Below are 113,816 nucleotides of genomic sequence, written 5' to 3' on the forward strand. Positions count from 1 at the left end.
CTGGCAGATCAGCGAGCGGACGGTCTCCATCTGGACGCTGTCGGGGCGGGTGAAGGGGGTGGCGTTCACCGCCTCCCCGGAGCAGTTGGCCCGCCCGGCGCTGTACCGCAAGGGCGAATCCGACCTCGTCGCGCGGGACGGCATGTGGTTTCTGCAGGCCACCTGCGAGATCCCCGAAGCACCCCTGAACACCGACCCGGTGGCCTTTCTCGGTATCGACCTGGGGATCGTGAACATCGCCACCACGAGCGACGGTCAGATCATGGCCGGGCGCGCCCTGAACCGGGGACGGTTGCGTGAACGCACCCTGCGCACCAAGCTGCAGAAGGAGAACACCCCGTCCGCCAAGCGCCGTTTGAAGAAGCGCAGGCGCACGGAAGCGCGGCGGGCGAAGGACATCAACCACAAGATCGCGAAGCATGTGGTGGCCGAGGCTGGGGGTACCTCCCACGCCTTTGAGGCAGTGGGGGAGCACCGGACGCGGAATCGCCCTGGAAGAACTGACGGGCATCCGTGAACGGGTACGGCTTCGCAAGCCCCAACGGGCCACCCACTCCAGCTGGAGCTTTGCCCAGCTGGGGGCGTTCATCGCGTACAAGGCGAAGAAGGCCGGGGTGCCGGTGGTGTATGTCGATGCGGCGTACACCTCCCGCACCTGCGCCGAGTGCGGCCACATCGACAGAGCGAACCGGGTCTCCCAGGCCTGGTTCGCGTGCCGGTCCTGTGGATTCGTTGATCACGCGGACCGCAACAGCTCCCGCAACATCCGCCGGCGGGCGGAAGAGTTGTGGCGACGCGGGGCGCAAGCCCGGGACTTTAGTCCCGGGTCGTTGACTAGGACGTCCTCCGGTTTCGGCAGCCCGCAGTGGCCCCAGCCGCACGACGACGCGGCGGCCCCCGGCGGGGGACCGGGCGGCGTCGCCGAGATCGTCGGCATCACCGTGGACTTGTACCCTCCCGGATATGACGGATGACGAAGCCACCCGCGCCGCGCGGCTCCTGGACGCCCAGGCGAAGGCCGTGCGGCTCTTCGCGGAGATCGACGAGCGCGGGCTCGTCGCGCCGGGCCAGGGGGAGCGGGCGGTCAGCGACCGGATCCGTGACCTGGCGAACGAGCTGTTCGGCACGACCCGGCACTGGCACAAGCGGATCGTGCGCTCGGGCCCGAACACGCTGCTGCCGTACAAGGAGAACCCGCCGGACCGGCCGATCGGCGCGGACGACGTCGTGTTCGCCGACTTCGGGCCGATCTTCGAGGAGTACGAGGCCGACTTCGGGCGGACCTTCGTCCTCGGCGACGACCCCGTCAAGCACCGGCTGCGCGACGACCTGCCGAAGGTCTTCGCCGCCGGCCGCCGCTTCTTCGAGGGCGACCCCGACATCACGGGCAAGCGGCTGTACACCGAGGTCGAGCGGCTGGCCGCCGAGGCGGGCTGGGAGCTGGGCGGCTGGCACGCCGGTCATCTGGTCGGCGAGTTCCCGCACGAGTGGATCGACGGCGCGGACGTCGAGTCGTACATCACCCCCGCCAACGACACCCCGCTGCGCCGCACCGACAAGGCGGGCCGCACCTGCCACTGGATCCTGGAGATCCATCTCATCGACCGGGAGCGGGAGTTCGGCGGGTTCTACGAGGAACTGCTCACGCTCTGACCACCGAGGCCGCGTGGCGCGCGGCGGCGGGGCCCAGCCGGGCGTGGAGCCGCTCGAACAGCTCGGCGGCGGCCACCCCCTTCCAGTCAGGCGGCAGCAGGTCGAGGGGGAGGCCGGGGTCCCGGTAGGGCAGCCGTCGCCACTGGGTCAGCATCGGCACATAGGTCCGGAACGCCTCCAGGGGCTCAGGCGCGCGCTCCGGCGCCGCGTCCAGGACGGGGCCGTGGCGGCGCAGGAAGTCCGTGTACAGCCCGGTGAGTTCGTCGAGGTCCCACCAGGAGCGGATCTTCTCCCGCGGGTCCCCGAAGGCGACGTGGTCACCGGTGAACAGGTCGACGTACGCGGACAGTCCGTGGCGTTCCAGGGTGCGCCGGGTCTCGGCCGCCAGGTTTCCGGGGGCGACCCACACCCCCGAGGCCGCCGTGCCGAAGCCGAGCCGGGTCAGGACCGTGCGCAGCTCGTGCCGTTTCTCGCGCTCGGACTCGGGCACGGAGAACACCACCAGCACCCAGCCGTCCTCGCGGGAGGCCCGGGTCCGCCGGAAGATGCGCACATCCCCCTCGGCGAGCGTCTGGCGGGTCGCGTCGGCCGGAGCGTACCCGGCGACGCCCTCCAGCCGCTCGGCGCGCAGCACCTCGCGGCGTTTCATCCGGGAGACGGAGGACCGTACGGCCCGGCTCTCCACCCCGAGGTCCGCCATCAGGGCGATCAGCGAGGCGACCGACAGCCAGCCGTGCCCGTCCCGGGCGTAGAGCCCGAACAGCGTGAGGATGAGCGGCGCGTGGCGGGACTCGCGTGCGCCTGCCGGGGCGCTCGCCGGGGTCGTCTGCGCGGTCATTCCCGGCACCCTAGGTCAGCCGGGTGCGCGTGACGGTGTTGCGCAGTTCGCCGAGTCCGCTGACGCGGGTGACGACGGTGTCGCCGTGGCCGAGGAAGATCTGGGGTTCGCGTGCGCTGCCGATACCGCTGGGGGTGCCGGTGAGGACGACGTCCCCGGCGCGCAGGGTCATGCCGTGGCTGAGTTCGGCGATGAGGCGGGGGACGGGGAAGGCCATCTCGCCGCTGGTCGCGTCCTGGAGGAGGCGGCCGTTGACCTCGCACTGCACGCGCAGGGCGGTGAGGTCGTCGATCTCGTCGGCGGTGGTGAGCCAGGGGCCCAGGGGCATGGTGGCGTCGATGCTCTTGCCCTTGAGCCACTGGCCGCCGTGGGCCCGCTGGAGGTCGCGCTGGGAGACGTCGTTGGCGACGAGGTAGCCGAAGACGTGGTCCAGTGCCTTCTCCTCGGGGACGGAGCGTCCGTCGCGGCCGATGACGAGGGCGATCTCGGCCTCGTAGTCCCATTGCGCGGAGAGGCCGGGGTCGTAGGCGATGGGGTCGTACGGGCCGATGACGGTGTCGGGGCCCTTGGTGAAGAACGTCGGGTGCTCGGGCAGGCTCACCGGGTCCTGGCCCTCGCGCTTTCCGCGTGACTCCTCGAAGTGGTCGAGGTAGTTCCAGCCGGTGCACAGGATGTCGCGGCGGAAGCGCCGCAGCGGCGATTCCAGGCGGACCCGGGACAGCTCCAGGGTCTCGCCGTGTGCCGCGCGGGCCGCGTCGAGGGCCTCGGGGCCGCCGCGCACGAGGTCGTCCACCGTGCCGATCTCCGCAGGCAGCAGGGTGACCGTCCGCTCGGGCAGGTGCACGGCGCCGGCCCGCCGTACGCCGTCCAGGGTGAAGGAGGCGAGTCGCATGCCGGCCCCTACGGCCGCGGGGCGACGAGCCGGTCGTCCGGGATGACGGCGACCCCGAGGATCTCGATCACCGCCTCGGGCTGCCACAGCGCGGTGCAGCCGATGCCGGCCATCGCCGGGTAGACCGGCCCGGCGAGCTCGCGCCAGACCGTGCCGATCTCCTTGCCGTGCGCCTGGTAGTCGGGGATGTCGGTGAGGTACAGCGTCACGCTGACCAGGTCCCCGGGCTCACCGCCCGCCGCCCGCAGGGTGGTGAGCAGATTGCCGAACGCCTGCCGGAACTGCTCCACCACACCGCCCGGAACGATCTTCATCTCGGCGTCCAGCGCGGTCTGTCCGCCCAGGTACAGCGTGTTCCCCGCCAGTGTGCCGTGCGAGTAGCCGCGGGGGCGGGGGAGGGAGTCCGGGTTCACGGGGACGGGGGGCATACGGCCTCCGGAGCGTCGGGTGCTGACAGGGGCTGGCAGGGGCGGACGGGCGGACACGGTCCGCGACCGGACCGCATGTATTGACTTTAATTGACGACGGTGAAAAATACGAGACATCGGATCCCGGACCCGACCGCCCCGACCGAACGGAGCCCGTGCCATGGAGCCCGACCTCAGCAAGTACCGGCTGGAGGGCGACAACGCGATGTACCGCCTGCCCAGCGGCATCGTCGCCCCTGTCGTCACCCGCGGCGGACTGGAGAACGCGGACACCGCCGACTCGGGCGGCGCCGTCCGGGTCTCCGGCGTGAGCATCCAGCACACCCCCGCCACCCGCCTGTGGTTCGGCAAGGTCAGCAACGAGCCCGGCTACCGCTCCGTCTCCCACCACCACGGCGAGGCCGAGACCGGCGGCTACGTCCTGTCCGGCCGGGCGCGGATCTACTTCGGTGAGAAGTTCGAGGACTACGTCGACATGGAGGAGGGCGACTGGGTCTTCGTGCCGCCCTTCATGCCGCACGTCGAGTGCAACCTCTCCCGCACCAAGCCGCTGACCTGGATGACCACCCGCACCCCGGAGAACATCGTCGTCAACCTGCCCGACATCGCCGACGCCGAGCTGCGCGACTGGCTGGACCGATGACCGGCCCGGAGCCGACGTCGGCCGTCTTCACCGCCGCCGTCACCCTGAAGCCCGCCGAGCCCGAGCACTTCGACCTCGCCTTCACCGCCGTCACCCAGCCCTGCCCCTGGCCCAAGGCCTACGGCGGCGACCTGGTCGCCCAGGCGGCCGCCGCCGCCATGCGGTCGGTCACCGACGGCAAGTCCCTGCACTCGATGCACAGTTACTTCCTGCGCCCGGCCGACATCGGCGCCGAGGTCCGCTACGAGGTGGAGGTGCTGCGCGACGGCCGCGGCTACAGCACCCGCCAGGTGCGCGGCTACCAGAACGGCAAGCCGCTCTATGTCTGCCTCGCCAACTTCGCCGCGGGCGAGGCGGGTTCGACCTTCCAGGCCACCCTCGCCGAGGACGGGCAGGTGCCCGGCCCCGAGGACCTGCCCACCTCGGCCGCGTACCTCGCCCGGCACCCCGACGCGCCCCTGTCCGAGGAGGTCAGGAGCTACTGGTCCGGCGGCCGCGGCTTCGACATGCGGCACGTCCCCGGCCCGGTCTACCTCACCGTCGAAGGGGACCGCCTGCCCCACCAGGCCGTCTGGATCAAGCCGTACGACCCGCTGCGCCCCGTCGACGGACTCACCGACGCCCAGCGGGACCTGGCCGCCCTGGCGTACGTCTGCGACTACACGATCCTCGAACCCGTCCTGCGGGTCCTCGACCTGCCCTGGTCGCTCCCCGGGCTGGTCACCGCGAGCCTCGACCACGCGATGTGGTTCCACCGCCCGGCCCCGATGGACGACTGGCTCCTCTACGTCCAGGAGGCGGCCGCCGCCGACGCGGGCCGCGGTCTCGGCACGGGCCGCTTCTTCACCCGCGACCACCGCCACCTGGCCACCGTGGTCCAGGAGGGCATGATCCGCCCCGCCTGACCCGCCCCGTCCCCGGCGGGATCCCGGAAGGAACACGTCCGTTGACCCCTCCCTTCCCACCTCCCAGACCCCTCGGTCTCGCACCCTCGGCGCACGTCGACACCTTCACCCGCGACCATCTGCCGCCCGTGCACCAGTGGCCCGCGATCGAGTTCACCACCCCGGAACTGGCCTACCCGGACCGCCTCAACGCGGCCACCGAGCTGATCGACGCACCCCTCGCCCGGTACGGCCCCGACCGCCCGGCCCTGCGCACCCCGGCCGGAGAGCTGTGGACGTACGGCGAACTGCGCACCCGCGCCGACCAGGTCGCCCAGGTCCTCACCGAGGACCTCGGCCTGATACCCGGCGGACGCGTCCTGCTCCGCTCGCCCAACACCCCCTGGACGGTGGCCTGCTGGCTCGGTGTCCTCAAGGCCGGCGGGGTCGTCGTCACCACCATGGCCGCCCTGCGCGTCCGCGAACTCACCCCGGTCGCCGAACGCACGCGCCCCGCCATCGCCCTGGTGGACCACCGCTTCGCCGAGGACGTGCACGCCCTGCGCGACACCGTGCTGCCCTCGCTGACCGTCGTGGAGTACGGCGGCACCGGCCCCGGGGACCTCCTCGCCCGGGCCGCCGCCAAGTCCGGCGTGTTCACCGCCGTGGACACGGCCGCCGACGACGTGGCGCTGCTCGGCCCGACCTCCGGGTCCACCGGCGTCCCCAAGATCACCATGCATTTCCACCGGGACATCCTGTCCATCGACAACACCTTCGGCCGCCACACCCTCGGCCTGGTCCCCGACGACCTGGTCGCCTGCACCGCGCCCCTCGCCTTCACCTTCGGCCTCGGCATGCTGGTCGTCTTCCCGCTGCGGGCCGGCGCCTGCGCCCTGCTCACCGAGTCCGCCACCCCGCTCCAGCTCGCCCACCTCGTGCGCGAGCACGGCGTCACCGTCCTCGCGACCGCGCCCACCGCCTACCGGGCCATCCTGCGCGAGGGAGCGGAGAGCGACCTCGCCGGACTGCGCGTCGGCGTCTCGGCGGGCGAGCACATCCCGCGCACCACCTGGGACGACCTGCACCGCCGCATCGGTCTGAAGGTCGTCGACGGCATCGGCGCCACCGAACTGCTGCACATCTTCATCTCCGCCGCGGGCGACGACATCCGCCCCGGCGCCACCGGCCGCGCCGTCCCCGGCTACCGGGCCGCCGTCCTCGACGTGGACGGCACGGAACTCGGCCCCGGCGAACCGGGCCGGCTCGGGGTGATCGGCCCCGTCGGCTGCCGCTATCTCGACGACCCCCGCCAGCAGGACTACGTCCTGGACGGCTGGAACATCACCGGGGACGTCTTCCACCGCGACGAGGACGGCTACTTCCACTACCACGCCCGCAGCGACAGCATGATCGTCTCCTCCGGCTACAACATCGGCGGCCCCGAGGTGGAGGCCGCCATCGACACCCACCCGGACGTCGTCGAATCGGCGGTCGTGGCCCGGCCCGATCCCGAACGCGGCTCGGTCGTCTGCGCGTTCGTCGTGCTCCGGGAGGGCGTCGAGGGCGACGAGGCGAAGGTCAAGGAGATCCAGGACCACGTCAAAGGGGTCCTCGCGCCCTACAAGTACCCGCGTGACGTGCGCTTCCACGACGTACTGCCGCGCAACACCAGTGGAAAACTCCAGCGGTTCGCACTCCGCAGGATCGTCGAGGCCGAACAGGCCGACGAGAGGTGAGAGGAACTCCCTTGAAAATCGCGATCATCGGCGGTGGCCCGGGAGGTCTCTACCTCGCGGCTCTGATGAAACAGCTCGACCCCGCCCACGACATCACCGTCTGGGAACGCAACGCCCCCGACGACACCTTCGGCTTCGGCGTCGTCTTCTCCGACGAGACCCTCGGCGGCATCGGGAACGCCGACACCGAGATCGCCGACGCCATGTCCCGCCGCTTCGCCCGCTGGACCGACATCGACATCCACCACCGGGGCGAGAGCCACACCGTGGGCGGCCAGGGCTTCGCCGCCATGAGCCGCAAGGAACTCCTGCGCCTCCTCCAGGAACGCTGCCGCGCCCTCGGCGTCACCCTCCACTTCTCGACCCCCGCCCCCGACACCGACCGCCTGCGCGCCTCCCACGACCTGGTGGTGGGCGCCGACGGCGTCAACTCCGCCGTACGGGCCGCCCACGCGGACGTCTTCCGGCCCTCCCTGGACATCCGCCCCAACAAATACATGTGGCTCGGCACGGACCGGGTCTTCGAGGCCTTCCAGTTCTTCGTCGAGCAGACGGAGTGGGGCGTCATGCAGGTCCACGGCTACCCCTACTCCGCCACCGGCTCCACCTTCATCGTCGAGATGCACGAGGACGTCTGGCGGCGGGCCGGCTTCGACGCCACCGAGGACACCGCCTTCCCGCCGGGCGTCTCCGACGAGGTGTCGGTGGCCCGCGTCCGGGAGCTGTTCGCCGACGCCCTCGACGGCCATCAGGTGTTCGCCAACAACTCCAAGTGGCTGAACTTCACCACCGTGCGCAACGAACGCTGGCACCACGGCAACCTGGTCCTGATCGGCGACGCCGCCCACACCGCGCACTTCTCCATCGGCTCGGGCACCAAACTGGCCATGGAGGACGCCCTCGCCCTCGCCGCCTGCCTCCACGAACACCCCGGCACCGAGGCCGCGCTGACGGCGTACGAGACCGAGCGGCGGCCCGTCGTGGAGTCCACCCAGCGCGCCGCGCAGGCGTCCCTGGAGTGGTTCGAGAACATCGGCATGTACGTCCACCAGGAGTCCACCCAGTTCTGCTTCAACCTCCTCACCCGCTCCCGCCGCATCACCTACGACAATCTGCGCACCCGGGACCAGGAGTTCGCCGACCGGGTGGACACCGCCTTCGCCCGCGCCCAGGGGCTCGACACCACCGCCCCGGCGATGTTCCAGCCCTACCGGCTCGGGCAGCTGGAGCTGAAGAACCGGGTCGTCGTCTCCCCGATGGACATGTACTCCGCCGTGGACGGCGTACCCGGCGACTTCCATCTCGTCCACCTCGGTTCCAAGGCGATGGGCGGCGCGGGACTGGTCATGACGGAGATGGTCTGCGTCTCGCCCGAGGCCCGCATCACCCCCGGCTGCACCGGCCTGTGGAACGACGCACAGCGCGCGTCCTGGGCGCGGATCGTGTCGTACGTCCATGAACGCAGTACCGCCCGCATCGGCCTCCAGCTCGGCCACTCCGGCCGCAAGGGCTCCACCCGGCTGATGTGGGAGGGCATGGACGCCCCGCTGCCCGAGGGCAACTGGGAGACGGTCGGCCCGTCCCCGCTGCCGTACGGCGAGGGGTCCCCGGTGCCCCGCGAACTCACCCGCGCCGACCTGGACGGGATCGTCGCGGACTTCGTCGCCGCCGCCCGCAGGGGCGCCGAGGCGGGCTTCGACCTGCTCGAACTCCACTGCGCCCACGGCTACTTGCTGTCCTCCTTCCTCTCCCCGGTCGCCAACCGCCGCACCGACGCGTACGGCGGCCCGCTGGAGAACCGGCTGCGCTTCCCGCTGGAGGTGTTCGACGCCGTGCGCGCCGCGTGGCCGGCCGACCGTCCGGTGATCGTGCGCATCTCCGCCAGCGACTGGGTGCCCGACGGCACCACCGAGCACGACGCCGTGGAGATCGCCCGCGCCTTCATCGCGCACGGAGCGGACGCCATCGACGTCTCCTCCGGCCAGGTCACCAAGGACGAGCGGCCCGCGTTCGGCCGTTCCTACCAGACCCCGTTCGCCGACCGCATCAGGCACGAGGTCGCCGCCGCCACCGGTACGGCCGTGATCGCGGTCGGCGCCATCGCCTCCTACGACGACGTCAACTCGATCCTGCTCGCGGGCCGCGCCGACCTGTGCGCCGTGGGACGCACCCATCTGTACGACCCGCACTGGACGCTGCACGCGGCGGCCGAGCAGGAGTACCGGGGGCCGGGCGCCGACTGGCCGCAGCCGTTCGCGGCCGGCCGCCGCAGGCCGCCGTCCGCGCGCACCGACGCCGTACGCCCCCGGCTGTCGCTGCTGCGGGCCGACCCCGACGGCCAGGGCGTCCATCTGCGCTGGACCCCCTCGCGCGAACCGGCCCCGGTCCCCTGAGCCGGATCAGGCGTCGGGTGCCGCGTGCACCCGCCGCCCGTCCACGAAGGTCTCCAGCACCCGGGTGCGCGCGATCTCCTCGGGCGGGCCCGTGAACGGGTCCCGGTCCAGGACGACGAGGTCGGCCGCCTTGCCGACGGCGATGCTGCCGGTGAGGTCGTCGAGGCCGTTCACATGGGCGCTGCCCGCCGTGTACGCGGCGAGGGCGGCGCCGAGGTCGAGGCGCTGTCCGGGCAGGAACTCCGGGGTGCCCTCGGGGGCGTCGGGGGAGACCCGGTTGACGGCGACATGGACGGCCTGGAGCGGGTCGGGGCTGCTCACCGGCCAGTCGCTGCCCGCAGCGAGCGTCGCCCCCGCCCGCAGCAGATCGCCGAACGGGTACTGCCGGGCGCCGCGTTCGGGGCCCAGGAACGGCAGGGTCAGCTCGTCCATCTGCGGCTCGTGGGCGGCCCACAGCATCTGGAGGTTCGCGGTCGCGCCGAGCGGCCGGAAGCGGCGGACGTCGTCCGGGTGGACGACCTGGAGATGCGCCAGGTGATGGCGGGTGTCGCGGAAGCCGTTGGCGCCGCGGGCGGCCTCCACCGCGTCCAGCGCCTCGCGCACCGCGCGGTCCCCGAGGGCGTGGAAGTGCACCTGGAAACCGAGCGCGTCGAGCTCCGTGACGTACTTCTTCAGGTCCCCGGGTTCCACGAAGCTGATGCCGCTGCCGCCGGACGCACAGCCGCAGCCCGTGAGATACGGGTCCAGCATCGCGGCGGTGTGGTTCTCGGCGATGCCGTCCTGCATGATCTTCACCGCGCCGGCCCGGAACCGTCCGCCGCTCAACTCCTCTCGCCGCGCGACGAGTTCGGGGATCTGCTCGGCCCCGCGCTCCCGGTCCCACCACAGCGCGCCCACCACCCGGGCGGTGAGCAGACCCCGTTCCCGGGCCGTGCGGTACGAGGGCGCCGGATCGGTCAGGTTGGCGTACGCGCCGACGATCGCGTCCTGCCAGGCGGTGACCCCGTGCGCGTGCAGCACGGCCTGGGCCCGCAGCAGCGCGGCCAGCTGCTCCTCGGCGGTGGGGTCGGGCACCAGCCGGCCCACGAGATGGACGGCTCCTTCCTGGAGCATCCCGGTCGGGTTGCCGTCGGCGTCCCGCTCGATCCGGCCGTCGGCGGGGTCGGGGGTACGGGCGTCGATCCCGGCGCGCTCCAGGGCCACGCTGTTCACCCAGGCGCCGTGGTGGTCCCGGTTGGGCAGGAACACCGGCCGGTCGGGGACGATCGCGTCGAGCGCCGCCGCGGTCGGGGCGCCGCCGGGGAACGCCTCCAGGGACCAGCCGCCGCCGGTGATCCACTCGGCGTCCGGGGTGCGGTCGGCGTACTCCCGGATCCGCCGCAGATACTCGGCGGGGTCGACGGTGTCGGCCAGGTGGCACTGGCCGAGTTCCAGGCCCGCGCCCTGCGGATGCACATGGGCGTCCTGGAAGCCGGGCAGCAGCAGCTTCCCGGCGAGGTCGACGACCTCGGTGCCGGGACCGATCAGCGCGTGCACCTCGTCATGGCCCACGGCGGTGATCCGCCCGCCGCGCACGGCCACGGCGGTGGCCCGGCTGCGCGCGGGATCGACGGTGTGGACGGGCCCGCCGGTGAGGACGAGATCGGCGGGGCCCTCGGCCTGGAACTGCGACATGGGGGACGAACTCCCTGGAGACGGTTGGGGGATGGCAGCGGGTGGGGACGGGCGGGGTCTCAGACCGCCGCGCCGTCCATGGGCAGCGTGAGCGCCTCGGCGTCGGTGCCGCGCCCGGTGGCGAAGTACGTCGACCGGCGGACGTACTTGGCGACCGCGGCCATACCGAGGCCGGCGAGGACGATGGCGGCGGGCAGGGAGAACATGAACCACCCGTTGTCCGGGCTCAGTTCGAAGTGGTCGCTCATGGTCAGATACGAGTAGCCGAGGTAGCAGCCGAGCCCCAGCAGCACCAGGCTGGACACGGCGGGCACCCACACGGCGAACAGCGCGGACCGCAGCCCCTCACGGAGGGCGGAGCGGAAGCGGACGGCGCAGGCGAGCGCGGTGAGACCGTAGTAGAGGGCGACGAGCAGCCCGATGGCGTTGACGGCGGCCAGCAGCATGTCGCTCAGCCGGGGGATGGCGACCGCCAGCAGCGCGATCACGGTGGAGATCGCCAGCACCACGACCGTCCCGGCGGCGGGGGTGCCGTACCGCGGGTGCACCCGGGTCCACACCGATCCCATCGTCCGGTCCCGGCCCATCGCGAGCAGTCCGCGCGCGGTGGGGATCAGGGTGGACTGCACGGAGGCGGCGGCCGAGAACATCAGGGCGACCAGCGGCAGGGTGGCCCAGGGCTCCCCGGCCAGCTTCTGTCCGAGGTACGGCAGGGCCTGCGGTCCGTTGCGGACCAGCTCGGTCAGGCTCATCTCCCGCTGGAAGGCGACCGAGGCGAAGAGGAACAGGCCGAGCATCGCGAACAGCGCGATCATCCCGCCGCGGGCGGCGTCGTCGGGGTCCTTGGTCTCCTCGTTGACGCTGAACGCCGCGTCCCAGCCCCAGAAGAAGAACACCGCGAGCACCAGCCCCTGGGCGAAGGCGGTGCCGGAGGAGATGGCGAAGGGGTTGAACCAGGACAGCGAGAAGGACTGGTCGCCGGTGGCCAGGGCCCAGCCGCAGAAGCCCAGCAGGACCGCGTACTCGAAGATCAGCAGGATGAACTGGAAGCGGGTGGTGCTGCGCGTCCCGGTGACGGCCAGCGCGGTGAAGGCGACCAGGAGCAGCAGCCCCACGGCGGTGCTGATGCCGGTGGACGTCGGATCCAGGGCGATGCCGGCGAGGGTGTGCAGGCCGGCCCGGTTGGCGAAGATCAGGACCACCGAGCCCATGACCGCGCTGGTGTAGGCGCAGAAGACGATCGAGCCGACCAGGGTGACCCAGCCGGTCAGGAAGCCCGGCCACGGACCGAGGGTCTTGCCGACCCAGGTGTATCCGTTGCCGCAGTTGGGTTCGGAGCGGTTGAGGCGGGCGTAGGCGGTGGCGATGCCGAGCACCGGCAGGAAGGCCAGCAGCAGCAGCGCCGGGGCGTGGAGACCCACGATCGTGGCGATCGTGCCCATGCCGATCCCGATGCTGGTCGTGGCGGCGGTGCTGGAGGCGGCGATGGCGACACCGTCGACGACACCGAGCGAGCGGCGCAGCCGCGGGGGAGAGGAGGGCGGGGGAGTGGACGGCATGGAGGGCTCCTCGCAGAAAAGGGACGGGAAGGGCCGGGGGAAGTGCCGCGCGGGACTGTGATGGAACACCGGGCGTTCGTATTGCGTCAATGCCGTTGACATAAGGCGTACGGCCCCTTTCACTGCCGGTACGCGGTCCCGACCGGCCGGCCGACGTCCCGAGGAGCCCCGCCATGACCACCCGTGTCCCGCAGGAACGCCGACGCCGCCGTCCCACCCGCTCGGGGGTGCTGCTGTCGGAGGAGCTGATCGTGGAGACCGCGCTGCGGCTGATCGGCGAGCACGGCCCCGAGGCGCTGAGCGTCCGGCGGCTGGGCACGGCCCTCGGCTGTGACCCGACCGCCCTCTACCGGTACTTCCACGACACCGACGACCTGGTGCTGGCCATCGCGGACCGGATCATCGGCGACGCCATGGAGGGGTTCGTGCCCGGCGAGGACTGGGTGGCCGCCCTGCGCGAGATGGCCCGCCGGGTCCGCGCCGGGTATCTCGCCCATCCCCGCGCGGCGGCCTTCGCCTCGTACCGGGTGACCCGGCGCGCGAACGAGATCCGCGCCGTCGAGACCGGTATCGGCCTGCTGCTCTCCGCGGGCTTCGGCCCCGCCGACGCGACCCGCCTCTATCTGACCTTCATCGACACCGTGCTCGGCCACGCGGCCATGGACGCCGCGTTCCTGGCCCTCCCGCGCGGTCAGCGCGAGGCCGACCACCGGGCCTGGAGCGAGGTCTACCAGGGCCTGGACCCGGCCGCCCACCCCGCCCTGACGACCGTCCGCCAGGAACTGCAGACCCTGGGGGACAGCTCCTTCGAGCAGGCCGTCGACCTCCTCCTGGAGGCCCTGACGGCCCGTGCGCCGGGGGCCTGATCCCCCGCTGTCGGTGGCCCGCAATAGAGTCGGCGTGATCACAGCGTGGCGCCAGGACCGGGAGACGACGTGCCCCTTTTCGACATCGCGGAGCCGGAGACGGACGGATGGGACGCGTGGCTCGCTCACGCGGAGGCCCTGACCGCGGCCGGTGATCCGCGCGGGGAGGCGATCCGGCTGGAGCACCTGTGCGAGACCGGCGACGGGGACCGGGCCCGACTGGCCGCCGCCTACGCGGAGGTGGAGCGGCGGCTGGGACTGGAGGGGCTGCGCGGCGACGGCTCCTGGCGCTTCACCTGGACGCGCGGCTTCCTCGACGAGGCGTCCTTCCGGCCGGCCGAGGACACCCGGCCGCACCGCCGCGCCCTGGTGGAACGGCTCCTGGCCGACCTCCCGCACACCACCCCCGCCGACCCGGCCGACCCCGAGCAGGGGGAGGGCGCACTCATCGACGCCCTGCTCTCCCACCCGGCCGCCCGCCGCCTCCGTACGCTCGCGCTGCACCTCACCGACTACCACCGCTCCGCCGAACACGCCGCGGTCGCGCTCGGCGCCCGGGAGCGCCCCCGGCTGGAGCGCCTGTACTTCGGCTACGACTTCCAGTACCTGTTCGAGGACGGCGCATCGTCGACCGGCAGCCCGATCAACCCCCTGGACTTCCAGGGACGAGGACTGGTCCAGACCGACTTCTGGGACGCGCTGCCCGCCCTGCGCACCCTCGAACTCGAAGGCGCGTTCCTCTTCCACTCCGTGCGGCACGAGACGCTGACCCGACTGCGCACCCGCGGTTCCGTGATCTCCGACGGCTCCCTCTTCGGCCTCGGACCGACGCCCGGCCTGGAGTCGTTGACGATCGACATCGGCACCGACGTCTTCGGCTGCTCCTGCTCGATCGACCAGCTCGACGAACTCGACGCCTCCCAGTTCCCCCACCTGAGGGAACTCGACCTCACCCGGGCCGAGTTCGACACCACCCCGCACGAACTCCTCTCGGTCCTCGCGGACTCCCCGATCCTGCCCCAGCTCGAACGCCTCTCGCTCGGCGCGCTACCGGGGGACGCGGTGACCGAACTGGCTCCTCGGTTCGCCCATCTCCACCTGCGCGTGGACGGCGCCGACCACGGGGCGCCGTAGGCGTCGCCGGATCACATGAACGGGCGACGACGCCTTCTCGTACCCCTGGTTCGGCAGCAGGGCCACCCGCTGCTGTTCTGGTGGCCGCCCCAGGCGCATGCACGTCGGCGAAGCGCCGGACGGCCGCCGCGCCGGAGCCGTGCGCCGCCCGCTGGACGGGGGTGCTCAGGGGCGCTCGTCGCCCTGCTCGGGCGTCCGCCTCATGACGCGGACCGCGTTGGCCTCGGCCTCGCGCTCGAAGCGGTCGCCGGGGTCGGAGACGCTCAGTCCCGATCCGTTGTCCGTACCGGCCACCGGGCCCTGGCGCTGCTGGATGACGTGCGTCAGCTCATGGGCGAGGGTGTGCTTGTCGCCGCCGCCGTCGCCGATGACGACATGGCTGCCGGAGGTGTAGGCGCGGGCGCCCACCTCGGCGGCGGAGTTCCGGGCCGTGGCGTCGGTGTGCAGCCGGACGTCGGAGAAGTCGGCGCCGAGGCGGGACTCCATCTCCTGGCGCAGCGGTGTGTCCATCGGCCTGCCCGGCGCGCGCAGCACGTCGTGCACGGCGGAGCGCTGCACCGGCTCCGCCGTGGCCTGCTGGTGGCCGCAGCTCGCGTCGTGCCGGTGCCGGCTCCGCTGGAGCAGGTGGACGACGGCCGCGTTGCCGGCGGTGCGCTGGAGCGCGAGAAGTGAGTCGGGCACCCGTGCGTTCGGGGCCCCGACGGGCCGCGCGGGCACGCTCCTGGCGGGGCGCTGCGGCTGCTTCACAGAGGTCGTCGGCTCTTGCGCGTGCATGGACTTCCGCTCGTCGGGCTGGCAGTTTCGCTGTGCTCTGCCTGCCTACCCGGTGCGACGGCCGCGGGTAAGGGGCTTACGGGCACGATGCGTCGGCCCCCGGGGGCAGGGCATCGGGTCCGTGGGGCAGGGGGGCTCGGCCCGGGCCCGTCGCCGTGGCGCGTACCGCCTGGATGTGCAGGTCGATCTGGGCGGTGAAGAGGGCGTCCTCGTCGGTGGCGATGGCGAGGGCCGGGATGCGGGAGGCGCGGGGCTCGTTGCGGGCGATGGTGGCGTAGAGGGCGGCCAGGGCGGCGTCGTCCCTGCGGCGGAGGTCCTCGTCCAGGGACTCGCGCATGGCGTCGACCGTGAGCAGGCCCATCACCGTGTCGGTGAACAACTCGTAGTGGAAGACGGCCTGTTCCTGGGTGAGGCCGGCGTCCAGGAGGAGCCGGAGGGTGGCCAGGGCCACGGCCTGGTCGCCCGGGCCGCCGGTGTTGCGGTAGCCGAGCCAGGCGAGGGTGACCGCGTGCCGGCGCCCCACCTCCCGGCCCAGCAGGGCGAGTCGGCGCAGATCGGCCGCCCAGTCGCCGCTCGGGGCGAAGCGGCCGGCGATCTCCACGAAGATCTGGTCGGCCAGCGCGAGCATCAGCTCGTCCTTGTCCCGGAAGTGCCGGTAGAGCGCCGTGGCGACGACACCGAGGCGGGTGCCCAGGGCGCGGAAGGAGACGCCGGCCGGGCCTTCGGCGGTGCTGATCTCCACGGCCGCCTCGATGATCTGCTCCCGGGTGAGCGTGCTGCCCCGGCGTCGCCCTCCGGTGGTTCCTGCCGCTCCCATGGGTCTCCTCCCGCAGCTCCGCACGCCTGCGGTGATCCTAGGGAACAGCGCGGTCATCGGTCCAGACAACACCCTAGACAACAGTGTTCACATTGCTGTTCAATCGGGGCCACGTCGACGCCACGTACCCCTTCCGGCGCCACCCCCTCCCCCCCCCGCACAGTGATTCCGCACCCGCTTCCCTCCCGGAGCCGTGAGATGCCCCTTCCCGTGCACCGTGCCGAACCCGCCCCCGTCCCCGACTCCGCGACCCAGGTCATGGTCGCCATGCGGGACGGGGTGCGGCTGGCCACCGACCTCTATCTGCCGCCCGGCCGCGACGACCGCACCGGCCGTGCGGACCGGCTCCCCACCGCGCTGGTCCGGCTGCCCTACGACAAGAACAGCCGCTACGTCTTCATGGACCGCATCGCCGCCTACCTGACCGCGCGCGGCTACGCCGTCGTCGTCCAGGACGTGCGGGGCAAGTTCCGTTCCGAGGGCGAGACCGTGCCGTTCGTCCACGAGGCCGACGACGGCTACGACACGATCGACTGGATCACCCGCCAGGACTGGTCCGACGGACGCGTCGGCATGCTCGGCGACTCCTACTACGGCGCGACCCAGTGGGCGGCCGCCTCCGCCGGACACCCCGCCCTGAAGGCGATCGCCCCGCGGGTCACCGGCGCGGACGGCATCCGGCCCGACTACTGGAAGGACGACGGCGTCATCCAGCTCTTCGGCGCCCTCTACTACGCCGCCTACTGGAGCGACCGCTGGGTGTACGAGTTCGAGCCCGACCTGAGCCGCCGTCCGCTGGTCGAGGCGCTGCGGGAGGTGACCGACGGCATCGGCACCCGGTCGGCCCTGTGGGACTTCTTCGTCCCCGAGGTGAAGCCGCTGCCCGCGTTCCCGCACGGCCATCCCTTCGACGGCCCCCCGCTGCCGGTGCTGCACCAGGCCGGCTGGTTCGACAACTGCCTCCAGCCCAGCATCAACGACTGGGCCGAGCTGGCCGCGCGCCCGGACTGGGCCCCGCTCCAGTACCTGCACGTCGACTCGATCGACCACGAGAACTACCACCTCGACGACGCCCCGGTACCGCCCGAGCTCGACCACGCGGACGTGGACGCGGCGGTGGACCGGCTGCTGCCGCGCCACCTGGACCCCCTCGTGGAGTTCTTCGACGTGTTCGTGAAGGGCGAGGGAACGCCGGAGCGACTGCCCCGGGTGCGCTGGCACCACGGCCACGTCGGCGACCGTACGGCGAACAGCTGGCCGCCCGCCGGGGCGCGCACCCTGCGTCTGCACCTGGACGGGGGCGGCCTGCGGCCGGACGCGCCGGCCGGGGAAGCGGCCGTCAGCTGGGTGCACGACCCGTCGGACCTGGTGCCCAGCCTGGTGCCGGACTCGTTCTCCGCGCTCCGGGACCACATCGACGAGTCCCCCCTCCACGACCGCGCGGACGTGCTGACCTTCACCACCGGCCCGGTGACCGCACCGCTGGACCTGGCCGGCCCGGTCCGGGCCACGCTGACCGTCGGCACCGACGGACCGAGCGCGCACGTCTACCTCAAGCTGCTGGACGTGTCCCCCGACGGGGCCGCGCACGCGCTCGTCCGGGGCCAGCGCCTGATACCGGGCGGCCCGCCCGCGCCGGTCACCTTCGACCTCACCCACACCGGCTACCGGCTGCGCCCCGGACACGCGCTGCGGCTGCACATCGCCTCCAGCGACTTCCCCACCTACCTGCCGCACCCGGGTACGGAGGAGAACCCGTGGCTCGCCGCCGACGGCAGGACGACCACGCAGACCCTGCGCACCGGCGGGGAGCACGACTCCCATCTCTCCCTGACCGTCGTCGACGCGGCGAGTCCGTCGTGACCGCGCTGCGACGGCTGCTCCTCGCGGCGCTCGCGCTCGCGCTGGCCGGCTGCACCGGCCTGCCCCGCACCGAGCCCGGCAGCACGACCCTGCGCAGCACGTCCGACAAGGCCACGGGACGGCTCGACTCGCTGGTGTGGGACCTGCCCGCCGGCGAGCCGACCACCCTCGACTACCAGCAGGCGGGCGACTCCTCGCCGTATCTCGTGGTCAGCAACCTCTGCGACAGCCTCCTGCGCCTGAACCCCGACTTCAGCACCTCGCCGGCGCTGGCCCGCTCGTGGGACCAGCCCGACGCACGGACCCTGGTCCTGCATCTGCGCGACGACGTGCGGTTCTGGGACGGCACCGCCCTCACCTCCGCCGACGTGGTCCACAGCCTGAAGCGGCAGCTCGCCCCGAACGCCGTCGCCTCCTCCTTCTTCGTCAACGTGAAGTCGATCGAGGCGACCGGCACTTACACCGTCACCGTCCGCTTCACCCGCCCCGACGAGCTTTTCCTCAAGGAACTCGCCACCACCGCGGGCACCGTAGTCCAGGCCCGCCACGCCCAGCGGGCGGGCAGGAAGTTCGGCACGGCGGCCGGCGGTGTGATGTGCTCCGGCCCCTTCGAACTGGCCGCCTGGAAGTCGGGCGCGAGCATCGAGCTGAAGGCCAACCCCCACTACTGGGACGCCCGGTACCGGGCCCACGCCCGCAAGGTCACCCTGCTCTTCGTCACCGACACCACCGCGCTCACCCAGGCCCTGGCCAGCGGCGCCGTCGACGGCGCCTACGACGTCCCCAACGCCGCGCTGCCCACCCTCAAGGGAAGCGTCGCCGGACAGCTCCACTACGGCCCCAGCCTCAAGTCCGTGCAGGTGGCCCCGCTCCAGGAGAAGGGAATCTCCGCGGAACCGGACATCCGCCGCGCGCTGTCCCTGGCCATCGACCGCACCCAGCTGGCCGACACCGTCTACCGGGGCGCCGCCACCCCCAGCACCACCGTGCTCCCGGCCACCGGCTGGGACCCGGAGGCCGAAGCGGTCTACCGGAAGGCCGCCGCCGACCTGCCCCTCGCCCCCACCACACCCACCGCCGCCGACCTGCGCACCGCCCGCGCCCTGGTCGCCGAACACCCCGGCCTGCGCTCCGGCACCCTCGCCGTGGCCGCGGGAAACCAGGACCAGATCAACGCGGCGGCCGTGATCCAGCAGGCGGCCCGCGCCATCGGCATCACCCTGACCATCCGCCAGCTCCCGGCCCTGCAGTTCTCCAGCATGTTCTACGACCCCACCTACCGCCGCGGGCTGGACTTCGTGCTGGCGGAGGCGTTCCTGGACATCCCCGACCCGCTGGACTGGATCCCCAACCTGGTCCTGCCGGACGCGATGTTCAACTGGTCCGGTTTCGACGACCCGGTCGCCTCGGCGGCGCTCACCACGGCGCAGCAGACCCTCGACGCGCACCGGCGCGCCGTGCTGATCACCGACGCCCAGCGCCGCTGGGAGGCCGAGACCCTCGCCGTACCGCTGCTCTCCCCGTACGAGGTGACGTACATGAACAAGCGCATCACGGGAGCCACCACCTCCTTCGCCCAGACCTTCTCCCCGTCCCTCGCGCTGATCGGCAGCAGGTGAGTGTGATGAAACCCTTCGCCCGTACGGCGGCCACGGCCCTGCTGCGGCTGCTCGGGGTCGCCGGCAGTGTGCTGGTCGCCGCGTTCGCCCTGTTCGCCGCGCTGGCCGCGGCGCCCGGCGACCCCGCCAGCCGGCTCGCCGGCACCCACGCCTCCGAGCGCACCCTGGAAGCCATCCGCCACCGGCTCGGTCTCGACCAGCCGCTCCCGGTCCGCTTCCGGGACTGGCTCACCGGCCTCTTCCACGGCGACCTCGGCACCTCGCTGACCTACCGCCAGTCCGTCTCCTCGCTCATCGGCCCGCGCGTCGGCGACACCCTGCTGCTCGTCGCGTACGCCGCCGTACTGATCCTCGTCCTCGGCCTGGGGCTGGGCATCTGGGCCGCGCTGTCCCGCCGTACCGGCACGGCCCTCACCGCGCTCACCGGCGTCGGTCTCGCGGTGCCCTCGTTCGTCGCCGCCTCCGCGCTGGTCGCGCTGCTGGCGGTGAAGGTCCACTGGTTCCCGGCCCTGGGCGGCGGCGGTCCCTCCCTCGGCGACCGTCTCCAGCATCTGACGCTGCCCGCCCTCACCCTCGCGCTGTCGTCGGCCGCCTATCTCGCCCAGATGACCAAGGCCGCCGTACGCGAGCAGGCCGACCGCGAACACGTGGAGACCGCGCGCAGCCGCGCCCTGCCCGGCCGCCGGATCCTGCGCCGGCACATCCTGCGCAACGCCATGATCCCCATCAGCACGGCCGCGGGCCTGACCGTCGGCGGGCTCATCGCCGCGGACGTCGTCGTGGAGCAGGCCTTCGGGCTCAACGGGCTCGGCGCGACCCTGGTGGCCGCCGTGGCCCAGAAGGACACCCCGGTCGTCCAGGCCGTCGGCCTGCTCATGGTCGTGGTCTTCATCGTCGTCAACGCCGCCACCGACGCCCTGCAGGCGGCCCTCGATCCGAGAATCCGGGCGGTGAGCTCCCGATGAGCAACGTGTCCGCCGTACGGTTCGGCACCCGCGGGCTGTCCCTGCGCCTGCCCCTGCGCGGTGTCTCGCCCTCCGTCCAGGCGCTGACCGCCCTGGCCGCGCTGCTCGTGGCGCTGGCCCTGTTCGCCCCCGTGCTCGCCACCCACCGACCCGACGCCGTGAACATGGCGGAAGCGAGCCGGGACCCGTCCGCCGGGCACTGGCTCGGCACCGACGCCCTCGGCCGCGACCTGTACTCCCGGCTGCTGTACGGCGCCCGGATCAGCCTGCTCGGCCCGGCCCTCGTGATCGCCGGGGCCACCGCGAGCGGCGTCGCCCTCGCCCTGCTGTGCGCCTGGCGGGGCGGCCGCCTCGACCGGATCGTCAGCCGGATCAACGACATCCTCTTCGCCTTCCCCGGCCTGCTCCTCGCGGTCCTCGCGGTCGCCGTGCTCGGCCCCGGACCGACCGCGCCCGTGGTGGCCCTGGCCATCGCCTACCTGCCGTACATGGCACGCATCGTGCGCGGGGTGGCGGTGCGCGAGCGCCGGCTGCCCTACATCGCCGCCCTGGAGGCCGCCGGGATGTCGGCCCGGCGCATCACCGTGCGCCATCTGCTGCCCAACCTCGCGCCGTTCGTCGTCGCCCAGGCCACCGCCGCCTTCGGCTCCGCGCTCATCGACCTCGCCGGTGTGTCCTTCCTCGGCCTCGGCGTCCAGCCGCCCACCTCCGACTGGGGGCTGATGGTCTCGGAGGGCCAGTCCTCGCTGCTCGCCGGAGCGCCCGGGCAGAGCCTGATGGCCGGCGGCCTGATCGTCCTCACCGTCGTCGTCTTCAACCTCCTCGGGGACGCCATGATCGCCCGTAGCCACCAGGAGACCCTGCGATGACCGACCTCGCGCCCCTGCTGCGGGTCGACCACCTCGGTATCGACCTGCACCCGCGCCGCCAGGAACCCCGCACCCTCGTCCACGACGCCTCCTTCGCCCTCGCCCCCGGTGAGGCCCTCGGCCTGGTCGGCGAGTCCGGCTCCGGCAAGTCCCTCACCTCGCGGGCGATCATCCGGCTGCTGCCGCGCGACGCCCGCCCGCGCGGCACGGTCGCCTTCGACGGCCAGGACGTGCACGCCCTGCACGGGGACCGCCTCACCCGCTACCTCGGCCACGACGCAGCGATGATCTTCCAGAACCCCCGGGCCCACATCAACCCGGTCCGCAGCCTGGGCGACTTCCTCACCGAGCCCCTCGTCTGCCACCACGGCCTGAGCCGGGCCGAGGCGCGGGAGCGGCTGGTCCCGCTGCTCGCCGAGATCGGCATCCCGGACGGCCCCCGCCGCCTCGCCCAGTACCCCCACCAGCTCTCCGGCGGCCTCCTCCAGCGCATGATGATCGCCTTCGCCCTCGTCACCGGACCCCGGCTGCTGCTCGCGGACGAACCCACCACCGCACTCGACGTCACCACCCAGCGCGACGTCATGGCGATCCTCGACGAACAACGGCACGAACGGCACCTCGCCCTGCTCTTCGTCACCCACGACCTCGCACTCGCCACCGCCGTCTGCGACCGCATCGCCGTCATGTACGCGGGCACCATCGTCGAGCAACGCCCCGCCGCCGCCCTGCACTCCGGCCGCCGCCACCCCTACACGGCCGGACTGCTGGCCGCCCGCCCCGGCCTCGGCGCGCCCGGCGCCCGGCTGCCCGTGATCCCCGGGCGGCCCGCCGCGGCCCACGAGACACCCGAGGGCTGCCCCTTCGCCCCGCGCTGCGCCTTCGCCGAGGACCGGTGCCGCGCCGAACGCCCGCCCCTGCGCCCCGACGGCGACGGCGGCGTCGCCTGCCACCGCGCCGACGAACTCGCCGGCGACCTCGACCGCACGAAGGAGGAAGCGTGACCGCTCTGCTCGAGGTCACCGGCCTCACCAAGCGTTACGCCGGCCGCCGGGAGGAGGTCACCGCCTGCGAGGACATCACCTTCCGGGTGCGCCGGGGCGACGCCCTCGCCCTGGTCGGCGAATCCGGCGCCGGGAAGTCCACGGTGGTCCGGCTCGTCGCCGGCCTGGAGCAGCCGACCGCCGGTCGCATTCTCCTGCGGGGCGACCCGATCGACGCCCGCCCCAGGGGACGTACGGCCCGGCTGGCCCGGGCCGCCACCGTCCAGATCGTGCACCAGGACCCCTACTCCTGCCTCGACCCCCGCCAGACCGTCGGCGCCGGACTGGCCGAGCTGCTGCGTCTGCACGCCCGCCGCCTGGGTCCGGGCGCGGCCACGCGGACCCGCGTCGCCGACCTGCTCGACACCGTCGGCCTGCCGGGGCTCGCCGACGCCCGCCCCGCACGCCTCTCCGGCGGCCAGCGCCAGCGCGCCGCCATCGCCCGCGCCCTGGCCGTGGAGCCCGACATCCTGCTGCTCGACGAGGCCGTCGCCGCCCTCGACGTCTCCGTCCAGGCCCAGATCCTCAACCTCCTGGCCGACCTGCGCGAACACAAGGGAACCACCCTGGTCTTCGTCACCCACGACCTCGGCGTCGTACGGCAGCTCTGCCAGGACACCGTGGTCATGCGGGGTGGGAGGGTCGTCGAGGAGGGCCCGGTCGCCCGCGTCCTGACGGCACCCCGGCACCCCTACACCCGGACCCTGCTCGACTCCGTCCCCCGCCCGGGCTGGCACCCACGCCGGACGTCCGGGACGGCGGCGGCCCCCTGACCGCCTCGCCGTGGTGGACGCGGCGGCGCGGGGTGGGTCAGTTGCGGCCCGCCATGACGCCGCCGTCGATGTCCCAGACGGCGCCGGTGACCCAGTCGGTCCGGTCGGACAGGAGGAAGGCGACCGTGGCGGCGACGTCGTCGGGGGTGCCGGTGCGGCCGAGGGGGTGGAAGGCGTTGAAGCCGTCGAGGGCGGAGTCGAGGTCCGTCTTGGGGATGAACTCCTCGTAGATGGGGGTGCGGACGACGGCGGGGGCGACCGCGTTGACACGGATGCCGTGGGAGGCGAGTTCCATCGCGAGGTGCCGGGTGAGGGAGTGCAGCCCGGCCTTGGCCATGGAGTACGCCGAGGAGGGCGTGGCGGCGACGGCCTGGTGGGCCCACATCGAGCCGATGGTGACGACGGATCCCCCGGCGCCGCGGGCGATCATGTTGGCGGTGACGGTCTGGGTGAGGAGGAAGAAGGCCCGGTTGAGGGCCTGGTAGCGGTCGTAGTCCGCGGGCGTGTGCTCCAGGAACGGCTTGGGGGCGAAGACGCCGGCCGCGTTGACGAGGAGGGTGGCGTCGGCGTGCTCCTCGGTGAGGGTGACGCGCAGCCGGTCCACGGCCGCCGGGTCGGCCAGGTCGCCCGCCAGGCCGACGGCCTCGCCGTGGGCGGACAGGGCGGCCGCCGCCCTCTCGGCACCGGCCTGCGTGCGGCCGGTGACGACGGCGGTGCCGTCGGCGTCGAGGACATGGCGGGCGACGGCGTACCCGATGCCGCTGGTGCCGCCGAGGACGACGACCTTCTGCCCGGAGAGGTCGAGGGTGGTGCCGGTCATGTGGTGCTCCCGTGTGGTTCCAAGGAACGGTTATGCCTCAGTCGGCCGGAAAGGCCGAGGCCTGCGGTGGATGCCGCGATTTACCGGCCAAGTTAGGCATCCGCCGAGGCGGAAGGTAGGGGAGCTTGTTGAATCCGGCTATAAGGGGTGCGTATGGCTAGTGGCGGGTGGACGCGAGGTTGTCGGCGAGGTGGCGCAGGTCCGGGGCGAGCGGGGAGTCGGCGCTCCACACCGCTTCGAAGGAGATCTGCACCTCGCGGCCCGCGTTCAGCAGCGGCCGGTGCGGCACGTCGGGCGAGGTGAGCTTGGAGCGGGGAACCATCGCCGAGCCCAGGCCCAGCTTCGTCCAGTCCTCCAGGACCTGATAGCTCGCGGCCTCGCCCGGATAGGTGCGCAGGGGCATCTCGTGCGCCTGGAAGAGCTGGGTGGTGAAGGTGGTCAGGCCACACGTGTCCGGGACGAGGATGAACTGCTCCTTGCCGGCCTCGTCCAGTTCGAGCGGGGTGACGTCCGTGGCGTCGGGGCCGACGACGACGATGGGCTCGACGTCGACGACCCGGTGCTCGAAGCGCGGCATCGCGGCCACGGCCGGGATCAGGATGATGTCGAGCCGGCCGGCGAGCAGACAGGCGCGCAGGTCCTGCATGTTCGCCTCGCGCAGCACCAGGTCCCGGGGCAGGGGGAGATCGCGCACCATGCCGAACGCCCGGGCGACCAGGGGCGAGCCGATCAGGGGCGAGAGACCCATCCGGATCTTCTGCTCGCCGGGCTCGGTGAGCCGCTTCGCCTCCGCCGCGACGGCGTCGAGCGCCACCAGGGCGCGCTCGATCAGCGGAAGGATCCGGGCGCCGAAGGCGGTCGGGGTCACCCCGCGCGGCGACCGGTCGAAGAGCCGGTCGCCCAGGCGCTCCTCCAGTTTGGCGATGCCGTTCGACAGCGCGGGCTGGGTGACGCCGTAGGCGCGCGCGGCGGCGCTGAACGACTTGGTCTCGGCGACCGCCCGCGCGTACCGGAGCCCTTCGGGATTCAGGCGATCGATCATAGCCACCGCTTATCGCTCCATTCACCGACGTCCCCTACCGGGCCTGTTCGGCTCTGCCTACGGTGGGTCTGCTGCTCGTTCAGCATAACCACCAGCTATACGCCCCGGCGTGTGCGGACAGGAAGAGGCACCACGTCGGAGACCGCCGTGGCCATGGTCGTGACCGAGCCCGGGGGGCCGCTGCGACCCACCCCGGCCGCGACGGTGTCGCCGACGGGCACCTGGGTCCGGGTGTCCGTCACCGCGAGCGGCGTGTGCCACGCCGACCTCGGTACGGCCGCCGCCACCGGTGCCGGTACGTCCTTCCCGGTCACCCCGGGGCACGAGGTGGCCGGCGTGATCGCCGAGACGGGCGACCGGGTCGAGGGCTGGGCGGTCGGGGACCGGGTGGCCGTCGGCTGGTTCGGCGGCAGCTGCGGGCACTGCGCCTTCTGCCGGGCGGGCGACGTCGTCCACTGCCCCGGGCGGAAGGTGCCCGGACTGTCCTATCCGGGCGGCTGGGCCCGGAGCATCACCGTGCCCGCCGACGCGCTCGCCCGCATCCCCGACGGACTCGATCCGTTCGACGCCGCCCCGTTCGGCTGCGCGGGCGTGACCACCTTCAACGCCGTCCGCGGGGCCGGGGTGCGGGCGGGCGGTCGCGTCGCCGTGTTCGGGCTCGGCGGACTGGGGCACCTCGCCGTCCAGTTCGCCGCGCGGCTCGGCTACGAGACCGTCGCCGTCGGCCGGGGGAGCGACCGCGAGGAACTCGCCCGCGCACTCGGCGCGCACCACTACCTCGACAGCGAGGCGCACGCCCCGGGAGCCGCCCTGAAGGACCTCGGCGGCGCCGACCTCATCGTCCACACCGCCTCCTCCACCGCCCCCGTGGCCGACCTGCTCACCGGGCTGCGCGTGCACGGGCGGCTGACCCTCGTCGGCGTCGACGCCGGAAGTGTCACCGTGCCCGCGGCCCGGCTCGTCATGAACGGCCATACCGTCACCGGCCGGTTGACCGGCAGCCCGCGCGAGACGGAGGAGGCGATGCGGTTCGCCGTCGTCAACGGCGTACGGCCGATGATCGAGCGCATGCCGCTGGAGCGGGCCGGCGAGGCCCTGACCCGGCTGCGCTCCGGAGCTCCCCGCTTCCGCATCGTCCTCGACCCCGCCGACGGCGCGGCTTCGGCCTGACCGCGACCTGATCGGAGCCACCGGTGTCCGCCCCGCACGGCCGTGGCGTCAGGCCGGGTCCAGGCCGGTCATCAGTTCCGCGAAGGCCTGCGCCGCCGTCGGGGAGGTGAAGAGCCGGTCGAGGCGGGCGCGGGCCAGTTCGCGCAGGAAGGGGCCGGAGCCGGTGTCGTCGCCCGCGTCATGGACCGTCCGGGTCAGCCAGTGGGAGAACTCCTGGTCGTTCCAGACCCGCCGCAGGCAGCGCCGGGAGTACGTGCGCAGCCCGGTGTCGTCGTGGTCGCGGACGTGGTCCCGGACGGCGCGGGCGAAGAGATCGGCGTCGTACAGCGCGAGGTTCATGCCCTTGCCGCCCATGGGGGACACGATGTGGGCGGCGTCCCCGACGAGGAACAGCCGGCCGTACTGCATCGGGTCGTGGACGAGGCTGCGCAGCCGGAAGGTCTCGCGGTCGGTGATCGGGCCCGTGACGAGGGCGGGGTCGCCGAGCCTGGTGCGCAGCGCGTCCCGGACCCGGTCGTCGGGCCAGGCGTCGGGGCGGTCGTCGGGCGGGCACTGGAGGTAGTAGCGGCTGCTGTGCGGCCCGCGGGGGAAGTGCGCGGCGAAGCCCTGCCGGCTCACGGCGAGCAGGGGGTGGGCGGGGGGCGGGGCGTCGGCGAGGACGGTGAGCCAGCCGATGCCGTGGTCATGGGCGTGGGCGGTGAGGACCCCGTCGGGGACGGCGGCGCGGGTGACGCCGTGATCGCCGTCGCAGCCCGCGACGAAGTCGCAGGTGATCGTGTGCGGGGTGCCGTCGGCGGAGCGGTAGCGGACCGTCGGGCGGTCACCGGTCAGGCCGTGCACGGAGACGTCGGCCGCCTCGTAGCGCAGGTCGCCGCCGTCGGCGAGACAGGCGGCGGTGAGCTTCTGGACCAGGACCTGCTGGGGACAGAGCCGCGCCCCGGGGCCCTCGGAACCGTCGCGGTCGTCGACGAGACGGCTCTCGCCGTCCACCCGGAACTCCAGGATGCCGTCGTGCGGCGGGCCGCCCAGCACCAGGTCGGCCAGCCCCCAGGACGCGAACATCCGCACGGCACGGCTCTCCACGATCCCGGCCCGCTGCCGCTGCCCCACGTACGCGCGGCTGCGGCGCTCCAGGACGACACAGTCGATGCCGCAGCTGCGCAGCAGCGCGGCCACGGTCAGCCCGGCCGGACCCGCACCGATCACCACGACGGTCGTGGACTCCGGAGACCCGCTCGACTCCCGCTGCTCTGCCGCCACTTGGCACCTCCTGGTCCAGCGTAGCGTCGTCAGGACGACGGCCCCTCGGGATCGGCGATCCGGTAGCCGACCGTCGGGGTCGTGGTGATCACGGGTGGGCCGCCGAGCTTGCGCCGGAGCCGGCCGACGGTCACGGCGACGGTGTTCGTGAACGGGTCGGCGTTCTCGTCCCACACCTGTTCCAGCAGCGCCTCCGCGCTGAGGGCGGCGGGGCTGGCCCGCAGCAACGCGGCCAGGACCTCGAACTCCTTGACCGAGAGGTCGAGCCGCCGTCCGTCCCGCAGCGCCGTGCGGTGCACGGGGTCGAGCGCGATGCCCGCCGCGCGCAGGGTGCGGGCCCGGGCGTAGGGGCGCCGACGGACCAACGACCGCAGCCGGAGCACGAGTTCGGGGAAGTGGAAGGGCTTGACCAGATAGTCGTCGGCGCCCAGGCTCAGCCCGCCGACGCGATCGGCCGGGGTGTCCGCGGCGGTCAGCATCAGCACCATGGGGCGGTCGTCCCGGTCGGTGACCATCCGGCACAGCGTGTCCCCGTGGATTCCCGGCAGGTCCCGGTCCAGGACCACCGTGTCGTACGCGGTGGCGTCCAGCTTGGCCGCGGCCTCCAGCCCGTCGTACGCCACGTCGACCGCCATGCCCTGGTCGCGCAGCCCCTCGACCAGCACATCGGCGAGCGACCGGGCGTCCTCCACCACGAGCACCCTCATCGCGCGGCCCCGGCCCGGGCGGCCCGGCTCAGGGTGACCGTCGCCCGCAGTCCGCCCTCCGGGCGGGCCCGTAGGTCGAGCGTGCCGCCGTGCGCCTCGGCGACCGCCGCGACGATCGAGAGTCCGAGGCCCGCCCCCGCGCCGCCGCCCCCACCGGTCCGTTCGGCCCCGAGCCGGCGGAACGGGCGGACCAGCCCGGCGACTTGATCCTGGGTCAGGGACGGTCCTCCGTTCTCCACGACCAGGCGTACGTCGCTGTCCCCGACCCGGGTCGCGACGCGGATCCAGCCGCCCGGCGGGTTGTGCCCGATCGCGTTGTCCACCAGGTTGTCCACCAGCCTGCGCAACAGCGTCCGGTCGCCGTACACCCACGCGCCCGCCCCGTCGGCGGGGGCCTCGGCCTCCACCGCGAGCCGTCTCCCGGAGGCCGCGGCGGCCCGCTCGGTGAGCGCGGCCCCGGCGAGCGCGTCCAGACGGACCGGCTCGGCGCCGGGCAGCGGCACTCCGTGCTGGGCGCGGGCCAGCGCCAGGAACCCGTCGAGGAGCCGGTCCACCTGGTCCAGTTCGGCCCGGACACGGTGGGCCACGGTACGGGTCTGCTCGGGCACCGGGCCCGGTTTGGCGAGCGCCACGTCGACCGAGGCCCGCATGGTCGCCAGCGGGGTGCGCAGTTCGTGCGAGGCGTCGGCGACGAAACGGCGTTGCGCGGCGAACGCCTGCTCCAGGCGTTCCAGCAGGTCGTCGATGGTGTCGCCGAGTCCTCTGAGTTCGTCGTGCGGGCCGGGGACGGCGAGGCGTTCGTGCAGGCTGTCGGCGGAGATCCGGCGCGTGGCCGCCGTCATCGCGCGCAGGGGACGCAGCACACGCCCTGCGGCGAACCAGCCCAGCCCGACGGACAGCAGCCCCATCACCGCCAGCGCCACCGCCGAGCCCAGCAGCAGCTGGTCCATCTGGCGGCTGTGCGCCTCGGCGAGCTGGTGCTCCAGACTCGCGATCCGCTCCTGCGCTGCGGAGGGGACCGTGCCGAGCCCGCTGCCCGGGGCCGGGGCCGCCCGGTGGTCACCGCCGGCCACCAGGCCGACCACCGCCAGCAGCACCACGGCCGAGGCGAGGAACAGCCCGGCGTACAGGGTGGTGAAACGCCAGCGGATGCCACGCCGCGCCGACCGTCCCGGAAGCCCCAGCTCCGCCGCCATCGGTCGTCCCCCTTCTGCTGTCTGCCGCCCTGCCGCACCGCCGCCCCAGGCTAGGCGAGCCGGCCTAACAGCGGCATGACAGCGGCCGTTCCGCCCGCGTTACGGCCCCCGGCGCAGCGTGGTGGCCTTCCCGGCGCATACGAGCGAGAGGCGGAACGGCGAACATGACGGACGATCACCGGATCGAGATCGAGGGCCTGCGCAAACGCTTCGGCGCGACCCAGGCCCTCGACGGCATGACCTTCACCGTCCGGCCGGGGCGGGTGACCGGCTTCGTCGGGCCCAACGGCGCGGGCAAGTCCACCACCATGCGGGTGGTCCTGGGCCTGGACCGGCCCGACGCGGGGACGGCGCTGGTCGGCGGACGGCCGTACCGGACGCTGGACCGCCCGCTGTGCCACCTCGGCTCCCTGCTGGACGCCGGGGCGCTCCAGCCCGGCCGGACCGCCCGCAACCACCTGCTGTGGCTGGCCCACACGCAAGGGCTCCCGGTCGGCCGGGTCGACCAGGTCCTCGACCGGGTGGGGCTCGCCGGGGCGGCGCGGCGCCGGACGGGCGGCTTCTCGCTGGGGATGCGCCAGCGGCTCGGCATCGCGGCGGCGCTCCTCGGGGATCCGCCCGCGCTGCTCCTCGACGAGCCGTTCAACGGGCTGGATCCCGAGGGGATCCGGTGGATCCGCTCACTGCTGACCTCGCTGGCGGCGCAGGGCCGCACGGTGCTGGTGTCCAGCCATCTGATGGGCGAGCTCCAGGACGTCGCGGACCATCTCGTCGTCGTCGGCCGCGGCCGGGTGGTCGCCGACACGGGCGTGGGGGAACTGCTCGCCCGGGTGTCCCGGGGCCGGGTCACGCTGCGCACCTCCGAGCCCGTCGCGGCGGGGGCGGCGCTGGTGCGGGCCGGCGCCGTCGTCCGGGTCGCGGGAGCGGACACGCTCGGCGTGCAGGGGCTGACGGGCGAGGACATCGTCACCGCGCTGACCGCGGTCGGGGTCCCGTTCGCGGAACTGGCCGCGCACCGCGTCAGCCTGGAGGAGGCGTATCTGGAACTCACCCGCGACGACGTGCAGTACCGCGCCACGGACGACGAGGAGGCCGCGCGATGAGCCGGCCGCGGGTCCTGCGCGCGGAGTGGACCAAGTTCCGCACCGTGCGCGGCTGGGTCCTCGCCACGGCCGCCTCGGCCCTGGTCTTCGTCCTGCTCCTGCTGGCCGGCACGACCGCCTCGAACGGGCACACCCAGGACGCCCCCGCCCTGCCGACCGACTCCACGGGCGAGGCCGTCAACGACAACGCCTACCTGCTGCGCCGGGCCCTGACCGGCGACGGCAGCATCACCGTGCCGGTGACCGGACTGACGGGCGAACTGGCCCGGAGCCCCGGACACACCGTGCCCGGGGTCACCCCGTGGGCCAAGGCCGGGATCGTCGTCAGGCAGAGCCTCGACCAGGGCTCGTCGTACGCCGCGATGATGGTCACCGGCGCGCACGGCGTCCGCATGCAGCACGACTTCACCCACGACCGGGCCGGTCTGCCCGGCCGCCCCTCCACGGCCGCGCCGCGCTGGCTGCGGCTGGTCCGCGCCGGGGCGACGGTCACCGGCTACGACTCGACGGACGGCGTGCACTGGAACGAGGTCGGCCGCGCGCACCTGGCCCGGCTGGGCGGGACCGTACAGGTCGGCCTGTTCACCGCCTGCCCGGCGTCCGTGGAGCCGAGCGGTTCCCTGGGGGGTTCGAGCCCGGCCGTCGCCACCGGCGCGTTCGGCCGGGTGACTCTCGGCGGTGCCTGGAGCGGCGGCGACCCGCGGCAGGGCTGGCGGGGCATGCAGCTGGGCGGCGACGCGGGCACCTCCGGCAGCTACCCGCAGGGCCTCTCGGGCGGCTTCACCCCGACCGGCGGCGGCTTCACCGTCACGGGGGCCGGCGACATCGCCCCGGTGGTCGGCGGGCCCTCGCTCGGCCCGGCCTACACCGTCGAGAACTTCCTCGTCGGTACGTTCGCCGGGCTGATCGTCCTGACCGTCGTGGCCGTGCAGTTCGTCACCGGCGAGTACCGCCGGGGGCTGATCGGCACCACGTTCGCCGCGACTCCACGGCGCGGGCGCCTGCTGGCCGCCAAATGCGCCGTGGTGGCGGCCGTCGCGTTCGCCGTCGGCCTCCTGGCCGCCGCGATCAGCGTCCCGCTCGGCGTCCGACGCGCCCACGCCACCCATTTCGTGGTGTTCACCGTGCCGCACGCCGTGGAACTGCGCGCGATCCTCGGCACCGGGCTCCTCCTGGCCACCGCCGCCGTGCTCGCGCTGGCACTCGGCACCCTGGTGCGGCGCGCCGCACCCGCGATCACCGCCGTCGTCGTCACGACCGTGCTGCCCTATCTGCTCGCGATCAGCGGCGCGCTGCCCCCCTCTCCCGCACGGTGGCTGCTCCGCGTCACCCCGGCGGCGGGGTTCGCCCTCCAGCAGACGGTGCCGCACCACTCCCATGTCCTGAGCGTCTACACCCCGCCCTTCGGCTACTTCCCCCTCGGTCCCTGGACCGGGTACGCGGTCCTCGCGGGCTGGACCGCGCTCGCGCTCGCGTCGGCCGTTCTCCTCCTGCGCCGGAGGGACGTATGAACACGGCGGTCCGAGGGAGCACCACCGCGCTGCGCCGGGCGGTCCGGTCGGAGTGGACCAAACTGCGCACCGACCCGGGCCCCGCGTGGCTCCTGCTGTGCCTCGCGGCCGTCACCGTGTCCGTGAGCGCGGCGGTGGCCGCGACGGCCCGCTGCCCGGCGGCCGACTGCGGCCAGGACCAGGTCGCGCTCAGTCTGACGGGGGTGACGCTCGGCCAGACGCTCGCCGTGATCGTGGCCGTGCTCGCCGTCGGCCAGGAGTACGGCACCGGTCTGATCCACACGACCCTCGCGGCGGTACCGCGGCGCACCACCGTCCTGGCCGCCAAGGCCGTCGTCGTGAGCGGTGCCGTGGCCGCCGCGGGTGTGCCCGCCGTCCTCGCCTCGGCCCTCGCCGGGCGCCTCCTGCTGCCGGGCAACGGCTTCACCCCCGCCCACGGCTACGCCGCCCTCTCCCTCACGGACGGCCCCACCCTGCGGGCCGTCGCCGGGTCGGCGCTCTACCTGGTCCTGGTCGCCCTGCTCGCCCTCGGTGTCGCCGCGGCGGTCCGGGACACGGCGGTGGCGACGGGGGTCGTCCTCGGACTGCTGTACCTCTTCCCCCTCCTCGGCCACATGGCCACCGACCCGGACCTGCGCCGGCACCTCGCGCAGCTCGGCCCGATGCCCGCGGGACTGGCCGTCCAGGCCACGACGGACCTGCGCCGGCTCCCCGTCGGACCCTGGGCGGGCCTCGGCGTGCTCGCCCTGTGGGCGGCGGGCGCGCTCCTCGTCGGCGCCCTGGTGCTGCGCCGGCGCGACGCCTGAGCCCCGCTTCGGTCAGCGGTCCGGGGGACCCGGCTCGGCGGCGGTCCCCGGGGCGGGCGCGGGGAGGCGCACCGTGACGAGGAGGCCGCCGCCGGGGCGGGGGGTGAGGTCGAGGGTGCCGTCGTGGGCGCGGACGACACTGTGCACGAGGGCCAGCCCCAGGCCGACGCCCGCGTGCTCGGCGGTGCGGATGCGCTCCGTTCCGCGCCGGAAGGGTTCGGTGAGGGTCGGGACCAGCTCGGCCGGGAGCGCGGGACCCGTGTTCTCGACCCGCAGCACGCTCCCGCCGTGCCGGGGTGCGGTGTGCACCGTCACGGTGCCGCCGGAGGGGAGGTTGTGGACGACGGCGTTCTGGACGAGGTTCGTCACCATCCGCAGCAGGAGCGCCGCGGAGCCGACGGCCCAGGCCGTCCCGCCGGTGACGTCGAGGCTGGTCCGGCGCCGCTCGGCCAGGGGCAGCAGCGTCTCGGCGGCTTCCTCGGCGAGGAGGGAGAGGTCGACCGGTTCACGGGCGAAGGTCCCGCTGTCGGCGCGGCTGAGCAGCAGGAGCGCCTCGGTGAGGTCGATCGCCCGCGCGTTGACGGTGTGGAGGCGTTCGACGAGTTCGTCCCGCTCCCGCGCGGGGTCGTCGCGGGCGGCTTCCAGGAGGGTCCGGGAGATCGCCAGCGGGGTGCGCAGCTCATGGGAGGCGTTGGCGGCGAACCTCCGCTGTTCGGCGACCTGGGACTCCAGCTGTTCGAGCATGGTGTCGAACGCGTCGGCGAGTTCGCGGAACTCGTCCTCGGGACCCGTCATACGGATCCGGTGGGACAGCGATCCGCGCGCGGCCGCCCGAGCCGCGGCGGCGATCCGGTCGAGGGGCGCGAGCATCCGGCCGGCGAGGATCCACCCACCCAGCAGGCCGAACACCAGGAGGAAGGCCAGTGCCCCGGCCGCGGCCGGGGCGAAACCGCGCAGGAGGTCGGAGCGGTTGGGCCCGACGATGATCACTCCGTGGAACGTCTTGCGGAGGGTGGTCGCGTCGTCCACCGGCAGCCAGCGCAGCACGAACACCCACACCACGCCCAGCAGGAGGGCACCGGCGAGGAGGAGGAACCCGGCGTAGCTGAGGGTGAGTTTCAGCCGGGCGCCGTGCCCTGGGCGTCTAGGCACGGGGGCCGCCGGGGTGCGGGGTGTCCGCACCGGTGTCGATGCGGTAGCCGACCCCGGGCACCGTGGCGATGAGCCAGGGTTCGCCGAGCCGTTTGCGCAGGGCGGAGACGGTGATGCGGACGGCGTTGGTGAAGGGGTCGGCGTTGCCGTCCCAGGCCCGCTCCAGCAGCTCCTCGGCGCTGACGACACCGCCCTCGGCGGCGACGAGGACGTCCAGCACCGCGAACTGCTTGCGGGTGAGCGCCACATGGCGTCCGTCCCGGAACACCTCCCGGCGGAACGGATCCAGACTGAGGCCCGCGATCTCGCGGACCGGGGGCCGGGCGTACGCGCGTCTGCGGTCGAGCGCCCTCAGCCGCAGCACCAGCTCCCGCAGCTCGAACGGCTTGGTGAGGTAGTCGTCGGCGCCGAGCTCGAACCCGGAGGCCTTGTCGTCGATCCGGTCGGCGGCGGTGAGCATGAGGATCGGGATGCCGCTGCCGGAGGCGACGATGCTCCGGGCGACCTCGTCGCCGGAGGGCCCGGGGATGTCACGGTCGAGGACCGCGAGGTCGTAGGAGTGGACGCCGAGCAGTTCCAGGGCGGTGTCGCCGTCGGCGGCGATGTCGGCGGCGATCGCCGCCAGCCGCAGACCGTCCCGGACGGCTTCGGCGAGGTAGGGCTCGTCCTCCACGATCAGTACACGCATGTCCGAAAGCCTAGGCAGCACCCCGTATCGCCGACGTATCCAAGCCGACGTATCCAAGACGCCGTGCGGGCAGGGGGCACCCGGCTCAGCCGGCCGGTGCCGGCGCGGGGTGGGGCCGGTCGGACGGTGCCTCGGCCGCGGTACGCCACCAGCGGCGCGACGCCAGCCCGGCCAGCACCGCCCCGGTGGCGTTGACCAGCACGTCGTCCACGGAGGACACCCGGTCCAGCCACAGCACGTACTGCGCGGTCTCGACCAGGACCGAACAGCCCGCGCCGAGCGCCAGGATCCGCGGCACGGACGCCGGCGCCGCCCAGCGCATCGGGGCGAAGAACCCCAGCGCCGCGAAGACCAGCAGGTTGCCGGCGATCCCGAGCGGCCCCATGGTGACCAGGTCCCGCATCGGCACCAGGCTCACCCGGCGCGGGGCGACGCCCGGCCCGCCGCCCGGCATCAGGGTCAGCCACAGGAACGGCACCGTCCCGTGGACCATGCCCACCTCGGCCAGGGACCCGCGCCACGCCCGCGCCGCCGCGACACCGGCGGCCCGCCGGCCGCGCGCCAGAGCCCACACCACCAGCGCGGCCGGCGGCAGGGTCACCAACGTCATGAGCACCACACCGTTGAACGTGTCGAAACAGCCGTGCCACCGCCCCTCCAGGCACATCGGAGCGGACATCATGAGCGGCCGCCGCAGGGCGAACACGGCACTCGCCAGGCCGAGGACCGCGAGGCCGGGGAGCACGATCCTGCGGATGCGGCGGGCCGGTGCCGCCGGGGACGCGTCGGGGTTCATACCCCCAGGAGACCCGGACAGCCGTTGCTACGCCGTATGCGCTTTTCGATACACCCGCGATACCACGCCGCGCGCCGCCGGCCGTCTCACAGGATGCTGTCGATGAAGGTGCGGGTGGCCTCGTGGACGGGGGCGTCGATGACCTGGGACGGCGGGCCCTGTTCGACGAGCCGGCCCTCCGACATGAAGACGACCTGGTCGGCGACGCCGCGGGCGAAGCCGATCTCGTGGGTGACCACGATCATCGTCATACCGGTGGTGGCCAGCCGTTTCATGACGCCCAGCACCTCACCGACCAGCTCGGGGTCGAGGGCGGAGGTCGGCTCGTCGAAGAGCATGACGCCGGGCTTCATGACCAGGGCGCGGGCGATCGCGACGCGCTGCTGCTGGCCGCCGGAGAGGGTGCTCGGGTAGACGTCGGCCTTGTGGGCCATGCCCACCTCCTCCAGCGCCTGCCGGGCGTCCGCGGTCGCCGTGGCCTTGTCGACCCGCTTGACCCGGCGCGGTGCCTCGATGAGGTTCTCCAGCACCGTCATGTGCGGGAAGAGGTGGTACGACTGGAAGACCATGCCGGTCCTGGTGCGCTGCCGGGCGATGGCCGAGGGCGGCAGTTCGTGCAGCTTGCCGCCCTTGACGCGGTGGCCGATCACCTGGCCCTCGACGACGACCGTGCCGCTGGAGGGCCGTTCGAGGTGGTTGATGCACCGCAGCAGCGTGCTCTTGCCGGAACCGGACCGTCCCAGGAGGACGACCACCTGGCCGCGGTGCACCTCCAGGTCGACGCCCTTGAGGACTTCGACGGCGCCGAAGCTCTTGTGGAGGTCGATGATCCGGACGATCGGGCCGGCCGTCGTGGTGCCGCCGGCGGGGGATGCGGGCTCTGTCGTGTTCATCGGCGCGTCACGGTCCTTTCGGCACGGCGGGAGGTGAGCGACCGCAGCCGCGCGAATCCGCCCGGCCGGTGCGCGGCGACCTGGACGCCGCGTCCGTAGTGACGCTCGATGTGGCTCTGGGCGTAGGAGAGCACCGTGGTGCACAGCAGGTACCAGAGGGAGATCACGACGAGCAGCGGGATCGTGCGGAAGTTCTGCGAGTAGATCAGCTGGGCCGAGTACAGCAGGTCGGCGAGGGCGATGATGCTCACCAGCGAGGTGTGCTTCAGCATGCCGATGACCTGGTTGCCGGTGGGCGGGACGATGACCCGCAGGGCCTGGGGGAGGACGACCCGGTAGAAGGTCAGCCACCGGTTCATGCCGAGGGCGAGGGCCGCTTCCGTCTGGTGCCTCGGTACGGAGAGCAGGCCGCCGCGCACGATCTCCGCCATGTAGGCCGACTCGTTGAGGGTCAGGCCGATGATGGCCACGGGCCACAGCGTGAGCACGCTGTTGGTGGGTGCGCCGAGGAGCTCGGGACCGCCGAACGGCACGCTGAGCGAGAGTCTCGGGTAGAGGGCCGAGAGGTTGAACCAGAAGATCAGCTGGACGAGGAGCGGTGTGCCCCGGAAGAACCACAGGTAGGCGCCGGACAGGTACGACAGCACCCGGTTCTCCGACATCCGGCAGGCGGCGAGCACGATGCCGAGGACGATGCCGAGGGTCATGGACACCGCCGTGAGGATCAGCGTGGTGCCCAGGCCCTTCATGATCTCGGGGTGGAACAGGTACTGCCCGACGGTCGGCCAGTCGAAGTTGTCGTTGGTGGTCACGGAGTAGGTCAGGTCCGCCGCGACGAGGAGGACGAGCAGGGCGGTCAGACGCCGGCCCCGGTGGCGCATCGGCACGATGTCCGAGGGGGGCACGGCCGAGGGGTCCACATGGGTGGAGTCCAGGGTGGCAGCAGCTTTCACGGTCGTCGCACCCCGCTCAGCCGGTGGAGGTCGGGAGGATCTCGGCGCCCTGGATCAGACCCTTGCCGCCGTTCCACTGGTCGAGGATCTTCTTCAGCCGGCCGTTTCTGATCAGATGATCGGTGGCCACTCTGACCGCCTCGGCGAACTTCGCCGTGTCGGCGTTGCGGGGCAGCACCAGTCCGGTCTTGTACTTCGGGGCCCAGGGCAGGTCGACCAGCTTGAACTGGTTCTTGGACTGGCTCATGACATAGGCGATCTGGCTCGCGCTGCTCACCGCCGCATCGACCCGGCCGCCGCGCAGGGCGAGGTTGACGTTCGCCTGCGAATCGAAGGTCTTGACGGTGAGCGTGTCCTTGCCCGCGCTCTTGCACTCGCCGGCGACCTTCTGGGCCAGCGCGGCCTCCGCGGAGCCGAGCGACGCGGCCACGGTGAGACCGCACAGGTCGGTGTCGGCCGAGGCGCTGGTGATCTTGCTGCCGGCGGGCACCATGAGGGCGTCGTCCGAGGAGTGGTTGGTGACGAACGTGACCGTCTCCAGGCGCTCGTCCGTCGCGTAGATCTCCCCGGTCGCGGCGTCGTAACGGCCTGCCTGGAGGCCGGCGATGATGCCGTTGAACGGCACGATCCTGACGTTCACCTTCAGGCCCAGGACCGCGGCGATCTGCCGCACGTTCTCGACGTCCCAGCCGGTGGGGGCGGCCCCGTTGGAGGGCTCGATCACCGCGGGCGGGTAGGTGGCCGCCGCGATGGTCAACGTCCCCTTCGAGGCGATCGACTTGGGGACCATGGCGGCTATCGAGCCGACCTTCGCCGACGCCTTCGCCGCCCCGGACCCGGCGGACCCCCCGGACTCCGTGGCGGACGAACCGCAGGCGGCGGTCGACCCGATCAGGGCGATGGATCCGACGATCGATCCGAGACGAATCAGCCGTGAAACGCGCACACGTGTCATGACTCTCCCTTGACTGAGGGGTGATGGACCAGAGCGGATCGGCAGCAACAGGACCTTGCTCGCGAACGACCCAGGGCTCGGTGGTGGCTCGTAACTTGGCACCTGGAACCAGGCCTGACAAGATGTGATCACAGATCTTTTTACTTCGTTATGTTCGGCACCGGCCGTGACCTGCGGGAATACCGATTAGGTAAAAAACGCGACAGCGCGCGGGAGCGATGGCGAAGATCGCGAAGGTCAGCGCAGGGCTTCGAGCTGCGCCTTGATCCGGTCGGAGGCGGCGAGGATCGACTCGTCGTTGGCCGCGACGGCCGCCTCGACGTCGTTCCTGTCGACCGCCTCGACCAGGCGTTCCTGGTAGTGCCACAGGATGTCGTGGTGCGGGGTGTCGAGGGATCCCCGGGCGCCGACGATCTTGTAGGCGCGGCAGTGCTGCCAGAGGGTGCGGATGATGTTGACCATCACCGGGTTGCCGCTCGCCTCGTAGAGGATGGCGAGCAGGGCCTCGTCGTGATCGAGGTAGGGGACGACGGCGCCGTCGACGAGGGCCCGGCGCATCAGGTCGTACTCCCGGCGCATGCGGGCGACGTCCTCCTTGCCGATCAGCGCGGCACCGCGACGCGCGGCCTCGACCTCCAGGAGGCGGCGGGTCTCGTAGACGTGCAGCAGTTCGGCGAGGTGCAGGCCCTTCACCACCGAGCCCTTGTGCGGCACCCGTTCGGCGAAGCCGGACTCCTCCAGGCGCCGGATCGCCTCGCGCACCGGCATCACGCTGGTGCCCACCTCGGCGGCGATGTCGCGGATGCGCAGGCGGTAGCCGGGCGGGTACTCGCCGGTGGTGATCGCCTCGTGCAGCACGGCGTACACCTGGTCGGTCAGCGAGGCCGCCGGCTCGATCCGCTTGGACATGCGCACGACTCCTTCCCGACCCGTGGAAGCCCTCGGAACACCTGTGATCACATCATAGGGTTGCGGCTTCCCGCGGTGTCGGCTCCCCGCAGATCCGCCGGACGCATACGGGGCCTGCCCGCCAGCGTCGTCCACAGGTACGGGGCGACGTCGTCCTCGGACAGCTGGGCGATCATGTAGCGGACGCAGCGCTCGATCTTGACCCGCCACAGCCGGGCCGCCTCGTTCCCCTCGGCGGCGAGCAGCGCCTCGTGGACGGCGGTGTCCTCGTCGGCGATGGTGTCGCAGGCCTGGCTGTAGTCCATGTCGAGGACCGTCACGAACATCCGCAGCCGAGCCGTGAGCCGCTCGAAGGTACCGGCGGCCTGCGGCAGGTCCGCGATCCGCGCGAGCGCGTCCTGGTAGCGCAGGTCCACCTCCCGGATCCGCAGCGGGTCGTTGTCCCGCGCGGCCGCCCGGACCTCCGCCAGTGCCGCCGTGGCCGGAGCGAGATTCTCGCGGCCCAGCATCGCGATCCGGCGCATGAGCAGCGCGCCCAGGCTGGCCCGCAGGGCGTAGAGATCCAGGACGTCCTTCGCCGTGACCGCCGGGATCGCGGTCGCCCCGCCCGGCAGCAGATCGAGCATGCCCTCCTCGACCAGGGCGTGCAGACCCGCGCGCACGCTCCGGCGGGAGAGGTCGAGGCGCACCGCGAGCGGGGTCTCCCGGATGCGGTCGCCGGACCGGTGGCCGCCGGTGAGGAGCGCTTCACGCAGCAGGCCGACGACCGGATCGGTCGTGTTCGGGGCACCGGGAGCGGCGCTCTGCCCGCCCGTGCCCGGGACCGCCTCGCCGAGTGCGCGCGGTTCCGCGTCGAACGAGTCGTTGCCAGGGCCGCAGATGGCCGGGGTGGCGTACGACGGCCGCGGGGCGGCGACCCGGGCGAACGGCGCGGCGGACGGCGTCCAGGTGGTGGACCAGGTCAGCAGGGCGTCCCGGAGGCGCGGCAGGGGGGACGACGCCTCATGGGGGAGCCGGTCGTCCGCGGCCAGGAAGCGGTGCGCCTCCTCGGTCCAGGCCTCGGCGCCGGGCGCGTGGTGCCAGCGGGGTGCCGGGGGCCCGGCCGGATCGGGCCGGTCGGGGCCGTCGGGCCCGTCGGGGCTGTCGGGGCCACCGGGCCAGTCCTGCGGCACGCCGTGGGCCAGCAGATGCACGCTCGCCCCGGCACCGGCCGCCGCACCGACCTGCTCCACGAACGCGTGCAGCACGGGATCGTCCGCCCCGAGGGGCCGCCTGCCCCGCAGCGCCGCGAAGGCGCAGGCCACGGAGAGGACATGGGCGGCCTCACGGTCGGGTCCGAACAGCCGGCCCGCGGCGGTCGCGGTGCTCGCGGCGGCCGTGGCCGCGCCGCGCCCGGCACCCCCGCGCCCGGCCCGGCCCGTCACGGCGAGCACGCACACCGGCGGGGCGACGAACAGCCCGATCACCTCGTCGGCGTGCCCCGGCAGGGACCAGGCCCGGCGCGGCCCCGCCGCGGCCCGCTCGCCCGGCTGGGTGCGGTAGGTACGCCAGATCCGGCTCACCGTGGACTGGCTGAGACCGGTCTCGGCCGCCATCGAGCGGGTCGACCAGCCGCGCCGGGCGCCGGACGGCGGCGGGGTGAGCGTGCGGACGAGGACGTGCGCGACGGCGTCGTCGTCGGCCGTGGGCGGACGGCCGGGGCGGGGCCGCTCGTCCAGGCCGGCCAGCCGGTCGGCGAGGAAACGGGCACGCCAGGTCGTCACCATGTCGCGGGAGACGCCGAGGCGTTCGGCGACGGCGGTGTTGGTGGGTTCCTCCGCGCAGGCCAGCACGATCCGGGCACGCAGGGCGCGGGCCTGGGAGCAGGTGCGGCTGCGGGTCCACAGCAGGAGAGCGGTGCGTTCGTCCTCGCTGAGGACGACGGCATCACGGGGACGGCCGGACATGCGGGAACCGTAGCCGAACTTCTGACTCGAAGACACCCCCGGGCGGGGTGCGGCACCCGGGGCATTGTTGGCCGCCCCCGGCCTTCACATACTTCGTTGCCATCCGGTGGTCACGCCGCCGGCGTCCCCATGACACCGCGAGTTCTCGCCCCAGCACATCAAACCCCGATCTGGCCCGGGCCTACCCTGAAACAGGCATGCCCGGGTTCCGCTCCCGGAGGCTGTGATGACCGTAACCGCAGGCAACAGGGTGGATGACGCGCCCCTGTCGCGCTTCCACAAGAAACTGGCGCTGTACTCCTCCGGGGGGCCGTTCCTCGACGGCTACGTCCTGAGCATCATCGGCGTCGCCATGGTGCAGATCACCCCGCAGCTGGATCTGTCCTCCTCCGCCGAGGGACTGATCGGCGCGTCCGCGCTCATCGGGATCTTCCTCGGCGCCTTCGTGGGCGGCTACCTCACGGACCGGTTCGGCCGGCAGGTCCTCTACACGATCGACCTCATCGCCATCATCGGCTGTTCCGTAGCCCAGTTCTGGGCCACCGACCCGGTGTGGCTGTTCGTGCTGCGCCTGCTCATCGGCATGGCGGTCGGCGCGGACTACCCGATCGCGACCTCGCTGCTCGCCGAGTTCACCCCGCGCCGCTACCGCGGTCCCCTGCTGGGCGGCCTGGTCGTGATGTGGTTCGTCGGCGCCGCCGTGGCCTACATCGTGGGCGAGCTGCTCCTGCAGACCGGCGACGACGGCTGGCGGTGGATGCTGGCCAGTGCCGCGCTGCCCGCCACGGTCATCGTGCTGCTGCGCCTCGGCACCCCCGAGTCCCCGCGCTGGCTGGCGAACAAGGGACGCGTCGAGGAGGCCGAGGCCGTCCTGAAGAAGGTGTACGGCCCCGAGGCGACGATCGCCGACCTGCCCGACGAGCAGGAGGGGCGCGAGAACGTCGACCTCAAGGCGATCCTGCGCGCCGGATACGGCGGACGGATGCTCTACATCTCCGTCTTCTGGACCTGTTCCATCGTCCCGCTCTTCGCCATCTACGCCTTCGGCCCGAAGATCCTCGGCGCGCTCGAGCTGGAGGGCTCGCTGGCCAATGTCGGGTCCGCCCTGATCACCGTCATGTTCCTGATCGGCTGTGTGATCGCGCTGCTCGGCGTGAACCGCATCGGCCGGCGTCCGCTGGTCATCCACAGCTTCGTCTGGTCGGGCCTCGCGCTGCTGCTCCTCGGCGTCTTCCCCGACGCCCCCGCGGCCGTGATCATGGTCCTGTTCGCCCTGTACGCCGTGATCATCGGCGGCACCCAGATCCTCCAGTGGATCTACCCGAACGAACTGTTCCCGACCGAGGTGCGCGGCTCCGCCGTCGGACTCGCCTCCTCGGCCAGCCGGATCGGCGCCGCCGTCGGCACGTACCTCGTCCCGATGGCCCTGACCGGCTGGGGCATCGGCGGCACCATGCTCGCGGCCGCCGCGATCAACGCCGTCGGCGCCGTCGTCTCCGTGCTCTGGGCGCCCGAGACGCGCGGCATGGCCCTGCACGAGGCCGCCGCACTCACCCCGAGGTCCGAGCCGGTCGTCCGCACCGCGGGCGTCTGACCCGCCCGGCCGCACCCCGCCCACCGCCGGAGGCCCGGCGGTTCTCACCCTCACACCCGTAGGAGGTTCACCCATGAAAGACGTCGTGATCGTCGGAGGCGGCATCGCGGGCCTGGCCGCCGGCTGGCGGCTACGGCACTGGGACACGCTCCTCCTGGAATCGGAGGGACGGGTCGGCGGACGCATCCGCTCCGAGCGCCGGGGTCCGCACTGGATGAACTGGGGCGGCCACGTCTACGCCGGCGGGACGTCCGCGACCGCGTGGCTGCTCGGCAACACCGGCGTGGAGTCGGTCCCCGTGCCCGGCTCGCTGGCCGGCCTGTCGATGAACGGCAAGCTGCTGCTCAAGGGCCGCGTGGAGACGTACCCCTTCCGCATCCCGATGTCCACGCAGTCACGGGTCGGCATGGTCAAGGCAGGCACGAAGGTCGCGCTGCACGTGGCCCGTTACGCCCGGATCGTGCAGCGGCGGCGCGGCGAGACCGCGGCACAGCACCAGCAGCGGATCTACGACTTCATGAACGACCGCTCCTTCCAGGACTTCATCGGCGACCTGCCCGAGGACGCCGAAGCGCTGTTCAAGCCGACGGTGACCCGCTCCTCCGCGGACATGGACCAGCTCTCGGCGGGCGCCGGCGTCGGCTACTTCAGCCTGGTCTGGGGCATCGGCGGAGGCCTCTCCCAGAGCATCCTCGGCGGTGCGTCCACCCTCACCGAGTCCATCGCCGCGTCCCTGCCGGACCGGGTGCGGCTCGACGCGGCCGTCGACGAGATCGTCCACAAGAAGGACTCGGTCGTCGTCCGCTACCGCCAGGACGGCGTCGAGCAGGAGGTCGAGGCCCGTTACGTCGTCCTCGCCACCCCCGCGACCGTCAGCCACCGGATCGCCGTCGACCTCGACCGGGACGTCCGCGAGGCCCTGTCGAAGATCGTCTACGGGCCCTATGTCAGCGCCGCGTTCCTCAGCGACGAGACCGGCCGCCAGGTCTGGGACGACGCCTACGGCATCGCCACCCCGAAGCGGTCCTTCAACGTCGCCCTCAACATGTCGAACGTCGTCCACGGCTACTCCGCCGAGCGCCGCCCCGGCAGCAGCATCATGACCTTCTCGCCCGGCAGCCTCGCCCGCGAACTGCTGGAGCACGACGACGACAAGATCCGCCGGATCTACCTCGACGACCTCGACCAGGTCCTGCCCGGCTTCGCCGACCACGTCGTCGAGGCCGAGATCCAGCGCTGGCCCACGGGAGCGCCGTACTGCTTCCCCGGCCGCGGAAAGCTCCAGCGGACCCTGACCCGGCACAGCGGCCGGGTGTTCCTGGCCGGCGACTACCTCGGCACCCTCTACACCGAGACCGCGATCCAGACCGGTCTGAGCGCCGCCCAGGAGGTCCGCAGCCTGCTGGCCACCGACCGCCAGACCGCCGCGCGCACCCCGACGCCGGCGCGGAGCGCGTCGTAACGGAGCGCGTCGTCACGGAGCGGGTCGCCACCCCTCCCCGCCCTCCCCGAGAACCATGGCCGGAGCTCCGACGGCTCCGCCGCCCCCTACAGCGTCACCTGAGGAGACTCCACCATGTCGGCACAGCTGAGCGGCGTCCTGACCGCACTCGCCACCCCCTTCGCGCCGGACGGACGGATCGACGAGAAGATCCTGCGCCGCGTCGTCGACCGCGGCATCGACGGCGGGGTCGACGGTGTCGTCGCCTGCGGCTCCACCGGCGAGTTCGCGGCGATGAGCGGAGCCGAACGGCGCCTGGTCGTCGAGACCGTGATCGACCAGACGGCCGGACGGGTCCCCGTCGTCGCCCAGACCGGCGCGCTCAGCACCAGGGAAGCGGTCGAACTGTCCCGCCACGCGGAGGCCGCCGGCGCCTCCGTCCTGATGGTGGTCGCCCCCTACTACGAGCCGCTCACCCTCGACGAGACGCTCCACTACCTGCGCAGCGTCGCGGACTCCGTGGACATCCCGGTCATGCTCTACAACCTGCCCGGCGCCACCGGCGTCAACCTCACCCCGGACATCGTCGGCAGGCTCGCCCGCGAGGTCGAGAACATCCAGTACATCAAGGACACCAGCGCCGACATGGCCCAGGCCGGTCAGCTGATCCACCACCACGGCGACGTCATCTCCACCTTCGTCGGCTGGGACAGCCTCCTCCTCCAGGCGATCTCCGAGGGCGCGGCCGGGGTCATGGCCGGCACCGCGAACGTCATGCCGGCCCATCTGGTCTCCATCCACCGGGCGTTGCGCGCCGGCGACCTCGACCGCGCACGGGCCGAGTGGAACCGCATCTACCCGCTCCTCGACGCGATCATGACCGCCCCGTTCATCCAGGCGGTCAAGGCCGGACTGAACGCGGCAGGGATCCCGGCCGGCGAGCCCCGCGAACCGCTGCTCGGCCTCGACGCGGCCACCACCGCCCGGATCACCGCCCTCGTCGAGGCGCTGCCCGAGCCGACCGCGGCGAACTGACGGACGGACGGCGCGGCGGCCATGAGATTCCTCGACGGGCACGACGTCCGGACCCTGTTCGACCTCGACACCGCGATCGCCTCGCAACGAGCGGCGTTCGTCGCCCTCGCGCGGGGCGAGGCATGGCAGCCCGAGAAGATCATCGGCAGCCACGCCGACGACCCCGACACCGTCTTCTGCTACGCCGCGCGCCTGGACCGTACGAGCGGCCCCGTCTGCAAGTTCGGGAGCGTCAGCCCCGGCAACGCGGGCACGCGGTGGCCGACCGTCAACGCCGTGGTCACCGTGCTCGACCCGCACACCGGTGTCCCGCTGGCCGTCATGGACGGCACCGCGCTCACCACACTGCGCACGGCCGCCGCGAGCGCGGTCGCGGTCGGCGCGCTGGCCCGGCGCGGGGCGGCCAGGCTCCTCGTCCTGGGATCCGGCGTCCAGGGGCGCGCGCACCTCGCGGCACTGTCACAGCAGCAGGCCTACGCCTGGACCGGCATGTGGTCACCGCGCCGGTCCTCGCTGGACACCTCCGTCGGTCGGCTGCGCGCGCAGGGACACGACGTCGAACCGGTGGACTCGCTGAGCGACGCGCTCGCCCGGGCGGACGTCGTCGTCTGCGCGACCCTCGCCACCGAGCCGCTGTTCTCCGCGCACCAACTGGCGCCCGGTGCCACGGTCGTGACCGTCGGATCCTTCGAACGGCACCGCTGCGAGATCGGGCCCGACGTCCTGCGCGCCAGCCGCCGGGTCGTCGTCGACCACGGGCCGACGGCACGCCACACCTGCGGCCCGGTCGTCGCCGCCCGGGCGGAGACCGACATCGACCTGCTCGAACTCGGCCATGTCCTGACCGGCACGGCCACCGGCCGCCGAAGCGACGACGACCTCGTCACGTACCTCAGCGCCGGCCTCGGCGTCCAGGACGCGGCAGCGGCCTGGCACATCCACCAGCGGGCCGAGGAACGCGGCGTCGGCCGGCGTGCCGACCGGCCGGCCCACCCACACGACCACGCCCAAGGAGTCACCGATCATGACCGCTTCCGCTGACCTCACGACGGCCGCCGTCCGACGCGCGGCACCGGCGTCGCCGCTCATCGGCGCGGCCGACCTTCCTCCGGCCCGGCACTTCGTCGACGGGGCCTTCGTGGCGGGATCGACCGACCGCGTCATCGATGTCGTCGACCCGTGTACGGAGAACGTCATCGCCCGGATCCCCGAGGGCACCGCCGAGGACGTCGACCGGGCGGTCGCCGCCGCGCAGGCGGCGAAGAGCCGGTGGGCGGGGCTGCTTCCCCGGGAGCGCTCCGAAGCGCTGCACGCCATCGCCGACCGGGTGGCCGACCACGCCGACCTCCTGAGCAGGCTGGAGTCGGCGAACACCGGCAAGCCGCTCGCGGTGTCGACGGACGACGTCGGGCAGGCCGTCGACACGTTCCGCTTCATGGCCGGCGCGGTGCGCGCGACCACCTCCCTGGCCGCGGGCGACTACGCCGAGAACCACCTCTCGGTCATCCTGCGCGAACCGCTCGGTGTGATCGGCGTCGTCACCCCGTGGAACTACCCCCTGCTCATGGCGGTCTGGAAGATCGCCCCCATCCTCGCCGCGGGCAACACCCTGGTCCTCAAGCCGTCCGAGCAGACCCCGCTCACCACCCTCAAGTTCGCCGAACTCGTCGCCGACCTCCTCCCGGCCGGTGTGCTGAACGTGGTCAACGGCCACGGCGCGGTCGTGGGCGCCCGGCTCGCCGAGCACCCGGACGTGAACATGATCGCCCTGACCGGTTCGGTGAACAGCGGCCGCGCCGTGGCCCGGGCCGCGGCGGACTCCCTCAAGCGCGTCCACCTCGAACTCGGCGGCAAGGCACCGGTCGTCGTCTTCCCGGACGCCGATCTCACCGCGGCCGCCTCGGCGTTGCGCGTCGCGGGCTTCTGGAACTCCGGCCAGGAGTGCGGCGCCGCCTGCCGCGTCCTCGTCCACGCCTCCGTCGCCGAGCGGTTCGTCGAGCAACTCGTCGGTGAGGTACGGGCGTTGGTCGTGGGTGAGCCCCAGGCGGGCGAGGACGTCGAGGTCGGCCCGATGGTCTCCAAGGCGCACTTCGACCGGGTCACCGGGTACCTGGAGCGGGCGAGGAAGGAAGGCGTCCGGGTGGCGACGGGCGGTGGGGCGCTGGACGGGCCCGGCTACTTCGTCGCCCCGACCGTCCTGGTCGACGTCCCCGAAGGCGCCGAGGCCGCCCGCGAGGAGATCTTCGGACCCGTGATCACCGTCGAGACCTTCACCGACGAGGACGAAGCCGTACGGCGCGCCAACGACGTCCCGCTCGGCCTCTCCGCATCGGTGTGGACCGAGAACGCCCGCCGCAGCCACGACATCGCCGCCCGCCTCGACTTCGGCACCGTCTGGGTCAACTCGCACCTGGTGCTGGCCAGCGAGGTCCCCTGGGGCGGCTTCAAGGGCTCCGGCTACGGCCGCGACCTGTCGCTCTACGCCCTGGACGACTACTCCCGCACCAAGCACGTCATGCACAACCACGAGCGCTGATCCCCGAACGAACGGCCGCGCGCCCCGGAGGCATGGGATGACCGTCGACGACCCCCTGATGAGCCCCTTCGTCCTGAAGAACCTGACGCTGCGCAACCGCATCGTGAGCACGTCCCACGAACCGGCCTACAGCGAGGACGGCCTGCCCAAGGACCGCTACCGCGCCTACCACGTGGAGAAGGCCCGGGGCGGCGTCGGACTGACCATGATCGGGGGCAGCGCGCTGGTCGGCCGGGACAGCGCGCCCGCCTTCGGCAACCTCCAGCTCTGGAAGGACGAGGCGGAGCCCTGGCTGCGCCGCCTCGCCGACGAGGTCCACGAGCAGGGCGCGGCCGTGATGACCCAGCTCACCCATCTCGGCCACCGCACCAGCAACTACACCGACCAGTGGCTCCCGGCCATCTCGGCGAGCGCCGTCCGTGAACCCGCGCACCGCGCGTTCACCAAGGCGGCCGAGCCGTGGGACCTGGACCGTGTGCTCGACGACTTCGTCTCCGCCGCGCAACGCTGCCGGTCCGCCGGCCTGGACGGCGTCGAACTCATGGCCTGGGGCCATCTGCTGGACGCGTTCTGGACGCCGTACTGGAACCACCGCGACGACGAGTACGGCGGCTCGTACGAGAACCGAATGCGCTACCCGCTCCAGGTCGTCCGGGCCGTACGGGCGGCGGTCGGACCGGACTTCGTCATCGGTGCCCGCATGTCCTTCGACGAGGAGCGCGAGGGCGGCCTGGAGACACCCGAGGCGCTGCGCATCGCCGAGGACATCACGGCCGCCGGTGTCGACTTCATCAGCATCGTCAAGGGCTCGATCGCCACCGACGCCGACCTGGCCCGCACCATCCCGCCGATGTCCACCCCGGCCTCCCCGCACCTGGAGTTCGCCGGACGGATCAGACAGAAGCTCTCCGTCCCGGTCATGCACGCCGCCCGGATCGGCGACGTCGCCACCGCGCGGTACGCCGTCGCCGAGGGCCTGCTCGACCTCGTCGGCATGACCCGGGCGCTGATGGCCGACCCCGAACTGCCCAACAAGGTCCGCGACGGCCACACGGACCGCATCCGCCCCTGCGTCGGCGCCACCCTGTGCATCGACGGCATCTACGCCTCGGGCGCGGCGTACTGCATGCACAACCCTTCCACGGGCCGGGAGCTGGAGGTGCCGCAGCGCATCGACCGCTCCGCCACCCCGCGCCGCGTGGCGGTCGTCGGAGCCGGACCCGCCGGCCTGGAAGCCTCCCGCGTCCTCGCCGAACGCGGCCACGACGTGCGTCTCTTCGAGGCCGCGCACCAGGTGGGCGGACAGCTGCTGCTGGCGTCCCTGGCGCCGCGCCGACGCGACCTGCGCGGCATCGTCGACTGGCGCGTCGACGAGCTGGCCCGCCTCGGCGTCCCCATCGCGCTGAACACCTACGTCGACGCCCCGACCCTCCTCGGCCGGCCATGGGACGTCGTGATCGTCGCGACCGGCGGCACCCCCGCCGCACCCCGGATCCCCGGAGCCGGCCTGGTCGACGACACCTGGGACGTGCTCGCCGGGGCACGACGGCCGCGGGGACGGGTGATGGTCTACGACGACCACGGAGGCAACCAGGCGCTCGACGCCGTGGAGGCCCTGGCGGCGCTGGGCGCCACCGTCGAGATCGTCACACCCGAGCGGACGCTCTCCCCCGACGTCGGCGCGCTCACCGCATCCGGCTACTTCCACTCCCTCGCGGAGAACGGCGTCCGGACCACCGTCCTGCGGCGGCTGCACCGGGTCGAGAGGACCCCGGAGGGCCTGGAAGTGGAACTCGGCGTGGACGGCTTCGCGTTCCGCGAGCGTCGTACGGTCGACGCCGTCGTCGCCGAGATGGGCACCACCCCCGTCCAGGAGCTCTACGACGAACTGCTCGCCTCCTCGACCAACCTCGGAGCCGTCGACCTGACCGAACTCCTCGCCCGCAGGCCCCAGTCGACGGTCCGCAACGAGAACGGCGCGTTCCGGCTGTTCCGTATCGGTGACGCGGTGGCGAGCAGGAACGTCCACGCGGCGATGCTGGACGCGGCCCGCCTCTGCCGGACGATCTGAGCCGCGATTCCCGCGCCCGGCTGGACCGACCGGGACTCAGGGCGTACGGCTACGCCCCCGAGCCCTTCGTCACGAAGGTCTTCGGCACCTACCGCAAGACCGCGACGACGGTGTCTTCGACGCCTGCACGCCCGAGATGCGCACCGCCCGCAGGGTCGGCAACATCACCGCCGTACGAGCACGACGGCGGCTCGGTCACCCGCGCGGGCGGCCTCGAACCGTCGGCCGCGCGGGTACGACGGCGACCGGGCAGGGCGCCTCGCGCAGCAGGGTCCCCACGACCTCGCCCCAGTCCGCGCCGGGCGCGCGGCCCACCACGACCAGCGCGGCCCTTCCGGCATGGTGCAGCAGCGCCTCGGCCGGAGCGAGGAGGAGCACGTCCTCCAGCACCGGCACCTCCGGACGGTCTCCACGCCACGGACGCAGCGCGTCGGCCAGGAGCTGCACCTCGTGGTCCTCCAGTTCCGCTCGCTCCTTCTCCGGCACGCCGAACGGCCACCTGGCCGCAGCGGGCGGTAGCGACCAGGCGTGCACCACGTGCAGCCGTGCTCCGTGCACGCGGGCGCTGTCGAAGGCGAAGTCGATCGCACCGCCGGAAGGGGCTCGCGCGTCCACCCCGAGCACTACTTTCCCGGAGCCGTGCGGGGACGGGGCGCCGTCCGGGACGAGCACGAGCGGACGGTCCGAGGAGACGACGGCCGGCGGCAGGCGGGAGGGGCCGGGTGGCCGGCCGGCGGTGTCGGCCCGGCTCGGGACTCCGCACACGATCATCTTCGCCGGCATCGCGTCCGACGGCGGACCGGCGACGATACGCAGCGGCAGAGAGCGCAGACGGGCCTCGCCTTCGGCCCACTCGGCCGCGGAACGGCCGCGAGCCGACCGGTCCACACACGCGAGCACCACGGGTTCCCTCACGGTCGGCCTCTCCGTCGCGGCGCGACCCACGGTCCCACGCCCCGGCCCACCGCGCACCCGCAGCGGCGGTTCACCGGCAGCGTCTCCCTTCGGCAAGCCGGTTGACGACGCCCACCACGCCGTCCACCCGGTACGCCAGCCGGATCGCGAGCGCCGGATCCCCGCCGTGCCCCAAGGGGCCGTGCAGGGTGACCACGCCGTCCCGGACCGCGACGGTCACCTCGGGGGCGGTCCGGCCGAGGACGCGGGGCAGCACGTCGTCGAGGACCTCCCGGCGGATCTCGTCGTCGGTCCGCAGGAACACCCGCAGCAGGTCGCGGCGGGTGGCGATGCCGATCAGCCGGTCCTCCTCGTCCACCACCGGCAGCCGCTCGACACCACGCCGCTCCATCACGCGCGCGGCGTCGGCGATCCGCTGCTCCGGATGCACGGTGATCGCGGGCGTCGACATCAACTCCCGGGCCGTGACGGCGCGTCCGTCCGGGGAGCGGCCCGCCTGATGGCGGATCAGATCCGTCCCGGAGATCACTCCGACGACCTTGTCGTCCTCGTCCACGACCGGCATCCCGCTGATCCGGTGCCGGTCCAGCAGCCGTACGACGTCCTTGAACGGGGTCTCCCGGCGGGCCTGGACGACCTCACGGGTCATCACCTCACCGACGACGCGGGCCATGCGCCCCACCTCCTTCTCACCTGCCGGCTCGGGGCTGGAGCACATCTCCATGCTCCGGCCGGCGCGGGCGCCGGGGCAGGTGCTGTCGGTCCCCTTCACAGGGCCGGTCGGCCCCATGGAGGGCCGCCTGAAACGGACATCGGGGGAGCGGGCGCACCGCCGGTTCGAGGGGTACGGCGACCTCGCCGAGCTCGACCGGGAGGGCTGCCGGCGCCGGTACGGCGACATCCGGCGGCTGGACCGGATCCTGGAGGCGGAGGGCGACTCCGTCAACCGCTACCAGGCGCCAAGCAGGCCGACGTCCTCATGCTCGGCTACCTCTTCTCCCCGCACGAACTCCGCTCCCTCTTCGAGCGGTTGGGCCACCCGCTACCGGGGACACCGGGGCGTCCGGCTGCACCTGAGCCGCGGCCGGCTGGGGATGACGGTGCCGCCGTCCGGCCGCTCCCCGATCGACATCCGACTACCGGGCCGAGCGGTCCGCGTGCGCCCGGGGGAGACCCGCGAGCTCCCCCTTCCGGACCTCCCGGACTGACCGCGGCCCGCTGTCGGCCGCACGGAGGCGCATCAGCTCCACGGCGCTCGGCGCAGAGGCCCGCGAGGAGCGGCCACGGCTCCGCTCACGTGGCCAGTCCGGCGCGGCGTGACGTCTCGGGCCCCGGCAGGGCGGACGCGGTGTCGTCCACCCGGTGGTTCAGCTCGGCGGAGACGTCGACCACCCCGTCCACGCCCTGGCACAGGCGGACGACGACCGGGACGAGCGAGGCGCGCTCGACGGTGCCCGTCAGCGACACCCGTCCGTCGACGACGCGCACGGTGACGGTGCCGGGGGCGACACCGAGGGTGCGGACCAGCACCTCGCCGGATATCTCCTCCCGGACGGCACTGTCGCCCCGGAGGAAGACCCGCAACAGATCGGCCCGGCTGACCAGGCCGACCGGTCTGTCGGCCTCGTCGACCACCGGCAGCCGTTTGACGTGGTGACGCTCCATGACCTGGGCGGCCTCCACCGCCGTCCACTGCGGCCTGGCCGCCACGGCCGGGCTGTTCATCAGTCCCTCGGCGGTCGTGGCCGCGGCCTTCGCACGGTCGCGGGGCTCGGGGCGCAGGACCGGCAGCAGTCCGGCCGGATCCAGCAGACTCGCCTCCTTGCGCAGCAGATCCGCCTCGGAGACCACCCCGACGACGCGTTCGTCGTCGTCCACGACCGGTACGGCGGTGATGCCGTGCTCGGCGAGCAGTTTGGCGATCTCCTTGAAGCCGGTGTCCCGGCGCACGCTGACGACCGGTGTGGTCATGAGGTCGCCCACCGTCCGGTGCCCCATGGTTCCCGCCTCCTCAGGTCGGGTGCGGTCCTTCCTTCCATCCACTCTCCGCCTGCCCCGCGCAAGCCGCATGGGCCGATCGGCCCCTGGTGGGTGCGTTCAGTCGTGGGGGACGACGGCCACCGGGCAGCGCCCGTGGTGCAGGGCGGCGTGGGCGACGGGTCCCAGGTGCGGGGTCACACCGTGCCGGTGCGCGCGTCGGCCGACGACCAGCAGCGCGGCGCTCTCGGCGGCCTGGACGACGGCCTTGGCGGGGCTCGAGAGACGGACGCTGTCGACCAGCTCCACCTGCGGGTACTTCTCGTGCCAGGGGCGGAGCGCCCTGCCCAGCTCCTTGCGCGCCTCCTTCGTGATCTCCTCGGCGACGGTGTGGTCCGCGCCCCAGGGCATCCGGGCGTGGAGCGGCACGCTGTGACCGTGGAGGGCCAGCAGGGGCAGGCCCCGGGCCGCGGCCGAGTGGAACGCGAAATCGAGCAACTCGTCGCCGGGCGTGTGCAGTTTCAGCGCCACGACCACCCGGCTCGGGGCGACGGGGGCCGGTTCCCGGTCCGCCGGCTCGGCGCGGACCAGGACGACGGGCCGGGCGGCCCGCGCCACGACCGGCATGCTGACGTCGCCCATGAAGTAGCTCTCGACGGACTCCAGCCCCCGGGAGCCGAGCACGAGCATCTCGGACTCCGCGGCGGCCCTGAAGAGCGCCTCCTGGGCGTCCTCGGGGACCAGGCTCCCGAGGACGGTCAGCCCCGGATGGTGTGCCTGGAGTTCGGCCTGCGCGGTGTGGACGAGACGCTTCGCCCAGTAGTTCTGGTCGACTTCGGAGGCGACCCGGGCCGGTTCCGGCGCCAGCAGCGGCCACGCGTGCAGCAGCCGCAGGGTGAGCCTGCGCTTCTCGGCCTCGTCGGCGGCCCAGCGGGCGGCGGCGAGGCTCTCGGGTGAGCCGTCCAGGCCCACGGTGACGACGGGTTGCATGGCGGCGGCCTCCGTCTCTCCCCTCTCGAGGAGTACCCCATTCCCCTCCGCCCCGCATGTGGACGCGGGAGGACACGGGAGGGCACGGGAGGACGGGCGCCGGGGCCGGACGCCGGTCCACGAGGGACCTTCGCCCCTGTCACCGGAGCCGGCCGGCCGACGCGCCGGACCTGTACTCCGCGTACAAAATGGTGGAGTACGACGGCTGGGCTCGCGGTCCGCACCGGATGAGGAGGATGGCGATGTCGCACACGGTGGAATGGAAGGCCCGTCTCCACATCTTCGAGGACGACGAGGGGACGACGAAGGCACATCTGGTGCTCGACACCGGCACCACGGCGCTCACCGGCCACGGGGCCGCGCACTGCCATCCGGCGGACCGGGACGTGCCGGAGATCGGCGACGAGCTGGCGGCGGGCCGGGCGATGAACGACCTCGCCCGGAAACTGCTGCAGGCCGCCGAGCGGGACATCGAGGAGAAGGGCACACCACGCCCGAGCGCGCACCAGCCCGCCGGCTGGCTGCTCTGAAACGGGCCGGGCCCCGGGCCCGGCCCATCCCGCCGGCACCCGTCCGGACACGGAACCATCCGAAGGAGGGGTGGACACCATGCGAGCCCACCTGGGCGACCAGCTCGTCATCGAGAGCACGACGTCGGGCACCGCCCGGCGCGACGGCGAGATCGTCGGACTGCGCCATGAGGACGGCACACCGCCGTACGACGTGCGCTGGTCGGACACGGACGAGGTGACGCTCGTGTTCCCCGGGCCGGACGCGCACATCCACCCGCTGGGACACCCTCCGGAGCGGCATCCGGAAGTTTCGTCGGCCGGTACGGCCGACCCCGGCGACCTGGGCCGGCGCGTGGCCGCCGAACGCCGCAGACGAGGACTCGGCCTGGCGGAGACGGCCCGCCGCGCCCGGATGTCGCCCGGCTACCTGGCGTATCTGGAGGAGCACCCCGCCGATCCGAGCGTGGCGGCTCTCATCCGGCTGGCCGACGCGCTGGGCACCACCGTCGCCGCGCTGCGCGGCGGGGGAACCGGGCTGCCGCCCGGCCAGGGGCACGCGCTGCTGCACCCCCGCCTCGAGGATCTCGACGAGGCCACGTGCCGTTCCCTGCTGTCCACCCACGGCGTGGGACGCGTCGCGGTGACCTCGTCCGACGGCCGCCCGGCGGTCGTCCCGGTCAACTACGAGATCGTCGACGACGCCATCGCCTTCCGCACCGCCCCCGACTCGCTCCCCGCCGCGGCCGTCGGCACCGAGATCGCCTTCGAGGTCGACCAGGTGGACGACGACCTGAGCCGGGGCTGGAGCGTGCTCGCCGTCGGCCGCGCGAACGTCGTCACGGAGCCGGAGGCGGTGCGCGGCCTCACCGAGCACGCCCACACCCCGCCCTGGGCGGGCGGCGCACGCGAGATGTGGGTGTCCATCCGCCCCACCAGCCTCACCGGCCGCAGGATCACCGCGGAAGACCGGTAGGCGCCGCGCGAGGGAGGTTCCCCGTGAGCCGGCAGGCACTCTCCGACGGCCGGGTGGCGGCCCTGGTCCATGACGCGGCCGCCGCACCGTCCATGCGCAACGCGCAGCCCTGGCGTTTCCGCTGTCTGCGGCACAGCCGCACCTCGCCGGCCGTTCGAGGAGAGGGAGATCCCGGAACGAAGGGAGGACACCATGAGGGTCGGGGTGCTGACCGGCGGCGGGGACTGCCCCGGTCTCAACGCCGTCATCCGCAGCGTCGTACGCAAGGGCGTCCAGGAGTACGGCTTCGATTTCGTCGGCCTGCGCGACGGCTGGCTGGGCGCGCTCCAGGGCAAGGTGGTGCCGCTGGACGTCTCCGCCGTGCGGGGGATCCTCCCGCGCGGCGGGACCATCCTCGGTTCCTCCCGCACCAACCCGTTCAAGCACGAGGACGGGGTGCGGCGGGTCCGGGACACCCTCGCCGCGCACGAGGTCGACGCGCTCGTGGTGATCGGCGGCGAGGACACGCTGGGTGCCGCCGCCGAACTCAGCCGCCAGGGGGTCCGGCTGGTCGGCGTACCGAAGACGATCGACAACGACGTGGTCGGCACCGACTACACCTTCGGCTTCGACACGGCCGTCGGGATCGCGACCGAGGCCATCGACCGCCTCCACACCACCGCCGAGTCGCACATGCGCACCCTGGTGGTGGAGGTGATGGGCCGGCATTCCGGCTGGATCGCCCTGCACGCCGGGGTCGCGGGCGGCGCCAACGTCATCCTCATCCCGGAACGGCCGTTCGACATCGACCAGGTCTGCGCGTGGGTGCGGAGCCGATTCAAGATCAACTACGCGCCCATCGTGGTCGTCGCGGAGGGAGCCGTCCCCCGGGAGGGGCGGGAGATCCTGAAGGACCGGTCCCTGGACGAGTACGGACATGTGCGGCTCTCGGGCGTGGGCGAGTGGCTGGCGCGGGAGATCTCGCGGCGCACGGGCACGGACGCCCGCACCACGGTCCTCGGCCACGTCCAGCGCGGAGGCACCCCGAGCGCCTTCGACCGGTGGCTGGCCACCCGCTTCGGGCTGCACGCCGTGGACGCGGTCCGGGAGGGGGACTTCGGCACGATGGTGGCCCTGCGCGGGACCCGGATCGTCCGCACCGCGCTGCCGGAGCCCGGGGCGGGCAACAAGGTCGTGGATCTGTCGCTGTACGACGAGTTCGGGGTGTTCTTCGGCTGATCCCCTCCGCCGGCGTCCAGAAGGGACGGCCGGGACGGTCGGGTCCGGCCCCGGGGACCGTCCGTCCGCCGGTAGGGACCGATGGCCCATGCCCGAGGCGCGTCCGCGTGAAGAGAGTGGTGACCGGGACGCCGCTTCGTGGCCAGGAGGCCTGCGACGCGCGAGCGCTCCCGGTGGCGCGGTCCACCGCGCGAAGGAAAGGGCGGACGACATGGTCGAGCAGTCCAAGCCGAGGGACGGGTCTTCCCCGTCGAGGCCGTCGGGGCCGGCGGGGCCGTCGGTCCCCGGCCGGGCGTGGCTGATGCTGGCGCTGGCCACGCTGGGTTTCGCGGTCAACTTCTGGGCGTGGGCGCTGCTGAGCCCGTTGGGGCCGCGCTTCAAGGAGAGCCTGGACCTGTCGTCGTTCCAGCAGTCGCTGCTGGTGGCGGTGCCGGTCGTGGTCGGTTCCCTGGGGCGTATCCCGGTGGGCGCGCTGACGGACCGCTTCGGCGGCCGGGTGATGTTCCCGATCGTGACGGCGGTGACCATCGTCCCGGTGCTCCACCTCGGCCTGGCCGGGCACTCCTCGCTCACCGCGCTGCTGATCGGCGGGTTCTTCCTCGGGATCGGCGGCACGGCGTTCGCCGTCGGTGTCCCCTTCGTCAACGCCTGGTTCCCGCCGGAGCGGCGAGGCCTCGCCATCGGTGTGTTCGGCGCCGGCATGGGCGGTACCGCGATCAGCGCGCTGACCACGGTGAAGCTGGTCGACGCGCACAGCATGGCCACCCCGTTCGTGATCACGGCGGCGATGCTGGCGGTGTACGCCGTGGCCGCGGCGCTGCTGCTGCGTGACGCGCCCGGCCGGACCGTGCCGGCGGAGCCGCTGGGACGCCGTCTGGCGGCCACGTTCCGGCTGGGGATCACCTGGCAGGCGTCCGCGCTGTACGCGGTGGCGTTCGGCGGCTATGTCGCGTTCTCCGTCTACCTGCCCACCTACCTCAAGACCGGTTACGGCCTGACACAGGCGGACGCCGCGAACCGGATGGCCGGGTTCGTGCTGCTGGCGGTGGCGATGCGGCCGATGGGCGGCTGGCTGTCGGACCGGCTGGGTCCGGTGCGGGTGCTGGCCGGTGCGCTGGCCGTGGTCGTGGCCGGGGCGGTCGTGCAGTCGTTCACCCCGGCGCTGGCGTCGCTCGGCACGGTCGCCTTCCTGGCCATGGCCGCCGCCCTCGGCGCGGGCAGCGGGGCGACCTTCGCCCTGGTGGCCCTGCTCACCCCGGCCGACCGGGTCGGCTCCGTCACCGGTGTGGTCGGCGCCGCGGGCGGACTCGGCGGCTTCCTGCCCCCGCTGATGATGGGTTCGCTGTACGGCGCGTACGGGACGTACGCGGCCGGACTCGCCCTGCTCGCGGTCGTGGCCGCCGCGGCCCTGGCCTACACCCTCACCGCCGTACGCGCCGCGGTCCAGGGCGGCGACCGGGCACCGCGCACCGGCGGCCCGCAGCGGCACCGCACCGCCCACACCACGGCGTGAGCCACCACGGACGACCACGGACGGCGACGGACATCGACGGACGGAACAGGTGAAGGAGAAGCAGCGGTGTGCGAGTACTGCGGGTGCCAGGCGCTGGAGACGATCGACGAACTCACCCGGGAGCACGACGAGGTGGTGCGCCTCATCAGCCACCTCGGCCCCGCCCACCGGGACGGCGGGGTGATCCGGATCGCGGAGATCGCCCGGGACATCGCGAGGGTGCTCGGCCCGCACACCCAGGTCGAGGAGCGCGGTCTGTTCCCCGCCCTGGCCGGTGACTTCCCCGACCGGATCGCCGCTCTGGAGGCGGAGCACCGCAGCGTCGAGGCGGTGCTGGACGAGGCGAACGGCGCGTTCCTGACCGATCCGACCTGGCCGGACCGGCTCATGGAGGCGATGGCCCTGCTGCGGGAGCACATCCTCAAGGAACAGGACGGTGTCTTCCCGGCCGCGCTGGCCCTCCTCGGCACCGAGGAGTGGGAAGCGGTCGAGGCCGCGCGGGCCGCGGCCGGCGGCACCCTGTCCCGACCGGCCGCGTGACACCCGGCCCTGACGGCCGACCGGCCGCCCGTCAGTCCCCGGCCAGCAGATGGGCCGGGGCGACGCGGTGCAGGGCCCGGGCGCACAGGGCGAGGACTCCGCAGACGAGGACGACACCGGCCAGGGTCGACACCAGCGCGGCGCCCGTCATCGTCAGCAGCCGTCCGTGCCACAGCCCCCGGCCCACCGCCAGGACCGTACCGAATCCCGCGACGGCTCCGGTGAGGCCGCCGAGCAGGGCGAGGGCGGCCCCCTCGTACAGGGCGAGGCGGCCGAGTTCGCGCCGGGACCAGCCGGAGGCGCTCAGCACGGCGAGGTCGGCGGCCCGCTCCCGCTGGGAGAGGACCAGGACGTCCACCGCTCCGGCCGCTCCGAGCAGCAGCGACAGGGCGACGCTGAGATAGTCGGCGGTACGGGCCTGGGCGACGACGGCGTTGCCGAGCAGCGAGCCCGCCACCTCGCCGCGGAAGGCGAGGGTGAGGGAGAGCAGCACGGTGAACGCGGCCACCCCGAGCGCGAGTCCGGCCGCGCCGAGCACCGTTCTCCCGGGGGTGCGCAGCAGGTTGTTCAGCGCGAGGCCGACGACGGTGCGCACGGTGGCCGCGCGGCGCGTGCCGGTCACCTGCGGTGTGACCGCGTCCAGCGGTTGCACCCGGGTCGCCCGCCACGCGGGCACCGCACCGGCGGTCGTCGCGAGCAGCAGGGCGACGGGCAGCACGAGGGCCGCCTTGGCCGCCGAGGTGGGCACGCCGAGCAGGGCGCCCAGGCCGTAGGCGAGCAGGGCGCCGAGCGTGCCCGCGGCGAGTCCGATCGCCACCAGTTCGCCGAGGACGAGCCGGAGGATCTCGGACGCGCTCCAGCCGACACAGCGCAGGGTGCCGATCTCGGTGCGGCGGGAGCGTACGGAGGCCAGCGCGGCCTGGCCGAGGAAGAGCCCGCAGACCACCAGGACCAGGCCGAACAGCACCGCGCTCTTGGTGTCCACGGCCCGCAGGATCCGCAGCGCGACGCCCTTCGCGACCCAGTACTCGGTGACCTTGACGTCCTGCGGCAGGGCGACGGTCTGGGGAGCGGGCGAGCTGCCGACCGTGACGTCGACCTGGAGGTCCGGGTAGGCGGTGCGGATCTGTCCGGCGACCGAGTTCACCCGTGCCCGGGAGGCGGTGTCGACCCCGGTGACTCCGGCGACCCGGATCCGGATGGCGCTGACCGGTGCCTTCTCCTGCGCGGTCGGCACTCTGCGGCTGTGGGTGAGGACGGAGACCGAGTCGAGGGTGGTGAGCAGGGTGGGCGGCGGGGTGAGGTAGCCGCCGAGGTTGCGGTCGGGGAGCAGCGGCCGGTCGTCGAGCGCGTCCCGGGAGGCCTGGTCGGCGCCGGTGACCTGGGGGGAGCGGTAGGTCTCCAGGGGGACCTGGGAGAGCGTGGAGAAGCCGCGCAGGTCGTCCGTGTCGTAGCGGCCCACGATGTTCAGGATCGGGGTGGGGCCGCGGCCGGCGTCCTCGCGTTCGCAGGACTTGGAGTTCATGCACGTCGTGGAGGCGTGGGCGGTGACCTCGCGGTACTGGGTGCCCTGGTTCTCCTCCGGGACGTCCGGCACCGGGGCGTCGTCCCAGTTGGTCCTCCACAGGTCCTTCGGTTGCGCGGGACGGGTCCGGGCGACGAGGCCGTCCCCGTCGTCCTCGTAGCCGACGGGACCGACCGTCCAGTACACGGGGACCTCGAAGTCGTCGGCGCCGGCGATGGTGCGGAAGCCCGCGCCGAGGTCGGCGCCCGCCCGGCCGACGTCCGTGCCCTTCAGGGCGTTGACGAAGTCATGGGCCTGCGGGCTGCTCAGCTTCGTCGCCAGGCTTTCGGGGTCACCGGTGTCGAGGCGTTCCACGGTCGCGTCGAGGGTTCCCGAGGTGAGTGCCCGGTTGCTGAGCATCACCGGGATCTGCCAGTCGTGCTGGCGCTGGGACTCCACGGGGTTGAGGTCGAAGGCGTCGGGGCCCCAGTACGGCGCGTCCTTGTCGGTGAGCATCCGGCCGGAGGTGACCGCGGAGCCCAGGCCGACCAGGTCGTCCTCCGCGACCGGGTCGATCGCCGAGAGCAGCACCGGGAAGGCGACCGGTACCCGGGCCGTGGCCTTGCCGTCGCCCGGTACACAGGTCATCCGGGAGCGGGCGTCGGGGGTGAACGCCGTCTCCGGGGTGCGGTTCCACTGGAACAGGGGCTGGGGCAGCCGCTCGCCGAGCACGTCGAACGTGTCTCCGCGCTTGTCCTCGTTGTAGAACCAGCACACCGCGTACTTCTTGTCGCCGTCGATCTCGTGCTGGAGGTCGGGCCAGATGGTCTCGGCCTTGTTCCACTTCGTGTACGTGACGATCGGGTTGCGGGTCAGGTAGACGTACTGGTCGGCGACCGGGTACGTGCCGAGTCCCGCCTTCAGCGTCGGCGTGAGGCGCAGGAGCTGGGCGGGGGCGTCGCTGTCGCGGAAGGCGGAGACGTCCACGGGGACCGTGCTCTGCACCATGAGGTAGCCGACGTTGGCGACCGGGGCGGCGGTCTCGACGCCCGCGAGGTTCCTGATCCGCTCGTACTGGGCGAGGGTGATGCCGCCGAAGATCCCGGAGAGGAAGTTGGCCTCCACCAGACCGCGGTCGCGCTCCACGGCGGTGCCGGTGCCCGGTGGGCGCACGAGGATGTCGTAGGCGGAGCGGGAGGTGTTCTCCACCAGCCCGGTGGTACGGGCCTGGCTGGTGGTGACCGTCGAGGTGAGCAGGGTGAAACTGGTGGCGGCGACCAGGATGCCGGCGGCCAGGCCCAGGGAGCGGAAACGGCGGCGCCACAGCTGGGAGAGGATCATGCCGATCACGGACGCAGGCCTCCGAGACGGTCGAACACATCGGTCGCGGGCGCCAGTTGCTCGTCGGCCGCGATCCGTCCGTCGCGCAGCCGTACGATCCGGTCACAGCTCACGGCGACCTCGGGGTCGTGCGTGGTGAGCAGCAGGGTCATGCCGTAGCGCTCGCGCAGCGAGAGCAGCAGGTCGATGATCTCCCGGCCGGTCGCGCTGTCCAGGTTGCCGGTCGGCTCGTCCGCGAGGAGCAGACCCGGGCGGTTGATCAGCGCGCGGGCGACGGCGACGCGTTGCTGCTGGCCGCCGGAGAGTTCGGAGGGCAGCGCGTCGGCGCGGGCCGCGAGACCCACCGCCTCCAGCAGTTCCCTGCCCCGGGCCTTGCGGTCGAAGTCCACGCGGCGGGGCAGCACCGGGGCGAGCACGTTGTCCAGCACGGTGAGCGCGGGCAGCAGGTGGAAGCGCTGGAACACGAACCCGATGCCGCGCCGGTGCGCGTCCAGCCGACGGGGGGTCAGCTCCTTCCCGTCGACCTCGACGGTTCCCTCGTCGGGCCGGTCCATGCCGCCGATCAGGTGCAGCACGGTGGACTTCCCGGACCCCGAAGGGCCGGTGACCGCGACCGCCTCGCCGTCGTCGATGGCCAGATCGACGGCGTCCAGGGCGACCAGCCCCGGATACCGGCGGGTCACGCCGGTCAACCTCACACCCACGGAGCACTCCTCCTGCATTGTGGCAATGCAGCGGTACATTGTCACAATCCAGGAGGTGTGTAAATTGCCGCTGCACCACGCCGTGCTCGCCCTGCTGACCGAGGGCGAGAGTCACGGCTACGAACTCAAGGGCCGCTTCGAGGAGGCCATCGGCCCGCAGTGGGGCGGCCTCAACATCGGCCACCTGTACCAGATCCTGGACCGGCAGGTCCGCGACGGACGTGTCACCCGGTCCCAGGTGGCCCAGCCCGACCGGCCCGACAAGACGCTCTACCGGCTGACCGCCGCCGGGCACGAGGAGGTGCGGCAGTGGGCGACCAGCGCCTGGGTCCGCACGGGCGGGTTCCGCGACGAACTGTTCCTGAAACTGTTCGGCGCCTCCGTGCTGGGCGCCGACGCCCTGGACGCCTTCGTCGACGCACAGCGCCAGACCTATCTCTCCGAACTCGCCGGACTGTCCCGGCTGCGGCGCACACACACCGGCGATCCGCTGATCAGCCTCCTGCTCGACGCGGCCATCGCCCACACCAAGGCCGATCTGGTCCTGGTCGAGGGCGCCGTCGAACGCCTCGCGCCGCTCGCCGAACCGAACCCCGGACGGTCGGCCGCGGGAGGGCCACGGACACATTCCGGGGAACTCCACGAGACACCGCGGGAAGCGAGCGGCTGACGCATGCAGATGCGGATCCGGGCCGCCGCGATCCGGGGCACCGATCGTCTGATCGACGGGCTCGGGGGTGACGGGGCGGAGTCCTTCACCGGCGCGGTGGCGCACCCGCAGTTCTGGCCCGAGGGGCTCGACCACACGGGCAAGCGGGTCGTCGTGATCGGCGGCGGGGCGACGGCCATCACCCTCGTCCCGGCGCCGGCGCCGGCGCCGGGACGAGGCGAAGGTGACCATGCTCCAGCGCAGCCCCACCTGGATCAGCGCGCTGCCGCGGCGGGACCGGTTCGCCGACCGGGTCCGGCGGCGGCTGCCCGCCCGGCTCGCCCACCGGGTCGTCCGGGCCCGCAACGCCACCTACGCCAACGGCTTCTTCCGCTACTGCCGCCGGTTCCCGGACCGGGCGGGCCACGAGCCGATCTTCGTCCTGGAGAACTGAGGCACCCGGCAGGGGGCCGTGAGGGAGGCCGGAGATCGGTCGGCTCGATCGCGGCCCGGCCGACCGTCGACCGGCGGCCGGAGCCGGCGCGGATCGCCGTAAGCGGAGCGCCCCGGGCCCGTGCGGTGCCCGGCCACCGTCGTCCGGCGGGAAAGGCCAAGCTCAGTGCGACGGCGAAGTGGGCGCGTGCGGGGAGCGGAGGACGAGCAGGGTGATCTCGCTGGGGGCGAAGACGCGGAACGGCGGACCCCAGAAGCCGGTGCCGCGGCTGGTGTAGAGGAGGGTGCGGGCGCCGTGCCGGCTGAGGCCCGCGAGAGCGGGCTGGTCGAGGCGGACCAGGTGGTGGAAGGGCCAGATCTGGCCGCCGTGGGTGTGGCCCGACAGCTGGAGGTCGATGCCGGCGGCCGCCGCCCGGTCGACGAACGTGGGCTGGTGCGCCAGGAGCAGGACGGGCAGGTCGGGGTCCACGCCGTGCAGGGCTCCGGCGAGGTGGGCGCGGTGGCCGGCCAGGCCGGAGGACTCGGCGGTCACGTCGTCCACACCGGCGACCACGAGGGTGTCGCCTCCGCGTTCGAGCAGCAGATGGCGGTTGCGCAGCGGCTCCCAGCCCAGCTCGTCCATCAGGTCGACCCAGCCCTGGGCCTCGCTGTAGTACTCGTGGTTGCCGGTGACGTAGACGCGGGCCCGGGTGGCTCGCACGGTGCCGAGAGGGGCGGCCTGGGCGCGGCGGCGTTCGGCCGTGCCGTCGGCGATGTCACCGGTGTGGCAGACCAGGTCGGCCTCCAGGGTGTTCACCGTCTCGCACACCCGCGCCGACCAGCGGGCGCGGTCGAGCGGGCCGTAGTGGGTGTCGGTGATGAGGGCGACCCGCAGGCCGTCCAGCCCGGCACCCAGCCGCGGGAGGTGTACGTCGAGCCGGCGCACGCGGGGCACTCGGCGGGCCTCGGTGTACCCCCAGGCGAGGAGGGCGGCGGTGACGCCGAGGACGGCCCACGTGACGATGCGGGCCCGGTCCTGGCCGTCGCCGACGCCGGCCACGGTCAGGGCGAGCCGCAGGAGGACGCCCAGCAGCACGGACCAGGTGAACAGCATCCAGGCGGCGCCCAGCAGGGTGTCACCGAGGATCGCCGCCCCGTCCTGCTGACGCCGGCCGTGGCCGCGCGCCATCGCGAGCGGCATACCGACGAGGCCGAGCACGAACAGGGCGGTGCCGACCGGGGCGACGGGCAGCGGCCAGTGCTGGCCGCCGTACAGGAGCACCCAGCAGGGCACGGCCCACAGGAGGACGGGGGCGATCAGCGGGAGGTAGCGCATCAGGCGGAGCAGTCCGCTCCGCCGTGGCGCCCGGGCTTCACCCTCGGCGGGCCGGGTGTCGCTGGTGTCGGTCACGGTTCTCCTCCCGGGCCGGGCTGCCGTCCCGCGCACTGTATCCGGTCGCACCGTCCTCGACTTTGTCCTGCGCGTGGAAAAAGTAGGACCCTACCGCTGCGTAACTACTTCACAGGCTGGAAAATGGTTGTTACGTTCCTCTCCGACGGCCCAACAGCCCAACAGTCCGACGGGGCCGACGCCGGAGAGAGGAGGGACCGTGAGGCGGATGACCGCTCGACCTGAGAACGCGCATCAGGCGCGGCTGCTTCGTCTGCTGCGTGACAACGGCTCCCACTCCCGTGCCCGGATGGGCGATCTGGTGGACCTGTCCCGTTCGAAGCTGGCAGTCGAGGTGGACCGGCTGCTGGAGACGGGACTCGTGGTCGCGGACGGGCTGGCCCCTTCCCGCGGCGGTCGGCGCTCGCACAACATCCGGCTGGCGCCCACGCTGCGCCTCCTGGGTGTCGACATCGGTGCCACCTCGATCGATGTCGCCGTGACGAACGCCGAGTTGGAGGTCCTGGGGCATCTGAACCAGCCCATGGACGTCCGGGACGGGCCGGTGGCGGTCTTCGAGCAGGTGCTGTCGATGGCCGCCAAGCTGAAGGCCTCCGGTCTCGCGGAGGGTTTCGACGGCGCCGGGATCGGCGTCCCGGGGCCGGTCCGCTTCCCCGAGGGCGTACCGGTCGCGCCACCGATCATGCCGGGCTGGGACGGCTTCCCCGTCCGGGAGGCGCTCAGCCAGGAACTGGGCTGCCCGGTCATGGTCGACAACGACGTGAACCTGATGGCGATGGGCGAGCAGCACGCGGGCGTCGCGCGCTCCGTGGGCGACTTCCTGTGCGTCAAGATCGGTACCGGCATCGGCTGCGGCATCGTCGTCGGCGGCGAGGTCTACCGTGGGACGACGGGCAGTGCCGGCGACATCGGTCACATCCAGGTGGAGCCGGAGGGCCGCACATGCGCGTGCGGCAACCGCGGCTGCCTGGAAGCCCACTTCAGCGGCGCCGCGTTGGCCGTCGACGCGGAGCAGGCCGCGCGTGAGGGCCGGTCGGCGCAGTTCGCCGGCAGGCTGGAGACGGCCGGGCGTCTGACGGCCGAGGACGTGTCGGCCGCCGCGGCGGCCGGCGACGCGGTGGCGCTCGAACTGATCCGGGAGGGCGGGAGGCGCCTGGGTCAGGTCATCGCCGGGCTCGTCAGTTTCCTCAATCCGGGACTGGTGGTGATCGGCGGCGGGGTGACCGGGCTCGGGCACACGCTGCTGGCCAGTGTCCGGACCCAGGTGTACCGGCAGTCCCTGCCGCTGGCCACCCGCAATCTACCCATCGTGCTGGGCGAGTTGGGACCGACGGCCGGCGTCATCGGCGCGGCCCGGCTCATCAGCGACCATGTCTTCTCGCCGGCCTGAGTCCGCTCACCGGCCCGACCTCTGTCCGACCCCGTGGGCGACGGAACACCCCGTGCGCCCCTGAGACCCGACGACGTCACCGCGACACGTGTCACCACGACCCGACCGACCCTTGCGCCTCGGTAGCCGCACCAGGCCCCTGGGGCCGTCGCGCCCTCCACAGCCCCGCCGTAACCACCCGTAACCACCCGTAGGCATCCTCGGCGACCGGCTCCCACCACCGCCGCACGGCCGCCGGGCCCCGGCCTGCCCTGCCTTGCCTTTGTCCACCCCTTCTCCAGCTTTCTCCACCCTCCTCCACCTTCCTTTGCCCTGCCTCAGCCCGTACGCCCCGGCGCCCGCGACGCCAGGGGCTCCTCGGAGCCGCCCGGGTGACCGGACCACCGCGTCCGGCCCCGACCGCTCACGGCCCTGTCCGCTCACGGCCCGCACCCGCCGAGGGGATTCCTCATGGCACCACAACCACCCCTGCTCACCATGTCCGGCATCACCAAGACGTTCCCGGGCGTCCGCGCCCTGGACGGTGTGGACCTCGAGGTCCAGGCCGGGGAAGTCCACTGCCTCCTCGGCCAGAACGGGGCCGGCAAGTCCACCCTGATCAAAGTGCTCGCCGGAGCCCACCAGCCCGACGGCGGCGAGATCACCTGGCAGGGCGCGCCCGTGACCCTCGGGTCGCCGATCGCCGCCATGCGGCTCGGCATCGCCACCATCTACCAGGAACTCGATCTGATCGAGGGGCTGTCCGTCGCGGAGAACGTCTTCCTCGGACACGAACCCACCTCCGCCGGGTTCGTCGTGCGCGGCTCCGCCGCCCGCACGGCGACCGCGCGGTTGCTGCAACGCCTCGGGCACGCGGAGATCGATCCCGCGCGGCTCGTCGGCGAACTGTCCGCGGCGCAGCAGCAGATCGTCTCGATGGCCCGCGCGCTGTCCCACGACGTCCGGTTGATCGTGATGGACGAGCCGTCGGCGGCGCTCGACCCCGAGGAGGTGGACAACCTCTTCAGGATCGTGGGCGATCTGACGGCCGACGGTGTCGCCGTCATCTACATCTCCCACCGTCTGGAGGAGATCCGGCGCATCGGCGAGCGGGTCACCGTCCTCAAGGAGGGCCGCTCGGTCGCCGGCGGACTGCCCGCCGCGTCGACGCCGACCGAGGAGGTCGTGGCGCTGATGACCGGGCGGAAGGTGGAGTACGTCTTCCCCGAACGCCCCGAGGCCGGGTTCGCCGCCGGGCGGGAACCGGTGCTGAAGGTCGAACGGCTCACCCGGCGCGGGGAGTTCGCGCCCGTCGATCTGGAGCTGCGGCCCGGCGAGATCGTCGGTCTGGCCGGGCTCGTCGGGTCCGGGCGCAGCGAGATCCTGGAGACGATCTACGGGGCGCGCAGGCCCGACGGCGGCCGTGTCCTCGTCGACGGCACGCCGCTGCGCCCCGGAAGCGTCCGCGCCGCCGTGGGCGCGGGCATCGGCCTCGCGCCCGAGGAACGCAAGGCGCAGGGCCTGCTGATGCTGGAGTCCGTCAGCAGCAACGTCTCGGTCTCCAGTCTGTCCCGGTTCGCCCGCGCGGGCTGGCTCGACCGGCGTACCGAGCGGGCCGCGGCCCACCGGGCGGTGCGGGAACTGTCCCTCCGGCCGGACGATCCCGACGCCGCGGTCAGGACCCTGTCCGGCGGCAACCAGCAGAAGGCGGTCCTCGCCCGCTGGCTGCTGCGGGGCTGCAAGGTTCTGCTGCTCGACGAGCCGACCAGGGGCGTCGACATCGGCGCCCGGGCGGAGCTCTACGCCGTGATCCGGCGGCTGGCCGACGAGGGCCTGGCCGTACTCCTCGTGTCCAGTGAGGTGCCCGAGGTGCTGGGTCTCGCCGACCGGGTGCTGGTCCTGCGGGAAGGCAGCGTCGTGCACACGGCGGACGCCCGCGAGCTCGACGAGCACCGTGTACTCGATCTTGTGATGGAAGGGAGCCCGACACCATGACGCAGCCGACCACCGCGGCGCAGCAGGAAGCGCCGACGTCCGCCGCCAAGTCCACCGGGGGCCAGGGGAGTTCGCGCCGGCTCGGGCTGCGGTGGGACGTGCGCAGTCTGTCCCTGCTCGGTGTCCTCGCCGTCCTCGTCGCGGTCGGCGGGATCACCGCGCCGGACGCGTTCCTCGCGACCAGCAATCTCCAGCTCGTCCTCACCCAGGCGTCCGTGATCGGCGTCGTCACCGTCGGGATGACGTTCGTCATCACCAGCGGCGGGATCGATCTGTCGGTCGGCGCGATCGTGGCGCTCGCCTCGGTGTGGGCGACGACCGTGGCCACCCAGGAGTTCGGCTTCGCGGGCATCCTCTTCACCGCGGTGATCGTCGGTGTGGGCTGTGGTCTCGTGAACGGTCTGCTGATCGCCTACGGCAGGATGGTCCCGTTCATCGCGACGCTGGCCATGCTCGCCTCCGCCCGGGGCCTGGCCCTGCAGATCACCGACGGCAGTACGCAGATCGTGACCGTCGCATCCGTGCTCGACCTCGGTGCCCGGGACTCCTATGTGCTCGGCGTCCCGCCCCTCGTGCTGATCTTCGCCGCGGTCACCGTCATCGGCTGGCTGCTGCTCAACCGCACCACCTTCGGCCGGCGCACCGTCGCGGTCGGCGGCAACGCGGAGGCGGCCCGCCTCGCCGGCATCGACGTACGCCGTCAGCGTCTGTATCTGTACCTGCTGTCCGGACTGTGCTGCGGTATCGCCGCGTTCATGCTGATCGTGCTCGCCGGCTCGGGCCAGAACACCAACGGCAACCTCTACGAGCTGGACGCCATCGCCGCGGCCATCATCGGCGGCACCCTGCTCAGCGGCGGTCGCGGCACCATCCTCGGCTCCGTCCTCGGTGTCCTGGTCTTCACCACGATCACCAACATCTTCGCCCTGAACAACCTCGAGACCGCCGTCCAGCAGATCGCGAAGGGCGCCATCATCGTCGCCGCCGTCCTGGTCCAGCGCCGTTCGGCGCACGGCGACACCTGACGCCGCGCCACAGCCACACACCGCCCAACCCTCACCGCGCACCGCCCAGTCGAAGGGTCGATCCGCCATGGCAAGAATCCCCTCCACCAGCCGCAGAGCACTGCTGTTCGGCACCGCCGCGGTCTCCGCCGGCGCGGTGCTCACGGCCTGCACCAGCAACGAGCCCGCGAAGAAGGAACAGGCCGCGGACAACGCCCCGGTCGCGGACGACAAGCCGGGCAAGGCCGTCACCATCGGCTTCGCCGGCCCCCAGGCCGACCACGGCTGGCTCAACGCCATCAACGACAACGCCAAGTCGCGGGCCGAGAAGTACTCCGACGTCACGCTGGAGATCACCGAGGGCTCCAACGACATCGCCCAGCAGATCGGCCAGATCCAGACCCTGATCAACAAGAAGGTCGACGTCCTGGTGATCCTGCCGGCCGACGGCAAGGCGCTCACCCAGGTCGGCCTGCAGGCGATGAGGGCCGGCATCCCGGTCGTCAACCTGGACCGCGTCTTCGCCTCTCCCCAGGCGTACCGCTGCTGGATCGGCGGCGACAACTACGGCATGGGGCTCAACGCCGGCCACTTCATCGGCGAACGGCTCAAGGACAAGCCGAACGCCAAGGTCGTCGAACTCGCCGGCCTCGACAACCTCGAACTGACCCAGCAGCGCACCAAGGGCTTCGACGACGCCCTGAAGAACTACCCCAACATCAAGAAGGTGGCCCGCCAGGCGGCCGACTTCACGGTCGAGTCCGGACAGGCGAAGATGGCGCAACTGCTCCAGGCGCAGTCGCAGTTCGACGCGCTGTGGAACCACGACGACGACCAGGGCGTGGGCGCGCTGCGCGCCATCGACCAGGCCGGCCGTGACGACTTCCTGATGGTCGGCGGCGCGGGCGCCAAGTCCGCGATGGACGCCATCAAGGCCGACAACGGCGTGCTCAAGGCGACCGTCCTGTACCCGCCGACGATGGCCGCCTCCGCCATCGATCTCGCCCGGGCGCTCGGTCAGGGCAAGGGCGTCGGCGGCCTCGCCGAATTCGAGATCCCGTCCTCGCTGACGCTCTACTCGGCCGTCGTCACCAAGGACAACGTCGACCAGTACCTGCCGACCGGCTTCATCTGACCGGTCCGGGCCGCGTGCCCGAGAACACAGCGACGAGTCACTGACACTCCGACGTGGAGGAATCCGTATGGAACAGAGGGACGGTCGGACCGCACCGCCGGCACTCGGTGTGGGCATGGTCGGCTACGCGTTCATGGGAGCCGCGCACTCACAGGGGTGGCGCACCGTGGGACACGTGTTCGACCTGCCACTGCGCCCGGTCCTGGCCGCGATCGCCGGCCGCGACGCGCACGCGGTGCGGGCGGCGGCCGACAAGCACGGCTGGGCCGCGGCGGAGACCGACTGGCGCGCCCTCGTGGCTCGCGACGATGTGGACCTCGTCGACATCTGCACCCCGGGCGACAGCCATGCGGAGATCGCGATCGCGGCGCTGGAGGCGGGCAAGCACGTGCTGTGCGAGAAGCCGCTGGCCAATTCGGTCGCCGAGGCGGAGGCGATGGTCGCCGCCGCGGAAGCGGCCCGCGCACGCGGGCAGGTGGCGATGGTGGGTTTCAACTACCGTCGGGTGCCCGCCCTCACCTACGCCCGTCGGCTCATCGCCGAGGGCAGGCTCGGCACCCTGCGCCATGTGCGGGTGACTTACCTCCAGGACTGGCTGGTCGACCCCGACTTCCCGCTGACCTGGCGGCTCCAGCGGGAGCACGCGGGGTCGGGGGCGCTCGGCGACCTCGGCGCGCACATCGTCGACCTCGCGCAGTATCTGACGGGTGAGCCGCTGGTCGGCGTCTCCGCCCAGCTGGAGACCTTCGTCAAGGAGCGCCCCCGCCTCGACGGCACCTCCTTCGGTCCGACCGCCTCCGGCGGCACCGGGCGCGGTCCCGTGACGGTCGACGACGCGGCCGTCTTCACCGGGCGGCTCGCCTCGGGCGCGCTCGCCACGTTCGAGGCGACCCGGATGGCCTCGGGGCGCAAGAACGCCCTCCGGCTGGAGGTGAACGGCGCGTCCGGTTCGCTCGCCTTCGACCTCGAGCGGCTCAACGAACTGCACTTCCTCGACCACCGGGAGCCCGCCGCCACCGCGGGGTTCCGCAGGATCGTCGTCACCGAGCCCGAGCACCCCTACCTGGAGGGCTGGTGGCCGCCGGGCCACGCGCTCGGCTACGAGCACACCTTCGCCCACCAGGCCCGCGACCTGGTCGAGGCCATCGCGTCCGGCACCGACCCGCTGCCGTCGTTCGCCGACGGTCTCCAGGTGCAGCGGGTGCTCGCCGCGGTGGAGGAGAGCGCCCAGAAGAACTCCGTCTACACCCCCGTCCAGACCGCCGAGGCCGAAGTCCGCTAGGGAACCGGCAGGAACCCCGTTGGGAGGCACCATGCCACGCCCGTTCACCCTGTTCACCGGTCAGTGGGCCGATCTGCCGCTGGAGCAGGTCTGCCGCCTGGCCGCCGACTTCGGCTACGACGGCCTCGAACTCGCCTGCTGGGGCGATCACTTCGAGGTCGACAAGGCCCTGGCCGACCCCGCCTACCTGGCCGGCCGGCACGCCCTGCTGGAGAAGTACGGCCTGCGCTGCTGGGCGATCTCCAACCATCTCGTCGGCCAGGCCGTCTGCGACCACCCCATCGACGAACGGCACCAGGGCATCCTGCCCGCACGCATCTGGGGCGACGGGGAGCCGGAGGGCGTACGGCGGCGGGCCGCGGCCGAGATCAAGGACACGGTGCGGGCCGCGGCCGCCTTCGGCGTCGACACGGTCGTCGGGTTCACCGGATCGTCGATCTGGCACCTGGTGGCGATGTTCCCCCCGGTACCGGAGCGGATGATCGAGCGCGGCTACGAGGACTTCGCGGAGCGCTGGAACCCCATCCTGGACGTCTGCGACGCCGAGGGCGTCCGCTTCGCCCACGAGGTCCATCCGAGCGAGATCGCCTACGACTACTGGACCACCCGACGCGCCCTGGCGGCGGTGGACGACCGGCCGGCCTTCGGGCTCAACTTCGACCCCAGCCACTTCGTCTGGCAGGACCTGGACCCGGTCGGCTTCCTCTACGACTTCCGGGACCGGATCTACCACGTCGACTGCAAGGAGGCCCGCAAGCGCCTCGACGGGCGCAACGGGCGGCTCGGCTCCCATCTGCCCTGGGGCGACCCGCGCCGCGGCTGGGACTTCGTCTCCGCCGGACACGGTGACGTCCCCTGGGAGGACGTGTTCCGGATGCTGCGTTCGATCGGGTACGCCGGACCGGTCTCCGTGGAGTGGGAGGACGCCGGCATGGACCGCCTCGTCGGCGCGCCGCGCGCCCTCGCCCACCTGAAGCAGTTCGACTTCGACCCGCCCACGGCGTCCTTCGACGCCGCCTTCGGAGGCGGCGACCGCTAGGCCGTCTCCGCAAAGTCCCTCCCCCGGGGGAGGTACCCCCAGCCCCAGCCCCGCGACGCCCGGCATGCCCTCTGGGCCCCGACCGTGGCCGAACCCCCGGCGCCCCGGCGTCAGGACCCGGGCGCCGCCGCCGGGGCGGGCCGGGCTGCCCTGACGACGCCCGTTCTTCTCATCGCCTTTGGGCCGGCGGTGGGCGCGAGGCCCCGGGCCCCGCCCACCGTCCTCCACCCGCACCGGAACATCGACATGGCAGGGAGGCAGCCCGTGACCCACGACGGGAACGCATCGAAGCCCCGGACCGGAGTCTGGTTCGTCGGAGCCCGCGGATCGGTGGCCACCACCGCCGTCGCCGGATGCGCGGCGGTCACCGCCGGACTGCATCCGCCGACCGGCATGGTCACCGAGACCCCACCGTTCGACGGCACCGGTCTGCCGTCCCTGTCCTCACTCGTCTTCGGCGGCCACGACACCGCCCACGGTCCGCTGCCCAAGCGGGCCGAACACCTCACCGCGGCGGGCGTCCTGCCACCCGGCCTCGCCCCCGCCGTACGGGCCGAACTCCGGGCCGCGGACGAGGAGATATGCCTCGGCGGCCCCCTCCCGGACGACCCCCGCGACGACGAGGAACTCATCGCGGACCTCGCCGCGGACCTCACCTCGTTCCGGGCCCGCCACGCCCTGGCACGGGTGGTCGTCGTCAACGTCTCCTCCACGGAGCCGCTGCCCGCGCCCGACGCCGTACGACTGCCGCCCAGCTCCCTCTACGCGGCCGCCGCCGTCCGCGCCGGCTGCCCCTACGTCAACTTCACCCCGTCCACCGGGCTGCGCACCCCGGCCCTCGCCCGCGCCGCCGACGCCGCCGGACTTCCCCACGCGGGGCGTGACGGCAAGACCGGCCAGACACTCCTGCGGGCCGTGCTCGCCCCGATGTTCGTCCAGCGCGCCCTGGAGGTACGGGCCTGGTCCGGCACCAATCTGCTGGGCGGGGGCGACGGAGCGGCGCTGGCCGACCCGGGCGCGGCCGCCGCGAAGAACGCCGGCAAGGAACGCGTCCTGACCGAGACCCTCGGGCACACACCGCAGGGCGAGGTGCACATCGACGACGTACCGGTGCTCGGCGACTGGAAGACCGCCTGGGACCACATCGCCTTCGAGGGCTTCCTCGGCTCGCGCATGATCCTCCAGACCATCTGGCAGGGCTGCGACTCGGCCCTGGCCGCACCGCTCGTCCTGGACCTGGTCCGCCTGGTCGCCCGCGCCCACGAGGCGGGCCTGTCCGGCCCGCTCCCCGACCTGGGCTTCTACTTCAAGGACCCCGACGCGGGCCCGTCCGCCCTGTCGGAGCAGTTCGCCGCGCTGCTGTCGTTCGCCGGCCGGCTGCGGGAGACGCCGTGATCCGCTCCGCCGCGCGGACGCGGCTGCGGGACTGGGCCGAACTGCTCCGCGTCCCGGCGCTGTTCACGGTGCCGGGTGACGCCCTCGCCGGTGCCGCCGCCGCCGGGCTGCGGCCCAACCGGGGCACGGCGTACGCCGTCTGCGCCTCGCTCTGCCTCTACCAGGCGGGCATGGCGCTCAACGACTGGGCCGACCGCGACGAGGACGCCGTCGACCGTCCCCACCGCCCCGTCCCCTCCGGCCGTGTCTCCCCGACGGCCGCGCTGACCGCGGCCGGCCTCCTCACCGCGGCGGGCCTGGCGTTCGCCGCCCGTGCCGGCCGCCGCGCCCTCGTGCCGGCGTCGGCCCTGACCGCCACCGTCTGGGCGTACGACCTCCGGGCGAAGCACACCCCGGCGGCCCCGGCGGCGATGGCCGCGGCCCGCGCCCTGGACCTCCTGCTCGGCGCCACGGCCACCGCGACGGCCCCCGACGCGACGCGCTCCCGCCCGGACACCACCGGCCCGGCATCGCCCGCACCCGCCCTGCGCACGGCCGGCTCCGCCCTCGCCCTGGCCGCCCACACCTACGCGGTGACCGCCGTCTCACGGCACGAGGCGCACGGCGGTTCGACGCTCACCCCCCTCGCCGCCCTCGGCGCCACGACCGCGCTCGGCCTGTGGTCGGCACGAACGGCACGGACCGGCGCGTCGACGGGGATCGTCCCGGCCTGGGCGGCCGCCGCGTACGTCCGTACCGCCGCCGTGCCCTGCCTGCACGCCGCCCTCAACCCGTCCCCGCCCCTCACTCAGCGGGCCGTCGGCGGCGGGATCCGCGCCCTGATCCCGCTCCAGGCCGCGCTCGCCGCCCGGTCCGGCGCGAACGGCACCGCGCTCGCCGTGCTGGGGCTCGCACCCGCGGCCCGCGCCCTCGCACGGAAGGTGAGTCCCACATGAGCCCCCGGCCTCGACTCCGCCTCGGTTACGGCACCAACGGCCTCACCGACCTCCGGCTCGACGACGCCCTCGGCCTGCTCGCGGACCTCGGCTACGACGGCGTCGGGCTCACGCTCGACCACATGCACCTCGACCCGCTCGCCCCCGGTCTCGCCGCACGTACCGCCCGGGTGGCCCGCCGGCTCGACGCGCTCGGGCTCACCGCGACCGTCGAGACCGGCGCCCGCTACGTCCTCGACCCGCGGCGCAAGCACGGCCCCTCGCTGCTCGACCCGGACCCCGCGGGGCGTGCCGCCCGCACCCGGCTGCTGATCACCGCGGTCGGTGTCGCGGCGGACCTCGGAGCGCACGCCGTGCACTGCTTCAGCGGCGTCACCCCGCCCGGCACCGACGACACCACCGCGTGGCGGCGACTCCGGGAGGCGCTCGCCCCCGTGCTCGACGCCGCGGCCGCCGCCGGCGTACCCCTCGCGATCGAACCCGAACCGGGCCATCTCCTCGCCACGCTCGCCGACTTCCACCGGCTGCGCACCGCGCTCGACAGCCCCTCCGCCCTCGGCCTGACCCTCGACATCGGTCACTGCCAGTGGGGGGAGCCGGCTCCGCCCGCGGAGTGCGTCCGGGCCGCCGCGCCCTGGCTGCGGCACGTGCAGATCGAGGACATGCGCCGCGGGGTGCACGAGCATCTGCCGTTCGGCGACGGCGAGATCGACTTCCCGCCCGTGCTGGACGCCCTCACCGCCGTCGGCTACCGGGGCCTGACCGTCGTGGAACTGCCCCGTCACTCGCACGCCGGGCCGGAACTGGCGCGCTCCTCACTGGAGTTCCTGCGGACCGCATCGGCCCGCGCCACGACGGGGGTGCCGGCCTCATGACACAACTCCCTTTCCCGACCCGCGACGACATCGCCGCGACGCTGTCCGACCCCACCGCACGCGCCTGGTTCGACGCGGCACTGGCCGAGGCCGCGGGCGCGGCCGGAACACCACCGGACGCCCCTTCCCCGTACCTCGCCCACCCCTGGGAGCTGCGGTTCGCCGCCGCCGGGCGGCACTGCGGCCACCGGCACGCGGACGCCGTCCGTACGCTGCTGCTGGTCGAGGCCCGGGCGGGAGTCGAGACCCTGACCCGGCTCTACCGGAACGGCAGCGGCGCCGAACGCCGCGCCGTGCTCCTGGCGCTGCCGGCCCTGGTCGAGGGACCGCACGCCGTGCACCTCGTCGCGGACGCCCTGCGGAGCAACGACACCGGCCTGGTCTCCGCCGCCGTCGGCCCGTACGCCGCCACCCACCTCGACCCGCACGCCTGGCGCCACGCGGTCCTGAAGTGCCTGTTCACCGGCGTCCCCCTCGACACGGTCGCGCACTGGACCGACCGCGCGGCCGGCGACGGCGAACTGGCCCGCATGCTCGGCGACCACGCGGCCGAGCGGACCGCCGCCGGCCGCGACGTCCCCGGCGATCTCCGGCGTGTGCTGACCCTGACGGGCGAGGAGCCCAAGGAGCTGTGATGCGTATCTTCGACCCGCACATCCACATGACCTCCCGCACCACCGACGACTACGAGGCGATGGCCGCCGCCGGTGTGCGCGCCGTCGTCGAACCCTCCTTCTGGCTGGGCCAGCCCCGCACCTCCGCGGCCAGCTTCCTCGACTACTTCGACGCCCTCCTCGGCTGGGAACCCTTCCGCGCCGCCCAGTACGGCATCGCCCACCACTGCGCCCTCGCGCTCAACCCCAAGGAGGCCAACGACCCCCGCTGCACACCGGTCCTGGACGCGCTGCCCCGCTACCTCGTCAAGGACGGCGTCGTCGCCGTCGGCGAGATCGGCTACGACTCCATGACACCGGCCGAGGACACGGCGCTCGCCGCCCAGCTCCAGCTCGCCGCCGACCACGGTCTGCCCGCCCTGGTCCACACGCCCCACCGCGACAAGCTCGCCGGACTGCGCCGCACCCTGGACGTCGTCCGCGAGTCGGACCTGCCCGTGGAGCGGGTGCTGCTCGACCACCTCAACGAGACGACCGTCGAGGACGCGAAGGACAGCGGCTGCTGGCTCGGCTTCTCCGTCTACCCCGACACCAAGATGGACGAGGACCGCATGGTCGGGATCCTGCGGACCCACGGAACGGAGAAGGTCCTCGTCAACTCGGCCGCCGACTGGGGGAAGAGCGATCCGCTGAAGACCCGCAGGACCGCCGACGCCATGCTCGCGGCCGGTTTCGCCGAGGACGACGTCGACCGGGTGCTGTGGCGCAACCCGGTCGCCTTCTACGGGCTCGGCGGCCGTCTCCGGCTCGACGTGCCGCAGGCCGAGGGCCTGCACGAGGGCAACTCCGTCCTGCGCGGGGGCGAGTAGGCCATGCGCTTCCGACACCCCGACGGCTCCACCGTCCACGTCGCCTACTGCACCAACGTCCACCCCGCCGAGACCCTCGACGGTGTCCTCGCCCAGCTGCGCGACCACTGCGAGCCGGTCCGCAGATGCCTGGGCCGCGACCGCCTGGGCGTCGGCCTGTGGCTCGCTAGGGACGCCGCACGCGCGCTGATCAGCGACCCGGTGGCCCTGCGGGGACTGCGGGCCGAACTGGACCGGCGCGGCCTCGAAGTGGTCACCCTCAACGGCTTCCCCTACGAGGGGTTCGGCGCCGCGGAGGTCAAGTACCGCGTCTACCGCCCCGACTGGACGGACACCGAACGCCTCGCGCACACCACCGACCTGGCCCGTCTCCTGACGGCGCTCCTGCCGGACGACGTCACCGAGGGGACCGTCTCCACCCTTCCGCTCGCCTGGCGCACCGGCTTCGACGAGCGGGCCGCCGCCACCGCCGCCGCGGCGCTGACGACGCTCACGGGACGGCTCGACGCGCTGGAGGAGCTCACCGGGAAATCGATCCGCATCGCCCTCGAACCGGAGCCCGGGTGCACGGTGGAGACGACCGCCGACGCCATCGGACCGCTCACCGCCCTGCCCGGCGACCGTGTCGGCGTGTGCGTCGACACCTGCCATCTCGCCACCTCCTTCGAGGACCCCGGAATCGCGCTGGCCGCGCTGGAGGCGGCCGGCGTCGGCATCCCCAAGGCACAGCTGTCGGCGGCCCTGCACGCCGAGGAACCCCACCGGCCGGAGGTCCGCGAGGCCCTCGCCGCCTTCGCCGAACCGCGCTTCCTGCACCAGACCCGCACCCTCACACACGGCGGACTGCGCGGCACCGACGACCTCGACGAGGCGCTCGCCGGCGAGGCCCTGCCCGACGGCACACCCTGGCGCGCCCACTTCCACGTCCCCCTGCACGCCCCGCCCGCCGCACCGCTCACCTCCACCCTGCACGTCCTCCAGGAGGCCCTCGCCCTGCTGGTGGGCGGGGTGCGGCCGCGCACCCGGCATCTGGAGGTCGAGACCTACACCTGGCAGGCCCTCCCGCCCGAGCTGCGCCCCCGCACCAGGACCCAGCTCGTCGACGGCATCGCCGCCGAACTGACCCTCGCGCGGGACCTGGTCACCGGCCTCGGCCTGAAGGAGCTGCCATGAGCACCCGCCCCCATCCGCTCCTGGTCCTCGACGTGGTCGGCCTCACCCCCCGGCTCCTCGACCACATGCCCCGCCTCAAGGCGCTGGCCGCCGCCGGCTCCCAGGCCCCCCTGTCCACCGTGCTCCCGGCCGTCACCTGCACCGCGCAGTCCACGTTCCTCACCGGCGCGCTCCCCGACGAACACGGCATCGTCGGCAACGGCTGGTACTTCCGCGAACTCGGCGAGGTACTGCTGTGGCGTCAGCACAACGGCCTGGTCGGCGGCGACAAGCTCTGGGACGCCGCCCGCCGCGTCCACCCCGGCTACACGGTCGCCAACATCTGCTGGTGGTACGCCATGGGCGCCGACACCGACATCACCGTCACGCCCCGGCCGATCTACTACGCCGACGGCCGCAAGGAACCCGACTGCTACACCCGCCCGGCGGCCCTGCACGACGAACTCACCGCGCGGTTCGGCACCTTTCCGCTCTTCCGCTTCTGGGGACCGGGCGCGGACATCGTCTCCAGCCGGTGGATCGCCGACGCCACCCGCCACATCCTGCGCACCCGCCGGCCCGACCTGGCCCTGTGCTACCTGCCGCACCTCGACTACGACCTCCAGCGGTTCGGCCCCGACGATCCCCGCTCCCACCGCGCCGCCGCCGCACTGGACGCCGTCATCGGCCCGTTGCTGGACGACGCCCGCTCCGAGGGCCGTACGGTCGTGGCGCTGTCCGAGTACGGCATCACCCGCGTCAGCCGTCCCGTCGACATCAACCGCGCCCTGCGACGGGCCGGACTGCTCGAGGTCCACACCCAGGACGGCATGGAGTACCTCGACCCGGCGGCGTCCCGCGCCTTCGCCGTCGCCGACCACCAGCTGGCCCACGTCTACGTCCGCCGGACCGAGGACCTGGCGGCCACCCGCGCGGCGCTGGAGGACCTGCCGGGCATCGACGAGCTCCTCGACGACGCCGGCAAGAAGGCCAACGGACTCGACCACCCGCGGGCCGGGGAGCTGGTCGCGCTCGCCGCACCGGACGCCTGGTTCACGTACTACCACTGGCTCGACGACGCCCGCGCCCCCGACTTCGCCCGGCTGGTGGAGATCCACCGCAAACCCGGCTACGACCCCGCCGAGCTGTTCATGGATCCCGAGGATCCCCGGGTGCGGCTCAAGGCGGCCGCGGCGCTGGCCCGCAAGAAGCTCGGCCTGCGCTACCGGCTCGCCGTCGTCCCCCTCGACCCCTCACCCGTACGCGGCAGCCACGGCCGCCTCCCCACGAGCGACGACGAAGGTCCGCTCGTCCTGATCTCCACCCCCCGCGAAGTATCCGGCCGCGTCGCGGCCACCGAAGTGAAGTCCCTGCTCCTGCGGCTCGCCGGCCTCACCCGGGACGGCAGCCGCCCGACACCCGCAGCACCGTGACGACGAGAACGAAAGAGAGAACCACTGTGACCGCTTTCAACGACGAAACCGTCACCGGCGACGCCCTGCGCCGCACGCTCGGCGTGAGCCGCCGCCGCTTCCTCGGCACCTGCACGGCCGCCACCGCCGCGGCGATCGCCGCCCCGGTCTTCGGCGCCTCGCCCGCCCTGGCCCAGGACAGAGCGCAGACCGGCGGGGGTGACCACGGCCGTTCCGCCCTGGTCCCGCCGCACAAGCGCGGCATCATCCTCTACACCGTCCGTGACGCGGTCGGCCGCGACCCGCTGTCCTCCGACCTGCCCTCCGGCTTCCGCGAGGTCTTCAAGCAGCTGTCCCGCTTCGGCTACCGCCAGGTGGAGTTCGCGGGCTACGGCCAGCACGCCAACGCGGCCGGCGGCGCCGACCTGGGCACCGTCAAGGGCGCCCGGCTGCTGCGGTCCTGGCTCGACGCGTACGGGCTGCGGGCGCAGGGCAGCCACGGCTACATCCCGCCGTCCTGGCCGCTGACACCGACCGACCTGGACACCTTCAAGCGCTGGCTGGAGATCGCCAACATCCTCGGCATGGAGCACATGGGCACCGGCGCCGACCCCACGAACACCCCCTACCGGGCCGACTGGGACATCGCCGCCCAGAAGTGGAACACCCTGGGCGCCATCGCCCGCCGCGAGGGCGTCAAGCTCTACACCCACAACCACGACAGCGCCTACGACTTCCTGCTCGACGGCGGCCCGCTCGACGCCCAGGGCCGGCCGACCCGCAGCTCCGGCATCCGGAAGCTGGAGTACTTCCTGACCATGACGGACCGCAAGAACGTCTATCTGGAGCTGGACGTCTTCTGGGCGCACGTGGCCCAGTACAAGTTCCACACGTACACCGCCCACGACGGCTCGGCGCGCGAGCGCGTCTTCGACCCGGCCGCACTCGTGGTCCGCAACACCCACCGCTTCCCGCTCTTCCACGCCAAGGACGGCGTCGTCAACCTCCAGAGCGGCCTCGGCTACGACATGGTGCCGTTCGGCACGGGTGACATCGACTACCGGAGGTTCTTCACCCGGGTGGGCGCGAAGAACTACCACAACCCGATGGTCGAGCAGGACAACGCGCCGAGCACCACCGCGCCCGGCCAGTCCCTGGAGTTCGCCCGGGTCGGCTACGACCACCTCGCCGCCCTGCGCGCCCGTAACTGACGCAGCGTCACTCCCGTTCCCGTTCCCACCAGGCGCGCTCCGGCGCCCGCCGCGCCGAGCGCGCCTGGTCCGTCATGCCATTGACCCGCCTTTGACCCGCCTCCATCCCGCAGCGGTCGGCCGCCGGCCGGAGCCCCGAGCCCCGGACCCCTCTGTGCGGCCGCCGACCAGACCGAAGGAGTTCTGAGTGCGCATCAGACGGATCGTCAGCCTCGTAGGGGCGGCAGCCCTGGCCGGAGCCGTCGGGCTCCTGCCCCTGCCCGCAGCCCAAGCCGCCCCGTCGGCCTCCGGGCCGCCGGCCGCGTCGGACTTTCAGAAGGTCACCCTCAACGACCGCCCGGGCGAGCCGATGGCCCTCGCCGTCCTGCCCGACCGGCGCGTGCTGCACACGGCGCGCACCGGAGAGGTCCGGATCCACGACCCCAAGAGCGGCGTCAACTTCCTCGCGGCCGACCTGAAGAAGAGCCCCGCCGGGCTCTACCAGCACGACGAGGAAGGCGTGCAGGGCATCGCCATCGACCCCGGCTTCGCCAAGAACCACTGGGTCTACCTCTATTACTCGCCCCGCCTCGACACCCCCATGGACGACCCGGCCACCGCGGGAGTCAACGAAGGGGACGCGCCGCAGTTCGGCACGGCCGAGGAATTCGCCAGGTACAAGGGCGTCACCCGGCTGTCCCGGTTCAAGCTCGTGGGGAACAAGCTCGCCTTCGCCACCGAGCAGAAGATCCTCGACGTACCGGCCGACCGGGGCATCTGCTGCCATGTCGGCGGCAAGATCGACTTCGACGGCAAGGGTCATCTGTTCCTGTCGACCGGTGACGACTCCAACCCGTTCGCCTCGGACGGCTACGCCCCGCTCGACGACCGCCCCGGCCGCAATCCGGCCTACGACGCCCGGCGCACCGCGGGCAACACCGACGACCTGCGCGGCAAGGTCCTGCGCATCAAGGTGAAGCCCGACGGCGGATACGCCGTCCCGAAGGGCAACCTCTTCGCACCGGGCACTCCCCGGACCCGTCCCGAGATCTACGCCATGGGCCTGCGCAACCCGTTCCGCTTCGCCGTGGACGACAGGACCGGCGCACTGTACCTCGGCGACTACTCGCCCGACGCCAACAACGCCAACCCCGGCCGCGGACCCGCGGGCCAGGGCCGCTGGATGGTCGTCGACCGTCCCGCCAACTACGGCTGGCCGTTCTGCGTGACCCGAAACCAGCCGTACCAGGACTACGACTTCGCCACCCAGACGTCGAGCGGGGCGTTCGACTGCGCCAGGCCGGTCAACGACTCGCGCCACAACACCGGCCGCAGCGTGCTGCCCCCGGTCACGGACGCGGAGATCGTCTACGGCTACGGCGCCTCCGACACCTTCCCCGAACTCGGCACGGGCGGCATCGGACCCATGGGAGGCCCGGCCTACGCCTACGACCAGCGGAACAAGGCCGAGAACCGCTGGCCCCGGTACTTCGACGGCAAGCCGCTCTTCTACGAGTGGACCCGCGACCAGATGAAGGCCATCACCCTCGGCAAGAGGAACGAGGTCCGGAAGATCGAGGACGCGATCCCCTCGATCAGGACGGACGGTCCGATCGACGCCGAGTTCGGCCCGGACGGCGCGCTGTACGTCCTCGAATACGGCACCGGGTACTTCGCCGAGCTGCCCGAAGCCCAGCTCTCCCGCATCGACTTCACGCGGGGCAACCGCACCCCCGAGCCCCAGGTCGCCGCCGACGTGCTGAACGGCACCAGCCCGCTGACGGTCCAGTTCTCCAGCGCCGGCACGAAGGACGCCGACGGGGACGCCCTCCGCTACGCCTGGGACTTCGACGCCGACGGCACCGTGGACTCCAGGGAGGCGAACCCGAGACACACCTTCACCAGCAACGCCGTCTTCGACGCCACGCTGAAGGTCACCGACAGCACCGGCCGCTCGGCCTCCGCGTCCGTCCCGGTCGTGGTCGGCAACAAGGCGCCGGTCGTCTCGCTCACCACCGACCCGGCACCGCACGGTGGCGCGGCGTTCCACTGGGGCGACACGGTCACCTGGCAGGTCTACGTCACCGATGACCAGCCGGTGGACTGTGCCAAGGTCACCGTCTCGTTCATCCTCGGCCACGACTCGCACGGCCACCCGCTGTCGACGAGCAACGGCTGCTCCGGATCGTTCCAGACCTTCCTGGACGGCGGTCACTCCGGCTCGGACAGCCTGAAGGCGGTCTTCAACGCCACCTACCAGGACACGCCCCCGGACGGCCTGCCGTCCCTCTCGGGCAGCGCGGAGGTGGCACTGACCCCGGCCGACTGACGAACTGCCCCCTCGGCTTGCCCGGAGCGCGACGATGCCTCCGGGCAACCCGTTTCGGGCTCCGGACCCGGCTCATCCGGCGTTGATGATCACGGCCTTGACCTGGGTCCAGTCCTCCAGGTAGTCGGGGCCCATGGAGCGGCCGAAGCCGCTGTGCCGGTAACCGCCGAAGGGTGTGCCGATCGATCCGGCCGGGCCGCCGTCGCCGACCGTGTTGACGGCGACCTGGCCGGCCTCGACCCGCCGGGCGAGCCGGATCGCCCGGCCGACGTCCCGGGTCCAGACGGTGGCGGTCAGGCCGTAGCGGGTGCCGTTGGCGATCGCGACGGCCTCCTCCTCGTCCTCGTAGGTCAGCACGGACAGGACCGGGCCGAAGATCTCCTCCTGGGCGATGCGCATGCCGGGGGTGACCCGGTCGAAGAGCGTGGGCTCGACGAAGTGGCCGTCGTCGTACGGCGCCCCGGTGAGCTTGCCTCCCCCGACGACCACGTCGGCGCCTTCCTCGCGGCCGGCGGCCAGGTAGTCGAGGACGCGCTGCTCCTGGCGGGCGTTGATGAGCGGCCCCATGTCGACCGGCTGGTCCCACCGTCCGACCCGCACGGCGCGGAAGCCCTCCGCGAGCATCTCCACCAGCCGGCCGTGCAGGGAGGAGTGGACCAGGACACGGGAGCCGGCGGCGCAGACCTGGCCGCTGTTCATGATGATGCTGCGCACGATCGCGGGGACGGCCCTGGCCAGGTCGGCGTCGGGGAGCACGATCTGCGGGGACTTGCCGCCGAGTTCGAGCTGGAGGGGGATCAGGTTGCGGGCGCAGGCCTCCATGACCGCGGTGCCGGTGGCGGGGGAGCCGGTGAAGCTCATCCGGCGGATGCCGGGGTGGGCGGGCAGTGCGGCGCCGGCCTCCGGGCCGTATCCGGTGACGACGTTGAGGACGCCGGGCGGGAGGCCCGCCTCCTGGGCGAGCCGGGCCAGGTAGAGGGCGGTCAGCGGGGCGTCCTCGGCCGGCTTGAGGACGACGGTGTTCCCGGCCGCGATCGGGGCCGCGGTGTTGAAGACGGTCATGGGACCGGGCGCGTTCCACGGGATGATGGCGCCGACCACGCCGTACGGCTCGCGCAGGGTCAGGCCCAGGACATCGGGGGACCGGGTGGGCAGGGTGTCGCCGAAGACCTTGTCGGCCTTGCCGGCGAGATAGGTGAGCCGGGCCGCGATCGGGGAGGGGCCGACCGGGTGACCGACCTCGACCGCCTCCAGCAGGTTGATCTCGTCGTCGTGTTCCCTGACCGACTCGGCCCAGCGGTGCAGGAGTTCGCCCCGGGTGGCGGGGCTGGTGTCACGCCAGGCGGGCAGTGCGGCCTCGGCGGCCCGTACGGCGTCGTCGACGTCCTCGGCGGTGCCGCGCGGCACCCGGGCGAGGACGGCGCCGGTGGCCGGGTTCACGACGTCGAGGGTGGCCCTGGAGCGGGCGGGAACCCACTCGCCGCCGATGAGGTGGGCGCCGTCGGGCAGCAGCGCGGCGACGTCGAGCGGGGCAGGCGCGATGGTGGTCATCAAGTTCCTCGGAGGATAGGGGAGTCGAAGGACGTGCAGGAAGGTGCCTAGGCGCCGGGGAGTTCGTCGTGGCGGTGGCAGGCGACGGCGACCCCGTCGTGGTCGGTCGGCTCGGGGCGGGTCGTCCAGCAGGTGTCCCGGGCGAACGGGCAGCGGGGGGCGAAGTCGCAGCCCCCGCCGGGGTGGTCCGCGGGCGGGGCGGCGGTGACCGTCCGCCGCCGCTCGGCCCGGCGGCGGCGCTGGACCTCGGGATCGGGGACCGGCGCCGCCGCCAGCAGCGCGCGGGTGTACGGATGGACGGGGCGGCCGGCGACGAGAGCCGCCGGACCGCTCTCGACGACCCGGCCTGCGTAGAGGACGACGATCCGGTCGCTGAGGTGGCGCACCACGGCCAGGTCGTGCGAGATGAACAGATAGCTGAGGCCGCGGGTGTCCTTGAGGCGGGCGAGCAGGTTGAGGACCTGGGCCTGCACGGAGAGGTCGAGGGCGCTGACCGCCTCGTCGCAGACGACGAACTCGGGCTCCATGACCAGCGCCCGCGCGATGGCGATGCGCTGCCGCTGGCCGCCGGAGAACGCCGACGGATAGCGGCGCAGGGCGCCCGGCGGCAGGCCCACGTCGTCCAGGGCGGCCAGCACCCGCTCGCGGACGGTGTCCTCGGGCAGGCCGAGGTTGTGGCGCAGGGCCTCCGTGAGGGTGTCGCCGATGGTGTGGGCGGGGTTCATGGAGCCGTACGGGTCCTGGAACACCACCTGCATCCGGCGGGCCAGCATCCGGCGGTCCGCGCGGGAGCCGTGGGTGATGTCGGCGCCGTCGAAGGCGACCCGGCCGCCGGTCACGGGGACGAGCCCGAGGACCGCCGAGCCGATGCTCGACTTCCCGGAGCCGGACTCGCCGACGAGCCCGACGGTCTCGCCCCGGTGCACCTCCAGGTCCACTCCGCGCACGGCGTGCACCGCGCCGCCGCGCCGGCCGGCCCGGCGGTAGGTGACGTCCAGGCCGCGGACGCGCAGGAGCGTGGTGTCCTCAGTCATGCGCTGCTTCTCCGATCAGTTCTGCGGGCCGGATGCACCGCGCCGAACGCTCCGGGGCCGTCAGGGGGGAGATGACGACGGGCTTCTCGCGGCACTCCTCGGTCACCCGCGGGCAGCGGTTCTGGAAGTGGCAGCCCACGGGCCACCGGCCGGGCGGCGGTACGGCGCCCTCCACGGCCGGCAGCGGCCGGCCCGGCACCGCGTGATGGGGGTCGGAGCCGAGCAGTCCGGCCGTGTACGGGTGGGCCGGCGTGGTGACGAGCGCGGTGACCTCGGCCTCCTCGACGACCTCTCCGGCGTACATCACCACGGCCCGGTCGCACAGGTCGGCGAGCACGCCCCAGTCGTGGGTGATGAGGATGACGGCCGTTCCCGCCGTGCTGAGCTCGCGCAGCAGGTCGAGGATCTCGGCCTGGACGGTCACGTCGAGCGCGGTGGTCGGCTCGTCGGCGATGACCAGCGCCGGGTCGCCGGCCAGCGCGGCGGCGATGCCGACCCGTTGGGCCATGCCGCCCGACAACTGGTGGGGATACGCCGCCGCGACACGGGCCGGGTCGGGCAGCCGGACCCGTGCGAAGATCTCCAGGGCGCGCCTCCGGGCCTCCTTGCGGGTGCAGCCGGTGTGGACCCGGACCGCCTCCGCCACCTGGGCGCCCGCCGTGAACGACGGGTCCAGACCGGCGACCGGGTCCTGGGAGATCCATCCGATACGGCGGCCCCGGACCCGGCGGAGCAGGGCGGCGTCGGCCCGTGCGAGGTCGTCGCCCTCGAACCGGAGGGTGCCGGAGGTGATCTCGCCGCCCGCGGGCAGCATGCCCAGCAGCGAGGTGGCCGTGACGGACTTGCCGCAGCCGGTCTCGCCGACGATGCCCAGCACCTCACCGGCCCTCAGGTCGAAGGAGACGTCCCGGACGACATCGGTCGGTGTCCCGTCGACGGGCAGTGCCACGGTCAGTCCGCGGACCGACAGCAGGGCGTCCTCGGCCGGAGCCGTGGACGACGCCCGGGGCGCCCGGAGCAGGGACCGCCGCGCCGCACGCCGACGGGACGGGGGCTGGTCGGCAGGGGGCGCGTACCGCTCGGCCAGGGTGTCGCGCAGCCCGTCGCTCAGCAGCCCGAGCGCCAGGACGAAGCTGATGATCATGAAGCCGGAGGGGACCAGGAGCCACGGGTCGGTGCCGATGTTCTTGGACGCCTCGGCGATCAGATTGCCCCAGCTGGCCTCGGTGGTGCCCAGCCCGAGGAAGCCGAGGCCGGTCTCCAGCAGCACGGCGTAGGCGCCGTAGACCGAGGCCTGGACGAGCACGACCCCGGCGACATGGGGGAGGACGTGCCGTCGGACGATGACCCGGTCGCCGATCCCGTTCGCGACGGCGGCGCGGACGTACAGCTCCTCCTTGACGCCGAGCGTGGCCGAGCGGACGACCCGGGCCAGCAGCGGCGCCCCGAGGAGGCCGTTGGCGGCCATGGCGGCGCGCTCGTCGTTCGTGAAGACCGACAGCACCACGAGCAGCACGATGATCACGGGGACGGCCGAGATCAGGTCGGCGCTCCTGAGGACCAGCCGGTCGAACCAGCCGCCCCGGTATCCGGCGACCAGGCCCGCGGGGACGCCGAGCGTCAGATACACCGCCAGCGTGATGAGCACGCCGAGGAGGGTGACCTGACCCCCCTGCATCAGCCGGCTCAGCACGTCGCGGCCCAGTTCGCCGGTGCCGAGCCAGTGGGCACCGCCGGGGGGTTGCAGGGCCGAGGTCAGATCCTGCTCGTCGGCGCCGTAGGGGGCGATCCGGCCGGCGGCCAGGGTGACGAGGAGGACCAGCAGGAGATAGGCGGCGGAGGCCACCGCGGCGGGCTTGCGGACGAACCGGGCCACGAGGCCGTGGGACGGGGACGCCGGCCGCCGGCCGGCGCGGGCGGCCTCCGTGTCCTTCGGTTCCGCGCTCTTCATGTCGGTGCCCTTCATGTCCGCACCTTCGGGTTGAGCATCGTGTACACCACTTCGATCAGCAGGTTGATCAGCATCACGGCGACCGTGAAGACGAGCGCGACGCCCTGGACCGTCGGGATGTCCTGGGTGGTCGCGGCGGTGACGGCCAGTCCGCCGAGGCCCGGCATCACGAAGAGGGTCTCGGCGAGCACGGTGCCGCCGAACAGCGTCACCACGACCACGCCCAGCACGGTGACGATCGGGGCGGCGGCGTTGCGCAGCACATGCCGGAGGAGGACCGACCGTTCGGGGATGCCGCGCGCCCGCAGCACGCGGACGTAGTCGCGGTTCAGCTGGGTCAGCACACTGTCGCGGGTCTGTTTGGCCACCGGCGCGGTGGCCGGTACGCCCAGGGTCAGCACGGGCAGCACCAGCGACTGGAACCACTGCACGGGGGAGTCGCCGAAGGGGACGTATCCCGTGGCCGGGAAGACGGGCAGCCGTACGGCGAACGCGGTCATCAGCACCAGGCCGAACCAGAAGTTCGGCACCGCCAGCCCGATCAGCGCGACGCCGTCCACGGCCCGCCCGAGCAGACCGCCCCGCAGCGCGCTGAGGACGCCCAGCGCCACTCCGGCGACGGCGGCCACCAGGATCGCGCCGCCGATGAGCGACAGCGTGACGCCCAGCCGTGAGGTGAGCTGGTCGCTCACCGGCACGCCCGAGGTGAGCGAACTGCCCAGGTCGCCCCGTACGGCGTCGGCCAGCCAGTCCCCGTACCGGACCGGCAGCGGGTGGTCGAGGCCGAGCCGGGCGTCGAGCGCCCTCACCTGGGCGGGGCTCGCGTTCGCGCCCAGGATCGTACGGCCGGGGTCGCCCGGGACCAGGGTGGTCAGGACGAACGTCAGAACGGTCACGCCGAACACCACGGGGACGGCGCCGACGAGCCAGCGGAAGAGGATCCTGTGCACGGCGTCTCCTACTTGGTCGCGTAGAAGGCGAGCGGGCTGGCGAACGGGGCGCCCGCGCTGACCTCGACGCCACCGGTGCCGGGGCGGACGTAGTAGTTGACGGGGGTGAAGGCGACCGGGGCGAACCAGGCGTTCTCCACCAGGTACTCCTGCATCCGCCGGTCCAGCCCGGCCCGTTCGGCGGGTGCGGCGGCGGCCGCCTCCTCGAACAGGTCGGTCAGTTCCGGCGCGCTGCTGCCGAAGCCGTTGAACACCTTCGAGCCGGGCATGAACAGGTCCAGGCCCTCCAGGTACATCGGCTCCTCGGTGAACCCGCCGGAGACCGCCGGGTACTTGTGGTTGGTCTGGTTCTCCACGAAGGAGGTGATGCTGGTGACGGCGGTGACCTTCACCTTGATGCCGACCTTCGCCAGCTGACCGGCGACGGCCTGGGCCATCGTGTCGAAGCCGACGAACGTGGCCGCGAGGACGGGGAGTGCGAAGCCGTCCGGGTAGCCGGCCTCCTTCAGCAGCTTTTTCGCCTTCGCCGGGTCGTAGGCGTAGTGGTCCGCGAGGTCCTCGGAGTAGCCGTCGCCGCCCTTGACGACGGTCTGCACGGTCGGCGTGCCGCTGGAACCGAGCAGCGCTTCGGTGACCGTCTCCCGGTCGATGGCGTAGTTGATCGCCTGCCGTACGCGGACGTCACCGAGGGGCTCGGAGACTTCGCCCGCGCGGTCGATCAGGCTGAGCCCCTGGAGGATCACCGGCAGGCCGACGGTGCTCATCCCGGCGGACTTCGCGGAGGCGGCGGAGGTGTAGTCGCCCTTGTAGACGTCGATCTGACCGGTCTTCATGGCGTTGATCGCGGTCTGGCCGTTCTGCACGATCCGGATCACGATCTTCCGGTAGCTCTGCCGGGACTTGTCGTAGTAGTCCGGGTTGGCGGTGTAGGTGTAGTGGTCGCCCGCCACGCTGTCGGAGGGCGAGTAGACGTAGGGACCCGCGCCCTGGCTGGCCTTGGTCGGGGTCAGGCCCGCCGGGTCGGCCAACCCCTTGGGGCTGATGATCTGGCCGATGCCGTAGGACTGGGTCAGCAGGGTCGGCAGGATCGGGTTCGGCGCGGCGAGCCTGATGGTCAGGCCGAGGTCGCCCGAGGTCTCGATCGTCGCGTCGGTCAGGTAGTGGGCCTGGTTGCCCTGCGCCTTCTTCGCGTACTCCAGCGACGCCTTCACCGCGTCGGCGGTCACGGGGGTGCCGTCGGCGAACCGGACGCCGGAGCGGAGCGTGATCGACAGCTCCTTGTTCCCGGTGCCGACGTACTTCCAGGACTTGGCGAGGGCCGGTTCGACCGTGCCCTTCGGGGAGAGGTAGAACAGCGACTCGTACGACAGCATCGTGAAGTCGACGAAGCCCAGGTCGATGCTGCCGGGGTCGAGCGAGGACGGGGCCTGCTGCTCGGCGACGGTGAGGGTGTCGCCGGCGACCTTCGTACCGCTGTCGGAGCCACCGTCGGCGGCGGCGCCTCCGGTGCCTCCGCCGCACGCGGTCAGCGTGAGCGCGAGGGCGGTGCACAGGGTGACGAGGCCCGCTGGGGCGGAGCGGGCGGACCGGCGCGTTCTCCGTACGGCCGGGCGGGGTGCTGCGTCGTGGGACGTCATGGTCTCTCCTTGCTGGGAGCTCGGCGGGGCGCGGCCGTGCACTCGGGGCAGGCGGACGGAAGGGGTCCGCGGCGGTCGCGCGGGCCGGTGGTGTCCTGCGGGGGAGTGGTGGGGAGTGGTCACGTCGCGTGGACCGCCGCGCGGCAGACGGCCTGGGGCCGTGCGGGGCGGGCGGTGACGGATGAGCGGCGTCGAACCGGAGGTGCTCCCGCTGCTCGCGAGGGTGGTGCTCGGGGGTACTGCCGCACCGGGGGCTGGCCGGTGAACCGGGACGGAGGCCGAGCCGGTGCTGTAACCCTGCTGAAACCGGGCGGCGGTGTCTACAGGTCGTACAGGACCAAAATGCTCAGGAACCCGAAAGATATGCGTGCAGGCCGCGCGGGGGAGGCCGGCGGCCGTCCGCAGGCCGACCGTCCGCCCGGCCCGGGGTGTGCTCGCCTCAGCCCAGCAGGCCGTGCAGTGCGTCCGCGGTCGTACGGACGAGATCGGTCCGGCTCAGGAGCGCCTCGTGGGACTCCAGGTAGGTGATGGCCGAGATGCTGACGCCGCCGATGACGACGCCCTTGCTGTCGCGGACCGGGGCGCCGACGCAGTGCACGCCGATCTCGTTCTCCTCCTCGTCGAGGGCGAAGCCCCGCTCGCGCACCCTGGCGAGGTCGGCGCGCAGGGCGTCGAGGTCGGTGAGGGTGTGCTCGGTGCGGGCCGCCAGGCCCACCCGCCCCGTCAGCTCGGTGAGTTCGTCGTCGCTCAGGCCGGAGAGGATGCACTTGCCGATCGACGTGGCGTGCAACGGCAGTTGCATGCCCACCCGGGACGCCGTCTGGACCGCCCCCGGGCCGGCCACCTTGATCAGGCAGGTGGCGGCGTCCCCGGTCCGCACGCCCAGATGGACCGTGGTGCCGACGCGCCTGCTGAGCACCTCCAGTTCGGCGCGCATCACCTGGTCCTCCTCGCAGCCCTGGGTGACCTTGGCGGCGAGCGCGCGCAGCCGGGGGCCGGGGCCGTAGCCCCCGGTGCCGTCGGAGGCCAGGAACGAGGTCGCCACCAGGTTGTTCAGGATGCGGTGCGCACTGGCCTTGGGCACCCCGGCGGCCGCCGCGACCTCGCCCAGGCGGTGCGGATGGCCGGGGGCCACGGCGGCCTCCAGCAGGTTGAGCGCCTTGTCGGTGGCGTTGCCCGCGAGGGAGCTGCGTCCTTTGCGGCCGCCCGCCTGTGAGTCCTCTGAAGTTTCGATCGCGGCCATTGACAGGCTCCCGTCGCACGGTTTCACTGAGGATCGTTCCGCTAGAGGATACACCATTCCATGTAATGGAACAGTGCCCGGAGTGGTGGGGCCGGAGGGCTGCCGGCACCCGCCCCGGAGGACCCCGGGCCGTGCCCCAGACCCACCGAGAGGACAGCACCGTGGTGCAGAAGGTTCACAAGGTAAGCACGACTCCGGAGCAGATGGCAGAGATCGAACAGCGGTGGATCGACGAGGTCCGCGAGGACCAGGAGCTCACCACCTTCGGCCTCTACCCGCAGCCCTCGCGCCGAAGCGCGGACGCCCGGGGCAGCTACCAGCTCTACCTCCCGCCCCAGTACGCGACCGAGCCGGAGCGACGGTTCCCCGTCATCTACTGGCTGCACGGCGGATTCGGCACGGCCCGTCAGGGAGCGGACATGGTCGCGCGGATCGACCGGGCGATCCGGGACGAGGTCATGCCGCCCGCGATCGTCGTCGTCCCGCAGATCCTGCCGATCGGCTGGTACGTCGACTCCAAGGACGGCGCCCGCCCGCTCGCCCAGATCACCGCCTTCGACCTGGTCCACCACATGGACTCCACCTACCGCACGGTCCCCGAGGCCGCCGCCCGTACGGTCGAGGGCTTCTCCATGGGCGGCTTCGGCGCCCTGCACCTCGGCCTGAAGTACCCCAAGATCTTCGGGAAGGTGTCGGCGGTCGCCCCCGCGATCCTGCGCGACCTCAAGGACGAGCCCGAGGACCGGGTCAACAACACCTACTTCGGCGACCAGGAGTACTACGACCTCTGCCACCCCTGGAGCCTGGTCCTGGCCAATGCCCCCGAACTGCGCCGCACCAGTCGGGTCCGTCTCCTGTCCGGTCGGCTCGACGACCGCCTGGCCCCCACGATCCGCGACCTGGACGCCCGCTTCACCGCACTCGGTGTCCCCCACGACTTCTTCGAGTACCCGGACGCCGATCACGAGTACCCCGACATCATGGACGGCTACGGCGACGCCTACTACGCCTGGTGGCGCACCGCCTGACGGCGCACCGCCCGACGGCACCCTGCGCGAGCCGCCGCCCCCGGCGTCACCGTGCACGAGGGTGGGCGTGCCCTGCGGGGCGAGTACGGCCGAGCCGCCGCCATGAGGTTCGGCCGGGGCGACCGCACAGCACGGCATTGCCCGCCCGCGCCGACTCCGCGCGCACCAGCAGCCACCTGGGCGCGGCGCGCGGGGCGTTCCACGGCTGTGGACTTCCTTGCCCACTTCGTGTCGCCCGGCGATCCGAACGGCCCCGGCGGGGTGCCGATCCCGTCTCCCCACCCCACCCCACTCCTCACCGTCTCCCACCGAAAGGCACCGAGATCGTGCGACTGACCCCGTTGACCAGCCTCACCCCCGAGCAGACCGGCCTGCTGGAAACCATCGTCGGTCCCGGAGTCGAACCGCCCCCGCCGTTCCTCGCCTGGGCGCGCAACATGGAACTGGCCCACTGGGTCGAGAACCTCGGCGCCTACTGCCGCAACGAGTCCCGCTTCCCGCAACGGCTGCGCGAGCTGAGCGTGCTGATCGCGGGCCGCCACTTCGACAGCCAGTCCGCATGGAACGCCCACATCCAGCAGGCCGTCGCGGAGGGCGTCCCGGCCGAGTGCCTGGAGCGCCTCGCACGCGGCGAGGACCCCGGGTTCGAGGCCGAGGACGAGCGCGTCTTCCACGCCTTCGCCCACGAGATGCTCCACGACCACTTCGTCACGGACGTGACCTACGCCGCCGCCCTGGAACTCTTCGGCGAGGCAGGCGTCCTGGACCTGATCGGCTGCATCGGCAGCTTCTCCCTGTCCGCGATGATGCTCAACACCTTCCGCATCCCGCTGCGGCCCCACCTGCCCCGCCCGTTCACCGACGTGGACGGCTTCCGCAAGGTGCCCGGGGGCGAGGCCTGATGCCGCGTTCGCCGCTGCGGCTGCTCGACGGCACGCTCGACCCGGAGAGCGGGGAGGGCGGGGAGAGCGCGGCGCACCGCTTCGTCCTCGGCGGCCCCTTCGGCGCGGAGCCGGCCGAGACCTCCGCCGAGCGCCTCGCCCGCTTCGCCGACGCCGGCGGCCTGCTGGTCGAGACCTCGCACAGTTACGCCGCAGGACAGGCCGAGGCGGCGGTCGGGCAGTGGCTGCGCAAGAACCCGGGAACGCTCGGCGTCGTCACCAAGGTCGGCCACGACACCACCGGCGCGGACATCCCGCTCGGCGCCGCCACCGTCCACGCGCACGTGCGGGCCGCACGGGAGAACCTGGGCGTGGAGACCATCGACGTCCTCCTCTACCACTGCGACGATCCCGCCCGGCCCGTCGCGGAACTCGCCGACACCCTGGTGAGCCTCGTCGAGAGCGGGCTGGCCCGCCGGGTCGGCGCCTCCAACTGGCAGGCGCACCGCCTGTCCGCGCTCGCCGTCGAGCTGGCCGCGCGCGGCCACACCCCCGTGGCCAGCTACCAGTTCGGCCTCGCCGAACCCGACCCCGCGCTCCTGGGCGGCAGCCTGCACGCCGACACCGGCATCCTCGACGTCGTCCGCGCACACCGGCTGCCCCTGCTGGCCTGGTCCTCGCAGGCCCGCGGCTACTTCGCGCGCACCGGGCCCCGCGAGACCCACGGCGGACCGGACCCGTACGACACGGAGGACAACCGCGCCCGACGGCACCGCTGCCGGGAGCTCGCCGCACAGCTGGGCACCCGGCCCGAGACGGTGGCGCTGGCCTGGACCCTCCGGCATCCCCGGGTGTGGCCGTCCATCGGTCCGAGGACGACCGTCCAGATCGACCGCTCCCTCGAAGCCCGCCGGCTGCCGCTGACCGAGGCCCAGGTCCGCTGGCTCCGGCACGGCCGGTGAGGTCCACCGGGCCTCCGAACGGGCGAGAACCCTCCCCGCGCCGGATCTCCGCCAAGGCCGCGGTCTGCGGGATGTTCATTGCCGCGAACTTCATGGCGATCATGGACACCACCATCGTCAACGTGGCGCTGCCGGCCCTCGGCCGCGACTTCGGGGTGCAGCCCTCCGGCCTCGGCTCCGTCAACGTCGGTTACCTCGTGGCCATGGCGGTGTTCGTCCCCGTCTCCGGATGGCTCGGCGACCGGTTCGGCACCCGGCCCACCGCGCTGACCGCCCTGCTGCTGTTCACCGTGGCCTCCGGCCTGTGCGCCACCGCCGGTTCACTGCCGGCGCTCACCGGATACCGCGTCGTGCAGGGCGTCGGCGGCGGACTGCTCGCCCCGGTCGGCATGACGATGATGCTGCGTGCCTTTCCCGTGGCGGAGCGGCTACGGGCGCAGAAGTACGTCATGCTGCCCACCGCCGTCGCCCCCGCACTCGGACCGGTCCTGGGCGGCTGGCTCGTGGACACCGTCTCCTGGCACTGGGTCTTCCTCGTCAACCTGCCCGTCGGCGTGGCCGCCCTGCTCTTCGGACTCCGGACGCTGCCCGACTTTCCCGGCCCCGGCGCACCCCGCTTCGACGTGCTCGGCTTCGTCCTCGCCGGAGGCGGGCCGGCGGCGGTCCTGTACGCCCTGACCAGGGCTTCCGACGGGGGGTGGGGGAGCGGGCGCGTCCTGGTCCCCCTGGCGGGCGGTGTCGTTCTCCTGGCGCTGTGGGTGCCGTGGGAACTGCGCGCCGGACATCCCCTGATCGATCTGCGGATCGTCGAGGACCGGCTCTTCCGCACCACCCAGCTGGCTCTGCTCCCGATGGGCGCCGCCTTCATGGGGGTGCTGTACCTGTACCCGCAGCTCCTTCAGGGCGCCCTGGACTACGACGCCCTCAGGTCCGGGCTGGCCACCTTCCCGGAGGCGCTCGGCATGCTGACGGCCACGCATCTCGTGCCCCGACTGCACGACAGGGTGGGCGCGAGCCGGCTCATGGTCGCGGGCGGTGCCGGGGCCGCGCTGGTCGTGGCCTTCCTGGCGGTCGGGGCGGGCGGCTCGCCGGCCTTCACCCTCTACCCGGCCATGTACCTGCTCGGCTGCTCCGTGGGCGTCCTCTTCACCGGCGGCCAGCACGCCGCGTTCGTCACCGTCCCTTCCTCCCGCACGGCCGGCGCCACGACCCTCCTCACCATGCAGCGACAGCTCGCCGCCGCTTTCGGGGTGGCGCTGGCCGCGACGCTGGCGAGGGCGCCCGCCGACGGCGACGCGGTGGACGCGTACCGGACGGGGCTCCTCGGCATGGCGGCGCTGAGCGTGTGCGCCGCCGTCCTCGCCTCACGTGTCGGCGACCGCCGCGTCCGCGACGCGTACCCCGCCGACACCGCGCGGCCCGCCCACGACGAGTCCGTACGCCCGGAACCGGCACCGGACCATGGTTGAGGGTCGGGATCAGGACGAGGGTGAGTGACGTCACGGTTCCGCCAACGCCGGGCGAACGGGCGGCCGACGGCGTGTGTCGGTATCGGGCCGAGGGGGCGGGCGGCTTGCCGAGGCGCGCGCGGTGTGCAGAGTTGAGTGCTGCGTCCGTCCCGGGCGGGCGCGTGCGGAGGAGCACGTCCGGAGGGGGAAAGCCGTGGTCCGATACGTTCACCACCAACTGATCACCGTCGTCGAGGCGGGGGTCGCCGTGGCCGTCACTGCTCCGGTGATCTTCGGCGTGCGCGGGCTGCCACGGATGGACAGCGCCCAGGTGTCGACCTTGCTGTGGTTTACAGGGGCCAACGCGTTCGTCGGCCTGCTGGCGGTGTCGACCCGGTCGAGCTGGCTGGGCGGCGAGAAGCGCGATTTCGAGACCGCCGTCCCCCTGGCCGACCCCGAGGCGATACTCCCGGCCCCGCGTGAGTCCCTGCGCCGCAGCTTCCACGGAGGCTTCGCTGCCATCGTCGCATTGCCGTCCCTGGTCTTCGGCCTGCTCTGGGATCCCTGGGCCATCGGAATCGCGGTCTTCATCCTGCCGGAACGGATCGTCAAAGGCGTGTACGCGATCTTCTGGGAGCGGCGCCACGGCGTCCTCCTGTGGCGCGGCCAAGTCAAGGAACAGCCCCTGGGCAAGGGCCAGTTCCTCTATTCCTCACCGCGGATCGCGACGCTCGGGTGACCATTCGCGACTAGGGCCAGGACACGCCGGGAGTCAGCCCGCCGAGTCACCGTGATCGGTGGGCTCGCGCAGCAGCTCGCTCGCCGCCCGGTGGACCTTGGCCAGGGCGGTCAAGAGGGAGGCGAGTTCGGCTTCGGTGAGATCCGCGGTGACCTTCTCCTCGATCGACCGCCGTTCCTCTTCGACCGGTTTCCGCAGCGCACGCCCCGCGTCGGTGAGCCAGAGCCGGACGAGGCGGTTGTCCCGGTCGTCCCGGCGGCGGGTGAGCAGCCCCGTCGTGGTCATCCGGTCGGCCATCTTGACGACGGTGGGCGTCGTGACGTTCAGCGCGGCGGCGATGTCGCCGGGCGTGCGGCCGTCCTGCTCCCACAGCATCGCGAGCAGATGGTTCTGTCCGACGTGCAGCCCATGGCGTCGCATGGCCGTGTCGGCCAGGGCCCGGAGGACCTTCGACGTTCTGCCGTGCAGGTCCAGGAACTCAGCCATCGGCGCCTTTCGATGAGATGGATCGATTGACGGCTAATCATTCACCGGCTAACGTCCCCTCAATTCGTTAGACGGCAAATGACTTCAGGAGTCGTGATGATACTGGTCACCGGAGCCACCGGGAACATCGGCCGAGAACTCACCCGCGAACTCGACGCGAGGGAAGCGCGGTTACGACTCCTCGTCCGCGACCCCGCCCGAGCCGCCGGACTGTCCGGCCGCGCCGAGCTCGCCGTCGGCGACCTGGGGGAACCCTCGACCCTGACGCCCGCCTTCGCCGGCGTCGACACCCTCTTCCTGCTCACCCAGGGCATCGGCACCGACCACGCCGCCGCGGCCGTCGCCGCCGCCGAAGCCGCCGGGGTGAGCCACATCGTGCACCTGTCCTCCCTGCACGTCACCCTCGACCCGCAGCCCGCCATGGCCCGCTGGCATCATGAACGCGAGGAGATCATCCGCGCTTCCGCCGTTCCCGCCACCTTCCTCCGGCCCGGCGGTTTCATGACCAACGCCCTCGACTGGCTCCCCACCATCCGCGAGGGAAACCACGTCCTCGACCCGGTCGGCCCGGGCCGCTACGCGCCGATCGACCCCGCGGACATCGCCGCGGTCGCCGCCGTCGTCCTCACCGAGGCCGGCCACCAGCACAAGGAGTACGTCCTCACCGGCGACGAGACGTTCACCGTCACCGAACAGGTCCGGGTCATCTCGGAGACGATCGGCCGTGACATCGAGGTCCGGGAAGTGACCACACCGGACGAGGCCGTGCGGTTCCGCTTCCCCGACGGGGCGCCCCAGGCCCTCGCCGACGCCGTCGTCGAGGGCCTCGGACTCATGCGTGCCGACACCGTCGGGTTCCGGACGGACACGGTCGAGCGACTGCTCGGACGCAAGCCGCGGACCTTCGCCCAGTGGTGCGCGCGCAACGCCGACGCGTTCCGACAGCCTGGATTCCTCACCTGGCCTCCTCACTGAACTCCGGAGCGGTGGCGGGGTTCGCGGCCGGCTTCTGCTGCTGTCGGGTGGCGCCCGCGGGTAGCAGTCCCGCCAGCTCCAGGTGGTAGCGGGCACCCTGGATCGCCTCCGGGGTGGTGGCGTACTCCCGGCCGTCGTGCCGCAGCAGGTCCAGAGCGCCGACGGAGTCCAGTACCTGGCGCTGGCCGGTGCGTATGCCGGAGGCCAGGACGAGGATGCCGCGCCGGTTCAGCTTTTCCACGGCGTCCTTGAGGACCAGCGCGCCGGTGGCGTCCATGGTCGACACCCGCGACATGCGCAGGATGACGACCCGTACGTCGGCCACGTCGGTCAGCTCCAGCAGGAAGCGGTGCGCGGCGGCGAAGAAGACCGGACCGTCGATGCGGTACGCGACGATGTGCTCGGCCAGCAGCGCGTGTTCCTCGGCGCTGTGGTCGCCCCGGTCGAGCGGCACCTGGTCGAGTCGGGCCTGCTGGGCCACGGCGCGCAGGGCGAGAGCGCCGGCCACGACCAGACCGATGACCACCGCGTACACGAGGTCGAGGGCGAGGGTGGCCACCGCGGTGAGGACGAGGATCAGCGCGTCGGATCGGGTGGCCTTCGCCATGGCCTTCAGTGAGCCGACCTCGATCATGCGGACCGCGGTGGCCAGCAGCACGCCGGCGAGGGCGGCGAGCGGGATCGTCGAGACCAGGGGCGCCGCGGCGAAGACGATCACCGCGAGGATCGCGGCGTGGGCGAGGGACGCCAGCCGGGAGCCGGCACCGGTGCGGACGTTGACCGCGGTCCGGGCGATCGCGCCGGTCGCGGGCACCCCGCCGAACAGCGGGGCGGCGATGTTGGCCAGTCCCTGGCCGAACAGCTCACGGTCGGGGTCGTGCTTCTGTCCCACGGTCATGCCGTCCGCGACCGAGGCGGACAGCAGGGACTCCAGGGCCGCCAGCGCCGCCACCGCCACGGCCGGAGCGAGCAGGGTGCCGAGCGAGCCGGGATCCAGGAAACCGAGCGAGGGAGCGGGGAGCCCGGACGGCAGGTCGCCGATCGGCTTCACCGCGTCCAGGCCCGCGACCCGGACGACGACCGTGGCCGCGACGACCGCGAGGAGGGAGAAGGGGACGGTCGGCCGCCGACGGGCACCGATCAGCATGATCGCGGCCACCGACACCGCGCATCCGGTCGCCGTCCAGTTCGGATGCCGCGCGAACTCCCCGACGGCCCGCCAGGCGACGACGAGCACACGGTCGCCCTCGGGTCTGGGCACGCCCAGCGCACCCGGGATCTGCTGCAATCCGATCACGCAGGCGATACCCAGCGTGAAGCCCTCCACCACCGGCGCGGGCACGTACTGCATGTACTTGCCGGCCCGGAGCGCGGCCAGCGCCACGAGCATGACGCCCGCCATCAGCCCTACGGTCAGCACGCCGGTCGGCCCGTACCTGCCGACGATCGGCACCAGCACCACGGTCATGGCCCCGGTGGGCCCCGACACCTGGAGATTGGACCCGCCGAACAGCGCGGCGAGCGCGCCGGCGATCACGGCGGTCGCCAGTCCCGCCTCCGCGCCGAGGCCGGAGGAGACGCCGAATCCGAGCGCGAGCGGCAACGCCACGATGGCCACGGTGAGGCCGGCGAGCAGGTCCCGCCGGGGGTCGCGCCGCATCTCCGTCAGGTCGGCGCGGGTGGGGAGCAGTGCGGTGAGCCGGGCCGCCGCCCGGCCGATCGGCAGGGTCATCGGCTGGGGACCTCGTTCTCCCGCAGCTCGGCCAGCAGCTCGCCCTGACCGGCGAGCATCTCGGTGAGGATCCGGCGGGCGGCCTTCATGAGGTCGGCGACGTCCCCGCCGGCCAGCGCGTAGACGACGGTCGAGCCTTCCCGGGTCGCGGTGACGATCCCGGAGCGGCGCAACACCGCCAGCTGCTGCGACAGGCTCGACGGCTCGATCTCGATGGCGGCCAGCAGGTCCCGGACCGGTTTCGGCCCCTCCTGCAGCAGCTCCAGCACCCGGATCCGTACGGGATGCCCCAGCATCCGGAAGAACTCGGCCTTGGCCTGGTACAGCGGAACGGACACGGTCCCTCGGCCTCCCTGTCCCATCGCCCGGCTGCCCGCTGGAGCGGGCGCAGTCGTCCCAGCATGTATGAAGTTGCAAAACTTTGCAATTCATGGATTTCATAGATTTCATGGATCCGCCAGGACCGAAGGGAGCCCGCGGGGCGGTCTGGTGGAACAATCCCTCCCCAGGGTCGACAGGCCGCGGTGCCGGGCGGGGACGGGATGAAGAGGCAGAGGATCGAGTGGATGCCCATCAGCGTCGGGGCCAGGCCTGTCCCTCAGCCTGTCGCCACGCCGCTTGTCTGGGCCGGGGCCTTCGGTGGCGCGTTGCTTCTGGTGCTCGTCCTGAATGCGGTGGTGGGAACGGACCGGCCGGGCCTCGTCCTGGCCGTGCTGTCCTTACTGGCGGCGGTGCTGGGTCTGTGCGCCCGCTTCACCGCGGCACCCGGCACGGCCGCCCTGTGCTGGCTGCTCCTCAACGGCTTCGCCATCCCGCCCATGGGCGTCCTGACCTGGGCCGGCCAACGCGACACGTTCTGGCTGGCCTGCCTGCTGACCGCCGCCCTCGTGGGCACGGGGTGCGCTCGCCTGAACCACGCCCGAGCCGCTTACCGTCGTATCCCCACAGGAGTTGCCTCCCAGGGAACTCCTGGCTCGGACCGTGGCGCGGGTCCTCCCGGCGACCGTTGAGCGAGGCGGCAAGGCAGCCGCTTGGCCTCCCGTGGGGAGCCGGGAGGTGCGGCGGGCCCCGTCGCCGGTGGAGCGACAGGGCCCAGCAAGGGACCTCACCCGGGGGATGGATCGGTGCCCGCGCACACAGCGTGCACCATAAACCGGCCACCGCGATAGATCGCGGCCGAAACTGGTCGATGCCAGGGTGACGAGGTCTTCGGGGTCGCCGTGCGGCGGCACGGTCGCCCGCCGGGGCGGCGGCGTCGGACTGGACTGTTCGAGTTGTTTCCGGGCCGCACGCGTCCGCTGTCCGGGGCGGGGTCGGCCGGTCTGCCCGCAGTTGTCCGTCGGCGGTTGTCTCATGGGGGCGGGCCGTGCCCGCGCAGCCTTCGTTCCTGTCACCCGTCACCCTCACCCGTCCCCTGTCACCTGTCACCTGAGGAGGTTCGGACGGCCATGTCGTCGGACCCCGCGCGCATCGATGTGCACCAACACCTGATTCCGCCGGAGTCCGGCGAGGCGATGAGGCGCCGGGCCATCGCTCTGGGATGGCCCGCTCCCGCATGGGACGTGCACAGCGCGGTCGCCATGATGGATCGCAGGTCGATCGCCACCGGCATGCTGTCGTTTCCCGCCCCGGTCACGGCTGCGGACGACGCTGCCGGGCCGGGTGCCGGTGCGCGGAGGGTGAACGAGTACACCGCCGAGGTGGTGAAGGACCGGCCGGACCGCTTCGGGCACTTCGCCGCGCTGCCGTTGGCGGATGTGGACGCGGCGGTGACCGAGGCCGCTCACGCCCTGGACGAGTTGAACGCCGACGGGGTGATCGTCCTCTCCAACGAGCAGGGCCGTTACCTCGGCGACGCGGTGTTCGAGCCGCTGTGGGCCGAGTTGGACGCGCGTGCCGCCGTCGTCCTCGTCCATCCCACCGCGCCACCGGTCGCCCCCGTCCCCGGTCTGCCCGCCCCGTTGGTGGACTTCCCCTACGACACGGCCCGTACGGCCGTGCACATGGCGCTGAACGGCGTGCCGGGCCGGTATCCCGGGATCAGGATGATCCTTCCCCACGCCGGCGGGTTCCTGCCGTACGCCGCGGAGCGCTTCGCGGTCGCCGCACGGCTCAGCCCCGGTCTCACCACCGACGGACTCCTCGGCGAGCTCCGGCGCTTCTACTTCGACACCGCCCTGTCCGCCGGTCCGGCGGCCCTGCCCTCGCTGCTCGCCTTCGCCGCACCCGGACATGTCCTGTACGGCAGCGACTTCCCCATGCTTCCCGAGGAATGGGCCCTCGGCTTCGACAGCGGGCTGGAGGAGTACGCCCACTGGGATGCCGGGCAGCTCGACGGCGTCAACCGGGGCAGCGCCGAGCTCCTCTTCCCCCGCCTTGCCCGGTCGTGACACCACCGGGGCGGTCACCGGCCTCCTTCGAGAAACGCGACCGACGCTTCCCACCCGGAACGGAGCCCTGCCGTGCGCAGTGATGTGCTGGAGACCGACGGAGCGCGCCTGTACCACGAGGTGCGCGGCAACGGGCCCGCCCTGTTGATGATCAGCGGAGCGGGAGGGGACGCCGGGTACTACACGGCGGTCGCCGAGGATCTGGCCGACGCCTTCACCGTGATCACCTACGACCGGCGGGGCAACTCCCGCAGTACCGGCCGCTCCGCCTCGGCATCGGACCTGGCTCGGCAGGCGGCCGACGCCCGCCGGCTGATCGAGGTGGTGGCGGACGGACGGGCTCTCGTGTTCGGCAACAGCGCGGGCGCGATCATCGGCCTCACCCTGGCCGCCTCGCACCCCCAGGTGCTCGCCGGTCTGGTCGCGCACGAGCCGCCCGCCGTGAACGTCCTGCCCGACGGCGACCCGGATCGCAGTTTCTTCGACGACATGGCCGCGCTGTACGCCGAGGGCGGCGCGGCGGCCGCGGGACGCCGGTTCGCCGCGACCACGCGCGGCGAGGGGACGTACCGCTGGCCCGAGGACCTGTGGAAGCGGTTCCTGGACAACCGCGACCATCTGTTCGGCACGGAGTGGCCGTGCTTCGCCGGTTTCCGGCCCGACGTGGCGGCGCTGCGGGCCGTGCCCTTCCCGGTCGTGCTGGGTGCCGGAGCCGCCGACCGGGGCGCGTACTACGCACGGCCGTCCGTCGAGATCGCCCGCCGGATCGGTGTGCCGTGGGTGGAGTTCCCCGGCATGCACATGGAGTTCCTGCGCAGCCCGGCGCTCTTCGCCGCAGCCTTGCGGGTGCTGGCGACAGGAATGCTGACCGCCGAGGGCCGGGTGCCGCCGCAATGGGCGGACGGGTCCGCGCCGACACGGAAGCGGGAGCACCCTGCGGAAACCGCGTGACGTCGAAGCCGCTGCTGCTCAGAGCGGCCGTACCGCCGCGCGGATGCCCCTGTACCGACGGCGGAACAATGTGCGCGGGCCCCGCCGGCGTGGGATCGTTGAACGCGCGCTCGGTGGCCTGGACCCCTTGGGGCGGGAAGCCGGCAACACGATCGGCCGGGCGCGCGACGAGACCGTCCGGCTCGGCGACGGCGACGAGGCCGGAGCGGGCTGCGAGGTCCTGGAGGCCGCCCGCCTGAGGCGTCGCCCTGGCCGCCGGCACGGCTTGTCGTACGGGGCCACGGGGCCACGGGTCCACATGTCCGCCTTCGAGCAGGGCGCAGGTCCGGGACTCGCGACGCACGGTCCGGCACGGCCTGCCCACGCCAGGGCTCGCGCGCCACCCGGGACCTCTGCTCTGAGAGGACAAGGCCATGAGTGAGATCAGGCCCCGCTTCCGGACGATCGACGGACTGTCCACCCGGTATGCGGAGAGCGACGTGCCCCGCGACCGCGAGGCCCTGCTGCTCAGCCCATGGCCTGAAAGCCTGTACGCCTACGACGCGACCTGGTCGAAGCTGGCCCGGCACGCTCACCTGACCGCGGTGGACCTGCCCGGATTCGGGCATTCCGAGCTTCGTGAGGATCTTCTGTCCCCGACCGCGATGGGCGACTTCATCGTGCGGATCGCCGACCGGTTCGGGCTGACGAAGCCGCACGTCGTGGCTCCCGACATCGGCACTCCCGCGGCGCTGTTCGCCGCGGTCCGGCATCCGAAGCGGTTCCGGACCCTGGTGGTGGGCACCGGGGCGACGGCCGTCCCCCTGAACCTGGGAAGCCCCCTGAAGGATTGGGTGCTCGACGAGGACCTGTCCCCGTATCGGGCCATGAGCGCCAAGGCCGCCGTGACGGCCGCGATCGACAACATCTCCGGTTGCACGTTGCCCGACATCGTGCGCGAGGACTACCTCGCGTCCTACACGGGCCGGCGGTTCGTCGACCAGCTGCCCTACGTCCGCGCGTACCCCACCGAACTGCCCGTGCTCGGCGAGCTGCTGCCCACCCTCGAGACACCGGTCCAGATCCTCGCAGGACGCAGCGACACGGTCGTGCCCCCGGAGAACGCCGAGTATCTGCATGCGCGCCTGCCCAACAGCAAGCTGGACATCATCGACGTCGGTCACTTCGCCTGGGAGGAGGGCGCCGACCGCTACGCCGATGTCATCACCCGCTGGTGGGGGGCCAATTGAGGTGCTGCTCAAGGCTCCCCGTGCGTGCCTGCCCGGACCGCCGGATACTCGATGCGGGCCCCATGCCCTGCCGACGGCAGGAGGAGGAGATCTTGTCATGCGCTTCCGAAGGAACCCGCTGACTCCCCTCGCGGCGGTGACGGCCGGCCTCCTGGCCGGGGTGGTGGGAACGGTGTGCCTGGATGCCGTCCATTACCTGAAGTACCGTCGCGCAGGCGGCACCGACAGCCCGCCCGCCTGGGAATTCGCGCCGGTCAAGACGTGGGAGGAGGCCCCTGAACCGGGACAGGTGGCGAAGCGGGTGATCGAGGGCTTCACCCAGCGCCGGCTTCCCGATGGGTCGGCCTGGTTCACGAGCACCGTCGCGCACTGGGCCTACGGATCGGCGGCGGGCGCCGCGTACGGCATCGTGGCCGCGTCACTGCCCAGGCCGTCCCCCGTGTACGGCGTGCCGTTCGGCGCCGCCGTGTTCGCCGGTGACTATGTCGCCTTGCCGGTCGCCGGGCTCTACAAGCCGATCTGGCGGTACGACATCAAGACCGTGGCCTGGGATTTCGGCGCGCACGTCGCCTACGGCACAGGCACCGCAGCCACCTTCTGGCTGCTCACCCGACTCGGCACCGGCGCCGCCGGCCGGAGCTAGATTCCCCCGCGCGACTCCACGACGCCGGCGGCGTCTTCCACCATGCCGGACAGACCCGGGACGCGCCCGAGTCGGTGACCAGGGCGTTCGGCCCGGTGCCCGAGGCGTACCCGTCGCGCATCCACTGCCGACACTTCAGCCGGACGCCGAGGTCTTCCAGTGCCTGTTCTACGGGCGAGGGCGGTCTCACCGAGGGCGGCGGCGATCTTCTCGACGGAGCGGGTGGCCACGCGGCGATTGCCCACTACAGAGACGTGACGTCGGTGAACGCGTGGCCGTTCTGCTGCTGCCGCGTCATTTCCAGGGCGTACCCGGCTGATCCAGGAGGGTTGACAGGGGCGGCTCGGGCGGGTTGGCGACGCCGCGGCCGCGGAGGACGAGGCGGTATGCGTCGCTGAGGAAGGCGCTGTCTGCGCCCACCAGCGCGGTCGCGTAGGAGCGCAATTCACGGCGTGCCTCGTGGAAAGCGTGAAGGAGTGGAATGCCTGCGACGAGCCGGGTGTAGAGGGCGGTGGCGAAGGTCGCCGCGCACGACCCTTCGACCGACCACAGGGCGCCGATGACGGCCTTCGTCCCCGCTGCGATCAGCGCGCCCGCGATACTCCCTTCCCCGGCCAGCCCGGACGGGCCGGGCGCTGCCGCGTCGCAGGCGTTGAGGACGATCAGGTCGACGTTCCTGAGATCGAGGCATGCCAGGTCGCGGGCCACCAAGGTGCTGTGGGCGAACTGGACGGTGTTGGTGCGGGGGTCCTGCCATGCCTGGACGCCGTGGGCTGCGATGTGCAGGATCCGACACCGGCGGCCCGCTTCCTGGAAGGACGCGAGGTCGACCCGGGGAAAGGACTCGGCCTGCGGCCCGAACAGACGGACGATACTGTCGACTTCGGTGTTCGCCTCACCCAAGTCCGAGCTGTCGCCGATGAGCCCGATACGCGCGCGCTCGGTGACACGGATGTCGGGAATCCTGACGGCGGACAGACCGTCCGACGTCGGATCCAGACAGACATGTGCGGTGCGCACGTCCCTGCCGGAGTTCAGCTCCCACGGGATCTGGCACAGAGAGCCGACGGTGCACACCAGTTCGTCTTGGCGTACACCGAGACGGCCGTGTTCCCGGACGATCTCGTAGAGCGCTGACAGTTTGGACGAGGCGAGGTGCACGACCGTCTCGACATCGACATGGGTCGCAGCGTTCGAGGAGACCTGTCCGTTGTCCGAGCCATGGCGGCGGGTCCGGTCATTGAAGAACCGCACTACGGGGAAGAGCCCGGCCGGGCCGAGTTGGTCCATGTCCCATACGGGCACGTCGGTAATGTTCTCGGGGCCCACGACCCGGACACCCCGGTATTCCGGCCAATGCCACAGGGCGAGGTCCAGGTCATCGGAGAAGCGGTCGGGGGCGAGTGCCTCGGGCGGATTGACCACCCATGCACTTCTGCTGCCGCATGTGGCCACTGCTTTGACCTTCGCGTATGTCTCGGGCGACGTCGAAGTCGAGTCCAGGTCACGCCATTCGAACGGATGTGCATAGAAGAGTGGGAGCAACGCCCGGGTCCACTGCTCAGGGTCGGTCCAGCGCACCTCGTCCAGCGTGCTGAGCAGAGGGAGATCGGTGATCCCGCCGCTGACGACCGTTCGAGCGGCTCGCCAACGGCCGGCCGCCGGCATCTCCTGCGCCAGCGATCCGAGGGCGGCCCGTACGGCGTCCCAGCACCGTTGGGCCTGGGCGTTCAGCCGGGGGTGGTCGACCAGGGGCGGGGCCACGTGCAGGAGGTCCTGGAGCTCGGCCACGCCTGGGTGCTCGCACTGCTCCAGCTGCAGAAGGGCTTCGACGATCTGGTCCGCCGGCCGCACACTCGCGTCGGGAGGGAACCCTCCCGCCCGCCTGGCGGCACTCCCCAGAACGCACCAGGCCTCCTCCGGCAGCGACCTCTGCGCGGCCTGCCGGGCGAGCGCGAGGATGCCCTCGACGGAGCGGGTCAGGCCCGCCTCGTCCCGGTCGAGGACCGCCAGCCGGTACATGGTGTCGAGGGCCACGAAGTGCATGTGCGTGACGGCGCGTGGTTCGACGTCCGGCCGGTCGAACGCCGCGGGTGCATCGGACCGCATGAGGCCGAGGCCCTGTTCCAGCCACTCACCCGTGTCCGAGGCGCCGTACTGCCCGCAGCGCGCGCGAGCGGTCGTGCACAGCACGCGCAGGGCGAGATTCCCGGGAAGGCCCGGCTGCCGGGGTGGTGTCAAGGTGGTCAGACACGAAGCCAGTGAGTCTGCGACATAGATCTCGTGGAACACCGGAGCCAGATCCGGATCATCCGCATGACGCGCATGGTCACGTGCGTGTTCGACAAGACCCGCGGGGAGTTCATCGACCTGCAGCGGGTGTCCGAGGCCGTGTACCAGTGCCGCCACCAGGGCCGCGTTCCGCCCCGGAACCTGGAGCGCGCCCTCGGCGCAGAGCTTTTCCAGCAACTCCAGGCAGGCTGCCTCGCAGGCCAACCCACACGCAGCACTCAGGCGCTGCGGCAGCAATGCGACGAGGCTGTCGAGCACGGGTTCGACGGCACGCCACTCATCCACCACGATCGTGCTCAAGGCGGGGAGAGAGCGCAGATGGTTCAGACACGTAGCCATATCGCCGCGCACACAGCCGTTCCACGCGGAACGCGCGATGTCCAGAGTGCTTCGCATCGGAATCTCCCCCGTGCCGCCGCTACGGAAGGATGATCCGTTGCGGGGTCTCGTTGAGGGCTTCGACCAGGGCGCGCAGCTCCTCCGGAGGGATATCCGCTGGGACCTCAACCCTGTTGCCCGAAGCCAGTTCGACGGTGAGGCGCTGTGCCTTTCGGGTCGAGCTGATCTGCAGCAGGCCCGTCATCAGAGCCGTCAGGCACGAGCCCACCGCCCCGATCGTGGCGACCAGGACCGCCGGGTCCACAGCCCGAAAGCTCAGTGCCGGACGGCGGATCTCGACCCGGGCACCGGATTCGGCGAGGCTCACGCGGTCGAGGCTGTGGAAAATTTCCGCCGCCGACTGCGAAGCGGATTCGATGACCACCTGGTGTTGGCTGATGACGACCCCCGTCCTCGGCTGCGGCCGCCCCCGACGGGGTGCCACTCCCCGGAAGCTACCGCGCGGAAGGCGTGGTGATGGATGGAAAGCGGTAAATAGTCGGCGACTTCGACCAGACAGGCACGAACACCGGGTCGCGAACGCCCTGTGGGCTCGTACGGTCAAGTCGCTTTCACGGAAGACGCGGTAGGTAGGACCCGGGTGCCGGGGGCCGATCCATTGCGCACGAGCCACGGCTCGCTCCTGGCCTTCAGCGACCCGGACGGCACCGGCTGGCTCCTCCGGGAGATCGCCACCCCCGCCCCGCCTCGATGCCGCGACCGCGACGTTCGCCTCCGCCGAGGACCTGGCGAGCGCGCTGCGGCGTGCCACGGCCGCGCGGTGCGCCGTGGTGGGCGGAGGCGCATGCTGAAAGGTGGAGCGTTTGGGATGCGTACGGAACGCCGCGGACGGACGACGTCCATCTCGACCCAGGGAGCAGGTCATGCCATCGCTGCACTTCCACGTGAACTCCTCGATGAGCCCGGACGAGGTCATGGGTGTGCTGACGAACTTCAGCCCCTCCCGTGTCGAGGAGTGGCCCTCCATCGACGCCGAGCACTTCCAGGTCCACGAGCGGGGCGATACGTGGGCGGAGGTGACCGAGGGGAACGGCAAGTCGTGGGAGCGCGCACGCTACGAATGGGACCCGTCGGCGAACAGGGTCACCGTCACCACGCGTGACTCGGTGCCCTTCGGCTCCGGGGGCTGGCAGTTTCAGATGACCCCCACGGACGACGGCACCCGCGTCGACGTCAGACTCGAACGGCACCCCGCCTCGTTCAAGTCGAAGATGATGTCCTCGATCATCCCCTTCGCCGGTCCGGTGTTCCGCAAGTCCTTCAAGGAACCCCTGCACACCACGTAGTCGTACAGCGCCTGCACCGCCCCGAACACGGCGCCGCCGGCAACCGAGACCTTCCTGCATAATGGTTGATGTGACAACTGGAGTGTGTGGGAGGTGCTCTCGGTGAGCAACGTGGAAACCGACCCCCCGGCGCTGCGCTGTGGTGCGCCCGTCGACGGTGAGAGGACGGCCGGGGCGCCCCGGGTCGACGTGCTGCCGGCGCGGGACGTGCCCCTCGGCGGTCCGCGTGCGATGCACGTGAGACGGACGCTGCCGCAGCGGGACCGTACGCTGATCGGAGCCTGGTGCTTCGCCGATCACTACGGGCCCCACGACATCACCACGTCCGGGAACATGGACCTCGGACCCCACCCGCACACCGGGCTGCAGACGGTGAGCTGGCTGTTCAGCGGGGAGATCGAGCACCGTGACACCCTGGGCAGCCGTGCCCTGATCCGGCCCGGTGAGATGAACCTCATGACCGGTGGGTACGGCATCGCCCATTCGGAGGTCTCCACCCCGAGGACCACGATCATCCACGGCGTGCAGCTGTGGGTGGCGCTGCCGGGGGAGCATCGCGACGCCGGACGGGCCTTCGAGCACTACGTCCCCGAGGCGACGCACCTCGACGGGGCCGAGGTGCGGGTCTTCCTGGGCTCGCTCGCCGGAGCGGTCTCTCCGGTGCGGACCTTCACGCCGCTGCTCGGTGCGGAGATCCTCCTCGCGCCGGGGGCGTCGGTCGCCTTCGACGTGGACCCGGCCTTCGAGCACGGCCTGTTGGTGGACAGCGGGGATGTCCGCCTGCTCGACACCGTGCTGAGGCCGGCCGAACTCGGCTACGTCGCCTGCGGCGAGGACACTCTGACGCTGGTCAACGAGTCGGAAGGCGCGGCGCGGACGATTCTGCTCGGCGGACCTCCGTTCGGGGAGGAGATCGTCATGTGGTGGAACTTCGTCGTGCGCAGTCATGACGAGATCGTCAAGGCGCGTGAGGAATGGGAAGCCTCCTCCGACCGCTTCGGCGTCATCGAGGACTTCCCCGGGGGCCGCATCCCCGCCCCGTCCCTCCCCAACGCCGTCATCAGGCCTCGCGGCAACCGGCCGCGCCGCTGACCTCTCCCGAGAAGGGCATCCCTTGAGCCAGTCCTCTGCCGCGCCGGTCGTCGAGCGAGTGCTCAAGCGCCATGACGAGTTCGCCGAGATCACCGATCCGGTGACGTCCGACGTGCTGCGGTGGCTGGAGTCGCAGCGCGGCTGAAACCCGTGAGAGGCGGGCGCCGTTCGACCACCGGCGCCGGTCACTGCGTCCGCTTGCGGGTCTGCTTCACTTCCCGGTCGACGGCCCAGGCGTCGGCGACCGGCCCGAGGTGGCCGAGCTTGTCGGGGTTGATGACCGAGCGGATGGTCTGGATCTGCCCGTCGAGCACGTCGAGGGCGAGGACGTGGAGGACCTTGCCCTCCCGGTCGCGGAATACGGCGCCCGGCTGGCCGTTGATTTCGTGCGGCTCGAACGTGACGTCGACCCGGGTCATCAGCGGGTGGACGATGGCGAGCAGCCTGGCCACGTTCTCGGAGCCGATGACGGCCCTGGCCAGCTGCGGGGCCTTGCCGCCGCCGTCCCCGACGAGCTGGACATCGGCGGACAGCAGTCTCCGCAGACCGTCCACGTCCCCCTGCGACAGTGCCTCGAAGAACCGCTTCGCCAGTTCCTGCCGCTCCTGGCGGTCCGCCTCGAACCGGGGCCGTCCCTCGTTCATGTGGCGGCGGGCTCGTACCAGTAACTGACGGCACGCCGCCTCCGAGCGCCCCACCGTCGAGGCGATCTCGTCGAAGCCGAAGGCGAACACCTCCCGGAGCACGAACACCGACCGCTCCAGCGCGCTGAGCCGCTCCAGGAGCAGCAGCGCGGCCATCGACACCGAGTCGGCCAGCTCCGCCGCACGTGCCGGGTCCTCGTACGGATCGCTCAGCAGAGGCTCGGGCAGCCACGGTCCGACGTACTCCTCCCGCCGTACCCGGGCGGAGCGCAGCACGTCGATCGCGATCCGGGTCACCGTCGCCGACAGGAACGCCTTGGTCGACACGGGCCTTGTCGGCGAGGAGTCGAAGCGCAGCCATGTCTCCTGCACCGCGTCCTCCGCCTCGCCCACGCTGCCCAGAATCCGGTACGCGATCGAGAACAGCAGAGGCCGCAGCTCCTCGAACTCCTCGATTCTGTCCACGCCGTCTCCCTCTTGCGGTCCGTGTGTCCGGCCGGATCGGTGCCGACGAGACATCCTTCGTGGATCATCCGACCTCGTAGTCCCCGGCCGGCTGCCGGGTGATGACGTTCAGCCGGTTCACCGCGTTCATGAACGAGATCAGGATGACCAGCGTGGTGAGCTGCTCCTCTTCGTAGTGCTCGGCGGCCCGTGCCCACACCTCGTCGCTGACGCCGTCGGCCGCGTCCGCGACCCGGGTCCCCTGCTCCGCCAGCTCCAGCGCGGCACGCTCCGCCTCGGTGAAGACCGTGGCCTCCCGCCACGCCGAGACCAGGTTCAGCCGCACCGAGGTCTCGCCCGCGGCGGCGGCCTCCTTGGTGTGCATGTCGAGGCAGACGGCGCAGCCGTTGATCTGGCTCACCCGCAGTGCCACGAGTTCCTGCGTGGTGGCCGACAGTGGTGACTCCTTGAGCTCCCGGCCTGCCGACATGAAGTACTTGAGGGTCTTGCCGGCGGCCGGGGCGGCGAAGTAGTCGAGTCGCGCGTCCATCGTGTGCTCCTCCGAGTTCGTCGGTGTCGTCACCCCCGAGACGAGACAGCCCGCGGCCCTGTGACACGGGGAGCTGTGACCCACGTCTCCTCACTGACCGGGTTCGGACATGCCGCAGCCGAGGCGCCCACGCCGGGTGAGAAGTCCTCGGCCCAGGCCTGATCGGACTCGTTTGGTGAGCTGTCAACCACGTCTACACTTTCCGCATGGAGGAAGAAGTGCCTTGGCTGACGGCGGAGGAGCAGCATGCCTGGCGGAGTTTCGTCCGGCTGCACGAGAAGCTCGGGGGCCGTCTGTCGCGCTTGCTGCAGACGGAGTCGAGCCTGTCGGCCGCCGACTTCGGGGTGCTGGTCAATCTGACGGACGCGCCCGAGGGGCGGCAGCGTTATCAGGACCTGGCTCGGGCCCTGGAGTGGGAGAAGAGCCGGATGTCCCACCATATCGCGCGGATGGCCGGGCGGGGTCTGGTCGTCCGGGAGGAGTGCCTCGAGGACGCGCGGGGTGCATTCGTGGTGATCACGGAGCAGGGGCGCTCGGCGATCGAGGCGGCGGCCCCGCTCCATGTGGCGGCCGTGCGTGCGCTGTTTCTCGACCATGTCACCCCGGCGGAACTGCGCACCCTGGGTGAGATCTCCGCGCGGGTGGTCGCGAAGCTGGACGAAGACGCCTCCTGATCCGACGGCGCATCCTCAAGAGTAGGTGATGAGTCAACGATCGGGTATCCTCGTCATGTGGGGGCGCCTGGTGTGGTGTGCGGTTCGGAATAGACGTCGACCGCGGCTCATTATGACCTACTAGTTGATGCATCAACCTCATGGAAAGGCTGAAGGCGATGCAGTTCGGCATCTTCACCGTCGGCGATGTGGCCCCCGACCCGGCGACCGGGCGCGCCCCGAGCGAGCATGAGCGCATCAAGGCCATGGTCGCCCTCGCCCAGAAGGCCGAGGAGATCGGTCTCGACGTCTTCGCGACCGGTGAGCACCACAACCGGCCGTTCGTGCCGTCGTCGCCGACCACGATGCTCGGCTACATCGCCGCGCGCACCGAGCGGATCCTCCTGTCCACGTCCACCACCCTGATCACCACCAACGACCCGGTGAAGATCGCCGAGGACTACGCCATGCTGCAGCACCTGGCCGACGGCCGGGTGGACCTGATGATGGGCCGCGGCAACACCGGCCCCGTCTATCCGTGGTTCGGCAAGGACATCCGCGACGGCATCAACCTCGCCGTCGAGAACTACGCCCTGCTGCGCCGGCTGTGGCGCGAGGACGTCGTCGACTGGCAGGGCCGCTACCGCACGCCGTTGCAGGGCTTCACCTCCACGCCCCGGCCCCTGGACGACGTACCGCCGTTCGTCTGGCACGGCTCCATCCGGTCCCCGGAGATCGCCGAACAGGCGGCGTACTACGGTGACGGCTTCTTCCACAACAACATCTTCTGGCCCAGCGAGCACACCCGGCGGATGATCGAGCTGTACCGCGAGCGGTACGCGCACTACGGGCACGGCACGGCCGAGCAGGCCGTCGTCGGGCTCGGCGGGCACGTCTACATGCGGCACAACTCGCAGGACGCCCTGCGCGAGTTCCGCCCGGTCTTCGACCAGTCACCCGTGATGGGCGGCGGCGTCTCCCTGGAGGAGTACATACGGCAGACCCCGCTGACCGTCGGCACCCCCGAGCAGGTCGTCGAGAAGACACTGACCTTCCGCGAGTACGCCGGCGACTACCAGCGCCAGCTGTTCGTCGTGGACGGCGGTGGCCTGTCGCTGAAGACCGCGCTGGAGCAGCTGGACATGCTCGGCGAGGAGGTCGTGCCGGTGCTGCGCAAGGAGTTCGCGAAGAACCGGCCGGCCGGTGTTCCCGACGCGCCCACCCACGCCTCGCTGCTCGCGGCCCGCGACGCCGGACGCGCCGAGGCCGCCGACCCGGTGGCCTGAGACGGAGGACTGAGACGGAGGACTGAGGACTGATGAGCGAGAACTTCAACACCTAC

Annotated in this window: 103 protein-coding genes and 2 pseudogenes (1 of these 105 running past the window's edge); 65 read left to right on the top strand and 40 right to left on the bottom strand. The window is 72.5% G+C overall.

What is annotated here, in order from left to right:
* The 3 genes from ABZ490_RS25965 to ABZ490_RS25975 all read left to right on the top strand — a co-directional run.
* A partial coding sequence (locus ABZ490_RS25965; protein WP_358994389.1) for a transposase occupies nt 1-517 on the top strand: 517 nt, incomplete at its 5' end.
* Nucleotides 420-974, top strand: a complete 555-nt coding sequence (locus ABZ490_RS25970; protein WP_358994392.1) for a zinc ribbon domain-containing protein — start codon at nt 420-422, stop codon at nt 972-974. The genes ABZ490_RS25965 and ABZ490_RS25970, both read left to right, overlap by 98 nt.
* Nucleotides 964-1,653, top strand: a complete 690-nt coding sequence (locus ABZ490_RS25975) for a M24 family metallopeptidase (RefSeq protein ID WP_358994394.1) — start codon at nt 964-966, stop codon at nt 1,651-1,653. Before ABZ490_RS25970 ends, ABZ490_RS25975 begins: the two co-directional genes overlap by 11 nt.
* Here ABZ490_RS25975 and ABZ490_RS25980 read toward each other — a convergent pair.
* Genes ABZ490_RS25980 through ABZ490_RS25990 form a run of 3 tightly spaced genes read right to left on the bottom strand, consistent with a single transcriptional unit; the run spans nt 1,643 to nt 3,811 of the window.
* Complete coding sequence (locus ABZ490_RS25980; RefSeq protein ID WP_358994397.1) at nt 1,643-2,491, bottom strand: PaaX family transcriptional regulator C-terminal domain-containing protein; 849 nt, start codon at nt 2,489-2,491, stop codon at nt 1,643-1,645. The two genes, ABZ490_RS25975 and ABZ490_RS25980, sit on opposite strands and share 11 nt — an antisense overlap.
* 10 nt (nt 2,492-2,501) lie before the next feature.
* Nucleotides 2,502-3,383: a fumarylacetoacetate hydrolase family protein gene (locus ABZ490_RS25985; protein WP_358994399.1), complete on the bottom strand. Its 882-nt coding sequence runs from the start codon at nt 3,381-3,383 to the stop codon at nt 2,502-2,504.
* Nucleotides 3,384-3,391: 8 nt separating this feature from the next.
* Entirely contained in the window at nt 3,392-3,811 is a 420-nt protein-coding gene (locus ABZ490_RS25990) for a RidA family protein (protein WP_358994402.1), read from the bottom strand.
* A gap of 160 nt (nt 3,812-3,971) precedes the next feature.
* On the opposite strand from ABZ490_RS25990, the gene ABZ490_RS25995 reads away from it, so the two are divergent.
* From ABZ490_RS25995 to ABZ490_RS26010, 4 genes are read left to right on the top strand one after another with little or no spacing between them, the layout of a single operon-like run.
* The gene (locus tag ABZ490_RS25995) at nt 3,972-4,454 is read left to right on the top strand and encodes a cupin domain-containing protein (RefSeq protein WP_055635202.1); all 483 of its coding nucleotides are present in this window, start codon (nt 3,972-3,974) and stop codon (nt 4,452-4,454) included.
* The gene (locus ABZ490_RS26000; RefSeq protein ID WP_358994406.1) at nt 4,451-5,359 is read left to right on the top strand and encodes an acyl-CoA thioesterase domain-containing protein; all 909 of its coding nucleotides are present in this window, start codon (nt 4,451-4,453) and stop codon (nt 5,357-5,359) included. Before ABZ490_RS25995 ends, ABZ490_RS26000 begins: the two co-directional genes overlap by 4 nt.
* A gap of 41 nt (nt 5,360-5,400) precedes the next feature.
* Nucleotides 5,401-7,077 carry an AMP-binding protein gene (locus ABZ490_RS26005; RefSeq protein ID WP_358994408.1) on the top strand — a complete coding sequence of 559 codons (1,677 nt, stop codon included), beginning with the start codon at nt 5,401-5,403 and terminating at the stop codon, nt 7,075-7,077.
* A gap of 11 nt (nt 7,078-7,088) precedes the next feature.
* Nucleotides 7,089-9,470: a bifunctional salicylyl-CoA 5-hydroxylase/oxidoreductase gene (locus ABZ490_RS26010; RefSeq protein WP_358994411.1), complete on the top strand. Its 2,382-nt coding sequence runs from the start codon at nt 7,089-7,091 to the stop codon at nt 9,468-9,470.
* 6 nt (nt 9,471-9,476) lie between these two features.
* Here the strand turns inward: ABZ490_RS26010 and ABZ490_RS26015 are convergent, their stop codons facing one another.
* Both ABZ490_RS26015 and ABZ490_RS26020 read right to left on the bottom strand, forming a co-directional pair.
* Nucleotides 9,477-11,144, bottom strand: a complete 1,668-nt coding sequence (locus tag ABZ490_RS26015) for an amidohydrolase (protein WP_358994414.1) — start codon at nt 11,142-11,144, stop codon at nt 9,477-9,479.
* Nucleotides 11,145-11,203: 59 nt separating this feature from the next.
* Nucleotides 11,204-12,703, bottom strand: coding sequence for an APC family permease (locus ABZ490_RS26020; RefSeq protein WP_358994417.1), 1,500 nt, complete (start codon nt 12,701-12,703; stop codon nt 11,204-11,206).
* 173 nt (nt 12,704-12,876) lie between these two features.
* Here ABZ490_RS26020 and ABZ490_RS26025 point away from each other — a divergent pair, with 173 nt between their 5' ends.
* Both ABZ490_RS26025 and ABZ490_RS26030 read left to right on the top strand, forming a co-directional pair.
* Entirely contained in the window at nt 12,877-13,569 is a 693-nt protein-coding gene (locus ABZ490_RS26025) for a TetR/AcrR family transcriptional regulator (RefSeq protein ID WP_358994421.1), read from the top strand.
* Between the two features lie 69 nt (nt 13,570-13,638).
* Nucleotides 13,639-14,703, top strand: a complete 1,065-nt coding sequence (locus tag ABZ490_RS26030) for a hypothetical protein (RefSeq protein ID WP_358994425.1) — start codon at nt 13,639-13,641, stop codon at nt 14,701-14,703.
* A 201-nt stretch (nt 14,704-14,904) separates the two neighbouring features.
* Here the strand turns inward: ABZ490_RS26030 and ABZ490_RS26035 are convergent.
* Together ABZ490_RS26035 and ABZ490_RS26040 are read right to left on the bottom strand one after the other, a co-directional pair.
* A pseudogene (locus ABZ490_RS26035) lies at nt 14,905-15,477 on the bottom strand (DUF4157 domain-containing protein); the annotation flags it as partial.
* 76 nt (nt 15,478-15,553) lie between these two features.
* The gene (locus tag ABZ490_RS26040; RefSeq protein WP_358994428.1) at nt 15,554-16,294 is read right to left on the bottom strand and encodes a helix-turn-helix domain-containing protein; all 741 of its coding nucleotides are present in this window, start codon (nt 16,292-16,294) and stop codon (nt 15,554-15,556) included.
* Nucleotides 16,295-16,492: 198 nt separating this feature from the next.
* Between ABZ490_RS26040 and ABZ490_RS26045 the strand changes: the two genes are divergently transcribed.
* Genes ABZ490_RS26045 through ABZ490_RS26070 form a run of 6 tightly spaced genes read left to right on the top strand, consistent with a single transcriptional unit; the run spans nt 16,493 to nt 23,426 of the window.
* Nucleotides 16,493-18,157, top strand: a complete 1,665-nt coding sequence (locus ABZ490_RS26045) for a CocE/NonD family hydrolase (RefSeq protein WP_358994430.1) — start codon at nt 16,493-16,495, stop codon at nt 18,155-18,157.
* Nucleotides 18,154-19,776, top strand: coding sequence for an ABC transporter substrate-binding protein (locus ABZ490_RS26050; RefSeq protein ID WP_358994433.1), 1,623 nt, complete (start codon nt 18,154-18,156; stop codon nt 19,774-19,776). Before ABZ490_RS26045 ends, ABZ490_RS26050 begins: the two co-directional genes overlap by 4 nt.
* 5 nt (nt 19,777-19,781) lie before the next feature.
* On the top strand, nt 19,782-20,741 hold the full coding sequence (locus tag ABZ490_RS26055; RefSeq protein ID WP_358994435.1) for an ABC transporter permease: 960 nt from the start codon (nt 19,782-19,784) through the stop codon (nt 20,739-20,741).
* Nucleotides 20,738-21,610 carry an ABC transporter permease gene (locus ABZ490_RS26060; RefSeq protein WP_358994438.1) on the top strand — a complete coding sequence of 291 codons (873 nt, stop codon included), beginning with the start codon at nt 20,738-20,740 and terminating at the stop codon, nt 21,608-21,610. The genes ABZ490_RS26055 and ABZ490_RS26060 overlap by 4 nt, the downstream gene beginning before the upstream one ends.
* Nucleotides 21,607-22,614 (top strand): ABC transporter ATP-binding protein, encoded by a 1,008-nt coding sequence (locus ABZ490_RS26065; protein ID WP_358994440.1) that lies wholly within the window; start codon nt 21,607-21,609, stop codon nt 22,612-22,614. The genes ABZ490_RS26060 and ABZ490_RS26065 overlap by 4 nt, the downstream gene beginning before the upstream one ends.
* The gene (locus ABZ490_RS26070) at nt 22,611-23,426 is read left to right on the top strand and encodes an ATP-binding cassette domain-containing protein (protein ID WP_358994443.1); all 816 of its coding nucleotides are present in this window, start codon (nt 22,611-22,613) and stop codon (nt 23,424-23,426) included. Before ABZ490_RS26065 ends, ABZ490_RS26070 begins: the two co-directional genes overlap by 4 nt.
* A gap of 37 nt (nt 23,427-23,463) precedes the next feature.
* On the opposite strand, the gene ABZ490_RS26075 is transcribed toward ABZ490_RS26070, so the two are convergent.
* Both ABZ490_RS26075 and ABZ490_RS26080 read right to left on the bottom strand, forming a co-directional pair.
* Nucleotides 23,464-24,246 carry an SDR family oxidoreductase gene (locus ABZ490_RS26075; protein ID WP_358994446.1) on the bottom strand — a complete coding sequence of 261 codons (783 nt, stop codon included), beginning with the start codon at nt 24,244-24,246 and terminating at the stop codon, nt 23,464-23,466.
* A gap of 157 nt (nt 24,247-24,403) precedes the next feature.
* Nucleotides 24,404-25,288 (bottom strand): LysR family transcriptional regulator, encoded by an 885-nt coding sequence (locus tag ABZ490_RS26080; RefSeq protein ID WP_358994766.1) that lies wholly within the window; start codon nt 25,286-25,288, stop codon nt 24,404-24,406.
* Nucleotides 25,289-25,399: 111 nt separating this feature from the next.
* Here ABZ490_RS26080 and ABZ490_RS26085 point away from each other — a divergent pair, with 111 nt between their 5' ends.
* Nucleotides 25,400-26,458 carry an alcohol dehydrogenase catalytic domain-containing protein gene (locus ABZ490_RS26085; protein WP_358994449.1) on the top strand — a complete coding sequence of 353 codons (1,059 nt, stop codon included), beginning with the start codon at nt 25,400-25,402 and terminating at the stop codon, nt 26,456-26,458.
* 48 nt (nt 26,459-26,506) lie between these two features.
* Here the strand turns inward: ABZ490_RS26085 and ABZ490_RS26090 are convergent, their stop codons facing one another.
* The 3 genes from ABZ490_RS26090 to ABZ490_RS26100 are packed head-to-tail and all read right to left on the bottom strand — an operon-like array spanning nt 26,507 to nt 29,621.
* Nucleotides 26,507-27,718: a 4-hydroxybenzoate 3-monooxygenase gene (locus ABZ490_RS26090; RefSeq protein ID WP_358994452.1), complete on the bottom strand. Its 1,212-nt coding sequence runs from the start codon at nt 27,716-27,718 to the stop codon at nt 26,507-26,509.
* A 29-nt stretch (nt 27,719-27,747) separates the two neighbouring features.
* A complete protein-coding gene (locus ABZ490_RS26095) occupies nt 27,748-28,425 on the bottom strand; it encodes a response regulator transcription factor (RefSeq protein ID WP_358994455.1) in 678 nt (225 codons plus the stop codon).
* Nucleotides 28,422-29,621: a HAMP domain-containing sensor histidine kinase gene (locus ABZ490_RS26100; protein WP_358994458.1), complete on the bottom strand. Its 1,200-nt coding sequence runs from the start codon at nt 29,619-29,621 to the stop codon at nt 28,422-28,424. Before ABZ490_RS26100 ends, ABZ490_RS26095 begins: the two co-directional genes overlap by 4 nt.
* Nucleotides 29,622-29,785: 164 nt before the next feature.
* On the opposite strand from ABZ490_RS26100, the gene ABZ490_RS26105 reads away from it, so the two are divergent.
* Genes ABZ490_RS26105 through ABZ490_RS26115 form a run of 3 tightly spaced genes read left to right on the top strand, consistent with a single transcriptional unit; the run spans nt 29,786 to nt 33,041 of the window.
* Nucleotides 29,786-30,724: an ATP-binding cassette domain-containing protein gene (locus tag ABZ490_RS26105; RefSeq protein WP_358994461.1), complete on the top strand. Its 939-nt coding sequence runs from the start codon at nt 29,786-29,788 to the stop codon at nt 30,722-30,724.
* Nucleotides 30,721-32,235: an ABC transporter permease subunit gene (locus ABZ490_RS26110; protein WP_358994464.1), complete on the top strand. Its 1,515-nt coding sequence runs from the start codon at nt 30,721-30,723 to the stop codon at nt 32,233-32,235. Before ABZ490_RS26105 ends, ABZ490_RS26110 begins: the two co-directional genes overlap by 4 nt.
* A complete protein-coding gene (locus tag ABZ490_RS26115; RefSeq protein WP_358994467.1) occupies nt 32,232-33,041 on the top strand; it encodes an ABC transporter permease in 810 nt (269 codons plus the stop codon). The genes ABZ490_RS26110 and ABZ490_RS26115 overlap by 4 nt, the downstream gene beginning before the upstream one ends.
* Nucleotides 33,042-33,053: 12 nt before the next feature.
* On the opposite strand, the gene ABZ490_RS26120 is transcribed toward ABZ490_RS26115, so the two are convergent.
* The 8 genes from ABZ490_RS26120 to ABZ490_RS26155 all read right to left on the bottom strand — a co-directional run bounded on the left by ABZ490_RS26120 (nt 33,054) and on the right by ABZ490_RS26155 (nt 41,333).
* Nucleotides 33,054-34,193, bottom strand: coding sequence for a HAMP domain-containing sensor histidine kinase (locus tag ABZ490_RS26120; RefSeq protein ID WP_358994470.1), 1,140 nt, complete (start codon nt 34,191-34,193; stop codon nt 33,054-33,056).
* Complete coding sequence (locus ABZ490_RS26125; RefSeq protein ID WP_358994473.1) at nt 34,186-34,881, bottom strand: response regulator transcription factor; 696 nt, start codon at nt 34,879-34,881, stop codon at nt 34,186-34,188. Before ABZ490_RS26125 ends, ABZ490_RS26120 begins: the two co-directional genes overlap by 8 nt.
* A gap of 85 nt (nt 34,882-34,966) precedes the next feature.
* Nucleotides 34,967-35,677, bottom strand: a complete 711-nt coding sequence (locus ABZ490_RS26130) for a VanZ family protein (protein ID WP_358994476.1) — start codon at nt 35,675-35,677, stop codon at nt 34,967-34,969.
* Between the two features lie 86 nt (nt 35,678-35,763).
* Nucleotides 35,764-36,570, bottom strand: coding sequence for an amino acid ABC transporter ATP-binding protein (locus ABZ490_RS26135; protein WP_358994479.1), 807 nt, complete (start codon nt 36,568-36,570; stop codon nt 35,764-35,766).
* Nucleotides 36,567-37,523: an amino acid ABC transporter permease gene (locus ABZ490_RS26140; RefSeq protein ID WP_358994482.1), complete on the bottom strand. Its 957-nt coding sequence runs from the start codon at nt 37,521-37,523 to the stop codon at nt 36,567-36,569. The genes ABZ490_RS26135 and ABZ490_RS26140 overlap by 4 nt, the downstream gene beginning before the upstream one ends.
* 16 nt (nt 37,524-37,539) lie before the next feature.
* Nucleotides 37,540-38,478 carry an ABC transporter substrate-binding protein gene (locus tag ABZ490_RS26145; RefSeq protein WP_358994485.1) on the bottom strand — a complete coding sequence of 313 codons (939 nt, stop codon included), beginning with the start codon at nt 38,476-38,478 and terminating at the stop codon, nt 37,540-37,542.
* 237 nt (nt 38,479-38,715) lie between these two features.
* Nucleotides 38,716-39,387, bottom strand: a complete 672-nt coding sequence (locus ABZ490_RS26150) for a GntR family transcriptional regulator (RefSeq protein WP_358994488.1) — start codon at nt 39,385-39,387, stop codon at nt 38,716-38,718.
* A gap of 47 nt (nt 39,388-39,434) precedes the next feature.
* Nucleotides 39,435-41,333, bottom strand: a complete 1,899-nt coding sequence (locus ABZ490_RS26155) for a helix-turn-helix domain-containing protein (RefSeq protein WP_358994491.1) — start codon at nt 41,331-41,333, stop codon at nt 39,435-39,437.
* Between the two features lie 226 nt (nt 41,334-41,559).
* Between ABZ490_RS26155 and ABZ490_RS26160 the strand changes: the two genes are divergently transcribed.
* From ABZ490_RS26160 to ABZ490_RS26185, 6 genes are all read left to right on the top strand, one after another.
* A complete protein-coding gene (locus ABZ490_RS26160) occupies nt 41,560-42,927 on the top strand; it encodes an MFS transporter (protein ID WP_358994495.1) in 1,368 nt (455 codons plus the stop codon).
* Between the two features lie 73 nt (nt 42,928-43,000).
* Nucleotides 43,001-44,389 (top strand): NAD(P)/FAD-dependent oxidoreductase, encoded by a 1,389-nt coding sequence (locus ABZ490_RS26165; protein WP_358994498.1) that lies wholly within the window; start codon nt 43,001-43,003, stop codon nt 44,387-44,389.
* A gap of 114 nt (nt 44,390-44,503) precedes the next feature.
* Nucleotides 44,504-45,403, top strand: a complete 900-nt coding sequence (locus ABZ490_RS26170; RefSeq protein ID WP_358994501.1) for a dihydrodipicolinate synthase family protein — start codon at nt 44,504-44,506, stop codon at nt 45,401-45,403.
* Between the two features lie 21 nt (nt 45,404-45,424).
* Nucleotides 45,425-46,444, top strand: a complete 1,020-nt coding sequence (locus ABZ490_RS26175; protein ID WP_358994504.1) for an ornithine cyclodeaminase family protein — start codon at nt 45,425-45,427, stop codon at nt 46,442-46,444.
* The gene (locus ABZ490_RS26180) at nt 46,428-47,939 is read left to right on the top strand and encodes an aminobutyraldehyde dehydrogenase (protein ID WP_358994507.1); all 1,512 of its coding nucleotides are present in this window, start codon (nt 46,428-46,430) and stop codon (nt 47,937-47,939) included. Before ABZ490_RS26175 ends, ABZ490_RS26180 begins: the two co-directional genes overlap by 17 nt.
* A gap of 37 nt (nt 47,940-47,976) precedes the next feature.
* Nucleotides 47,977-50,010 carry an FAD-dependent oxidoreductase gene (locus ABZ490_RS26185; RefSeq protein ID WP_358994509.1) on the top strand — a complete coding sequence of 678 codons (2,034 nt, stop codon included), beginning with the start codon at nt 47,977-47,979 and terminating at the stop codon, nt 50,008-50,010.
* 195 nt (nt 50,011-50,205) lie between these two features.
* Here the strand turns inward: ABZ490_RS26185 and ABZ490_RS26190 are convergent, their stop codons facing one another.
* Nucleotides 50,206-50,925 (bottom strand): universal stress protein, encoded by a 720-nt coding sequence (locus ABZ490_RS26190; RefSeq protein WP_358994513.1) that lies wholly within the window; start codon nt 50,923-50,925, stop codon nt 50,206-50,208.
* A 70-nt stretch (nt 50,926-50,995) separates the two neighbouring features.
* A complete protein-coding gene (locus ABZ490_RS26195) occupies nt 50,996-51,598 on the bottom strand; it encodes a CBS domain-containing protein (protein WP_358994516.1) in 603 nt (200 codons plus the stop codon).
* A 160-nt stretch (nt 51,599-51,758) separates the two neighbouring features.
* Between ABZ490_RS26195 and ABZ490_RS26200 the strand changes: the two are divergent.
* Nucleotides 51,759-52,133: pseudogene (locus tag ABZ490_RS26200) on the top strand (hypothetical protein); the annotation flags it as partial.
* Between the two features lie 85 nt (nt 52,134-52,218).
* On the opposite strand, the gene ABZ490_RS26205 reads toward ABZ490_RS26200, so the two are convergent.
* A complete protein-coding gene (locus ABZ490_RS26205; protein WP_358994519.1) occupies nt 52,219-52,923 on the bottom strand; it encodes a CBS domain-containing protein in 705 nt (234 codons plus the stop codon).
* 99 nt (nt 52,924-53,022) lie between these two features.
* The gene (locus ABZ490_RS26210; protein ID WP_358994522.1) at nt 53,023-53,892 is read right to left on the bottom strand and encodes a universal stress protein; all 870 of its coding nucleotides are present in this window, start codon (nt 53,890-53,892) and stop codon (nt 53,023-53,025) included.
* Nucleotides 53,893-54,134: 242 nt separating this feature from the next.
* Here ABZ490_RS26210 and ABZ490_RS26215 point away from each other — a divergent pair, with 242 nt between their 5' ends.
* The 5 genes from ABZ490_RS26215 to ABZ490_RS26235 all read left to right on the top strand — a co-directional run bounded on the left by ABZ490_RS26215 (nt 54,135) and on the right by ABZ490_RS26235 (nt 58,648).
* Nucleotides 54,135-54,422: a DUF1876 domain-containing protein gene (locus ABZ490_RS26215; RefSeq protein WP_358994525.1), complete on the top strand. Its 288-nt coding sequence runs from the start codon at nt 54,135-54,137 to the stop codon at nt 54,420-54,422.
* A gap of 79 nt (nt 54,423-54,501) precedes the next feature.
* Nucleotides 54,502-55,377, top strand: a complete 876-nt coding sequence (locus tag ABZ490_RS26220) for a DUF1918 domain-containing protein (protein ID WP_358994528.1) — start codon at nt 54,502-54,504, stop codon at nt 55,375-55,377.
* 192 nt (nt 55,378-55,569) lie between these two features.
* Nucleotides 55,570-56,595, top strand: a complete 1,026-nt coding sequence (locus ABZ490_RS26225) for a 6-phosphofructokinase (RefSeq protein WP_358994531.1) — start codon at nt 55,570-55,572, stop codon at nt 56,593-56,595.
* Nucleotides 56,596-56,896: 301 nt separating this feature from the next.
* Nucleotides 56,897-58,108: an MFS transporter gene (locus ABZ490_RS26230; RefSeq protein ID WP_358994769.1), complete on the top strand. Its 1,212-nt coding sequence runs from the start codon at nt 56,897-56,899 to the stop codon at nt 58,106-58,108.
* Nucleotides 58,109-58,174: 66 nt separating this feature from the next.
* On the top strand, nt 58,175-58,648 hold the full coding sequence (locus ABZ490_RS26235; protein WP_358994534.1) for a hemerythrin domain-containing protein: 474 nt from the start codon (nt 58,175-58,177) through the stop codon (nt 58,646-58,648).
* 31 nt (nt 58,649-58,679) lie between these two features.
* Here ABZ490_RS26235 and ABZ490_RS26240 read toward each other — a convergent pair whose 3' ends face one another.
* Nucleotides 58,680-61,493: an ABC transporter permease gene (locus ABZ490_RS26240; RefSeq protein ID WP_358994772.1), complete on the bottom strand. Its 2,814-nt coding sequence runs from the start codon at nt 61,491-61,493 to the stop codon at nt 58,680-58,682.
* A 5-nt stretch (nt 61,494-61,498) separates the two neighbouring features.
* Nucleotides 61,499-62,197: an ABC transporter ATP-binding protein gene (locus ABZ490_RS26245; protein WP_358994537.1), complete on the bottom strand. Its 699-nt coding sequence runs from the start codon at nt 62,195-62,197 to the stop codon at nt 61,499-61,501.
* Between the two features lie 55 nt (nt 62,198-62,252).
* Here ABZ490_RS26245 and ABZ490_RS26250 point away from each other — a divergent pair, with 55 nt between their 5' ends.
* Together ABZ490_RS26250 and ABZ490_RS26255 are read left to right on the top strand one after the other, a co-directional pair.
* Nucleotides 62,253-62,867 (top strand): PadR family transcriptional regulator, encoded by a 615-nt coding sequence (locus tag ABZ490_RS26250; protein ID WP_358994540.1) that lies wholly within the window; start codon nt 62,253-62,255, stop codon nt 62,865-62,867.
* 229 nt (nt 62,868-63,096) lie between these two features.
* Nucleotides 63,097-63,300, top strand: coding sequence for a hypothetical protein (locus tag ABZ490_RS26255; RefSeq protein WP_358994543.1), 204 nt, complete (start codon nt 63,097-63,099; stop codon nt 63,298-63,300).
* A gap of 162 nt (nt 63,301-63,462) precedes the next feature.
* On the opposite strand, the gene ABZ490_RS26260 is transcribed toward ABZ490_RS26255, so the two are convergent.
* Nucleotides 63,463-64,689 carry a metallophosphoesterase gene (locus ABZ490_RS26260; RefSeq protein WP_358994546.1) on the bottom strand — a complete coding sequence of 409 codons (1,227 nt, stop codon included), beginning with the start codon at nt 64,687-64,689 and terminating at the stop codon, nt 63,463-63,465.
* Between the two features lie 208 nt (nt 64,690-64,897).
* Here ABZ490_RS26260 and ABZ490_RS26265 point away from each other — a divergent pair, with 208 nt between their 5' ends.
* The 15 genes from ABZ490_RS26265 to ABZ490_RS26335 all read left to right on the top strand — a co-directional run bounded on the left by ABZ490_RS26265 (nt 64,898) and on the right by ABZ490_RS26335 (nt 83,284).
* Nucleotides 64,898-66,079 (top strand): ROK family protein, encoded by a 1,182-nt coding sequence (locus ABZ490_RS26265; RefSeq protein WP_358994548.1) that lies wholly within the window; start codon nt 64,898-64,900, stop codon nt 66,077-66,079.
* A 450-nt stretch (nt 66,080-66,529) separates the two neighbouring features.
* Nucleotides 66,530-68,053, top strand: a complete 1,524-nt coding sequence (locus ABZ490_RS26270; RefSeq protein WP_358994551.1) for a sugar ABC transporter ATP-binding protein — start codon at nt 66,530-66,532, stop codon at nt 68,051-68,053.
* Nucleotides 68,050-69,078, top strand: coding sequence for an ABC transporter permease (locus ABZ490_RS26275; RefSeq protein WP_358994554.1), 1,029 nt, complete (start codon nt 68,050-68,052; stop codon nt 69,076-69,078). The genes ABZ490_RS26270 and ABZ490_RS26275 overlap by 4 nt, the downstream gene beginning before the upstream one ends.
* Before the next feature lie 67 nt (nt 69,079-69,145).
* A complete protein-coding gene (locus ABZ490_RS26280) occupies nt 69,146-70,192 on the top strand; it encodes a substrate-binding domain-containing protein (RefSeq protein WP_358994557.1) in 1,047 nt (348 codons plus the stop codon).
* A gap of 67 nt (nt 70,193-70,259) precedes the next feature.
* Nucleotides 70,260-71,474, top strand: a complete 1,215-nt coding sequence (locus tag ABZ490_RS26285; protein ID WP_358994560.1) for a Gfo/Idh/MocA family oxidoreductase — start codon at nt 70,260-70,262, stop codon at nt 71,472-71,474.
* A 31-nt stretch (nt 71,475-71,505) separates the two neighbouring features.
* Nucleotides 71,506-72,513: a sugar phosphate isomerase/epimerase family protein gene (locus ABZ490_RS26290; RefSeq protein ID WP_358994563.1), complete on the top strand. Its 1,008-nt coding sequence runs from the start codon at nt 71,506-71,508 to the stop codon at nt 72,511-72,513.
* A 246-nt stretch (nt 72,514-72,759) separates the two neighbouring features.
* Nucleotides 72,760-73,908 carry an inositol-3-phosphate synthase gene (locus ABZ490_RS26295; protein WP_358994566.1) on the top strand — a complete coding sequence of 383 codons (1,149 nt, stop codon included), beginning with the start codon at nt 72,760-72,762 and terminating at the stop codon, nt 73,906-73,908.
* Nucleotides 73,905-74,843 (top strand): SCO3242 family prenyltransferase, encoded by a 939-nt coding sequence (locus ABZ490_RS26300; protein ID WP_358994569.1) that lies wholly within the window; start codon nt 73,905-73,907, stop codon nt 74,841-74,843. Before ABZ490_RS26295 ends, ABZ490_RS26300 begins: the two co-directional genes overlap by 4 nt.
* Nucleotides 74,840-75,718 (top strand): sugar phosphate isomerase/epimerase family protein, encoded by an 879-nt coding sequence (locus ABZ490_RS26305; protein ID WP_358994571.1) that lies wholly within the window; start codon nt 74,840-74,842, stop codon nt 75,716-75,718. Before ABZ490_RS26300 ends, ABZ490_RS26305 begins: the two co-directional genes overlap by 4 nt.
* On the top strand, nt 75,715-76,353 hold the full coding sequence (locus tag ABZ490_RS26310; protein WP_358994574.1) for an EboA domain-containing protein: 639 nt from the start codon (nt 75,715-75,717) through the stop codon (nt 76,351-76,353). Before ABZ490_RS26305 ends, ABZ490_RS26310 begins: the two co-directional genes overlap by 4 nt.
* On the top strand, nt 76,353-77,201 hold the full coding sequence (locus tag ABZ490_RS26315) for a TatD family hydrolase (protein ID WP_358994577.1): 849 nt from the start codon (nt 76,353-76,355) through the stop codon (nt 77,199-77,201). The genes ABZ490_RS26310 and ABZ490_RS26315 overlap by 1 nt, the downstream gene beginning before the upstream one ends.
* Before the next feature lie 3 nt (nt 77,202-77,204).
* Nucleotides 77,205-78,374, top strand: coding sequence for a metabolite traffic protein EboE (gene eboE / locus ABZ490_RS26320; protein WP_358994580.1), 1,170 nt, complete (start codon nt 77,205-77,207; stop codon nt 78,372-78,374).
* The gene (locus tag ABZ490_RS26325; RefSeq protein ID WP_358994583.1) at nt 78,371-79,786 is read left to right on the top strand and encodes a nucleotide pyrophosphatase/phosphodiesterase family protein; all 1,416 of its coding nucleotides are present in this window, start codon (nt 78,371-78,373) and stop codon (nt 79,784-79,786) included. The genes eboE and ABZ490_RS26325 overlap by 4 nt, the downstream gene beginning before the upstream one ends.
* 26 nt (nt 79,787-79,812) lie before the next feature.
* A complete protein-coding gene (locus ABZ490_RS26330) occupies nt 79,813-80,976 on the top strand; it encodes a sugar phosphate isomerase/epimerase family protein (protein WP_358994586.1) in 1,164 nt (387 codons plus the stop codon).
* 187 nt (nt 80,977-81,163) lie between these two features.
* On the top strand, nt 81,164-83,284 hold the full coding sequence (locus tag ABZ490_RS26335) for a PQQ-dependent sugar dehydrogenase (protein WP_358994589.1): 2,121 nt from the start codon (nt 81,164-81,166) through the stop codon (nt 83,282-83,284).
* A 72-nt stretch (nt 83,285-83,356) separates the two neighbouring features.
* Here the strand turns inward: ABZ490_RS26335 and ABZ490_RS26340 are convergent, their stop codons facing one another.
* From ABZ490_RS26340 to ABZ490_RS26365, 6 genes are all read right to left on the bottom strand, one after another.
* Complete coding sequence (locus ABZ490_RS26340; protein WP_358994591.1) at nt 83,357-84,835, bottom strand: aldehyde dehydrogenase family protein; 1,479 nt, start codon at nt 84,833-84,835, stop codon at nt 83,357-83,359.
* Between the two features lie 47 nt (nt 84,836-84,882).
* Nucleotides 84,883-85,869, bottom strand: a complete 987-nt coding sequence (locus tag ABZ490_RS26345) for an oligopeptide/dipeptide ABC transporter ATP-binding protein (protein WP_358994594.1) — start codon at nt 85,867-85,869, stop codon at nt 84,883-84,885.
* The gene (locus tag ABZ490_RS26350; RefSeq protein ID WP_358994597.1) at nt 85,862-87,835 is read right to left on the bottom strand and encodes a dipeptide/oligopeptide/nickel ABC transporter permease/ATP-binding protein; all 1,974 of its coding nucleotides are present in this window, start codon (nt 87,833-87,835) and stop codon (nt 85,862-85,864) included. Before ABZ490_RS26350 ends, ABZ490_RS26345 begins: the two co-directional genes overlap by 8 nt.
* Nucleotides 87,832-88,770, bottom strand: coding sequence for an ABC transporter permease (locus ABZ490_RS26355; RefSeq protein WP_358994600.1), 939 nt, complete (start codon nt 88,768-88,770; stop codon nt 87,832-87,834). Before ABZ490_RS26355 ends, ABZ490_RS26350 begins: the two co-directional genes overlap by 4 nt.
* A gap of 8 nt (nt 88,771-88,778) precedes the next feature.
* A complete protein-coding gene (locus ABZ490_RS26360; protein ID WP_358994603.1) occupies nt 88,779-90,407 on the bottom strand; it encodes an ABC transporter substrate-binding protein in 1,629 nt (542 codons plus the stop codon).
* Between the two features lie 439 nt (nt 90,408-90,846).
* A complete protein-coding gene (locus ABZ490_RS26365; RefSeq protein ID WP_358994606.1) occupies nt 90,847-91,650 on the bottom strand; it encodes an IclR family transcriptional regulator in 804 nt (267 codons plus the stop codon).
* A gap of 203 nt (nt 91,651-91,853) precedes the next feature.
* Here ABZ490_RS26365 and ABZ490_RS26370 point away from each other — a divergent pair, with 203 nt between their 5' ends.
* The 5 genes from ABZ490_RS26370 (at nt 91,854) to ABZ490_RS26390 (ending at nt 96,708) form a co-directional block, all read left to right on the top strand.
* Complete coding sequence (locus ABZ490_RS26370; protein ID WP_358994609.1) at nt 91,854-92,678, top strand: alpha/beta hydrolase-fold protein; 825 nt, start codon at nt 91,854-91,856, stop codon at nt 92,676-92,678.
* A 326-nt stretch (nt 92,679-93,004) separates the two neighbouring features.
* The gene (locus ABZ490_RS26375) at nt 93,005-93,580 is read left to right on the top strand and encodes a carboxymuconolactone decarboxylase family protein (protein WP_358994612.1); all 576 of its coding nucleotides are present in this window, start codon (nt 93,005-93,007) and stop codon (nt 93,578-93,580) included.
* The gene (locus ABZ490_RS26380) at nt 93,580-94,521 is read left to right on the top strand and encodes an aldo/keto reductase (RefSeq protein ID WP_358994614.1); all 942 of its coding nucleotides are present in this window, start codon (nt 93,580-93,582) and stop codon (nt 94,519-94,521) included. Before ABZ490_RS26375 ends, ABZ490_RS26380 begins: the two co-directional genes overlap by 1 nt.
* Entirely contained in the window at nt 94,518-95,990 is a 1,473-nt protein-coding gene (locus tag ABZ490_RS26385; RefSeq protein WP_358994617.1) for a DHA2 family efflux MFS transporter permease subunit, read from the top strand. Before ABZ490_RS26380 ends, ABZ490_RS26385 begins: the two co-directional genes overlap by 4 nt.
* A 193-nt stretch (nt 95,991-96,183) precedes the next feature.
* Nucleotides 96,184-96,708 (top strand): hypothetical protein, encoded by a 525-nt coding sequence (locus ABZ490_RS26390; protein ID WP_358994619.1) that lies wholly within the window; start codon nt 96,184-96,186, stop codon nt 96,706-96,708.
* Between the two features lie 33 nt (nt 96,709-96,741).
* Here the strand turns inward: ABZ490_RS26390 and ABZ490_RS26395 are convergent, their stop codons facing one another.
* Entirely contained in the window at nt 96,742-97,194 is a 453-nt protein-coding gene (locus ABZ490_RS26395) for a MarR family winged helix-turn-helix transcriptional regulator (protein ID WP_358994622.1), read from the bottom strand.
* A gap of 96 nt (nt 97,195-97,290) precedes the next feature.
* Between ABZ490_RS26395 and ABZ490_RS26400 the strand changes: the two genes are divergently transcribed.
* On the top strand, nt 97,291-98,169 hold the full coding sequence (locus ABZ490_RS26400) for an NAD(P)H-binding protein (protein WP_358994626.1): 879 nt from the start codon (nt 97,291-97,293) through the stop codon (nt 98,167-98,169).
* On the opposite strand, the gene ABZ490_RS26405 is transcribed toward ABZ490_RS26400, so the two are convergent.
* Complete coding sequence (locus ABZ490_RS26405; RefSeq protein WP_358994629.1) at nt 98,150-99,901, bottom strand: SulP family inorganic anion transporter; 1,752 nt, start codon at nt 99,899-99,901, stop codon at nt 98,150-98,152. The genes ABZ490_RS26400 and ABZ490_RS26405 overlap by 20 nt on opposite strands.
* The gene (locus ABZ490_RS26410; protein ID WP_358994632.1) at nt 99,898-100,239 is read right to left on the bottom strand and encodes a metalloregulator ArsR/SmtB family transcription factor; all 342 of its coding nucleotides are present in this window, start codon (nt 100,237-100,239) and stop codon (nt 99,898-99,900) included. Before ABZ490_RS26410 ends, ABZ490_RS26405 begins: the two co-directional genes overlap by 4 nt.
* Before the next feature lie 204 nt (nt 100,240-100,443).
* On the opposite strand from ABZ490_RS26410, the gene ABZ490_RS26415 reads away from it, so the two are divergent.
* The 5 genes from ABZ490_RS26415 (at nt 100,444) to ABZ490_RS26435 (ending at nt 105,114) form a co-directional block, all read left to right on the top strand.
* Nucleotides 100,444-100,911, top strand: a complete 468-nt coding sequence (locus tag ABZ490_RS26415; RefSeq protein WP_358994635.1) for a hypothetical protein — start codon at nt 100,444-100,446, stop codon at nt 100,909-100,911.
* A gap of 438 nt (nt 100,912-101,349) precedes the next feature.
* Nucleotides 101,350-102,291: an amidohydrolase family protein gene (locus ABZ490_RS26420; protein WP_358994638.1), complete on the top strand. Its 942-nt coding sequence runs from the start codon at nt 101,350-101,352 to the stop codon at nt 102,289-102,291.
* Between the two features lie 72 nt (nt 102,292-102,363).
* On the top strand, nt 102,364-103,242 hold the full coding sequence (locus ABZ490_RS26425; protein ID WP_358994641.1) for an alpha/beta hydrolase: 879 nt from the start codon (nt 102,364-102,366) through the stop codon (nt 103,240-103,242).
* Between the two features lie 413 nt (nt 103,243-103,655).
* Nucleotides 103,656-104,471: an alpha/beta hydrolase gene (locus tag ABZ490_RS26430; RefSeq protein WP_358994644.1), complete on the top strand. Its 816-nt coding sequence runs from the start codon at nt 103,656-103,658 to the stop codon at nt 104,469-104,471.
* A 97-nt stretch (nt 104,472-104,568) separates the two neighbouring features.
* Complete coding sequence (locus tag ABZ490_RS26435; protein WP_358994647.1) at nt 104,569-105,114, top strand: hypothetical protein; 546 nt, start codon at nt 104,569-104,571, stop codon at nt 105,112-105,114.
* Nucleotides 105,115-105,408: 294 nt separating this feature from the next.
* On the opposite strand, the gene ABZ490_RS26440 is transcribed toward ABZ490_RS26435, so the two are convergent.
* Together ABZ490_RS26440 and ABZ490_RS26445 are read right to left on the bottom strand one after the other, a co-directional pair.
* Nucleotides 105,409-107,802 carry a CHAT domain-containing protein gene (locus ABZ490_RS26440; protein WP_358994650.1) on the bottom strand — a complete coding sequence of 798 codons (2,394 nt, stop codon included), beginning with the start codon at nt 107,800-107,802 and terminating at the stop codon, nt 105,409-105,411.
* A gap of 22 nt (nt 107,803-107,824) precedes the next feature.
* Complete coding sequence (locus ABZ490_RS26445) at nt 107,825-108,169, bottom strand: hypothetical protein (protein ID WP_358994653.1); 345 nt, start codon at nt 108,167-108,169, stop codon at nt 107,825-107,827.
* Between the two features lie 499 nt (nt 108,170-108,668).
* Between ABZ490_RS26445 and ABZ490_RS26450 the strand changes: the two genes are divergently transcribed.
* The 3 genes from ABZ490_RS26450 to ABZ490_RS26460 all read left to right on the top strand — a co-directional run bounded on the left by ABZ490_RS26450 (nt 108,669) and on the right by ABZ490_RS26460 (nt 110,328).
* Nucleotides 108,669-109,091 (top strand): hypothetical protein, encoded by a 423-nt coding sequence (locus tag ABZ490_RS26450; protein ID WP_358994656.1) that lies wholly within the window; start codon nt 108,669-108,671, stop codon nt 109,089-109,091.
* Nucleotides 109,092-109,193: 102 nt separating this feature from the next.
* On the top strand, nt 109,194-110,183 hold the full coding sequence (locus ABZ490_RS26455; RefSeq protein WP_358994659.1) for a pirin family protein: 990 nt from the start codon (nt 109,194-109,196) through the stop codon (nt 110,181-110,183).
* A gap of 22 nt (nt 110,184-110,205) precedes the next feature.
* Entirely contained in the window at nt 110,206-110,328 is a 123-nt protein-coding gene (locus ABZ490_RS26460; protein ID WP_358994662.1) for a hypothetical protein, read from the top strand.
* A 40-nt stretch (nt 110,329-110,368) separates the two neighbouring features.
* On the opposite strand, the gene ABZ490_RS26465 is transcribed toward ABZ490_RS26460, so the two are convergent.
* Both ABZ490_RS26465 and ABZ490_RS26470 read right to left on the bottom strand, forming a co-directional pair.
* The gene (locus ABZ490_RS26465) at nt 110,369-111,292 is read right to left on the bottom strand and encodes an RNA polymerase sigma-70 factor (RefSeq protein ID WP_358994665.1); all 924 of its coding nucleotides are present in this window, start codon (nt 111,290-111,292) and stop codon (nt 110,369-110,371) included.
* A gap of 64 nt (nt 111,293-111,356) precedes the next feature.
* Nucleotides 111,357-111,821 (bottom strand): carboxymuconolactone decarboxylase family protein, encoded by a 465-nt coding sequence (locus tag ABZ490_RS26470; protein ID WP_358994668.1) that lies wholly within the window; start codon nt 111,819-111,821, stop codon nt 111,357-111,359.
* A 206-nt stretch (nt 111,822-112,027) separates the two neighbouring features.
* Between ABZ490_RS26470 and ABZ490_RS26475 the strand changes: the two genes are divergently transcribed.
* The 3 genes from ABZ490_RS26475 to ABZ490_RS26485 form a co-directional block, all read left to right on the top strand.
* A complete protein-coding gene (locus tag ABZ490_RS26475) occupies nt 112,028-112,495 on the top strand; it encodes a MarR family winged helix-turn-helix transcriptional regulator (RefSeq protein ID WP_358994671.1) in 468 nt (155 codons plus the stop codon).
* Between the two features lie 158 nt (nt 112,496-112,653).
* On the top strand, nt 112,654-113,760 hold the full coding sequence (locus tag ABZ490_RS26480) for an LLM class flavin-dependent oxidoreductase (RefSeq protein ID WP_358994775.1): 1,107 nt from the start codon (nt 112,654-112,656) through the stop codon (nt 113,758-113,760).
* 32 nt (nt 113,761-113,792) lie between these two features.
* Nucleotides 113,793-113,816, top strand: the 5' end (the start) of a protein-coding gene (locus ABZ490_RS26485; protein ID WP_358994674.1) for a tetratricopeptide repeat protein. 426 nt of this gene lie beyond the right edge of the window; 24 of the gene's 450 nt are visible here — the first part of the coding sequence; its start codon is at nt 113,793-113,795; the stop codon falls past the right edge of the window.

It is taken from the genome of Streptomyces sp. NPDC005811 (assembly GCF_040630405.1).
Taxonomy (GTDB): domain Bacteria; phylum Actinomycetota; class Actinomycetes; order Streptomycetales; family Streptomycetaceae; genus Streptomyces.

Coding starts and splice junctions, on each gene's coding strand:
- ABZ490_RS26045 (WP_358994430.1), top strand. CDS start 16,493: ATGCCCCTTCCCGTGCACCGTGCCGAACCCGCCCCCGTCCCCGACTCC.
- ABZ490_RS26145 (WP_358994485.1), bottom strand. CDS start 38,478: ATGACACGTGTGCGCGTTTCACGGCTGATTCGTCTCGGATCGATCGTC.
- ABZ490_RS26195 (WP_358994516.1), bottom strand. CDS start 51,598: ATGGCCCGCGTCGTCGGTGAGGTGATGACCCGTGAGGTCGTCCAGGCC.
- ABZ490_RS26155 (WP_358994491.1), bottom strand. CDS start 41,333: ATGTCCGGCCGTCCCCGTGATGCCGTCGTCCTCAGCGAGGACGAACGC.
- ABZ490_RS26015 (WP_358994414.1), bottom strand. CDS start 11,144: ATGTCGCAGTTCCAGGCCGAGGGCCCCGCCGATCTCGTCCTCACCGGC.
- ABZ490_RS26270 (WP_358994551.1), top strand. CDS start 66,530: ATGGCACCACAACCACCCCTGCTCACCATGTCCGGCATCACCAAGACG.
- ABZ490_RS26315 (WP_358994577.1), top strand. CDS start 76,353: ATGCGTATCTTCGACCCGCACATCCACATGACCTCCCGCACCACCGAC.
- ABZ490_RS26230 (WP_358994769.1), top strand. CDS start 56,897: ATGCTGGCGCTGGCCACGCTGGGTTTCGCGGTCAACTTCTGGGCGTGG.
- ABZ490_RS26055 (WP_358994435.1), top strand. CDS start 19,782: ATGAAACCCTTCGCCCGTACGGCGGCCACGGCCCTGCTGCGGCTGCTC.
- ABZ490_RS26185 (WP_358994509.1), top strand. CDS start 47,977: ATGACCGTCGACGACCCCCTGATGAGCCCCTTCGTCCTGAAGAACCTG.
- ABZ490_RS26215 (WP_358994525.1), top strand. CDS start 54,135: ATGTCGCACACGGTGGAATGGAAGGCCCGTCTCCACATCTTCGAGGAC.
- ABZ490_RS26115 (WP_358994467.1), top strand. CDS start 32,232: ATGAACACGGCGGTCCGAGGGAGCACCACCGCGCTGCGCCGGGCGGTC.
- ABZ490_RS26040 (WP_358994428.1), bottom strand. CDS start 16,294: ATGGGAGCGGCAGGAACCACCGGAGGGCGACGCCGGGGCAGCACGCTC.
- ABZ490_RS26365 (WP_358994606.1), bottom strand. CDS start 91,650: ATGGCCGCGATCGAAACTTCAGAGGACTCACAGGCGGGCGGCCGCAAA.
- ABZ490_RS25990 (WP_358994402.1), bottom strand. CDS start 3,811: ATGCCCCCCGTCCCCGTGAACCCGGACTCCCTCCCCCGCCCCCGCGGC.
- ABZ490_RS25980 (WP_358994397.1), bottom strand. CDS start 2,491: ATGACCGCGCAGACGACCCCGGCGAGCGCCCCGGCAGGCGCACGCGAG.
- ABZ490_RS26175 (WP_358994504.1), top strand. CDS start 45,425: ATGAGATTCCTCGACGGGCACGACGTCCGGACCCTGTTCGACCTCGAC.
- ABZ490_RS25995 (WP_055635202.1), top strand. CDS start 3,972: ATGGAGCCCGACCTCAGCAAGTACCGGCTGGAGGGCGACAACGCGATG.
- ABZ490_RS26480 (WP_358994775.1), top strand. CDS start 112,654: ATGCAGTTCGGCATCTTCACCGTCGGCGATGTGGCCCCCGACCCGGCG.
- ABZ490_RS26150 (WP_358994488.1), bottom strand. CDS start 39,387: ATGTCCAAGCGGATCGAGCCGGCGGCCTCGCTGACCGACCAGGTGTAC.
- ABZ490_RS26345 (WP_358994594.1), bottom strand. CDS start 85,869: ATGACTGAGGACACCACGCTCCTGCGCGTCCGCGGCCTGGACGTCACC.
- ABZ490_RS26170 (WP_358994501.1), top strand. CDS start 44,504: ATGTCGGCACAGCTGAGCGGCGTCCTGACCGCACTCGCCACCCCCTTC.
- ABZ490_RS26125 (WP_358994473.1), bottom strand. CDS start 34,881: ATGCGTGTACTGATCGTGGAGGACGAGCCCTACCTCGCCGAAGCCGTC.
- ABZ490_RS26110 (WP_358994464.1), top strand. CDS start 30,721: ATGAGCCGGCCGCGGGTCCTGCGCGCGGAGTGGACCAAGTTCCGCACC.
- ABZ490_RS26075 (WP_358994446.1), bottom strand. CDS start 24,246: ATGACCGGCACCACCCTCGACCTCTCCGGGCAGAAGGTCGTCGTCCTC.
- ABZ490_RS26430 (WP_358994644.1), top strand. CDS start 103,656: ATGAGTGAGATCAGGCCCCGCTTCCGGACGATCGACGGACTGTCCACC.
- ABZ490_RS26265 (WP_358994548.1), top strand. CDS start 64,898: ATGACCGCTCGACCTGAGAACGCGCATCAGGCGCGGCTGCTTCGTCTG.
- ABZ490_RS26435 (WP_358994647.1), top strand. CDS start 104,569: ATGCGCTTCCGAAGGAACCCGCTGACTCCCCTCGCGGCGGTGACGGCC.
- ABZ490_RS25970 (WP_358994392.1), top strand. CDS start 420: ATGTGGTGGCCGAGGCTGGGGGTACCTCCCACGCCTTTGAGGCAGTGG.
- ABZ490_RS26285 (WP_358994560.1), top strand. CDS start 70,260: ATGGAACAGAGGGACGGTCGGACCGCACCGCCGGCACTCGGTGTGGGC.
- ABZ490_RS26105 (WP_358994461.1), top strand. CDS start 29,786: ATGACGGACGATCACCGGATCGAGATCGAGGGCCTGCGCAAACGCTTC.
- ABZ490_RS26360 (WP_358994603.1), bottom strand. CDS start 90,407: ATGACGTCCCACGACGCAGCACCCCGCCCGGCCGTACGGAGAACGCGC.
- ABZ490_RS26350 (WP_358994597.1), bottom strand. CDS start 87,835: ATGAAGGGCACCGACATGAAGAGCGCGGAACCGAAGGACACGGAGGCC.
- ABZ490_RS26325 (WP_358994583.1), top strand. CDS start 78,371: ATGAGCACCCGCCCCCATCCGCTCCTGGTCCTCGACGTGGTCGGCCTC.
- ABZ490_RS26000 (WP_358994406.1), top strand. CDS start 4,451: ATGACCGGCCCGGAGCCGACGTCGGCCGTCTTCACCGCCGCCGTCACC.
- ABZ490_RS26165 (WP_358994498.1), top strand. CDS start 43,001: ATGAAAGACGTCGTGATCGTCGGAGGCGGCATCGCGGGCCTGGCCGCC.
- ABZ490_RS26280 (WP_358994557.1), top strand. CDS start 69,146: ATGGCAAGAATCCCCTCCACCAGCCGCAGAGCACTGCTGTTCGGCACC.
- ABZ490_RS26305 (WP_358994571.1), top strand. CDS start 74,840: ATGAGCCCCCGGCCTCGACTCCGCCTCGGTTACGGCACCAACGGCCTC.
- ABZ490_RS26080 (WP_358994766.1), bottom strand. CDS start 25,288: ATGATCGATCGCCTGAATCCCGAAGGGCTCCGGTACGCGCGGGCGGTC.
- ABZ490_RS26065 (WP_358994440.1), top strand. CDS start 21,607: ATGACCGACCTCGCGCCCCTGCTGCGGGTCGACCACCTCGGTATCGAC.
- ABZ490_RS26395 (WP_358994622.1), bottom strand. CDS start 97,194: ATGGCTGAGTTCCTGGACCTGCACGGCAGAACGTCGAAGGTCCTCCGG.
- ABZ490_RS26100 (WP_358994458.1), bottom strand. CDS start 29,621: ATGGCGGCGGAGCTGGGGCTTCCGGGACGGTCGGCGCGGCGTGGCATC.
- ABZ490_RS26470 (WP_358994668.1), bottom strand. CDS start 111,821: ATGGACGCGCGACTCGACTACTTCGCCGCCCCGGCCGCCGGCAAGACC.
- ABZ490_RS26025 (WP_358994421.1), top strand. CDS start 12,877: ATGACCACCCGTGTCCCGCAGGAACGCCGACGCCGCCGTCCCACCCGC.
- ABZ490_RS26420 (WP_358994638.1), top strand. CDS start 101,350: ATGTCGTCGGACCCCGCGCGCATCGATGTGCACCAACACCTGATTCCG.
- ABZ490_RS26450 (WP_358994656.1), top strand. CDS start 108,669: ATGCCATCGCTGCACTTCCACGTGAACTCCTCGATGAGCCCGGACGAG.
- ABZ490_RS26020 (WP_358994417.1), bottom strand. CDS start 12,703: ATGCCGTCCACTCCCCCGCCCTCCTCTCCCCCGCGGCTGCGCCGCTCG.
- ABZ490_RS26310 (WP_358994574.1), top strand. CDS start 75,715: ATGACACAACTCCCTTTCCCGACCCGCGACGACATCGCCGCGACGCTG.
- ABZ490_RS26275 (WP_358994554.1), top strand. CDS start 68,050: ATGACGCAGCCGACCACCGCGGCGCAGCAGGAAGCGCCGACGTCCGCC.
- ABZ490_RS25975 (WP_358994394.1), top strand. CDS start 964: ATGACGGATGACGAAGCCACCCGCGCCGCGCGGCTCCTGGACGCCCAG.
- ABZ490_RS26240 (WP_358994772.1), bottom strand. CDS start 61,493: ATGATCCTCTCCCAGCTGTGGCGCCGCCGTTTCCGCTCCCTGGGCCTG.
- ABZ490_RS26225 (WP_358994531.1), top strand. CDS start 55,570: ATGAGGGTCGGGGTGCTGACCGGCGGCGGGGACTGCCCCGGTCTCAAC.
- ABZ490_RS26415 (WP_358994635.1), top strand. CDS start 100,444: ATGAAGAGGCAGAGGATCGAGTGGATGCCCATCAGCGTCGGGGCCAGG.
- ABZ490_RS26205 (WP_358994519.1), bottom strand. CDS start 52,923: ATGGGGCACCGGACGGTGGGCGACCTCATGACCACACCGGTCGTCAGC.
- ABZ490_RS26130 (WP_358994476.1), bottom strand. CDS start 35,677: ATGAACCCCGACGCGTCCCCGGCGGCACCGGCCCGCCGCATCCGCAGG.
- eboE (WP_358994580.1), top strand. CDS start 77,205: ATGCGCTTCCGACACCCCGACGGCTCCACCGTCCACGTCGCCTACTGC.
- ABZ490_RS26440 (WP_358994650.1), bottom strand. CDS start 107,802: ATGCGAAGCACTCTGGACATCGCGCGTTCCGCGTGGAACGGCTGTGTG.
- ABZ490_RS26475 (WP_358994671.1), top strand. CDS start 112,028: ATGGAGGAAGAAGTGCCTTGGCTGACGGCGGAGGAGCAGCATGCCTGG.
- ABZ490_RS26405 (WP_358994629.1), bottom strand. CDS start 99,901: ATGACCCTGCCGATCGGCCGGGCGGCGGCCCGGCTCACCGCACTGCTC.
- ABZ490_RS26400 (WP_358994626.1), top strand. CDS start 97,291: ATGATACTGGTCACCGGAGCCACCGGGAACATCGGCCGAGAACTCACC.
- ABZ490_RS26060 (WP_358994438.1), top strand. CDS start 20,738: ATGAGCAACGTGTCCGCCGTACGGTTCGGCACCCGCGGGCTGTCCCTG.
- ABZ490_RS26210 (WP_358994522.1), bottom strand. CDS start 53,892: ATGCAACCCGTCGTCACCGTGGGCCTGGACGGCTCACCCGAGAGCCTC.
- ABZ490_RS26220 (WP_358994528.1), top strand. CDS start 54,502: ATGCGAGCCCACCTGGGCGACCAGCTCGTCATCGAGAGCACGACGTCG.
- ABZ490_RS26380 (WP_358994614.1), top strand. CDS start 93,580: ATGCCGCGTTCGCCGCTGCGGCTGCTCGACGGCACGCTCGACCCGGAG.
- ABZ490_RS26135 (WP_358994479.1), bottom strand. CDS start 36,570: ATGAACACGACAGAGCCCGCATCCCCCGCCGGCGGCACCACGACGGCC.
- ABZ490_RS26370 (WP_358994609.1), top strand. CDS start 91,854: ATGGCAGAGATCGAACAGCGGTGGATCGACGAGGTCCGCGAGGACCAG.
- ABZ490_RS26340 (WP_358994591.1), bottom strand. CDS start 84,835: ATGACCACCATCGCGCCTGCCCCGCTCGACGTCGCCGCGCTGCTGCCC.
- ABZ490_RS26180 (WP_358994507.1), top strand. CDS start 46,428: ATGACCGCTTCCGCTGACCTCACGACGGCCGCCGTCCGACGCGCGGCA.
- ABZ490_RS25985 (WP_358994399.1), bottom strand. CDS start 3,383: ATGCGACTCGCCTCCTTCACCCTGGACGGCGTACGGCGGGCCGGCGCC.
- ABZ490_RS26290 (WP_358994563.1), top strand. CDS start 71,506: ATGCCACGCCCGTTCACCCTGTTCACCGGTCAGTGGGCCGATCTGCCG.
- ABZ490_RS26295 (WP_358994566.1), top strand. CDS start 72,760: ATGGCAGGGAGGCAGCCCGTGACCCACGACGGGAACGCATCGAAGCCC.
- ABZ490_RS26255 (WP_358994543.1), top strand. CDS start 63,097: ATGCTCCAGCGCAGCCCCACCTGGATCAGCGCGCTGCCGCGGCGGGAC.
- ABZ490_RS26095 (WP_358994455.1), bottom strand. CDS start 28,425: ATGAGGGTGCTCGTGGTGGAGGACGCCCGGTCGCTCGCCGATGTGCTG.
- ABZ490_RS26160 (WP_358994495.1), top strand. CDS start 41,560: ATGACCGTAACCGCAGGCAACAGGGTGGATGACGCGCCCCTGTCGCGC.